Source organism: Aquirufa antheringensis, assembly GCF_023921165.1.
GTDB classification, from domain to species: domain Bacteria; phylum Bacteroidota; class Bacteroidia; order Cytophagales; family Spirosomataceae; genus Aquirufa; species Aquirufa antheringensis.
In genome coordinates this window covers 1,597,844-1,713,186 of sequence record NZ_CP049835.1, presented here as the reverse complement: position 1 = coordinate 1,713,186, position 115,343 = coordinate 1,597,844, and the positions used below count along the sequence as shown (strand labels likewise).

General features: G+C 44.2%; 92 protein-coding genes, 1 tRNA gene, 1 pseudogene and 1 riboswitch (2 of these 95 running past the window's edge). Of the genes and pseudogenes, 42 read left to right on the top strand and 52 right to left on the bottom strand.

Going from position 1 to position 115,343, the window contains the following annotated elements:
• From G9X63_RS07805 to G9X63_RS07785, 5 genes are all read left to right on the top strand, one after another.
• Positions 1-74: the end of a type B 50S ribosomal protein L31 gene (locus G9X63_RS07805; protein WP_130896059.1), read on the top strand. 166 nt of this gene lie to the left of the window's left edge; the window shows 74 of its 240 coding nt (coding positions 167-240); the start codon falls outside the window, past its left edge; its stop codon occupies positions 72-74.
• A gap of 72 nt (positions 75-146) precedes the next feature.
• Complete coding sequence (locus tag G9X63_RS07800; RefSeq protein ID WP_252622309.1) at positions 147-1,226, top strand: putative sugar nucleotidyl transferase; 1,080 nt, start codon at positions 147-149, stop codon at positions 1,224-1,226.
• Between the two features lie 26 nt (positions 1,227-1,252).
• Positions 1,253-2,383: a DNA polymerase III subunit gene (locus tag G9X63_RS07795; RefSeq protein ID WP_130923655.1), complete on the top strand. Its 1,131-nt coding sequence runs from the start codon at positions 1,253-1,255 to the stop codon at positions 2,381-2,383.
• A 1-nt stretch (position 2,384) separates the two neighbouring features.
• On the top strand, positions 2,385-3,311 hold the full coding sequence (gene hemC, locus G9X63_RS07790; protein WP_130923656.1) for a hydroxymethylbilane synthase: 927 nt from the start codon (positions 2,385-2,387) through the stop codon (positions 3,309-3,311).
• On the top strand, positions 3,308-4,219 hold the full coding sequence (locus G9X63_RS07785) for an SDR family oxidoreductase (RefSeq protein ID WP_252622306.1): 912 nt from the start codon (positions 3,308-3,310) through the stop codon (positions 4,217-4,219). Before hemC ends, G9X63_RS07785 begins: the two co-directional genes overlap by 4 nt.
• On the opposite strand, the gene obgE is transcribed toward G9X63_RS07785, so the two are convergent.
• Together obgE and G9X63_RS07775 are read right to left on the bottom strand one after the other, a co-directional pair.
• Positions 4,211-5,305 (bottom strand): GTPase ObgE, encoded by a 1,095-nt coding sequence (gene obgE / locus G9X63_RS07780; protein WP_130896054.1) that lies wholly within the window; start codon positions 5,303-5,305, stop codon positions 4,211-4,213. The two genes, G9X63_RS07785 and obgE, sit on opposite strands and share 9 nt — an antisense overlap.
• Before the next feature lie 13 nt (positions 5,306-5,318).
• Positions 5,319-5,888, bottom strand: coding sequence for an adenylate kinase (locus G9X63_RS07775; protein WP_130896053.1), 570 nt, complete (start codon positions 5,886-5,888; stop codon positions 5,319-5,321).
• A 92-nt stretch (positions 5,889-5,980) separates the two neighbouring features.
• Between G9X63_RS07775 and G9X63_RS07770 the strand changes: the two genes are divergently transcribed.
• Positions 5,981-6,703 (top strand): nitroreductase family protein, encoded by a 723-nt coding sequence (locus tag G9X63_RS07770; protein WP_130923658.1) that lies wholly within the window; start codon positions 5,981-5,983, stop codon positions 6,701-6,703.
• On the opposite strand, the gene priA is transcribed toward G9X63_RS07770, so the two are convergent.
• The 12 genes from priA to sucD form a co-directional block, all read right to left on the bottom strand.
• Positions 6,700-9,183 carry a replication restart helicase PriA gene (gene priA / locus G9X63_RS07765; RefSeq protein WP_252622304.1) on the bottom strand — a complete coding sequence of 828 codons (2,484 nt, stop codon included), beginning with the start codon at positions 9,181-9,183 and terminating at the stop codon, positions 6,700-6,702. The two genes, G9X63_RS07770 and priA, sit on opposite strands and share 4 nt — an antisense overlap.
• Positions 9,174-9,758 carry a gliding motility lipoprotein GldD gene (gene gldD, locus G9X63_RS07760; RefSeq protein WP_252622302.1) on the bottom strand — a complete coding sequence of 195 codons (585 nt, stop codon included), beginning with the start codon at positions 9,756-9,758 and terminating at the stop codon, positions 9,174-9,176. Before gldD ends, priA begins: the two co-directional genes overlap by 10 nt.
• A 6-nt stretch (positions 9,759-9,764) precedes the next feature.
• Positions 9,765-10,526 carry a lysophospholipid acyltransferase family protein gene (locus tag G9X63_RS07755; protein WP_130896049.1) on the bottom strand — a complete coding sequence of 254 codons (762 nt, stop codon included), beginning with the start codon at positions 10,524-10,526 and terminating at the stop codon, positions 9,765-9,767.
• A 29-nt stretch (positions 10,527-10,555) separates the two neighbouring features.
• Positions 10,556-12,031, bottom strand: a complete 1,476-nt coding sequence (gene pyk, locus G9X63_RS07750) for a pyruvate kinase (protein ID WP_252622300.1) — start codon at positions 12,029-12,031, stop codon at positions 10,556-10,558.
• Positions 12,032-12,130: 99 nt separating this feature from the next.
• Positions 12,131-13,048 (bottom strand): gliding motility protein GldN, encoded by a 918-nt coding sequence (locus tag G9X63_RS07745; protein ID WP_252622298.1) that lies wholly within the window; start codon positions 13,046-13,048, stop codon positions 12,131-12,133.
• 12 nt (positions 13,049-13,060) lie between these two features.
• Positions 13,061-14,653: a type IX secretion system motor protein PorM/GldM gene (porM, locus tag G9X63_RS07740; protein ID WP_252622296.1), complete on the bottom strand. Its 1,593-nt coding sequence runs from the start codon at positions 14,651-14,653 to the stop codon at positions 13,061-13,063.
• 2 nt (positions 14,654-14,655) lie between these two features.
• Positions 14,656-15,393 (bottom strand): type IX secretion system motor protein PorL/GldL, encoded by a 738-nt coding sequence (gene porL / locus G9X63_RS07735; protein WP_252622294.1) that lies wholly within the window; start codon positions 15,391-15,393, stop codon positions 14,656-14,658.
• A gap of 33 nt (positions 15,394-15,426) precedes the next feature.
• A complete protein-coding gene (gene porK / locus G9X63_RS07730) occupies positions 15,427-16,566 on the bottom strand; it encodes a T9SS ring complex lipoprotein PorK/GldK (protein ID WP_130896045.1) in 1,140 nt (379 codons plus the stop codon).
• Between the two features lie 154 nt (positions 16,567-16,720).
• Positions 16,721-17,710, bottom strand: a complete 990-nt coding sequence (locus tag G9X63_RS07725; RefSeq protein WP_252622292.1) for a PorP/SprF family type IX secretion system membrane protein — start codon at positions 17,708-17,710, stop codon at positions 16,721-16,723.
• A gap of 64 nt (positions 17,711-17,774) precedes the next feature.
• Entirely contained in the window at positions 17,775-18,554 is a 780-nt protein-coding gene (locus G9X63_RS07720) for a uroporphyrinogen-III synthase (protein ID WP_130896043.1), read from the bottom strand.
• 93 nt (positions 18,555-18,647) lie between these two features.
• Entirely contained in the window at positions 18,648-19,763 is a 1,116-nt protein-coding gene (locus G9X63_RS07715) for a DUF4271 domain-containing protein (RefSeq protein ID WP_252622290.1), read from the bottom strand.
• Between the two features lie 69 nt (positions 19,764-19,832).
• The gene (gene sucD / locus G9X63_RS07710; protein WP_130896041.1) at positions 19,833-20,711 is read right to left on the bottom strand and encodes a succinate--CoA ligase subunit alpha; all 879 of its coding nucleotides are present in this window, start codon (positions 20,709-20,711) and stop codon (positions 19,833-19,835) included.
• A 143-nt stretch (positions 20,712-20,854) separates the two neighbouring features.
• On the opposite strand from sucD, the gene recN reads away from it, so the two are divergent.
• The 4 genes from recN (at position 20,855) to G9X63_RS07690 (ending at position 23,967) form a co-directional block, all read left to right on the top strand.
• Positions 20,855-22,516, top strand: a complete 1,662-nt coding sequence (recN, locus tag G9X63_RS07705; protein WP_252622288.1) for a DNA repair protein RecN — start codon at positions 20,855-20,857, stop codon at positions 22,514-22,516.
• Positions 22,513-22,893: a hypothetical protein gene (locus G9X63_RS07700; protein WP_252622286.1), complete on the top strand. Its 381-nt coding sequence runs from the start codon at positions 22,513-22,515 to the stop codon at positions 22,891-22,893. Before recN ends, G9X63_RS07700 begins: the two co-directional genes overlap by 4 nt.
• Complete coding sequence (locus tag G9X63_RS07695) at positions 22,868-23,482, top strand: SCO family protein (RefSeq protein ID WP_252622284.1); 615 nt, start codon at positions 22,868-22,870, stop codon at positions 23,480-23,482. Before G9X63_RS07700 ends, G9X63_RS07695 begins: the two co-directional genes overlap by 26 nt.
• A gap of 116 nt (positions 23,483-23,598) precedes the next feature.
• Positions 23,599-23,967: a c-type cytochrome gene (locus G9X63_RS07690; protein WP_252622283.1), complete on the top strand. Its 369-nt coding sequence runs from the start codon at positions 23,599-23,601 to the stop codon at positions 23,965-23,967.
• On the opposite strand, the gene lptC is transcribed toward G9X63_RS07690, so the two are convergent.
• Positions 23,964-24,506 carry an LPS export ABC transporter periplasmic protein LptC gene (gene lptC / locus G9X63_RS07685; protein ID WP_130923670.1) on the bottom strand — a complete coding sequence of 181 codons (543 nt, stop codon included), beginning with the start codon at positions 24,504-24,506 and terminating at the stop codon, positions 23,964-23,966. The genes G9X63_RS07690 and lptC overlap by 4 nt on opposite strands.
• A gap of 9 nt (positions 24,507-24,515) precedes the next feature.
• Entirely contained in the window at positions 24,516-25,823 is a 1,308-nt protein-coding gene (bamG, locus tag G9X63_RS07680) for a BamG family beta-barrel-assembly machinery protein (RefSeq protein WP_252622281.1), read from the bottom strand.
• 83 nt (positions 25,824-25,906) lie between these two features.
• Between bamG and G9X63_RS07675 the strand changes: the two genes are divergently transcribed.
• Positions 25,907-26,998, top strand: coding sequence for a mechanosensitive ion channel family protein (locus tag G9X63_RS07675; protein ID WP_252622279.1), 1,092 nt, complete (start codon positions 25,907-25,909; stop codon positions 26,996-26,998).
• A gap of 80 nt (positions 26,999-27,078) precedes the next feature.
• Here G9X63_RS07675 and G9X63_RS07670 read toward each other — a convergent pair whose 3' ends face one another.
• The 8 genes from G9X63_RS07670 to lhgO all read right to left on the bottom strand — a co-directional run bounded on the left by G9X63_RS07670 (position 27,079) and on the right by lhgO (position 37,672).
• On the bottom strand, positions 27,079-28,218 hold the full coding sequence (locus tag G9X63_RS07670; RefSeq protein WP_252622277.1) for a 2-isopropylmalate synthase: 1,140 nt from the start codon (positions 28,216-28,218) through the stop codon (positions 27,079-27,081).
• A gap of 213 nt (positions 28,219-28,431) precedes the next feature.
• The gene (gene ilvA, locus G9X63_RS07665; RefSeq protein ID WP_252622275.1) at positions 28,432-29,421 is read right to left on the bottom strand and encodes a threonine ammonia-lyase IlvA; all 990 of its coding nucleotides are present in this window, start codon (positions 29,419-29,421) and stop codon (positions 28,432-28,434) included.
• Positions 29,422-29,489: 68 nt separating this feature from the next.
• Positions 29,490-30,533 (bottom strand): ketol-acid reductoisomerase, encoded by a 1,044-nt coding sequence (gene ilvC, locus G9X63_RS07660; RefSeq protein ID WP_130896031.1) that lies wholly within the window; start codon positions 30,531-30,533, stop codon positions 29,490-29,492.
• A gap of 33 nt (positions 30,534-30,566) precedes the next feature.
• The gene (gene ilvN, locus G9X63_RS07655) at positions 30,567-31,100 is read right to left on the bottom strand and encodes an acetolactate synthase small subunit (RefSeq protein WP_130896496.1); all 534 of its coding nucleotides are present in this window, start codon (positions 31,098-31,100) and stop codon (positions 30,567-30,569) included.
• Positions 31,101-31,107: 7 nt separating this feature from the next.
• Complete coding sequence (gene ilvB, locus G9X63_RS07650; RefSeq protein WP_252622272.1) at positions 31,108-32,850, bottom strand: biosynthetic-type acetolactate synthase large subunit; 1,743 nt, start codon at positions 32,848-32,850, stop codon at positions 31,108-31,110.
• A gap of 83 nt (positions 32,851-32,933) precedes the next feature.
• Positions 32,934-34,610 (bottom strand): dihydroxy-acid dehydratase, encoded by a 1,677-nt coding sequence (gene ilvD / locus G9X63_RS07645; protein WP_130923675.1) that lies wholly within the window; start codon positions 34,608-34,610, stop codon positions 32,934-32,936.
• 104 nt (positions 34,611-34,714) lie between these two features.
• Positions 34,715-36,463 carry an ABC transporter ATP-binding protein gene (locus G9X63_RS07640; protein WP_130923676.1) on the bottom strand — a complete coding sequence of 583 codons (1,749 nt, stop codon included), beginning with the start codon at positions 36,461-36,463 and terminating at the stop codon, positions 34,715-34,717.
• Between the two features lie 9 nt (positions 36,464-36,472).
• Complete coding sequence (gene lhgO / locus G9X63_RS07635) at positions 36,473-37,672, bottom strand: L-2-hydroxyglutarate oxidase (RefSeq protein WP_130923677.1); 1,200 nt, start codon at positions 37,670-37,672, stop codon at positions 36,473-36,475.
• Between the two features lie 68 nt (positions 37,673-37,740).
• On the opposite strand from lhgO, the gene G9X63_RS07630 reads away from it, so the two are divergent.
• From G9X63_RS07630 to G9X63_RS07620, 3 genes are all read left to right on the top strand, one after another.
• Complete coding sequence (locus G9X63_RS07630; RefSeq protein WP_252622270.1) at positions 37,741-38,892, top strand: anhydro-N-acetylmuramic acid kinase; 1,152 nt, start codon at positions 37,741-37,743, stop codon at positions 38,890-38,892.
• A gap of 186 nt (positions 38,893-39,078) precedes the next feature.
• On the top strand, positions 39,079-39,795 hold the full coding sequence (locus G9X63_RS07625) for an RluA family pseudouridine synthase (RefSeq protein WP_130896025.1): 717 nt from the start codon (positions 39,079-39,081) through the stop codon (positions 39,793-39,795).
• Positions 39,796-39,807: 12 nt separating this feature from the next.
• Positions 39,808-39,879: transfer RNA gene (locus tag G9X63_RS07620), tRNA-Arg, on the top strand.
• 74 nt (positions 39,880-39,953) lie between these two features.
• On the opposite strand, the gene G9X63_RS07615 is transcribed toward G9X63_RS07620, so the two are convergent.
• The 3 genes from G9X63_RS07615 to G9X63_RS07605 form a co-directional block, all read right to left on the bottom strand.
• Positions 39,954-40,919 (bottom strand): YitT family protein, encoded by a 966-nt coding sequence (locus tag G9X63_RS07615; protein WP_252622268.1) that lies wholly within the window; start codon positions 40,917-40,919, stop codon positions 39,954-39,956.
• A 560-nt stretch (positions 40,920-41,479) separates the two neighbouring features.
• Positions 41,480-42,067, bottom strand: coding sequence for a response regulator transcription factor (locus G9X63_RS07610; protein WP_130923679.1), 588 nt, complete (start codon positions 42,065-42,067; stop codon positions 41,480-41,482).
• A 4-nt stretch (positions 42,068-42,071) separates the two neighbouring features.
• Entirely contained in the window at positions 42,072-44,012 is a 1,941-nt protein-coding gene (locus G9X63_RS07605; protein ID WP_252622266.1) for a sensor histidine kinase, read from the bottom strand.
• A 161-nt stretch (positions 44,013-44,173) separates the two neighbouring features.
• Here G9X63_RS07605 and G9X63_RS07600 point away from each other — a divergent pair, with 161 nt between their 5' ends.
• Complete coding sequence (locus G9X63_RS07600) at positions 44,174-44,986, top strand: NAD(P)H-hydrate dehydratase (protein ID WP_252622264.1); 813 nt, start codon at positions 44,174-44,176, stop codon at positions 44,984-44,986.
• 87 nt (positions 44,987-45,073) lie between these two features.
• Here the strand turns inward: G9X63_RS07600 and G9X63_RS07595 are convergent, their stop codons facing one another.
• From G9X63_RS07595 to G9X63_RS07580, 4 genes are read right to left on the bottom strand one after another with little or no spacing between them, the layout of a single operon-like run.
• Positions 45,074-45,958, bottom strand: a complete 885-nt coding sequence (locus G9X63_RS07595) for a L,D-transpeptidase family protein (protein ID WP_252622262.1) — start codon at positions 45,956-45,958, stop codon at positions 45,074-45,076.
• On the bottom strand, positions 45,958-47,592 hold the full coding sequence (locus G9X63_RS07590) for an amidase (protein WP_252622259.1): 1,635 nt from the start codon (positions 47,590-47,592) through the stop codon (positions 45,958-45,960). The genes G9X63_RS07595 and G9X63_RS07590 overlap by 1 nt, the downstream gene beginning before the upstream one ends.
• Before the next feature lies 1 nt (position 47,593).
• Entirely contained in the window at positions 47,594-50,347 is a 2,754-nt protein-coding gene (locus G9X63_RS07585; protein ID WP_252622257.1) for an alpha-amylase family glycosyl hydrolase, read from the bottom strand.
• Positions 50,344-52,203: a glycoside hydrolase family 13 protein gene (locus G9X63_RS07580; protein WP_252622254.1), complete on the bottom strand. Its 1,860-nt coding sequence runs from the start codon at positions 52,201-52,203 to the stop codon at positions 50,344-50,346. Before G9X63_RS07580 ends, G9X63_RS07585 begins: the two co-directional genes overlap by 4 nt.
• A 239-nt stretch (positions 52,204-52,442) precedes the next feature.
• Between G9X63_RS07580 and glmS the strand changes: the two genes are divergently transcribed.
• The 8 genes from glmS (at position 52,443) to G9X63_RS07540 (ending at position 60,720) form a co-directional block, all read left to right on the top strand.
• Positions 52,443-54,278, top strand: coding sequence for a glutamine--fructose-6-phosphate transaminase (isomerizing) (glmS, locus tag G9X63_RS07575; protein WP_252622252.1), 1,836 nt, complete (start codon positions 52,443-52,445; stop codon positions 54,276-54,278).
• Positions 54,279-54,599, top strand: a complete 321-nt coding sequence (locus tag G9X63_RS07570) for an MmcQ/YjbR family DNA-binding protein (protein WP_252622250.1) — start codon at positions 54,279-54,281, stop codon at positions 54,597-54,599. It abuts the gene before it with no gap.
• Positions 54,600-54,631: 32 nt separating this feature from the next.
• Positions 54,632-55,543 carry an ABC transporter ATP-binding protein gene (locus G9X63_RS07565; protein WP_252622248.1) on the top strand — a complete coding sequence of 304 codons (912 nt, stop codon included), beginning with the start codon at positions 54,632-54,634 and terminating at the stop codon, positions 55,541-55,543.
• Entirely contained in the window at positions 55,540-56,385 is an 846-nt protein-coding gene (locus G9X63_RS07560) for an ABC transporter permease (RefSeq protein ID WP_201738097.1), read from the top strand. The genes G9X63_RS07565 and G9X63_RS07560 overlap by 4 nt, the downstream gene beginning before the upstream one ends.
• Positions 56,382-57,050: a LolA family protein gene (locus G9X63_RS07555; RefSeq protein WP_130896010.1), complete on the top strand. Its 669-nt coding sequence runs from the start codon at positions 56,382-56,384 to the stop codon at positions 57,048-57,050. Before G9X63_RS07560 ends, G9X63_RS07555 begins: the two co-directional genes overlap by 4 nt.
• Before the next feature lie 75 nt (positions 57,051-57,125).
• Complete coding sequence (locus tag G9X63_RS07550; protein WP_252622246.1) at positions 57,126-58,181, top strand: glycoside hydrolase family 130 protein; 1,056 nt, start codon at positions 57,126-57,128, stop codon at positions 58,179-58,181.
• Positions 58,178-58,573, top strand: coding sequence for an SMU1112c/YaeR family gloxylase I-like metalloprotein (gene gloA2, locus G9X63_RS07545; RefSeq protein WP_130896008.1), 396 nt, complete (start codon positions 58,178-58,180; stop codon positions 58,571-58,573). Before G9X63_RS07550 ends, gloA2 begins: the two co-directional genes overlap by 4 nt.
• Positions 58,570-60,720, top strand: coding sequence for a DUF4954 family protein (locus G9X63_RS07540; protein WP_252622244.1), 2,151 nt, complete (start codon positions 58,570-58,572; stop codon positions 60,718-60,720). Before gloA2 ends, G9X63_RS07540 begins: the two co-directional genes overlap by 4 nt.
• Before the next feature lie 112 nt (positions 60,721-60,832).
• On the opposite strand, the gene G9X63_RS07535 is transcribed toward G9X63_RS07540, so the two are convergent.
• Entirely contained in the window at positions 60,833-62,431 is a 1,599-nt protein-coding gene (locus tag G9X63_RS07535; RefSeq protein ID WP_130896006.1) for a M28 family peptidase, read from the bottom strand.
• A 103-nt stretch (positions 62,432-62,534) separates the two neighbouring features.
• Between G9X63_RS07535 and gcvP the strand changes: the two genes are divergently transcribed.
• The 4 genes from gcvP to rocD all read left to right on the top strand — a co-directional run bounded on the left by gcvP (position 62,535) and on the right by rocD (position 70,318).
• On the top strand, positions 62,535-65,381 hold the full coding sequence (gene gcvP, locus G9X63_RS07530; protein ID WP_252622242.1) for an aminomethyl-transferring glycine dehydrogenase: 2,847 nt from the start codon (positions 62,535-62,537) through the stop codon (positions 65,379-65,381).
• A gap of 130 nt (positions 65,382-65,511) precedes the next feature.
• The gene (locus G9X63_RS07525; RefSeq protein ID WP_252622240.1) at positions 65,512-67,917 is read left to right on the top strand and encodes a 3-hydroxyacyl-CoA dehydrogenase/enoyl-CoA hydratase family protein; all 2,406 of its coding nucleotides are present in this window, start codon (positions 65,512-65,514) and stop codon (positions 67,915-67,917) included.
• A gap of 11 nt (positions 67,918-67,928) precedes the next feature.
• Positions 67,929-69,104 carry an acetyl-CoA C-acyltransferase gene (locus G9X63_RS07520; protein WP_252622238.1) on the top strand — a complete coding sequence of 392 codons (1,176 nt, stop codon included), beginning with the start codon at positions 67,929-67,931 and terminating at the stop codon, positions 69,102-69,104.
• Positions 69,101-70,318, top strand: a complete 1,218-nt coding sequence (gene rocD / locus G9X63_RS07515) for an ornithine--oxo-acid transaminase (protein WP_252622236.1) — start codon at positions 69,101-69,103, stop codon at positions 70,316-70,318. Before G9X63_RS07520 ends, rocD begins: the two co-directional genes overlap by 4 nt.
• Here rocD and ygiD read toward each other — a convergent pair.
• Both ygiD and rho read right to left on the bottom strand, forming a co-directional pair.
• On the bottom strand, positions 70,315-71,097 hold the full coding sequence (gene ygiD, locus G9X63_RS07510; protein ID WP_130896001.1) for a 4,5-DOPA-extradiol-dioxygenase: 783 nt from the start codon (positions 71,095-71,097) through the stop codon (positions 70,315-70,317). The two genes, rocD and ygiD, sit on opposite strands and share 4 nt — an antisense overlap.
• Positions 71,098-71,113: 16 nt before the next feature.
• Positions 71,114-72,262 (bottom strand): annotated as a pseudogene (gene rho / locus G9X63_RS07505) (transcription termination factor Rho); the annotation flags it as partial.
• 566 nt (positions 72,263-72,828) lie between these two features.
• Here rho and G9X63_RS07500 point away from each other — a divergent pair.
• Genes G9X63_RS07500 through bioA form a run of 3 tightly spaced genes read left to right on the top strand, consistent with a single transcriptional unit; the run spans position 72,829 to position 75,813 of the window.
• The gene (locus G9X63_RS07500; RefSeq protein ID WP_252622234.1) at positions 72,829-73,947 is read left to right on the top strand and encodes an aminotransferase class I/II-fold pyridoxal phosphate-dependent enzyme; all 1,119 of its coding nucleotides are present in this window, start codon (positions 72,829-72,831) and stop codon (positions 73,945-73,947) included.
• Positions 73,944-74,543 carry a dethiobiotin synthase gene (bioD, locus tag G9X63_RS07495; protein WP_252622232.1) on the top strand — a complete coding sequence of 200 codons (600 nt, stop codon included), beginning with the start codon at positions 73,944-73,946 and terminating at the stop codon, positions 74,541-74,543. The genes G9X63_RS07500 and bioD overlap by 4 nt, the downstream gene beginning before the upstream one ends.
• Positions 74,536-75,813 carry an adenosylmethionine--8-amino-7-oxononanoate transaminase gene (gene bioA / locus G9X63_RS07490; RefSeq protein ID WP_252622230.1) on the top strand — a complete coding sequence of 426 codons (1,278 nt, stop codon included), beginning with the start codon at positions 74,536-74,538 and terminating at the stop codon, positions 75,811-75,813. The genes bioD and bioA overlap by 8 nt, the downstream gene beginning before the upstream one ends.
• On the opposite strand, the gene G9X63_RS07485 is transcribed toward bioA, so the two are convergent.
• Positions 75,785-76,222 (bottom strand): nuclear transport factor 2 family protein, encoded by a 438-nt coding sequence (locus G9X63_RS07485; protein WP_130923702.1) that lies wholly within the window; start codon positions 76,220-76,222, stop codon positions 75,785-75,787. The genes bioA and G9X63_RS07485 overlap by 29 nt on opposite strands.
• 32 nt (positions 76,223-76,254) lie before the next feature.
• Entirely contained in the window at positions 76,255-77,841 is a 1,587-nt protein-coding gene (locus tag G9X63_RS07480) for a GMC family oxidoreductase (RefSeq protein WP_252622227.1), read from the bottom strand.
• A 60-nt stretch (positions 77,842-77,901) separates the two neighbouring features.
• On the opposite strand from G9X63_RS07480, the gene G9X63_RS07475 reads away from it, so the two are divergent.
• A complete protein-coding gene (locus tag G9X63_RS07475) occupies positions 77,902-78,462 on the top strand; it encodes a HupE/UreJ family protein (RefSeq protein ID WP_252622225.1) in 561 nt (186 codons plus the stop codon).
• Between the two features lie 47 nt (positions 78,463-78,509).
• On the opposite strand, the gene G9X63_RS07470 is transcribed toward G9X63_RS07475, so the two are convergent.
• Positions 78,510-79,487 (bottom strand): ribonucleoside-diphosphate reductase small subunit, encoded by a 978-nt coding sequence (locus G9X63_RS07470; RefSeq protein ID WP_130895994.1) that lies wholly within the window; start codon positions 79,485-79,487, stop codon positions 78,510-78,512.
• 78 nt (positions 79,488-79,565) lie between these two features.
• The gene (locus G9X63_RS07465) at positions 79,566-80,150 is read right to left on the bottom strand and encodes a hypothetical protein (protein ID WP_130923705.1); all 585 of its coding nucleotides are present in this window, start codon (positions 80,148-80,150) and stop codon (positions 79,566-79,568) included.
• A 43-nt stretch (positions 80,151-80,193) separates the two neighbouring features.
• Between G9X63_RS07465 and uvrA the strand changes: the two genes are divergently transcribed.
• From uvrA to G9X63_RS07450, 3 genes are all read left to right on the top strand, one after another.
• Positions 80,194-83,022, top strand: coding sequence for an excinuclease ABC subunit UvrA (gene uvrA, locus G9X63_RS07460; protein WP_252622223.1), 2,829 nt, complete (start codon positions 80,194-80,196; stop codon positions 83,020-83,022).
• Positions 83,023-83,030: 8 nt separating this feature from the next.
• Entirely contained in the window at positions 83,031-84,491 is a 1,461-nt protein-coding gene (locus G9X63_RS07455; protein ID WP_252622221.1) for an NADH-quinone oxidoreductase subunit N, read from the top strand.
• A gap of 85 nt (positions 84,492-84,576) precedes the next feature.
• Positions 84,577-86,493, top strand: coding sequence for an amidophosphoribosyltransferase (locus G9X63_RS07450; RefSeq protein WP_130895990.1), 1,917 nt, complete (start codon positions 84,577-84,579; stop codon positions 86,491-86,493).
• Here the strand turns inward: G9X63_RS07450 and G9X63_RS07445 are convergent.
• Complete coding sequence (locus G9X63_RS07445) at positions 86,490-89,243, bottom strand: T9SS type B sorting domain-containing protein (protein WP_252622219.1); 2,754 nt, start codon at positions 89,241-89,243, stop codon at positions 86,490-86,492. The two genes, G9X63_RS07450 and G9X63_RS07445, sit on opposite strands and share 4 nt — an antisense overlap.
• Positions 89,244-89,314: 71 nt before the next feature.
• Between G9X63_RS07445 and G9X63_RS07440 the strand changes: the two genes are divergently transcribed.
• Positions 89,315-90,331, top strand: a complete 1,017-nt coding sequence (locus tag G9X63_RS07440) for a PorP/SprF family type IX secretion system membrane protein (RefSeq protein WP_252622217.1) — start codon at positions 89,315-89,317, stop codon at positions 90,329-90,331.
• Between the two features lie 291 nt (positions 90,332-90,622).
• Here G9X63_RS07440 and infB read toward each other — a convergent pair whose 3' ends face one another.
• The 3 genes from infB to G9X63_RS07425 are packed head-to-tail and all read right to left on the bottom strand — an operon-like array spanning position 90,623 to position 95,145.
• The gene (infB, locus tag G9X63_RS07435; RefSeq protein WP_252622215.1) at positions 90,623-93,361 is read right to left on the bottom strand and encodes a translation initiation factor IF-2; all 2,739 of its coding nucleotides are present in this window, start codon (positions 93,359-93,361) and stop codon (positions 90,623-90,625) included.
• A gap of 39 nt (positions 93,362-93,400) precedes the next feature.
• Positions 93,401-94,648 carry a transcription termination factor NusA gene (gene nusA / locus G9X63_RS07430; protein ID WP_130895986.1) on the bottom strand — a complete coding sequence of 416 codons (1,248 nt, stop codon included), beginning with the start codon at positions 94,646-94,648 and terminating at the stop codon, positions 93,401-93,403.
• Positions 94,649-94,665: 17 nt separating this feature from the next.
• Positions 94,666-95,145: a ribosome maturation factor RimP gene (locus G9X63_RS07425; protein ID WP_130895985.1), complete on the bottom strand. Its 480-nt coding sequence runs from the start codon at positions 95,143-95,145 to the stop codon at positions 94,666-94,668.
• Positions 95,146-95,319: 174 nt separating this feature from the next.
• Here G9X63_RS07425 and G9X63_RS07420 point away from each other — a divergent pair, with 174 nt between their 5' ends.
• Positions 95,320-95,835, top strand: a complete 516-nt coding sequence (locus tag G9X63_RS07420) for a DUF4833 domain-containing protein (protein WP_161566484.1) — start codon at positions 95,320-95,322, stop codon at positions 95,833-95,835.
• Between the two features lie 96 nt (positions 95,836-95,931).
• Here the strand turns inward: G9X63_RS07420 and G9X63_RS07415 are convergent, their stop codons facing one another.
• Positions 95,932-98,076 (bottom strand): TonB-dependent receptor plug domain-containing protein, encoded by a 2,145-nt coding sequence (locus G9X63_RS07415; protein ID WP_252622213.1) that lies wholly within the window; start codon positions 98,074-98,076, stop codon positions 95,932-95,934.
• A gap of 75 nt (positions 98,077-98,151) precedes the next feature.
• A riboswitch (cobalamin riboswitch) is annotated at positions 98,152-98,344 on the bottom strand.
• An 80-nt stretch (positions 98,345-98,424) separates the two neighbouring features.
• On the opposite strand from G9X63_RS07415, the gene G9X63_RS07410 reads away from it, so the two are divergent.
• The 3 genes from G9X63_RS07410 to G9X63_RS07400 are packed head-to-tail and all read left to right on the top strand — an operon-like array spanning position 98,425 to position 100,312.
• Entirely contained in the window at positions 98,425-98,994 is a 570-nt protein-coding gene (locus tag G9X63_RS07410; RefSeq protein ID WP_130923714.1) for a DNA-3-methyladenine glycosylase I, read from the top strand.
• Complete coding sequence (locus tag G9X63_RS07405) at positions 98,995-99,768, top strand: polyprenol monophosphomannose synthase (protein WP_252622211.1); 774 nt, start codon at positions 98,995-98,997, stop codon at positions 99,766-99,768.
• A 1-nt stretch (position 99,769) separates the two neighbouring features.
• Positions 99,770-100,312 (top strand): CopD family protein, encoded by a 543-nt coding sequence (locus tag G9X63_RS07400; RefSeq protein ID WP_130895980.1) that lies wholly within the window; start codon positions 99,770-99,772, stop codon positions 100,310-100,312.
• On the opposite strand, the gene smpB is transcribed toward G9X63_RS07400, so the two are convergent.
• The 4 genes from smpB to G9X63_RS07380 all read right to left on the bottom strand — a co-directional run bounded on the left by smpB (position 100,313) and on the right by G9X63_RS07380 (position 104,277).
• Positions 100,313-100,774: an SsrA-binding protein SmpB gene (smpB, locus tag G9X63_RS07395; protein ID WP_130895979.1), complete on the bottom strand. Its 462-nt coding sequence runs from the start codon at positions 100,772-100,774 to the stop codon at positions 100,313-100,315.
• Between the two features lie 57 nt (positions 100,775-100,831).
• Positions 100,832-101,428 (bottom strand): OmpH/Skp family outer membrane protein, encoded by a 597-nt coding sequence (locus tag G9X63_RS07390; RefSeq protein WP_130895978.1) that lies wholly within the window; start codon positions 101,426-101,428, stop codon positions 100,832-100,834.
• Between the two features lie 68 nt (positions 101,429-101,496).
• The gene (locus G9X63_RS07385; RefSeq protein WP_130895977.1) at positions 101,497-101,838 is read right to left on the bottom strand and encodes a hypothetical protein; all 342 of its coding nucleotides are present in this window, start codon (positions 101,836-101,838) and stop codon (positions 101,497-101,499) included.
• Positions 101,839-101,841: 3 nt separating this feature from the next.
• The gene (locus G9X63_RS07380) at positions 101,842-104,277 is read right to left on the bottom strand and encodes a penicillin acylase family protein (protein ID WP_252622210.1); all 2,436 of its coding nucleotides are present in this window, start codon (positions 104,275-104,277) and stop codon (positions 101,842-101,844) included.
• A 110-nt stretch (positions 104,278-104,387) separates the two neighbouring features.
• Here G9X63_RS07380 and G9X63_RS07375 point away from each other — a divergent pair, with 110 nt between their 5' ends.
• Positions 104,388-105,323: a glycosylasparaginase gene (locus G9X63_RS07375; protein ID WP_252622208.1), complete on the top strand. Its 936-nt coding sequence runs from the start codon at positions 104,388-104,390 to the stop codon at positions 105,321-105,323.
• A gap of 5 nt (positions 105,324-105,328) precedes the next feature.
• On the top strand, positions 105,329-107,131 hold the full coding sequence (locus G9X63_RS07370) for a glycosyltransferase (RefSeq protein ID WP_252622206.1): 1,803 nt from the start codon (positions 105,329-105,331) through the stop codon (positions 107,129-107,131).
• A gap of 15 nt (positions 107,132-107,146) precedes the next feature.
• On the opposite strand, the gene G9X63_RS07365 is transcribed toward G9X63_RS07370, so the two are convergent.
• Genes G9X63_RS07365 through xylA form a run of 3 tightly spaced genes read right to left on the bottom strand, consistent with a single transcriptional unit; the run spans position 107,147 to position 111,648 of the window.
• Positions 107,147-107,806, bottom strand: coding sequence for a DNA alkylation repair protein (locus G9X63_RS07365; RefSeq protein ID WP_252622204.1), 660 nt, complete (start codon positions 107,804-107,806; stop codon positions 107,147-107,149).
• Complete coding sequence (locus tag G9X63_RS07360) at positions 107,803-110,301, bottom strand: glycosyl hydrolase (protein ID WP_252622202.1); 2,499 nt, start codon at positions 110,299-110,301, stop codon at positions 107,803-107,805. Before G9X63_RS07360 ends, G9X63_RS07365 begins: the two co-directional genes overlap by 4 nt.
• An 18-nt stretch (positions 110,302-110,319) precedes the next feature.
• The gene (gene xylA, locus G9X63_RS07355) at positions 110,320-111,648 is read right to left on the bottom strand and encodes a xylose isomerase (protein WP_130895971.1); all 1,329 of its coding nucleotides are present in this window, start codon (positions 111,646-111,648) and stop codon (positions 110,320-110,322) included.
• A 144-nt stretch (positions 111,649-111,792) separates the two neighbouring features.
• On the opposite strand from xylA, the gene G9X63_RS07350 reads away from it, so the two are divergent.
• On the top strand, positions 111,793-114,135 hold the full coding sequence (locus G9X63_RS07350; RefSeq protein WP_252622200.1) for a M1 family metallopeptidase: 2,343 nt from the start codon (positions 111,793-111,795) through the stop codon (positions 114,133-114,135).
• Positions 114,136-114,166: 31 nt separating this feature from the next.
• On the opposite strand, the gene G9X63_RS07345 is transcribed toward G9X63_RS07350, so the two are convergent.
• Both G9X63_RS07345 and G9X63_RS07340 read right to left on the bottom strand, forming a co-directional pair.
• Positions 114,167-115,081 (bottom strand): ion channel, encoded by a 915-nt coding sequence (locus tag G9X63_RS07345; protein WP_252622198.1) that lies wholly within the window; start codon positions 115,079-115,081, stop codon positions 114,167-114,169.
• Between the two features lie 8 nt (positions 115,082-115,089).
• On the bottom strand, positions 115,090-115,343 hold the final stretch of the coding sequence (locus G9X63_RS07340) for a sulfite exporter TauE/SafE family protein (protein ID WP_252622196.1). Its footprint extends 460 nt past the window's final position; the window shows 254 of its 714 coding nt (coding positions 461-714); its start codon lies beyond the right edge, outside the window; the stop codon is at positions 115,090-115,092.

The window sequence follows — 115,343 nt, the reverse complement described above, 5'->3', positions numbered from 1 at the left end:
TCTATACAGGCAAGAACGTATTGTTAGATACAACAGGACGTGTGGACAAATTCAACAAGCGTTACGCGAAGTAATTTTCCCAGCGCCCATACGAAAAGCCTTCTTCCATTTTTGGGGGAAGGCTTTTTTTATCCTAGATTTGTCCTATGCAGCTCAAGGTCTATTTATTCGAAGATGTAGCCTTAAAACAGGCGCTCCAGCCACTCACACAACACCGTCCGGTCGCTGAATTGTGGGTGGGCATTAGTAGCCTAGAAAGCAAATGGCCTACACGTGTTTCAAACGCTGATCAAGCGGAAATTGAGGTGCTCTGCGCTGTCCTTCCTTTACCTTCCACTTTTGCCCTTTTAGACCAATTGCCGCAGGATAGTTGCTATGTGTCAGCGGGTCGTATTTTGGCCAAAAAAGGAAAAGGCACCCTACCCATAGAACAACCGCTCCCTTTCCTACAGCATCCAGAAGAATTACTCACGTACCAAGCCGATTTTTTGCGAGCAGAAATAAATGGGAATAACCCCGCTCCCGGAAACAACACCTTTATCTCTGCGGAACACATCTACATTCATCCGACTGCTCAGGTGCAGGGAAGTATCTTAGATGCCAGCCAAGGACCCATACACATAGGAGAAGACGTAAACATACAAATAGGGACGCTTATTCAGGGCCCTGCGGCGCTTCTAAAAGGCGCAACAACAAACATAGGCGCAAAGATCCGCCCGAACACCACAATAGGCCCTGGCTGCAAGGTAGGGGGAGAAATTAACCATAGCATTTTCTTTCCCTTCAGCAATAAGGCACACGATGGGTATTTAGGTAATTCAATCGTGGGATCCTTCTCAAATCTAGGGGCTCTAACGAACGGCTCTAACCTGCGCAATGATATCCTACCGGTTTCTTTGTATGACTATTTGTTGAAAGCGCCGCGAAATACAGGAATTAAATCTGTAGGCCAAATCATCGGCGACTATGTCACCACCGGCGTAGGGACAAATCTGAACACCGGAACCGTTATCGGAAGTCATTGCAATCTTTCCAGCATCGGTTTTCCGCCGCGTTACGTTCCGTCGTTTAGCTTTGGAGAGTATCCTGCGTTACGTGCTTTTGATTTCGAAAAAGCCTTTGCTTCTGCTTGCGCCTGGATCAAATTGAAAAATCAGGAAATCCCTGAAAATCTCCGCCAAAGCATGGAAGAAATTTGGAAAGCGGACACATCTTTCCGAAATTAGTTCTTTCTTTTACAAAAGCCCTATTCATGCGATTTCAAGACATTCCAGGTCTTCAAAAAACCAAGAAAACTTTATCGCAAGCGGTGCAAAATCAACACATCGCCCATGCGCAATTATTCGTTGGTCCTCCGGGAGGAGCTCAGCTCGCGATGGCGCATGCTTTTGTTACCTATTTATTCTGTACGAACCGAACAGACACCGATTCCTGTGGCGTTTGTCCCAGTTGCCAGAAATTGCAACGCGGCGTTCACCCCGACCTAGTGTACGTCTACCCCACCGTCATCACGAAAAAAATCAAAGAGGCCGAATCGGATGCTTACTTGCCCGATTGGCGGAAATTTATTCAAGAATCTTACTTTAGAACCTTGCCTGAATGGCTCGCCTATATGGGAGCAGAGGGGAATCGCCAAGGAAATATTCCGGTGGAGGAGACCCGGAAATTAGTCCAAAAAATTAGCTTAAAACCCTTTGAAGCGCCCTTTAAGGTGGTGATGCTTTGGAACCCAGAGACCCTAAATGCTTCAGCCGGAAATGCCTTATTGAAGACCTTGGAAGAGCCCCCTAGTTCGACCTTGTTTATCTTAGTTTGCGCGGAACCGGATAAATTATTGACCACCATTATCTCCAGAACGCAGCGCGTCAGCGTGGGTGCCGTGGACATAGAAGATTTAACGGATTATTTAGTTCAAAAAGCGGACATTGACGCCGAAAAAGCCCATCAAATTGCCGTGAATTGCGAGGGAAATATCTCTGAGGCTTTGGAGAAATCGAACTCCGACAACTTAAGTACCACGACCTGGTTTGCGGAGTGGATGCGCGCCATTTATGCCCGAAATCTATCCAAATTAGTGCAATTAGCGGACCAATTCGACGGTTTAGCCAAGGAAAACCAGAAAGGCATCTTAAGTTATAGCCTCCATATTTTCAGACAATGTTTGTACCAAATTTCGGATGCGAGCAGCCTGATCAAGTCATTAGAAAAAGAAAAGGCCTTTGTGGATAATTTCTCCAAGACCTTGAGTACGGATAAGATTGCGGCGATGACTGAAAAAATATCCGAAGTGCACTACCATTTAGAACGCAATGCGCGGGCTAAGATGGTGCATCTCGATCTATCCCTTTATTTATTACGCGTTTTCCACGCGAAAAACTCCTAATATGAAAACGATTCGCATTGGTACTCGAAATTCGGCTTTGGCGCTTTGGCAGGCACACCATGTGGGTGCCTTACTCGCTACGCAAGGATTGGGCTATGAGATCGTGGCAATTACGACGAAAGGGGATCAGATTTTGGATCGCTCACTGTCTAAAATCGGTTCAAAAGGCGTCTTCACGGAGGAATTAGAAGCCATGCTTTGCGCGGGTGAAATCGATATCGCACAGCATTCCGCGAAGGATTTGCCTTCGCATCTACCAGCAGAACTGGAGTTAATCGCCTTCACGGAGCGCGAGGCGGCCCAGGATGTCGTTTTAAGCCTAGATCCAGCAAAAACCTTAGCCTCAAGCGAACCTTTGCGCATAGGCACTTCTTCCACGCGCAGACGCGCCTTCTTGAGCCATTTCTACCCACAGCATACCGCAGTAGAAATGAGGGGCAATCTGCAGACGCGTTTGGAGAAATTAAAAAACGGGGATTGCGATGCGATGCTTTTGGCATACGCCGGAGTCCATCGAATGGAAATGGAATCGTATATCACACAACACCTGAGCTTAGATCAATTTGTCCCGGCAGTGGGGCAAGGGTCGGTGGCGATTCAATGTGCCGTGTCATTAGACGCTAGCATTAAAGCTCTCGTACGTAAAGCTTGCAACCACCCCGCAACAGAGGCTGCCTTATTAGCTGAAAGGCATTTATTAGCGCATTTAGAAGGCGGTTGTAGCGTTCCAGTGTATGGACACGCACAGCTGGTGGGAGATAAACTAAGCTTGCATGCGGGCGTACTTAGCCTCGATGGAATCGAAAATATTTTCCATTCCGCAGCAGGAATAGATCCTACTTTACTAGGAAAAGAAGTCGCAATGGAGTTAATCCATTTAGGAGCTCATCAATTATTACGAAAAATCAGACAGCAATTAGGGTCATGAAAAAACGCCTATTAATCACAGGTTCTAATGGTTTATTAGGCCAAAAACTCGTCGAACTTCTACGCAAACAAGCGAATGTCGATTTAATCGCTACCGCTCGTGGAGTTAATCGTTTGCCTGTTACGGATGGCTATACCTATGCGTCCCTAGACATTACCGTTCAAGAGGAGGTAAACGCCGTTTTCGATCAATTCAAGCCAGAAATAGTGATTCACACGGCTGCCATGACGAATGTCGACACCTGCGAAACGGATCAGGAAGGTTGTGATTTATTAAACGTAGATGCGGTGGCTTTTTTAATTAAGGCCTGCGAAAAGCATAACAGTTATTTATGCCATCTATCGACTGACTTCATTTTCGACGGAGCAGCCGGCCCCTATACGGAAGAGGGCATTGCAAATCCCATCTCCTATTATGGCGAAAGTAAGTTGAAAGCCGAACAATTATTATTAGCCTCTTCCATTCGCTGGAGCATTGCGCGTACCGTTTTAGTGTATGGCATTGTGCCGGACATGAGCCGTTCTAATATTGTGCTTTGGGTGAAAAAATCTCTCGAAGAAGGGAAAACAATCCAAGTCGTGACAGATCAGTTCCGTACGCCTACCCTAGCGGAAGATTTAGCAATAGGCTGCTGGTTACTAGCAAAAGACGAAGTGGAAGGCATTTTTAACATCTCCGGATCTGATTTCTTAACTCCCTATGAAATGGCAGTGATGACGGCAGATTATTATGGTTTGGACAAATCCTTATTGCAAAAAGCAGATTCTTCCACCTTCCAACAAACGGCAAAAAGACCCGCTAGAACGGGTTTTGTGCTCGATAAAGCAAAAAAAGTCCTAGGTTATGCACCTAGAACTTTTCAAGAAGGTATCGCCTTAATGGCGCAGCAAGTAGCTGATTTAGTCTAAAGCTTCAGGATCTTCCATCATTTCATCTGCCATCGGATTTACCACGGGCAGATCTAAAAGAAGAGGTGCCTCCTTTATCTTTCCAAAATCTTTATTTTCATCTAATAAGGTCGCCCAAAGCAAGTCTTTCAATTCTTGAATTCCTTCCTGAGTCACCGAAGAAATCAATAAAACCGGGATATCTTTAGGCAAACTTTCGCGCATTTCCTCTTCCATTTCCGGAATCGAAAGGTCCATCTTAGAGACCACGATCACGCGACGTTTTCCTAATAATTCTGGATTGTATTTCTCTAATTCGCCTGTCAAAATTCGGTATTCTTCACCCCAATTCTCCGCGTCCGAAGGGATCAAAAAGCATAAAATCGAGTTACGCTCAATATGTCGTAAGAATCTCAATCCCAAACCCTTACCTTCAGAAGCCCCCTCAATAATACCAGGAATGTCAGCCACCACAAAGGACTTTTCGTCCCGGTATTCGACAACTCCTAATTGAGGAACTAACGTGGTGAAAGGATAGTCTGCAATTTCAGGAGTGGCAGCAGAAAGAACGGATAAAAGCGTTGACTTTCCCGCATTTGGGAAGCCCACTAAACCTACATCCGCTAATACTTTCAATTCCATCACTACCCACACATCTAAACCCGCTTCACCCGGCTGGGCATGGCGTGGGGATTGATTAGTGGATGACTTAAAATTGTGATTACCTAGACCTCCACGACCACCAGGAAGGACTAAAATCTTTTGGCCTTCTTCGGTTACTTCCGCAATAAACTCGTTCGTTTCCGCATTTTTCACGATGGTTCCTAAAGGCACTTGGATGAATACATCTTCACCCTCAGCACCGGAACGACGTCCACCTTCGCCACCGTTTCCACTATCAGCAATAATATGCTTCTGGTATTTCAAGTGAATCAATGTCCAAAGTTGCGTACTTCCAACCAAGTAGATATGACCTCCACGACCGCCATCACCGCCATCTGGTCCCCCTTTAGGCACGTGTTTTTCCCTCCGAAAATGGGATGAACCGCTTCCTCCTCGGCCGGAACGTAAATTGATTTTGACGTAGTCAATGAAGTTAGATGTCATTCTATTGTATTAATTAAGCTTCGATAATAGCGATGATTTGAGAGAAAATCTCCTCAATTTCGCCAATACCATTAATTCCTGAGAATTTGTTTTGTGCAGCGTAATAACCAGCCACTGGAGCTGTTTTTTCGCCGTATTCTTGTACGCGTTTGCGTATTAATTCTTCGTTCTGATCATCTGGACGTCCAGAAGTCTTACCGCGCTCTAACAAGCGTTGTGTTAATTCTTCTTCGCTCACCTCTAACGCAATCATGTGATTAATCGCCAGTTGATGACCCGCTAATAAGTTATCCAAAGCTTGTGCTTGCGCCTCCGTTCTAGGAAAACCATCAAAAATAAAACCCGCTGCCTCCTTATTCTCGTTCAATTTATTCTCGATCATTCCGATCACAACTGCATCCGGCACCAAGATTCCCTGATCCATTAATTTCTTTGCTTCTAAGCCTAAAGTCGTACCTGCAGAAATTTCAGCACGTAATAAATCACCTGTAGACAAATGGATTAAACCGTATTTCGCAATTAATTTTGCGGACTGAGTGCCTTTGCCTGCCCCTGGAGGCCCAAATAAAACAAGATTAAGCATATAAATGTGGGTTAATTATTTCGAACCACAAAGGTAATCAAATCAGAGGCAAAAGCAGGGATTTTCTGCTATATTTGGCATAAAAAAGAGAAATGCTTTCAACCCAATTTGAAGAAATAATACAGAAAAGACGCTCCAATAGACGCTTTGACCCCTCCGTAAAAGTGGACGACGCCATCATTGAACGCAGCTTACGACGTTCCATTTTATCCCCTAATAGTAGCAATATGCAGCTTTGGGAGTTCTATTGGATCAAAAGTGAAGAAGAAAAGAAAGCATTCCATCAGCTTTGTCTAGGACAATCAGCCGCAAAAGACACCGCCCATCTGGTCGTATTTGTGACGCGGCAGGACCTTTGGAAACAAAGAGCAGCTTGGAACTTAAAATTAGTGCAAGATTCCATCGAAGGAGAGCCCACGAAGATGCAAAAGAGAGGCCTAGAGTATTATGGCAAGCTTATTCCGCTTTTATACCGCAACGATATCTTGGGTATTTCTACGTTCATTCGTTGGAACATCTGTTTCTGGATGGGATTAAGAAAACCGATGATGCGTTTTGGAGGAAAAGCTGATCAACGCGTGATGGTCCACAAATCTTGTGCTTTAGCCGCGCAAACCTTTATGTTATCAATCGCCGCTGAAGGTTTCGAATCTTGTCCAATGGAAGGATTTGACGCACAGCGTGTGAAGAAACACTTACATCTCCCTGCTGGAGCAGAAATCAACATGATCATTTCGGTGGGTAAGGGAACAGAAGAAGGCGTGTGGGGACCTCGCTTCAGAGTTCCTTACGAGGAAGTGGTACACGTGCGTTAATTGCAGTCAACGTCTACAATAATTTGAACGCCTTTGAAAGCTGGCTTCGTGCTAAGGGTATCCAACTCTTCGCGGAGCTGCTTTTTGAAGGCGGCTAAGGCCACACCTTTCTCTAGCTTGATCAGAATCTCCATGGCATATTGATTCCGAATGCGTTCAATCAAGGGCTTTTCTGGTCCTAGGACACGCCCATTACCAAATTTGGCCTTCAACAATTGACCTAAATCCTTTGCCGCGGTTTCCACATTGCGCGCTTCGAAATGGCGCATCACTAACTTAATTAAGCGCGTAAATGGGGGATAATGATAACCCTCCCGCTCAATCATCTCGTCTGCATACAATTGCTCGTAATTTCCCTCCTGAATATAGGTAAACAGGCGATGCGTGGGTTGATTCGTTTGAATGTACACTTGTCCCTGCACTTCACGGCGGCCAGCACGACCAGCCACTTGGGTGATTAATTGAAATCCACGTTCATGGGCCCTGAAGTCTGGAAAGTTGATAATCTTATCTGCATCAAAGATAGCGACCAAGGATAGTCCGTCGAAATCGAGGCCTTTAGCCACCATTTGCGTTCCCACTAAAACATCTACCTGACCTTTCTGGATTTCGGTGATCAAACTCGTGAAGGCAGTCTTCGAACGCGTCGTGTCTAAATCCATCCGGGCTACGCGCGCATCCGGAAGGTGTAATTGCAATTCTTCTTCGAGTTTTTCCGTTCCGTAGCCCATCGTTTTCAACTGGGCTGAACCGCAAGCCCCACAACGATGAAGCAAGGATTCGTGGTGACCACAATAATGGCAACGTAATTCTTGCTCGCGGGCGTGGTAAGTTAAGGACACATCACACTGGTGACAGGTCGCAATCCAATCGCAGTCCTGGCATTGGAGATAAGGGGAATAGCCGCGGCGGTTTTGGAACAATAAACTCTGTTTTCCTTGCTTTAAATTCTCCGCCAACACTTCTATCAAATCCACCGAAAATCCGCCTTTCATCTGCTTCATCCGGTTTGCATATTTCGTATCAATCAAATGCATCGCAGGCAATTGTGCTGCCCCAAAACGCTCTTTCAAGACTACGAGACCGTACTTATCTTGTTTGGCCTGATAATAGGTCTCCATCGATGGCGTCGCAGAACCAAGCAAGACTTTTGCCTTTTGCTGGTGCGCTAAGACAATCGCCACATCTCGCGCATGGTAGCGAGGAGCCGGATCCGCCTGCTTAAAGGAAGTTTCGTGTTCCTCATCGATAATGATCAGCCCTAAATTCTTGAAAGGCAGGAAAACGGAGGAACGAACTCCCACCACGAACGGATATTTTCCTTCCACGATGGATTTCCATACTTCCACTCGCTCGTTATCCGAGAATTTGGAATGATAAATCCCTACTTGCTCTCCAAAAATCCGCTTCAATCGAACGACTATTTGGGTTGTTAACGCAATCTCAGGAAGCAAATACAAGACTTGATCTCCATTCGCCAAGGCTTCCTGAATCAGTTTGATGTAAATCTCGGTCTTTCCCGAACCTGTGATTCCGTGAAGCAATACGACATCTTTCTCTTGAAATTGACTCAAAATAGACTGGTAGGCCTTTTCTTGTGGAGCGTTCAAAGTAAAACTCGAAGGAACAAAGTTTTCATCCGTTTCATCGAAGCGCGAAACCACCACATCGAAAATTTCGAAGACCTCGTTCTTGACTAAGGTCTGCAAGGAACTCTCTGATAATCCGGCTTGACTAAAACTGTTTTTAGCAAGGCCTTTTTGATTCATTTCTGGGCTTCTGAGCACCGGGATATATTGCAAATAATGCAATAATATCGCCATCTGCTTCGGTTTCTCCTCCAGCGACTGGATTAGATCCGTCACTACTAATTTATCCTCAAAAGCAGAGGCAAGCCGCACCTTGCGCTGCACTTTAGGCGTGTAGCGGTCTTTTAGTTCATCAAAAATAATCACCGCATCCTTGCCCACTAAGGCTTTGATAAGATGATAGGGGCTTTTAACTTCGGCAAATTTAGCCAGCTCATCATAGCTCATAGCACCTTTATCGCGGATCTCGACATACAGAGCTAACTCTTTTTCTGTCAACGTTTCAGGGCTCGAAAATTCTGGATTCGCTTGTACCTTTGATTGGCTTGAAATCTTCAAACCCGCCGGTAAAGCGACTTGAAATACTTCTCCCGGATAGCACATATAATAATCCGCTACCCATTGAAAAAGAGCGATTTGAGAAGACGTAACCAGGGGAGCATCGTCTAAAATCTCCAATACATATTTCGCTTGGTATTGCTTGGGTGGATTGTGATGAACCGTGACGATCACACCCGTCAAGACTTTCTTCGTCCCAAAAGGCACCACCACCCGCAATCCAGCTTGGACAAAACCTGCCCATTCCCGAGGCACCCGGTACGTAAAATACCGAGGGATGGGAAGCGGAAGCAAAGCATCCACAAAAACCGTTCTCTCCTCTCCTATTTCCATCGCAAAGTCTGAATCAGGTGAATCGCATCTTGCTTTAAATATCGAATAACGGGAGCCAATGAATCATTTTTCGTCGCCGTGTTTAAATAGACTGCGCCACGTAAAAAATGCGTCGTACTATCCGTGGCAAAAAACTGAAAAGGAGTAGCCACTTCACCCTCTAATTCGATGACGGTAGCTTTACGACCATCACGTGTGGTCAAAATCGCATCTTCTATGCGGTTCGCCTTCATCTGGTGCTTAGAGGCCAAAACATAGGAATCTCGGATCATCTTATCCAATCGTTTCCGATCACCTTCCACCGATTTATACGTTAACTGGATAAATGCATCCCAACGTGGATAATAGATATACATCCAATGGGGTTCGGCCAACGCAAACGTATCTTTTTTGATTACTGCTTGCTTCGATAATTCAAAGCTGAACGGATGCCCTTTTTCCAAAGACTGGTATTGATGGGATGGAATATCCATCACAGGGAATCCTTTAGGGCGAGGCATAGCCGTATTCTCCTCCTCTGAGGCCGTTCCACAGGAAAACAAGGTCAAGATAAAACCTAGGAGAAAAAGACGCATATTCGCTTATTTTAAACCGTAATACGCTAAGATAGGATTTTGTATGGATTCAAACACTTTTTCCCGTAAAACAGGTAAATCTTCCATCGTCAACCCCTTCGTATCAAAGGGTGGATGCATCTCCACATGCAAGGTACCTGGACGCATCATTAGGGTATTCTCGTCCATGATTTGGTGGTTATTATGAAAGCTCATGGGAACAATAGGCACCTGCTGTTGAATGGCCATGATAAAGGCACCATCCTTCAAGGGATTCGCCATGTAGGGGAATTGCTTCGAAATGATTCCTCCTTCCGGAAAGATGATAATACTTCTGCCAGACTGAAGTGCGCGAATCGAACGACTTAATGAACTCGCACGACTATTCTTATCACCTCTATCCACCAGGATATTCAATCGAGCATAGAGGTAGCCAAATAGCGGAATCTTCTTCATCGCATTCTTTCCCACAAAGGAGAAATAATGGCGAATAATCACTACCACCACCGCAATGTCGACATACGAAAAGTGATTCGCACAGAACACATAGGTCTGCTTAGGGTCTGGCTTAAAGTGATGCGTCACTTTGATGCGAATCCCCGCAAAAAGAAAAAAGAGTTGCCCCCACAGCCCGACAAGCCGATGAGCAACTCTTTTCCAAGATCGTCTTTGTAAAAAGACAAAGATCAAAGGATATAATAACAAAAAGATCAGTACAAAAACCAATCCTGCCCAAAAAGTGTATAGCCCTTTTAAAAGAGATGAAAGCAAAGAACTTTTGTTTTTCATAATCTAAACGAGCGCCCTAAAAATAGGAATTACTCTACTACACCTAATTGAACTGTATTTGTTTTCTTGTCTTGATTCGCTGGAACAGATAATGTCGTCACGAAGATATCTCCTTTAGACAACAAGTTATCTTGCTTTAATTTGTCCACCATCGCTGCTACTGTTTTCTCTGCGTTACCCGTACCTGGATCGTAGAAGAACACACGCGCTCCCCACAATAAGCCCATCGTAGACATCAATTCTTTGTTCGATGTGAACACGAATAAATCTGCCTTAGGACGGTGAGCGGATAAACGGAACGCTGTATAACCCGAATTCGTGATACACAAAATCGCTTTTGCTTTCGAGTCACGCGCTAAACGACATGCACCGGCAATCAAGCGATCTTGTAAAGCTACATTTTCAGAGGTAGATGCACTTAACGAGTGATTCTTAAAGTAAATCGCCGCTTCATTTCCTTGTACAATTTCAATTTCATTCTGTTGTTGCTCCACTACTTCGTGGATGTGCGCCATCGTTTCTACGGCTTTCACTGGATAAGCTCCAGAAGCAGATTCACCACTCAACATCGTCGCTGAAGCACCTTGCAATACCGCATTAGCAACGTCAGACGTTTCTGCACGTGTAGGAACAGGATTCGTGATCATTGACTCTAACATCTGAGTCGCTACGATAACAGGTTTACCTGCCGCCGTACACTTCTCTACCATTACTTTTTGTAAGTAAGGCACAACCGCACCGTCCATTTCCACACCTAAATCACCACGAGCTACCATAATGGCATCTGTTGCTGCGATAATCTCATCTAAATTATCAATCGCTTCCGGCTTTTCGATTTTCGCGATAACGCGTGTATTCTTACCGTATGCTTTAATTTTCTCTTTAATATCCCAAATATCGCTCGCCTTACGAACGAAAGATAACGCTACCCAATCCACGCCATGATCAAGGCCAAAATATAAATCAGCCTCATCCTTCGGTGTCAAACAAGGTAAAGAAACCTTCGTACCTGGAAGGTTAATTCCTTTTTTCGATTTTAAAATACCGCCGTAGATCACCTCTGTCACTACCTCTTTCTTCACCTTATCTACCGTAAGCACCTTCACCTCTAGGTTACCATCATCCATCAAAATACGCTCACCTGGATTGACATCTAAGTACATGGACGTGTAGGTTGTTCCCACTTTTTCTGATGTACCTAATAGGTTTTCGTCCATTGCAAAGATTAATTGTTGGCCAGCTACTAAAGGCACACCATTGTTCTCCACTAGTTGCGTACGAATTTTAGGACCTTGCAAATCCTGAAGGATTGTTAGGTTTAGACCCATCTCCTCAGAAATAGAACGAATTGTTTTTAACCGCTCTAAATGATCCTCATGTGTTCCATGAGAAAAGTTTAAACGGAAAACGTTAACGCCTGCCTGAGCTAATTGGATTAATGCTTCTCTTGATTCTGATGTGGGACCTACTGTGGCTACAATTTTTGTCTTGCGTTGATACGACATAATATGGATTAGATTCTATTAACATTGCAAGTTACATCTATTACACAAAAAAAACCACCAAAAGGTGGTTTAAATTGTATTAAAATAAGATTATGGGGTTTAATTCTCCCACATTTCAGCCTCTTTATCTTGCAGCTGCTGCTCTAATTTTTGCGATTTCTTTAATGCTTCTTTTCCATCTCCAAATTGGTCGAAAATGTCTTTGTTTGCCGCATTTCCTTTTTTGATAATACGTGCGCTAAAAAAGCGTAAATCAAAGGCATCCGCCATGTTACGGTGTTGCATTTCATTGGTAGAGTTAAACCAAATGCAATTAGGATTGTTCTTAAAGAACTTATACACGTCTTTAAAACGGAAAGAGGCTACAATATCCTCTAAACCGGCATCAGACTGTGAAGCTGGTATTTTCAACGTAATGGCCTGGATATCAAAATACAAACGAGAACGTTTCCGGTCAATGATCGCGTCCTCTTTAATTTCTAAGATAGACAACTGCTTCGGAATATAGTATTCGACTCCTGCGACAATAGGTCCTTTATCAAAATCATCGACAGCTGACTTCTCGGCGTTAGATGTCTCGGTCTTTTTCGTTCCCCAGCCATCATCTGCGCCACCTCCTGAGGCAGGAGCTGCCGCTGGTTTTGCATCACCGCCAAAACCGGCCGCAATTTCCTCTGCTGTCAATCCGCCATTTTCTAATTTACCTTTCAGCTTCAAGCGCTCCAAAAACTGCTCCAGACTTAATTTCGTATTTAGAGAGTCATTTGAATAGGGGGTTAACACACCGGCCTTCACTCCATCAATTAGAAATTTAGAGATTTGGTTATTCTCCGCAAAGAAGGGCTGGTTAATCTTTTCATTCAAATCCATTCTACGCCAAATTTGCGCACGGTATTGAATATCTGCCTCATCGATTGGATGCGCAGAATTAGGGTTCGGATTAGGTGATGTTTCTTGTGCCCAAGCACCGAATGACATCAGACAAAATACGACAAATAAAATAGGCTTCAACTTCATAAATCAATCCGATTAATTCAATGGAATAACTTTAACGAATGAGAATGGTATCGTCTCCACACTTCCTTTGAAATTCTTACGTTGTACTCCTTTTACTTCAATGCGATAGCGATCACCCGCTTGCGCTTGACCTGCTAAAGAAGAAATAGATCCTCCACCTGGCAACGTGATAGATGCCACACGCTTCGTTCCACGGGCTAGTGCCACTTCAATTTCAGAAACACGGTAATTCGCATCTTCTGGATTCGTCGCAGCAAATGACTCATCCGCAATAGCCTTTGCATTCACAAAACGCAGACTGGCAGAATTCTCCCCACTCTTATCATTCAACTCCGCACCGCTACTTCCTACGATTTTAATATCTGGTCTAGGCACACGACGCACACGGAAAGTCTCCTTACCTAATAAGGTCCCCGCATTATTCACATTCAAGGTTACCGAAGCTGCGGTAGGAACAATGGTCACTTTACCTTTATTAGCACCAGCAATTGCTTCTCCACCTTCAGCCGTAAAGCTTGGGTTCCAAAGCGCTCCTAAACCCGCACTCGCAACACTTAAACGGTTTGCACAGCCTAAATAAAGCGCTGGCAACGTTCCCGTTTCGATGTTATAAGTAGGTTTTAAAACAAAGTATTCTTTCGTAATTGATTCTGTCTTAGGACCCGCTGGGCTCATGTAAGAAACAGATGCCGTATAGGTCTTCTTCGCTAAACCATTCGCATCGTATCCACCACCTGAAGTCTTGAATTTGATTTGACCACGACCATCCACTACTTGTAGCGGAGAACCGTTATAGCTCATGCGCGGGGTAAAACCACTGGAAGTCGCCGCAATAAATACCTCCGCTTGGTATTCCATGCCGGCTACCACCGTATTCGCATTAGCAGAAACTTGGGCAAATACTTTGTCAAACTTAATTTCTTTCGCTCCTACTTTAGCCGCTAATTGATTGAGAACTTCCGCCTCATAGCGGCGAATTTCTGATTGCTTTTGAGATAAGGTGGCTAAAGCCGCAGCCACTGGTGTATGCTCAAAATTAAATTCGGCGAAATCCTTATTCGCTTGATTTGGATCTTTCTGAGCAGAAGGAATATCTTTCGCTTCCAAGGCCAAAGAGGCAAACTTTGTTCCAGGATCAGCAGATGCCGTCAATTGCTTCACATAGCTATCGAACATCGGAATTAATTTGTAAGCTTCACCTTGTTTAGCGCCACCTACCATAATTTCATAAATCTTTTCCTCTTCTTTCGGATTCTTAATATTACCCGTTTCAGGATCAATACCTCCAGCCGCTTCAAGCACTTGACCTTTTACATTCTCGATATGTCCTACTAAAGCATCCGTTAAACGACGCACTTCATTGGCTTTTTTCAATACATCTGCATAGGCTGCCGGATTCGGAAGGTCTTTAATACGCTCCTCAATTCCTTGCACCATACCTTTACTTTTGTTCAAGGATGATTGATTTGCCATTTCCAAACTACTATTCAAAAGGGCAAATTTCTGTAATAAGGCATCACTAACCTGCAACGCGAGCAAGGCCGTTAATACCAAATACATCATCCCGATCATTTTCTGCCGGGGGGTCTCTTTTAAACTTGCCATAATTAGCCTTTCATAGCTGTTAACATACTACCATATACTTGGTTCAAGGATTGAATATTCGCGTTTAATTTCGCTAATTCAGCCTTGAATAATTCTGCATCTTTCTGAGTCGCAGCAATGTGCTCTACGCTCGCATTCACGTTACAGTAGAATCCGTTGATCGCTTTCATGTGCTTGCTGGCTTCTTGAATTTCCGCCTCGTACACTGCGTTTAATTTTTCCAAAGATTCTCCAGCCTTCGCATAATTCTGTGTATACTTAGCTGCTTCAGTAGAAGAAGCTGAAATGGTCGCTAATGATTGAGATGCTTCAGAAACCGACTTGTTTAAGCCACCTAATGATTCTGCTGAAGTCGTTAATGATTTAACAAAATCTTGTGTCGCACCTGTCGCTTTAGAAATTTCAGACAAGCTGTTCGCTGTGTCCGTTAAAGATTTCAAGCTCTTCGTTAAATGAGCCACCGCCTCTGCATCTAAGCCAGGAACATCACCCGTGTGACGTGCCGCAGCGGGACGAGGTGCTTCACCCATCAATTCAGGATATACTTTTTCCCAGTCGTAATGCTTTTCCTCTTTTGATTTCAAATAAAGAACACCAAACAAAATAAAGATAGCGGCCTCCGTAAACATCCCCACCATCAACATCTCATTCGCACCAGTCCAGTGCAAAATTTTAAAAAGTGCTCCTACAATAACGATAGCGGCACCAAAACTGGCAATTACATTAATCGACTTTTCCATTTTGTTAATTCTTAATAGTAGATTTCGGTTTAATTATCTGGATGCAGGGCGTCCTAAGTAACGCATTACACATCTAAATCCTACGTAGGATCTTTTGTTTTTCTCAAATTCAAAGGTACGTGTACCTGTTTCTAAATAGTAGCCAATGTCCTTCCAAGAACCACCACGCACTACTTTACGTGGATTATTCGCGTCTCGGTTAATGGAGTTCAAATCCCAGGTAACTGCTGACGCATTTTCTTCAAATGCATCTTCGCACCACTCCGCCACATTACCGGCCATATTGTACAAGCCATAATCATTCGGACTGTAAGCATTTGCAGGAGCCGTGTATTCGTAACCATCCGCATCGTAATTACCCCGATGTGGCTTGAAATTCGCTAGCAAACAGCCTTTCGCATTCGATAAATAAGGATTTCCCCAAGGGTATTTCGCTGAGGCGCGTCCTCCACGAGCCGCCCACTCCCACTCGGATTCGGTAGGCAAAGTGAAACGAGGCAAATTAGCTAAACCTTGTGTTTTGCGGTAGCTATTCATCAATTTAGAACGCCAATCACAGAAATACTTCGCTGCAGACCAATTAACACCCACTACTGGATACATGTCAAAAGCAGGACTAGAAAAATAATTCTCCGTCATCGGATCCCCATAAGTAAAGTCACGCGTCTGATAACCTGGCATTTTTAAATCTTCTGCCCAACGCGTCGTATCAGGGTAATAATCTGACATAATTTTCGTCTCACCTAATACAGACAAGGAATCCCGTAAAATGGACTCCACAAATTGACGGTATTCATAGTTTGTAATCTCCGTATCATCCATGAAAAAAGCTGAAACGGTCACTCTACGTGGAAAATTGATAGCTGAACGCGAGGGATCTTCATCGCCTTGTCCCATTAAATAACTACCAGAAGGCACTAAGACCATTCCAAATGGCGTGGGTTGAGACCAACCCTTGCGATTAACCGCGACGATTTCACCATTGAAAACACCTGGATCTTCGGTTGCAGGCTTAAAGAATAAACCTTTTAAACCCTTCGACTTCGTTGACTTAGAAGAACTTAACGTCTTCCCACCTGTATTGCTTTTAGAACCGCAGCTAGCTAAAAGACTGGTTATTAAAACCAGGGATAAAAGCCAGACTACTTTCTTATTCAGATTATGAAAATTCATATACCTTTTTAAATTTCTGTTTTTCTAAACGTTATGGCCCTCTAAAAATTGCCGATAATCAAAAATAATCCCCTCACAGAATTAACAAATTCCTCAAATTTAAAGGAATATTCTAACATTCGGATAGGTTTCAAAATAATTTTCAATCGACCCGCTACAAAATCCTAAACCGTGGTGTTCTTATAGGAGCTGGCTTCTGGCGAATCGTTCTTTCTGGAATTCGAAACCTTACAAATACCTCATGCGACAAGGGCTTCTTATTCAAGGCATTAGCCGTTGTAATATCAATGGCATATCCGATATCCACCTTGTTTTGGAGTACTGAAACTCCTACCAAACCCATCGCAGCATCCCCATTCCGATAAGCCGCGCCCGCATAAATTAGTTTATTGTAGTAGACCCTAGCGCCTCCTTCAGGCACAATTTGACCGCTGTAATAGCGAACTAAAGCATAAGGCACCATGTCAAAATAATCACTTAACGGAATTTCAGCACTTCCATGCAGGGCAAATATGCGATCTAGTGGCATCGAAGCCGTTCCCCCATTGAAATCGAATCTTGGCGCTGTTATATGATCCGCGGTGAGGCCTACTTGCCAACTATCCGTAGAATAAACGGCGCCTAAACCAAAATCTGGTTGCGTTTGATTTACGGCAGATCCTGAAACAAGATTGGCCAAAGGATCATTCGGATCTCTCACCCGGAAGCTACGACCATCAAAGGATTTTGTTTGTAATCCAAGTGACAGACCAAAAGACCAAAGTCCATTGCCTTTAGTCAGGTGGTAGGCTCCTTGAAATTGAATTAATTGTTGTGAAACACCTGAAGGTGTCTTATCACTGTAAAATTGAACTCCTAATCCCCCTTTCGAGGTGATACCGAAAGATCCTGACAACCAAGTGGTCCCTAATGTACCAGATCCATCCGTGGAAGTGGTATAACCTGACCATTGGTCTCTGAACTGAAGAGCCACATAATTATTCGACTTCCAACCCGAGAAAGCCGGATTGACGATATTCGAATTCGCCGAAAAAATACTGAATTGAGGACTTTGCTGAGCAAATGACGTAACAGAAATGAATAGTAAGAGCAGCCCTACAGGTAGAGAAAAGCACCGCTTTTTTTGGCTCATTTTACGCGTCATTCGTTGGATGAAAAATAGGATGTCTAAAAATAATAAAAAAGCCTCAACGAAGGAGGCTTTTTTATTATTTATTTACTTGCTTGATGTAATGCTCGAGGGCACCGGTCATAGAAGGTGCATTCGGCATAGGAGCCTGAATGTCCACGACTAAACCTGCATCCACGACCGCTTGTGCAGTAGTAGGACCAAAAGCAGCTAAACGCGTGTTATTTTGCTTGAAGTCTGGAAAGTTATGGAAAAGAGACGTAATTCCAGATGGGCTAAAGAAAGCAATCACATCATAGAAAACCTCTTCTAAATCAGATAGATCCGCAGAAACCGTTTCGTACATCACCGCCTCCGTTAATTGGAAGTCATTGGTGCCCATGTAGTCAGGAAGGTCTTTTTGGCGTTTATTAGAGCAAGGGAACAAGAATTTCTCTGTCTTGTGCTTCTTAATAATTTCTAATAAATCTAAAGCTGTCTTCGTACCTGTAAACACCTTACGCTTACGGATAACGATGTATTTTTGCAAATAATTAGCCGTTTGCTCCGTAATACAGAAGTATTTCATATCGGTAGGCACCTCGATTTTCGCCTCCTTGCACATACGGAAGAAGTGATCAATCGCGTGACGACTCGTAAAAATGATAGCTGTGTGTTGAAGGATTTCAATTTTTTGCTTTCTAAAATCCTTATAGGCAATACCTTGTACTTCGATGAAAGGTCTGAAATCAACCTTTACATTATACTTTTTTTCAATCTCAAAGTAAGGTGATTTCGCATCTGCAGGGGCAGATTGCGTGACTAAAATACTCTTTACTTTCTTTAAACGACTCGTTTCTTCGGTTGCAGTTTTACTCATAATCATTCAATTTGGACCGGAAAAACACCAGCCTTAAAATTCAGAATGCAAATATACGACATTTTTTCACAGAAGATTATCCTGCGTTAAATGTTAACTTGGAAAAATTAATTCCCTGATACCAAACAAGATAATCTGTCCTTCGATGATCACCAAGTAGGTAAATAAGAACAAAGCGTTGTAGGAAAAACTCCGACGAAAAGATTGGAAAAAATAAAAGAATCGTATCACAAAATACGCGTCTACTAAATAGCGCACGTAAGTAAAATCAATAGGAGCCGCAGGCCCTAAATAGATGGCGTAAAAACTCAAAAAGACAAATAAACCCACAAAGAATTGCAGATTCGTTTGCAGCGATTTAAAATAGTGGACATTGGCTAGACCTTTCAATTTAAACAAGTCCGTAAAAAGGTAATAAACAAAGAAGCGAGAAAGGAAAAGTAAAAAGGAAAGACCTAATGTCGAAAAAATAAAAAATAGACTCGGACCTATATGGATAAAATTCTCCAAGTTGCTAAAAAACTCCTCTTTCACATTCGACTTCATTCCGGTTAAAAAGGCGAGGCAACTGATTAGCAAACTGAGGGTAAATAAGACTAATAAATTAGGCAAGGCAAAGGGCCGCCGCATCCATACTTCATCCTTCACTTCCCAACGAATCCAATCGGAATAGCGGAAAAAAGAGGCAAAAATACGAGGATAAGCCGCATAGAGCAGACCTAAGCAAAAAAGAAGCACTAAAAAACTCAAGAGAAAAAAATTCGAATAGACCGAACCGGAGCGCGTTTCAAGCGAGAAAAAATCCGCTTTCCCTTGCGTGCTAACAGGCTCATCCCGCTCTAAGACAAATTCGCTTGGCAATCCCTCCAGATTCTCGGAGTACACCGTTAAAATAACCTGGCTCTTCAAACTATCCAGCGGCAAACGATACGTCTCCCCTTTCTTGATGGCCTTAAATAAGGTGCCTTGCAGAAAGAGGTGGTAATTTTCTTGGGGGTAAATGGCTAGATAGGCTTTGGGAAAAGCCTGCGGATCTAATTCTAAGGACTTCGAATGGTACGTATAATGCTTCGAGGTGATGTAGGGCAAGAAACTTTTCCAAGCCTCCTGGTACACTAACCAATCGCGCTCAAAGGAATACACCTTCTTCCAAGCGGCCTGACTGGTTCCCGCAAGGAGTAATAAAGCCCATAAAAAAAATCTGCTCATCGTTTTCCGCGAAGGAATCAGATGAGCAGATTTTAAAAAGAAAGGAATCATTCCTTGATTTATTTCGATTTATTTAGATGCCAAAGCTTTGATCATCGTCTCGCCAATATCAGCTGGAGAGTAAACCACGTGGATTCCACACTCTTGCATGATCTTCATCTTCGCTTCTGCTGTATCATCAGCACCACCGATGATCGCACCTGCGTGACCCATACGACGTCCTTTGGGAGCTGTTTGGCCTGCAATAAAACCAACGACTGGCTTGCGGTTACCATCTGCTTTAATCCAACGAGCCGCTTCTGCTTCCATACCGCCACCGATCTCACCGATCATCACGATACCTTCTGTTTCTGGGTCGTTCATTAATAATTCAACCGCTTCTTTCGTGGTTGTCCCAATGATAGGGTCACCACCAATACCGATCGCCGTTGTTTGGCCTAAACCTGCTTTTGTTAATTGATCTACCGCTTCGTATGTTAATGTTCCTGATTTAGAAACGATACCTACACGACCTTTTTGGAAGATAAAGCCTGGCATGATACCTACTTTACATTCGTCAGCCGTCATAACGCCTGGGCAGTTAGGTCCGATCAAACGAGTCTCGAAGTTCGAGATATATTCTTTCGCCACGATCATATCTTTCGTAGGGATACCCTCCGTGATACAAATAATGACTTTAATTCCTGCATCCGCAGCTTCCATAATCGCATCCGCAGCAAATGCTGGTGGAACGAAAATGATTGATGTATCAGCTCCTGTAGAAGCAACTGCATCTGCTACTGTATTAAAAATAGGGCGATCTAAGTGCTTAGCGCCACCTTTTCCGGGTGTAACACCACCTACCACTTGGGTTCCGTAAGCGATCATTTGCTCCGCGTGGAAAGATCCTTCAGTTCCGGTGAAACCTTGAACAATAATTTTTGAATTCTTATTTACTAAAACACTCATTTCGTAGGGGTTATAATAACGTAGGCGAAAAATTTTTCCAAAGGTACAAAATATTGATAAAAATTATCAAAATCCTGATTGATAGACGAAATAAAAATGCGAACAATTTTTTTTGCGTAAATTCGAACTTTGATGCCTTTCCTATGTTGAAGCACCTTCATATCCAAAACTACTCGTTGATCGAACAGCTCGACCTGCATTTGACAGGTGGATTGACGGTGATTACCGGGGAAACGGGTGCCGGAAAATCCATCTTATTAGGTGCCATTTCCTTATTATTAGGCCAAAGAGCGGACAGCAAAAGCCTCTTCGATGCCACCAAAAAATGCATCATCGAAGGCCAATTTTCGCTAGAGAGCTTCCCGCATTTACAAACCCTATTCGAGGAAGAAGAAATCGATTTCGAGGAACCTTGCTTGATCCGCCGAGAAATCAACCCACAAGGAAAATCCCGCAGTTTCGTCAATGACACGCCAGTTACACTCGAAACCTTAAAGCGAATCGGAAACGAATTAGTCGATATTCATTCCCAGCAAGATACGTGGTGGATGTCCCATCCGGATTTCACGCTGGATATGGTGGACGCTTATGCGCAAAATGAAGCGTTGAGAAAGGCCTACATTACTGCCTATTCCGCTTGGTCTTCTAGTGTTTCCGCCTTGCGTGCCTTGGAACAAGAATCCACTAAAGGGACCCAAGAATTAGATTTCATCCAATTTCAATTTGATGAGTTAAGTAAGGCACAGCTAAAAGAGGGTGAATATGAAGCTTTAGATACCGCTGTCCAAAAACTGCAAAACGCCGAACAAATCCAGGAGAAATTGGCCGTTTTAGCTCAGGCACTTAGCGTCTCAGAGGTTTCCGCCCTTCATCAAAGTCGCATAGCGCTGCAACAAGCCACCGCGCTGAGTAAATGGGGTGAGAATTTTGCGGATTGGAAAACACGTATTGAATCCATCTGGATCGAATTAAAAGATTTAGGTGCTGAAGTCGAAGGCGAGGCGGAAGATTTCGTGTACGATCCGTTAGAATTAGAACAAAAACAGAAACGATTAGATTTGCTCAATCGCTTATTGCAAAAATACCAAGTGGCTAACGTGGGTGAATTAGTGGCATTAGTTGATTCACTCGATTTGCGATTATCTCAATTTTCATCGATGGACACGCTGATAGCAGACGCACGGGAGCGTGTGGACGCCGATTTTAGGATCGCTACATCTGCAGCAACTGCCTTATCCGCGTCTCGCTCTGCCGTTTTAGATGCGATATCCACTTCGCTCGTCGTTTCCCTACAATCCTTAGGTATTCCGAATGCGAATTTGGCCTGGGAGATGATGGCCAAAGAACTAGCCGCGAACGGCTCAGATAAAATTCAGCTACTTTTCTCTGCGAACAAAGGTTTAGCCCCTAAACCATTCAAGCAAATTGCTTCAGGAGGCGAGATGAGTCGCTTAATGCTTTCGATTAAGCATTTGTTGGCGGAGAAAAGAGCCTTGCCAACGTTGATTTTGGACGAAATCGATACCGGTGTTTCCGGAGAAATCGCCATTAAAATGGGACAAATGCTCAGTCAAATGAGTCAAGGACACCAAATCATCGCCATCACCCACCTTCCCCAGATCGCGGCAGCCGGATCCAAACACTGGTTTGTCTACAAAGATCACGCGGGATCGAAAACTGTTTCTAACCTTCGTGAGTTAAGAGAAGAGGAACGTGTAGAAGAAATCGCCAAAATGATCGGTGGTCAACAAGGCTACCGTGATTTACTCGATAATGTTCGAAATTTAATCCAATCACACGAATGAAAAAGTATATCGCGCTCAGCCTTCTATTGCTAGGCTGTTCACAAGCAGAAGAAAAACTCAGCGAAGAATTACAAGCGAAAGTCCTCGGATTACACGATGTATTAATGCCTAAAACAGAACAAATCATCTCTCTGAAAACAAAATTAGACAGCCTTTCAACGGGTGCCGATTCCACGCACGTTCGTAAACTAATTAGTTCCTTAGATAAAGCTGATAAATCAATGATGGATTGGATGCACCAGTTCTCCATCGATAGCTTGGGCAAAATGGATGTAAGCTCTAAGGTAATTTACCTCAAGAACCAATACACCCAATTAACTGAACTTCAACAACTGACAGATTCTACTTTACATGTTGCACAAAAATACCGTCCTTAGTTTATTATTTGCTGTAGTCGCATTTTCCTGCTCCCAAGAGAAGAAACTGCCGTTTCTAGGCCCTAAAACAGTCAATGCAACGGGTGATACCGTGTATCATCAGATTCCTGATTTTCAATTTCTAAATCAAGATTCGGTACTCGTTTCTCAGAAAGACATCGAAGGGAAAGTCTATGTAGCTGATTTTTTCTTTACCACTTGCCCTACTATTTGCCCTAAAATGAAAACACAAATGCTTCGCATTTATGAGCGCTATAAAGAGCGCGACGAAGTTCGAATCATTTCACACAGCATAGACCCAGATTTCGACAACACTTCAGTTCTGCATGACTATGCTACTCGATTACAGGTGAAAGCCCCTAAATGGAATTTGTTGACTGGTGACAAAGCGGCCATTTATAAACTAGGCCAGAAAAGTTATATGGTTTCTGCACAAGAAGACCCGATCGAGGCTGGTGGATTTGTCCACAGTGGCGCCTTTATTTTAGTAGACAAAAACCGACATGTTCGAGGCATTTATGATGGCACCGTGGAAACAGAGGTGAATCATTTGCTGGAGGATATGGAAATTCTTTTAAATGAAAGGTAAAATTCCCGTGGGGAATTTTACCTTTCATTTAAAAGAGAGTAGAGATTATAGAGCATAGAGTAGATAGTATTTTTTATCTATGCTCTATACTCTCCTCTCTCTAATCTTAAAAAAATATGAAATACTTACTTCTACTATTTGTACCAGTTTTGTTCTCTTGCTCAAGCAAAGAGGAAATCACCCAACAACAATATTTCGTGGAGGGCATGGCCTTGTATAAAACACATTGCGAAAATTGCCATCAGGCAGATGGAGCAGGGTTACGAGATTTATATCCGTCAATTCAACAAACGAAATTGAGCCCCGAGGCTTTGGCCTGCTTATTCAAAAACGGAAAGAAGGGAAATGGTTTTATGCCAGCTAATGCGAAACTACAGGCTTTAGATATCGCAGAGTTAGTTACGTATATGCGAGAAAAATGGGGAGGCAAGAAGCAAATCTATCCAGTAGATAGTGTAAAAATGGCCTTGCAAAATTGCCGCTAATTAGTGGGCATACCCTCAACAGCTACGACCGAATTTCGAATTTGACGCAAGGAATAAGAGGAGAAATCTTGAGCGGCATCAAGTCCGACCCCATTCACTAATTCCGTTCGCGTGCGTAATTGAACCGCCTTGTCTGTAAAAATACGCTTTTCGACTGGTAACCAATTGAATTCGTCCGTCTTTAAGGTTTCCCCTTTTTCAATGTTGTGGATCACTACGTGACCGATGAGTTTATAGGTATTTTTTTGGCGGTAAAAATGGGCAGAATCACCCCGAACTTCGGAAGTTATCTTTCCCGTTTTATCGTAGAACCAAAGTTTCATCTCTTTCGGATAGACCCGATCCTCGGAAGCTAAGGTCAACTGGGTTTCCGTCACCATTCGAACTACTTTTCTGGCGGAATCAGAATAGACCATATCGATACCGTATAATTCCGACTTAGGTCCTACATAGACCGCCTTTGAATCATCCGCTTTTTCGCGACAAGAAAAAATAGTGAGACTACTAAAGAGCAAAAAGAGAAAGCTCGAATTGCGCATTGGGAAAAATTAGTTGATTTTCTGCTTTTGGAACCACAGATCACTAAAGGTCAAACCTAAAGTCAGGCGGTGATATTGCTCCTCCATCCCATTTTCTGAGACCAAGCCACGTCGACCTACTTGGTAGGCGATATTTAAGAAAGATAAATTACGAAGAGGCAGCGCAACTCCAAAACTCAAATTCTTATCCACAGCATAATTGCCATTACCTAAATAGTCATAGGGTGTTTTCTCGTAAGACGCACCCATACGATAGGTAGTTCGTTTGATAAAACTTGAAATAGACTCGATATCAGGTGTATATTCGCCGCCCACCGCTACTTTGTGTGAGGCTGGCAAAGTCGCCGAACGACCTAAATTATTATTCACCTTACTCCAATCAGTATACGAATAATCCACCCCAACCATCCATTTAGCCGCCTTTTCTAGACTAAGTCCAAAACGTTTCGCTACGGGAATTTGCTGAACAAAAGCGGTAGATTTTTCCAAAGTATCAGCGTTAATCACCGTCAATCCGGAAAGATCCATCGTTGCAAATCGCTTCACTTGCGATGCATTCAATGTCGAATTTATATCTAAAGTAGCCCCTAGATTCAAAAACAGATCTGGCTTCAAATTAGCTCTGTAGGCAAATCCCGCCTTAAATTGGAAATCAGAATAGGACGTCAAATCCTCTAATTGCACCTTGTAATACTGTCCATCAGACATGTTTTGCGTCGCTACATTGCGGTTTACTTGTCCAAACAAATAATCCATTTGCAAGCCTACATAGAACTCCTTGTAAATACGCACACCATTCGAAATGGAAACTTTACTTACACCACCGCTTCCTTTGTAACTGTAAATCAAGCTATCCACCCCTAATAAATTCAAACGTCGATAAGATCTTGTTTCATATTCTACTGCCGAATGAGGACGAATTCCCACAGCCATCGTCCAACGAGACGTAATAGGTAACGTTAAATTCAACGATTGATAATTACCTCCAAAAACCTTTTGTTGCTGGCGGTAATCCTGTAAGGTTTTGTATTCCGTATTGATCCCCACTTCTAAATTTGTCCAGCGGTTACGCGCTAATAAAGCGGGATTCACCACATTCGTATAGATTCCATTCGAGTTCGACACACCTATGCCACCCATCATCATATTAGTTACGTTCTCACTTTTTTGAATCTCTCCCATTCCTAGATACGAGTAGGGCGAATTCAAAATAGTTTGCGCAAAAACGGCAGGGGCTGCGGTTAATAAGAAGACGGTTAGTAGAGAACGAAGCGTTTTCAGAAGGGTTATAGGCTGATTCAAAGAAATAAAATTCATACAATTAAAATCCTCCCTTTTGGGAATACTAGTGTGTAAAGGTCGTAATTTTATTTCACATTCGACTAAGTTATTAGCTATATTTGAGCTCAAAAATAATAAAGCACACGATGGAGGAATTGAAAAACGGGATCTACTTAGACAATTCAGCATGGGATTTACTCCTTTTCGGAGGGATCATTTTAATCAGTTTTATCCTAAGACGCTTTTTCTCGAACTCGTTTTCAAAAATCGTTTTTCGCTTTATTCCAGAAGAATCCATTTCCATTCAAGATTGTGTTCAACTGATTCGAAAACCTTTTGAACTACTCATTTTTTGGATTTTCCTTTATTTTGCAGTCCAAAACCTACACGTCCCATCGACCTGGAATATTCAGCCAAAGGATCATTTCGGACTATTATACCTCATCGAAAAAGCCTTCGAATCCGCAGTCATTTTCACCGTCACCTGGGTCATCATTCGCCTAATGAAGGTCGTTATTTTAGTGGCTCAAGAAAAGTGGAACGGCGCTGACCAAAAATCCAAACAGCAATTCATTCCTTTCCTAAACGACCTATCCATGGTCTTTATTATCACGGCCGCTGGATTTGTTTTCCTAGGTCGCATTTTTGAAGTGGATGTCGTTGCCCTCATTACAGGTTTAGGAATTGGGGGCTTAGCCCTTGCCTTAGCTGCTCGGGAAACCTTAGAAAACCTGTTTGCCTCTTTCACCATCTTCTTAGATCTCCCCTTTGTCGTAGGCGATAGCATCCAAATAGGTTCTATCAGTGGCGATATCGAAAAAATTGGTTTCAGAAGCACACGCTTGAGAGGTGCCGATGGAAATTTAATTTTAGTACCTAATCGCCTCTTAACGTCTCAATCCCTCGAAAATATGAGCGAACGAGATTATAGACGGGCAAAATACACAATTCAATGCGAGTTAAACACAAAGCCTGCGCAAATTGAGGCAGCCATTGCTGCGATTGAAACATTCATTCAAGAGGAACACTTGTGTAAGAAAAAAGCACCTAAAGTGATTTTTGAAGGCTTTGGAGCCTATTCTATTGATATTTCAGTCACCTATTTCGTACAAACGAAAGACTTCGCTAAGTTCCAGGCAACGAAGCAGGCCATTAATTTAGGGATTTTGAAGGTGCTGGAGAAGGAGAAGGTGGTGATGGCGAGGTCGTAACGGCCGCAAGAGAGTGGAGAGAGGAGATTGGAAAAAATAAAATTCAAAAATCATTGCGCAGCACGATTTAGAATTTTGTTTTATCCAATCAACTCACGAAGATCAGCATCATGAATCATCTTCCGCTCATCCGCCATCAACAAGAAGCGCGTGTAGATCTTGTCTAATTCTGGTTTTTCGAAATCGAATCCTAGTAAAGTCAATCGGTGACGTAAGGCGGCACGGCCTGAACGAGAAGTTAATAAAATCGCAGACGAGGAAACACCTACGTCTTCCGGGTTCATGATCTCATAGTTTTGTGCGTGCTTTAAGAAACCATCTTGGTGGATTCCTGATGAGTGCGCGAATGCATTTGCGCCTACAACTGCCTTGTTAGGCTGTACGTGCATGCCCATTAAGTTAGACACTAAAGTACTGGTAGGGTATAAATATTTGGGCTTAATTCCCGTTGTAAATCCTAAGTCTTTGTGCACGTTTAGGATCATCGCAATTTCTTCCAAAGACGTATTTCCAGCCCGCTCCCCTATTCCATTGATCGTTACTTCGACTTGGCGAGCACCTGCTTGGATACCTGCGATGGTGTTCGCCGTAGCTAAACCTAAATCGTTGTGATTGTGCATGGAAATCGTAGCCTGGTGAATGTTATCTACGTTTTCGTACAAATACTTGATACGCTCGTGCATGACGTGCGGCAATAGATAGCCCGTTGTATCTGGTAAGTTGACGACTGTTGCGCCCGCCTTGATTACTTCGCGTGTTAATTGTGCCAAAAAGGCTAAATCAGCCCGACCTGCGTCTTCGGCGAAGAACTCGACGTCTTCGACAAAGGATTTGGCATACTTCACAGCCCACACACCCCGCTCGATAATTTCTTCGCGTGTCGAATTGAATTTATGCTTAATATGAACATCTGAAGAACCGATACCTGTATGAATACGAGGCTTACGAGCCGTTTTTAAGGCAGCGACGGCTGCGTCGATATCTTCTTTTTTGGCACGAGTCAGAGCACAAATTGTAGGCTCCTTTACGGCGTCACAAATGGCTTGAACCGAGGCAAAATCACCCGGAGATGAGATGGGAAAACCCGCTTCGATGATATCTACACCTAACAACTCGAGCTGTAAAGCAACTTCTACTTTTTCCTCTCGGTTTAATTGACAGCCGGGAACTTGTTCGCCATCACGTAAGGTAGTATCAAAAATCTGAATGCGGTTACTCATCTTGTTTTAGGTGTTTTATTTCGTTGTGAAATTACGGCTAATTACCCTTGTAAACAAGGAAATTAGAGATGACAGAGTATAGAGCATAGATTAAAAATCTTAATATTTAGGTGAAAAAGATTATTTAACTATTAATAATCCTTAATAATCGAATAAAAAAGATAATTAATCTAAAATACAAAAGTGCGTCAGAATATAAAATTTTGGATTTTTTTAAGCCGAGGCAAGAGATTTGATCTCTGGAAAGCGTTTGGGATCGAAATTTCCACCCGAGATGACACAAACTACCGTTTTCCCCTTAATTTCCTCCGCCATTTCCTCGAGACCAGCCACACTTAAAGCACCAGCTGGTTCTACGATCATACTGCCTAGGGCATAGAGATCTAACATGGTTTGGCATAAATCCTTCTTCGAAACAGTCAACATGCGCGACAAGCCTTTTTGGCAGATAGCAAAGGTCTTCAAACCTACCTGCTTCACAGATGCTCCATCCACAAAGCGATCAATCTCCTCCAACACCACCACTTCCGAAGCCGTCAAACTCCGCTGCATGGATGGCGCCCCAGCCGGCTCCACCCCTATGAGGAATGTCGAGGGAGGCAAAACTAACGAAGCTCCCGCAGCCAAGCCGCCTCCACCTATCGCCACAAACAGAAAGTCAGGAGCAGCAGGCATTGCATCTAAAATCTCTAAAGTAACCGTGGCTTGACCCGCAATAATGTCAAAATCATCAAATGGCGGAATATAAATGGCGCCATTCGTCTCGCAGAATTTACGTGATGCCGCGAAGGCCTCATCATAGGTCTCTCCCACTAAGTAAATACGCACCTTTTCCTTTCCGAAAAACCGAACCGCCTCCACCTTCTGCAAAGGCGTCGACTTAGGCATGAAAATGTGCGCTTGAATTCCGAGCAAAGCACAGGCTAAAGCAACACCTTGGGCATGGTTTCCGGCAGACGCAGCTACCACCCCTTTCGATCTTAACTCCGAAGGGATGTTAGAGATTTTGTGGTAGGCACCCCTAATTTTATAGGAGCGAACGACCTGCAAATCTTCGCGTTTTAAATAGATATTTGCCCCATAGCGCGCAGAAAGCGAGGCCGAGAATTCTAAAGGCGTCTCTGAGATGACCCCCTTTAGCTGCTCCGCTACTTGTTTTATTTCTGTGACGCTAGGAACGTGTTGTAGTTTGTTGAATTCCATGCGCCCCAAAATTAACAAAAAAAGGGTAGACAATCGCTTGTCTACCCTTTTTCAAACACTATAAAAAATTAGTTATTCTCTGGACGTAAGCTACGTACCGCAGCACCTGCTCTCCACATTTCCATATCTGCCATTTCTTTCAATTCAGCATCTAATTTCACACGGTAATCCGGTTGAGAATTCAACGTAATCGAACGCTCTGCTTCTGCTTGTGTTTTCACTGAGTTGTATAATTGCTCAAATACAGGCTTAGTAGCATCGCGGAAAGGCTTCCACCAATCCAATGCACCACGTTGTGCCGTTGTAGAACAGTTAGCATACATCCAGTCCATTCCGTTCTCAGCAACTAATGGCATTAACGATTGCGTTAATTCCTCCACAGTTTCGTTGAATGCTTCAGATGGAGAGTGACCGTTCGCGCGTAATACGTCGTATTGTGCAGCGAAGATACCTTGGATAGCTCCCATTAATGTTCCACGCTCACCCGTTAAGTCAGACGTTACTTCTTTGTAGAAATCAGTTTCGAATAAATAGCCTGAACCCACACCGATAGCCATCGCGATACATTTCTCACGCGCTTTTCCTGTTGCATCTTGGTAAACAGCGAACGAAGAGTTCAAACCTTTACCAGCTACGAATAAACGACGTAATGAAGTACCTGAACCTTTAGGTGCAGCTAAGAATACGTCCACATCTGCTGGAGGAACGATTCCTGTTTTCTCTTTGTACGTGATACCAAAACCATGTGAGAAATAAAGAGACTTTCCAGCCGTCAAATATTTCTTCACTGTAGGCCATAATTCGATTTGAGCGGCATCTGAAAGTAGGTAACAAATGATCGTTCCTTTTTCCAAAGCTTCTTCGATTTCAAATAAAGTTACACCTGGAACCCAACCGTCAGCGACAGCTTTGTCATAAGTTTTACCTTTACGTTGACCTACGATTACATTTAGACCATTGTCTTTCATGTTTAACGCTTGTCCTGGACCTTGAACTCCATATCCGATCACAGCGATCGTTTGGTCTGCTAATACTTGTCTAGCTTTCTCTAATGGAAACTCTTCTCTTGTTACGATGTCTTCAACAACTCCACCGAAATTAATCTTTGCCATTTTTTTGTTATTTAATTTATATTCTTTGTTCGATTATACGATTTCCCAATTGCCTTCTTCCGGCAAAAACTCTACTAAGCCTTTCTCCGTTTTACCCACGGCAACACGACCAGACTTAACGTACTCTAATATTTCCCATTTTTTCAAATAGGTATAAAACTCTTGAATTTCTTCTTCCGAGCCATTCTTTTCTACGACTACATAATCTAGGCCAAAGTGCACAATTTTCGCATTCCAGTCTAAATTAATCGTCTTCACATCCACTGGAATTCCTCCTAGTGGAGTGGCAATCTTAAATAAGCCGATTTCGTTAAACACGATTTCGTCATCTAGGTAACCAAACACTGCGAGAACGTCGGTTACTTTACGGATTTGGCGAACTAATTTCTCCACGAATTCCCTGTTCTCCTGCTTAATCACAATCGTAAAACGAGATACGCCCTTACGTTCTGTCTCAGAAACCGTCAAACTCTCAATATTTACCCGGCGACGCGTAAAAATGATCGTGATTCGATTTAATAAACCGACCGTGTTCATTGTAAAAATGGATATGGTATAATTCGTCAACATAAGATTATTCTAGCCTGATACTTGTTACACAGCCACCCGCAGGTACCATGGGGAATACATTTTCCTCTTTTTCACAAACGATTTCTAACAGATAAGGCTTATCTGAATTCAATAAAGTATCGAGTGATTCGCTTAATTCCGATCGGTCTGAAACGGTGTGACCCGCAATACCAAAACCCTTCGCAATCGTAATGAAATCAGGATTCTGCAATTCAACGAAGGAATAACGGTTCTCAAAGAACAATTGCTGCCATTGGCGCACCATGCCTAAGAAATTGTTATTCAGGATGATAATTTTAACCGGCAAACCGCTCTGCGCGATGGTACCTAGCTCTTGTAAGGTCATTTGGAAACCACCATCACCAATCACCGCCACTACTTCACGCTCTGGTACCGCCACCTTCGCTCCAAAAGCCGCCGGCAAGGCAAAGCCCATCGTTCCAGCGCCACCGGAAGTAACAATCGAATTACGCTTTTTGAAACGGTAATAGCGATTCGTAATCATTTGGTGTTGCCCTACGTCTGTTACGACGACAGCTTCTCCTTTGGTTTTATTCGACAACAGATTGACGGCCTCGCCCATCTTGATCTTATCCCCTTCGTGGAACAAGTCCTTCTTCGTGATTTTTTCGTATTCTTCGTCGTCGTATTTCTTAAATTCAGCTCTCCATTCGCTGTGGTCTGCCTTGTTCACTAAAGGCAATAAAGCCTGAAGCGCCGCCTTCGCATCCCCCACCACTGGAGCATCTGCCTTCACATTTTTATCTACTTCACTCGGGTCGATTTCAATGTGAACCACCTTCGCTTGTTTCGCATAAGTCGATAAATCTCCCGTGATACGGTCATCAAAACGCATTCCGATCGCGATTAAAACATCGCAAGAGTTCGTTAATACGTTCGCACCATAATTTCCGTGCATGCCTGGCCAACCCACATAAAGCGGGTGATCTGCATCCATGGCTGACATACCTAACAAGGTCGTTGCCACTGGAATACCCGTTTTATCCACAAAATCATTTAATTCTTTCTCCGCCCCAGAAATCAAGATACCGTGACCTGCTAAGATGTACGGGCGTTTTGCACTGTTGATCAATTTCGCGGCCGCCTCCACGTGTTCTGCTTTAGGCTCAACGCGAGGTTTGTAAGAAATAATCGAAGTACATGGTTTGTATTCAAAAGGCACGGTCATCAAATCAGTTTGAGCCGTACGCGTAATATCAATTAAAACGGGGCCAGGGCGACCAGTTTCCGCGATGTAGAAAGCTTTCGCCATGATCTCAGGGATCTCATTGGCATCTAGCACTTGGTAATTCCACTTCGTTACCGGCATGGAAATACCGATCAAATCGCATTCTTGGAACGCATCGGTTCCTAATAAATTTCCTTTTACTTGCCCTACGATACACACCAAGGGAGTAGAATCCAACATCGCATCTGCGATAGGCGTGATTAAGTTCGTAGCACCCGGACCAGAAGTCACCATGCAAACTCCTGCCTTGTTCAGCATACGTGCATAGCCTTGAGCGGCGTGACCAGCTCCTTGTTCGTGACGTACGAGAATATGTTTTAGGCGATCTTGGTAATCGTAAAGCGCATCATAGGTAGGCATAATGGCCCCACCAGGGTAACCAAAAATCGTATCCACACCCTGCTCTACCAATGATTGCATGATAGCTTGAGCGCCGGACAAAAATTTCTTTTGGCCAGGTTGATTAGCTGCTTCGGTTTGAGTTTGGGTTTGTCCCATGGTTAACAATTATTCAAAAATTCTGTTTCAATGGTTTCGAAAGCTCAATTTAAGCCTTCTGGATAGATAAAAAAACAATTTTCTTATAAATCCGTCACGCATCCTTGGCTAGCAGAGGATACGTTTTTAATGTATTTGCGTAGAACACCTTGCTTGAATGGAGACTCAATCGGCTTCCAATTCTTCTTGCGTTCTGCTAATTCTTCATCCGACACGTGCAACACCAAGGTATTATTCACCGCATCAATCGTAATTTTATCACCGTCTTTCACTAGGCCAATCGGACCACCTTCTTGTGCTTCTGGCGTCACGTGACCTACCACAAATCCGTGTGTACCTCCAGAGAAACGACCATCCGTGATCATCGCTACCGAGTTTCCTAATCCTGCACCGATAACGGCCGAAGTAGGTTTTAACATTTCTGGCATACCTGGCCCCCCTTTAGGTCCTTCATTACGAATCACGATGACGTGACCCGCTTTGATTTCTCCTTTAGAGATGTATTCGATGACCTCTTCTTCGCGCTCACAAACTTTGGCAATCCCCTCAAAACGCTCGCCTTCCTTACCAGTAATCTTCGCCACAGCACCTCCTGGAGCTAAATTACCGTACAAGATCTGCAAGTGGCCTGTAGGTTTCAATGGTTGTGTGATAGGGAAAATGATTTTTTGTGTCTCGAAATTCAAGTCAGGAGCCTCCGCAAGGTTCTCCGCCATCGTCTTTCCAGTGACAGTCAAACACTCTCCGTGTAACAAGCCCACACTGTGTAAATATTTCAAAATCGCTGGCATTCCACCGATCGCTAACACGTCTTCCATGTAGTATTTACCACTTGGCTTCAAGTCTGCAATCAAAGGCGTGCGATCTGAAATAGCTTGAATATCTTCTAATGTAAACGTGATTCCAGCGGCGTGTGCAATCGCTAAATAGTGAAGCACCGCGTTTGTGGAACCTCCTAAGGCCATCACCACCGTCATCGCATTCTCGAATGCCTTGCGCGTCATGATGTCACGCGTACAGATGTTTTTCTCTAATAACACTTTCATCGCCGCGCCTATCGCTAAGCACTCCTCTTTCTTGCCTTCGTGCGTGGCTGGATACGTCGATGAATTAGGTAGTACTAAGCCCATCGCTTCCATCGAAGAAGCCATCGTATTCGCTGTGTACATACCGCCGCAGGCTCCTGCTCCCGGGATTGAATTGCGAATAACGCCTTCATAATCCTCGTCTGAGATGGTTCCTGCATATTTTTTTCCCAAAGCTTCGAAGGCCGAAACGATGTCTAATTTTTCTCCTTTGTAAGAACCACTGCGAATTGTTCCGCCGTAAACTAGCATCCCTGGGCGATTCAAACGCGCCATCGCCATCATGGCACCTGGCATATTCTTATCACAACCTACGACTGCGATGACGCCGTCGTACCATTGTGCCCCTACCACGTTTTCAATTGAATCCGCGATGATATCACGTGATGGCAATGAATAGCTCATCCCGTCATTTCCGTTCGTCATTCCATCTGAAACCCCGATCGTGTGGAAGATCAAACCGACCATTCCGTTCTCTTGGATCCCTTTTTTCACATGAACAGACAAGCCATTCAAGTGCATGTTGCAGGTATTGCCTTCGTAACCGGTAGATGCGATACCGATTTGGGCTTTGTTCATATCCTCTGATGTTAAGCCGATACCGTAGAGCATCGCTTTCGCAGCGGGATTAGATACTTCCTGAGTTAATGTCCGTGAATACTTATTTAATGACATAGGGTGTAAGAAATTTTTTCAAACGATAAATATACGCAATTCGATTTGTAGACGAGTAGTATATGCCAAAGAATCTTTGGCAATTATAGAAAAAGCAAAATTAATTATTTGTTTTCTCCTACCTGCTGTCTCCACATCGCAAAATACAATCCTTTGCTCGCCACTAAATCGTCGTGCGAGCCCTGTTCCACAATCTGCCCTTTCTCTAGCACATAGATCCGCGTCGCATGCATCACCGTCGATAAACGGTGGGCAATTAGGATCGTAAGATGCTCCGTATCAACGGATAAAGAACGAATCGTCTCGGAAATTTCTTCTTCAGTCAAAGAATCCAAGGCCGATGTCGCCTCATCAAAAACCAATAAATTAGGATCACGCAGCAAGGCGCGCGCGATACTTAAACGCTGCTTCTCACCGCCGGATACTTTCACACCACCTTCACCGATTAATGAATCAAGGCCTTTGTCGGCTCTGGCTAGTAACGTTTGGCAAGCAGCCTTTTCTAACACGGCCATACATTGTGCGTCTGTCGCGTTCGGGTTAACGAACAACAAGTTCTCGCGTATGGAACCGGAGAACAATTGCGTGTCTTGGGTCACAAAACCAATCTTCTTGCGCAATTCATCGAAATCAATCGCATCACTCGGTTCGCCGTTGTAGTATACCTGACCTTTTTTGGGACGATAAAGACCAACCAATAATTTTACTAAAGTCGATTTTCCTGCACCCGATGGTCCCACGAAGGCAATCGTCTCGCCGCCTTTAACGGAGAACGTGATTCCGTCCAATGCTTCCGTCGTTGCGGATTGGTGTTTGAATGAAACGTGATCGAACTTCAATTCCTGAATAGACGAAATCGCCTTCGGGTTTGTAGGTTTCTTCTCCGAAGGAATGCTTAATACCTGCTCGAAATTTTGGAGCGATACCTCTGCCTCACGGTAGGTATTCACCACATTACCAATCTCTTGCAAGGGGTTAAAGAGGAAGAACGAATAGATGTTCAATGAATAGAATTGACCTATCGTTATCTTTCCCTCGTAAATCAAGTAAATCAAAACGACCACCATGAGCATACGCAACAAGTTCACGCAGGTTCCTTGAACAAAGGCCATCGAACGCACGTAACGCACTTTCTTTAACTCTAATTTCAGGATTTTCTCCGTCGTCGCATTTAAGTGGGCGATCTCTTGTTCTGCTAAACCCAAAGATTTCACCAGCTCGATGTTGCGCAAGGATTCCGTCGTAGATCCGGCTAGACCCGTCGATTCCTTTACGATTTCGATCTGAATCACTTTGATCTTCTTACTTAATACAGAAGATACATAGCCGATTAGTGGACCCGTGATTAAGAAAAGGGGCATCACCATCCAATGCACCGAAAAGGCATAGACCGAGATGAAGATCAAGGCGATGATGGATTGGAATAAAATGTTGATTCCCAGGGTAATCAGTTTTTCAACGTCGGTGCGGACTTTTTGGAGTTTACCCAAGGTCTCGCCTGATCTTTGGTCCTCAAACGTCTCATACGGCAACTCCAAGGAGTGGCGAATACCGTCTGAATAGAGGTTTGCCCCTACTTTTTGGGTTACTGTATTGATGAAATAATCCTGAAAGTTTTTCGCTACCCGGCTCACGAAAGCAACGCCCACAGACGCTAAGGCCAGAGGCCAAATCGCCGCCACGAACTGGTCCATCGTGTGAGTATCCGAGCGGTACACCGCCGCCACATCGTCGATGATCTTCCTGAAAATATAGGGATCCATCAACGAGAAGATCTGGTTCGTGGCTGCCAAGGCTAAGGCCCCCACCACGCGCCAGCGGTATACTTGTAAATAATTCAGTAATAATTTCATGTTTGTTGATTAAAATCTACTTAGGGCCATTTCCGCCACCGTCTTACCGATAGATAAGGACGAGGTCGCCGCTGGACTAGGCGCATTTAAAATATTGATCACTTTCGCATCTTCTACGATCGAGAAATCGTCTAATAGACCGCCGTTTCTATCGCAAGCTTGGGCTCTTACGCCCGCGCCGCCTTCGACTAAATCGTTGATTTGAATCTCTGGAATCAATTCTTGTAGGGCTTTCGTGAATGCCTCTTTCGAGAAGCTGCGGTACATTTCACCTAAACCGGTTTCCCAGTATTTCATGGCTACTTTTTGGAATCCAGGCCACGTTAAGGTATCCCAAAGTTCCTTCGCATTAATCCCTAATTTCTTGTAACCCTCTTTCTTAAAGGCCAAAACCGCATTCGGTCCCGCCTCCACACCACCGCGCATCATGCGGGTGAAGTGAACGCCTAAGAACGGGAAGTTTGGATCTGGTACTGGATAAATCAGGTTCTTCACTAAGTATTCTTTGTCTTTTCTCAGCTTAAAATATTCCCCGCGGAACGGCACGATGCGCACGTCCAGAGGTTCTTTTTGGGTCATCTGCGCTACTTTATCCGAGTAAAGGCCGGCACAGTTGATCACTAATTTTGCTTCGTAGACTGACTTCGTCGTCTCCACGATCGAGAAAGTCAAACCTTTCTTGATATCAATCACTTGCTCGCCTAAATGCATCTCGCAACCCTTGATTTGGGTTCCTACGGCTAATTTCGCTGCGACTGCTCGGTAATCCACGATACCTGTTTGTGGCACCCACATCCCTTCTACCCCCGTCACGTGCGGTTCGTATTCGCGCATTTCCGCTAAACTCAATTTCTTCAATCCATCCAGGCCATTTTGTTGACCTCTTTGGTACAAATTCTCCAATTGCACGCGCTGATCGTTCGTCGTTGCGACGACAATTTTACCCGTTAATTCAAATGGAATGTTCTCTTTCGTGCAATAATCGATCAATTGATGGTAACCCTCAATGCAATTCTTGGCTTTCAAAGAACCCGGTTTGTAGTACAAGCCCGAGTGGATCACGCCAGAATTATTGCCTGTTTGGTGCATGGAGACCATACTTTCTTTCTCAAACAAAGCGATATGAAGATCAGGTCTCGCCTCTAATAAGCGATGCGCCGTTGCGAGGCCCACGATGCCGCCGCCTACGATGATTACGTCTAATGCCATAAAATGAAATTTGAACAACAAATATACGGCTAAACGGTGGTAAAAAGAATTATTCGTAGCTTTGACCTATGAACCCGCGGATTGAGCAACTTTACCAGATTTCCAAAGCCCCTACTCGGACCATTTTAGGTCTCATGTCGGGTACGTCCTTGGATGGTTTGGATTTAGCTTTGGTTCACTTCACGGGTTTTGGGCTGGACACGTCTTACGAGATTTTGCATTACGACACCCGCCCTTATCCGGCAGAATTTAAGGAGTCGATTCGTTCGGTTTTTGCCAAAGAGAATATTCATTTCCCCACCCTGTCCACGCTTAACGCGCAAATTGGACGTTTGCACGCTTCGCTCATTTTAGAAGTTTTAGCAAGCTGGGGTGTTTCACCGTCCGAGGTAGACGCGATTGCCTCCCATGGCCAAACCGTGATGCACCGTCCCGACAGAACAGGCAAACTCCCGCATTCAACCTTGCAAATAGGCGACGGCGATCACATCGCCCAACTAACTGGCATCATTACCCTCTCGGACTTCCGCCAAAAACACGTGGCAGCCGGCGGCGAGGGAGCACCTTTGGCGATGTTTGGCGATTATTTCTTGTTCTCCATGAAAGGCGAACATCGGATTTTATTAAACATAGGCGGCATCGGAAACTTCACCTATTTGCCTGCTTCGGGTGACCCAGCTGGCATTTTAGTGACTGATACCGGCCCCGGAAATACCTTGATCGACGCTGCAGTTCGCCGCTATTTCAATCAAGCCTATGATGAAAATGGAGTCATCGCCCTTTCCGGAAAAATCGACGCTGGCATTTTAGCAGAACTCATGAGCCTGAGCTTTTTCAAGGATTCATTCCCAAAAAGCACCGGCCCCGAATACTTTAATTTAGACCTGGTTCACGCCTCCATCAGCCCAGCTGATTTAGTCGCGACCCTTACGGAATTCACCGCCCAAAGCATCGCCCTCGCCATGAAAACCTATATTCCATCTGGCATTGAAGGCACGGTTTATGTCAGTGGTGGCGGCAGCAAAAACCCCGTGATCATGGCCCGTTTAGCCGAGCTTCTTCCTTTCCGCGTTTGTGAAAGTGATGAGCTGGGTATGCCTTCGGCGGCGAAAGAGGCCGTTTTATTTGCTTTGTTAGCGAACGAAACGTTGGCGGATTCACCGGGAGCGGAGAGATTGGGGGATTCGCCGTGGGAAAATTTTGGAAAAATATCGTTATAACGATATTTTTCCAAAATTTTTAGATTAAAGATTATAGAGCAGAGAGAATAGATTTAAAGAATAGTGCACAAAGCATAAAGAATAAAAATAGAGTAGAGAGAAAGTCCTCCGGACTAAGCCGCGCAGCGGCGACTCATTGACTAAGTTGCGAAGCAACGACTTTTAAGCTGCGAAGAAGCGCAAAACATGAAATACAAATTTACCGATTCCATCCTTTTCGAGGATGCTGATTTTATTGTGATTAACAAGCCCTCGGGCATTTCGACGCTGGATGAGCGGAAGGATGATTTAGCGCCGGCGATTTTGCGTTTAGCGAAGGAGTATTCGTCTGATGCGCAGGTGGGACATCGTTTGGACAAAGAAACATCTGGGGCTTTAGTGATCGCCAAAAATCCGGAGGCCTACCGCCACATCTCCATGCAATTCGAGCACCGCGAAACGGCGAAACGTTACCACGCGGTCGTGGAGGGGATGCATGACTGGGATGGATTTTTAGTCAACTTGCCCATTTTGCCATTGAAAGACGGAAAAGTGGTGATTGATCGGGCCAAAGGAAAGCACGCCGAAACCTGGTTTAGAACGCTGAAAGTATACCGTGGCTATACGTTAGTCGAATGTATGCCCATCACAGGACGCATGCACCAAATCCGTATTCACCTTACTTGCCTTAAAGCGCCTATCGTTTCCGACGCGATGTATGGTGGCCCGGAAATATACTTATCCGATTTAAAACGCAATTTCCATTTGAAAAAAGATACGGAAGAATTACCCGTTATGCGCCGCGTAGCTCTTCACGCACACAGTTTGTCCTTCAACTTGATGAATGGCGATCCAATTACAGTTGAGGCACCCTATCCAAAAGATTTCAATGTGCTGGTAAAGACTTTGGAGAAGTATTCGTAATTTTGCAGCCCTGGCTTCGTAGTTCAATGGATAGAATGTAGGTTTCCGGTACCTAAGATGAAGGTTCGATTCCTTCCGAGGCTACTCCATAAAAAAAGGACATTTCGAAAGAGATGTCCTTTTGTATTTCGAAAGAAATTTGAACTTGTGAAGCATTTTTAATGCATTAATGCTCTTTTTTTTATCATTCCACCTTTCGTGTCTTTCACACTATTCATTACCACAAAAGCTGTCGGTTCAATTTTTTCAATTTCAGTCGTTATTTTACTTACTTCCAGCCTTGTAATCACGGTATAAAGAATTTCAACTTCTTTGATTTCACCTCGTTTGCCATAACCTCGTTTTCCACTATAAATTGTAACTCCACGTCCCATTTTATTAATAATCATTTGACGTATTTCTTCACTATGAGAGGAAACTATAGTAACAGCGATATATTCTTCAATACCTTCTACAATAAAGTCTAACGTTTTTGATGCAGCCAAGTAAGTTATCATGGAATATAGAGCTATTTCAACCCCTAAAAAGTATGATGCGGCTCCAAAAATGATAACGTTAATCGCGATAATGATATCCCCAATTGTTGTCCCAAATTTACGACTCAAAAAGATTGCGAGCACTTCTGTCCCATCAATAACTGCACTCCCCCGAATCGCAAAGCCAATACCCGCACCTAGAAAAAAACCACCAAAAATTGCTACCAATAAATTGTCATTGGTTACATTGGGAAATGTAACTTTAGCCAGAACAAATGAAAGACCTGCTATGGCAATAGCGGACTTGATAGCAAATTGCTTACCGATTACATTGTATGCGAGAATGATAAATGGAATATTAACGCAAATAATCAGAATGTAAAGTGGAATTTCAGTAAGTTCAGAAATCAATAAAGAAATTCCTGTTGCTCCTCCATCAATAAAATGGTTTGTTAGCAAAAAGCCCTTAAAACCAAACGATGCCGAGAAAATCCCTACTGTAATCAGTATTAAATCTTTGAATTGTCGTTTAGTATTTATAAAAATATCTTTATATTTTTTAAAAAGCTGAAAGGTTATGACTCTTTTTCTCTCCGAGAATTGTTTGTCTCGGAATTGTATTAAAAGCTTGGTCCAAAAATTGCCCATATTTTATTTCTTAACATTACTTAAGTCCGTTACAAATGAAATTAAGCCAAAATTCAACCTTTGCCCTCTCGAACAACCAAAACTTGATTAAAAATAAGCTTTAAAAAGTATATTGAAGACTTTTAATAAATATAAATTCCGTTGTAGTAAAAAAGGGTCGGTCTTATTTTGAATTTAAGATAAGTTAATGTTTTTTTGAAAAATTCTTAACATTACAACTTCCAATTTGGATAAAGTATTGTCTTTGGCATCCATAATTTTATATCATCCAAAAATTAAAACAAAGTTTTTGATATTGGAACTTGTGCAGCACTTGTGAAGCAAACTTCACAAAAACTACCATTTCGCCACACAAAAAGACTCATGAATGGTCTTTAAATCAAATAAAGACATGTTTTGTAATAATGTAGGTTTCCGGTACCTAAGATGAGGCCGGGGTCGCGTACGACTCGATTCCTTCCGAGGCCACAAAATAAAAAAGGCTTCCTTTTAACGGGAAGCCTTTTTTATGGACTTGTATGAAATAAAGCGCGGCTACTCGGGTAGAACTAGCCCTACATCTAAATCTCCGACTGATGAATCGCCCACTTCAACAAACTATTGGGCTCATTAGTCAAATTCAATTTTTGGATAATATTATGGCGGTGATTCTTCACCGTTTTCTCGGAGACAAATAACAGGTTCGCAATCTCTTTGCTGGAGTATTGTTTAGCTACGAGTTTTAAAATTTTGTACTCTGACATAGTCAACAGCTCCTTTACATCGTTATTTTTACTCTCAATGTATTGAAATGCTAAGTGAACAGTGACCTTTATTTGTTCCTCTTTCCAGGGCTTCACAATGTAGTTTAAGGGTTCCGTTTCTTGCGCTTCCTCCACAATGGATTGTTTCGTAATGGCCGTGATGAAAATAATTTCTGCCAAAGGGTAAAACGCATTGACTTCTTTGGCAAAATCAATCCCCGTATGTGAGGCTTTCAAATTAATATCACAAATGATTAATTGCGGCTTAAACTCCTTTACGGCTTTAATGCCAATTTCAAAACTATCGGCAACTTCAGTTATATAGCCTTCACTTTGCAACAGTTCACTTAAATCGAGCGCCTGTAACATTTCGTCTTCTAAAATTAAAATTCTCTTTTCTGCCATCTTGCTACACTTTAAATTGAATACGATGTTCTACTCCTTTTTCTGAAGACATGGAATAGGATGCCTCTAATTGCACAACCATCATTTGGATAAGCTTTAATCCTAAACTCGTTCGATTGACCGCTTTAGGGTCAAAACCAGGACCATCATCCCATATAGTTAAGGTGCACGTATCTGCTGCCACTTCCAAGGAAATAAACAATTGATTCCCCTGTTCACTAGTCAAATATTTATAGGCATTTGAAACCGATTCGTTAAGAATCAACCCCAGTAAAATGATTTTTTCGAGGGACAATTGAACCGAATCTATGGTATAGGAAAGGGAGATTCGTTGATCTTCTTTTTCGTAAGTAAGTTTAATATGGTCGACTAAATTTTTCACATAGTGTTCAAAATTAACCGAATCGCGGGTATCATCAGAATATAAACTTTCATGAACAACAGCCATGGAGTTTATTCTGTTTTGAATCGAGGTGACAAAATCTTTCGTTTCCTCATCTACAATTCTTCGCTTCTGGATATTCAGCAAGCTGTAGATATTTTGTAGATTATTCTTTACCCTGTGATGCAATTCCTTCACTAATTGCTCATTGTGCTGACTTTTACGCAAATTAATCTCAGCGAAGGCAGCTAGTTCAATATTTTTTTTCTCAATGATATTTTTACTTCTACTCTTTTGACGGTAATTGATTAAGATAAGCGCTGTAGAAATGGCTAATAAAACCAAGCCTACCAGAGATAGAAATAATTGCTTTTTCTGAAGACTCGAATCTTCCTTCGTTTTGATCAGGTCTTTTTGGGTTAACTTTAGTTCCGTCCGCCTTTTATCAATTTCCATTCTTCCTAGAAGTAACAGCGATTGATTTTTCAAAAGTCCTGCTTCATACAATTCCTTTTTCTTATTGTAGGCTTCCAAAAACAAATAGGCAGAATCCATTTCATTTTTGGCCTTAAAATAGTCTGACTTCGCTTTTAGAAATTTGAATTCATTAGGGCCGTACATGGTAGGCTGCAAAAGAACTTGTGCACTGTCTAAATACACTTTCCCCTTCTCAATTTCCCCTAGATGAAAATAGCAAATACTTAAAGGGATCAGGCTATTAATGCGTTGATCCGCTGGGCTCATCTTCAAATAATAGTCTAACATCGGCCTCGCTCGCGCATACTGCTCTTTTTCCACTAGGCAATTAGCCATTAATCCGGTGAACCAACCACGCCAATAAGGAAAATTTCCCTCCTCGATTATTTCCTTCCGCTTTATTTTGTCCAAATAAATATCAACCTCTTTTAACCCAATACGGTAGTAGTGAAAGGCACTATCTAATTGTTTAGACTCAAAGTACATATCCCCTAAATGAACGAAATACATCATTCGATTCCTAAAGGGCCGCTCAGGAAGCTTTTCAAATGATTTAAAATCCTGAATCGCTTCATTATACAATCCGGCAGCAAAATACAACTCCCAATACGTTTTGATGAATCCATTCTCTACGCGCTCATTACGAACCTTTACCGCTTTGGCAATATCTTTATAAAACCGATGTATCTCCTCTTTTTTTATTAAGACAGAACCATATTGTTTTCGGGTCAATTGCTTCTTGTGGGAATATAAAAAGTCAATCAGGGGAGCTGTCTCCTTAATTTTCAATTGCACGTAATACACATGGGCTAAGGCATAGGCTGCTTTCAAACGAATATCCTCCTCTTTGTCTTGGATAGATAGCCGGATTTTTTTTTCAAGTGATTTTTCCCAAAAAGAAATAGGAACTAAATGATAAATCAGATTGTGGTGATTCGTATTTAAACTATCCCAAATGGCTAACATTCTCAAAGAAGCTTCTCTTGTTTGACTGTTTGCTAACGCATTTAATTCTCTCATTTGACCTTGCTTCTGACGCGAGACCACTTGAGCATCAACCACATAGATGGAAAATACGAAAAGCAAACACCCTAAAAAAAGAAATCTTAATCTTACATTCATCCAAAACATAACCTCAAGATAGATTTATTTGTTAAAATTATTCACTACGCGTTTCTACTAAAGCCATCGCTTTCCCATTATTTTTACTTTCATTTGGACTTACAAAGACGTAGCCAACCTATCAAATGAATCAAATCGACGCTAACTGGGTAGCCGCCCACACAAAACACCGTTTAACGAAAGGACACAAGAAAACGTTTGGGCATGTGCTCGTCATTGCGGGTAGTCCAGGGAAAGTAGGGTCAGGTATTCTTTGCGCGCGTGCGGCTTTGCACGCAGGATGTGGTTTAGTTACGGCGATGATTCCTTCGGAAGGCATTGCCGCTTTGCTCGCAGGAAATCCAGAAATTATGTATAGCACGGGTTCTCTACGTGAATTAGACCTCAGCAGTTTTGATGCGATTGCGATTGGACCTGGAATTGGTTTTTCGGATGAGGCGGTGGACAATGTGCGTTATTTACTAGAGACCTATCTAGGCCCATTAGTGATCGATGCGGATGCATTAAGTATTCTGGGCTTGAATCCTGACTTATTGCATTTATTGAATGAGCGACATATTTTGACTCCCCACATTGGAGAGTTTGCCCGGATCCAAAAATTCTCCGGCAACAGTGAGCAGCAGAGTTTTGCCTTTTCGCACGCACATTCGACTAATTTGATTTTAAAATCTTCTCCTACCTTGGTTTCCTTACCATCGGGTCAACAGTTTGTGAATACGACAGGGAATGATGGAATGGCGACGGCGGGTTCAGGTGATGTTTTGACGGGAATTACGGCAGCACTTTGTGCGCAGGGGTATGCAAATGCGGATGCAGCGTGCTTAGCGGTATATGTACATGGTTTGGCAGCGGATATAGCCGTCGAAACACAGTCGAAATCGAGTTTAGTAGCCTCGGATATTATCGCGAATTTAGGCAAAACCCGACTTCTTGACTAAGTCCGTAGGACGACTTCGCCTCCGGCGAACGACCAAACGACGCAGTCGTGACTAAGTCCGCAGGACGACTTCGCCTCCGGCGAACGACTACTTGTACACATCTTTGAAGTACACCACCTCCCCTTTCTCATCAAAATCCAGCAACGAATACCAAATCACCAAGATATATTCTTCCTTTGCTTTTAAAGCCAAAGGTTTCGGATTCTTGATGTGGTGGTTAAACTTTACGGTATCAAGGGCGATGCGATTTTCTCCTAATAGCAACAAGGCGAGTTCCTTAGGTTTTTCTAAACGAATGCAGCCGTGGCTGAAGAAGCGTTCTGGTACAGCAAATAATTTCTTCGAATCTGTATCGTGTAAATAGAGGCTGAAGGGATTGTTGAAATGAAATTTTAAGGCTCCGAGGGCGTTGTTTTCCCCGCTGTTTTGGCGTAAAATATAGGGGAAATTATTTTTATGCAGACTCGACCAATCGATGGAGTGCGCGTCCACCAGACGGTATTTTGCATCTAGCACCCGGATTTGATTGTCCTCTAAGAATTGGTGGTTTTTCTGAATTTTGGGCAATAATTCAAGTGTGGCCATCCGACGGGTAATGAACCAATAAGGATTGATCGTCAGTTGATCCACCTTGCTCAGTAAAGTGCGCGTCTGATTCTCCTTTTTGCCCACGATTACCTTCATTTTCAGGACTTCCTCTGCTCCAGAAAAAACGCGCATCCTAGCGGAAGGAATGTTCACTAAAATCACCTTTCGGCCCTTGCGTAAGGCATCTAACCAGGCATAATTGCTAGCAGATTTTTGAAGTACGGCGCGTTTGATTGGATCCTTTTCCACCGCTAATTGTGCTTGCACTTTGCGCACTTCCCATCCAGCCTCGACAGAATCAAGCGTCAAAGAAATCCCTTTGTAATGGAAATCGGGCTCCTGCGCGAAAGCGGTAAAAGACAGCAGTAGGAAAAGATATCTCACTATAAAAAGGGCTTAGGATGAACTTCTTCGTGGGCCGTGTGATCCTGGTAAAATTGCGCGATACGCAACAAGGTACCTTCGTCGTAGAGTTTTCCTACGAAAGAAATTCCGGTAGGCAATCCACTTTTTGCATCAAGACCTGTGGGCACACAGACCACAGGGTGACCTGTTAAATTCGTAATCGCGGATTGATTTCCGCCTCCGCGCGATGGACAAATAATCGCATCGTATTGGGAAACGACTTCGTTTACTTTTTGCATCAATAAATAGCGGTGGCGCTGTGCGTTAATGTATTCTACTGCGGGTACAAAACGAGCGGTTCTGAATTGATTGGGCCAGTCGTATTTGGTTTGGCGGGTGAGTTGATCGTCGATGTTTTTACGCGTCATCTCGTCGAATTGCGCGGCGCATTCTGCCCCGATCACGACGTCCATGATGTTAAAGGGATAGGCTTTTTCGTCTGGGAATTCTACCGGAATCAATTGCACACCTTGCTTTTTCAGGTCCGCTAACACCTTCCATTCGCTGCGAGTGGTGTCTTTGATTTTGTCAAAATAGTTTTTGGCATAGGCAATCTTCATTCCTTTCATGGGGCGATTTGCCTGGTAATTAAAGGGCATATTTACGGCTGCCAAATCCTTCCCATCCGTCCCATGCAAGTAATGAAACACGATTGCCGCATCGTTTGCAGAACGACAAATAGGACCTACTTTGTCCAAGGAATAACTCAAGGCCATCGCTCCCGAACGAGAAATACTCCCAAAGGTAGGACGCAAACCCGTCGCACCACAGGTAGTGGCGGGTGAAACGATACTTCCCCAGGTTTCTGTCCCAATTGCAAAAGGAACTAAACCAGCTACTGTCGCAGAAGCAGATCCCGCGGAGGAGCCAGAAGATCCATAATTTAGATTCCACGGATTTTTCGTTCTTCCGCCGTACCAATAATCCCCCATCGCCAAGGCGCCTAACGTGAATTTAGCGACTAAAACCGCACCTGACTCTTTCAATTTGGCATATACATACGCATCCTCATCGATCACCTGATCCTTGTACGGAGCCGCGCCCCAAGTCGTCTTCGTGCCTTTCACCGCAAACAAATCCTTCAAACCATAAGGGATTCCGTGCAGCATACCACGGTATTTACCCGCCGCAATTTCTTTGTCCGCCTGACGCGCTTGGGCTAAAGCTAAATCCTCTTGGATACTAATCACGCATTGCAAGGTAGGACCGTGCGTCTTAATCCGCTCGATGAAAAATTGCGTTAATTCAACTGAGCTTATTTGTTTCGTCTTAATCAAATGAGCGAGCTGATCGATGGAGTAGAAAGCTAAATCAGATTTTCTCGCAGGTAGCGTCGCTTTCACAGACGGCCAAACCACCGGACGCTGGGTCTGGTCAAATTTCATTCCCGGTAGTTTCGGATTTTGCCAAAGACTCAACGGCACATTATTGTTCAACGAAAGACTGTGCATCGCCTTGTAATTCGCCAGATTATCGACGACATCTGAATACAAGGTATCTAATTCTTGAGTGGTGAATTGAATGTCAAACAAGTTTGCCGCCCCAGAAAGATCCGATTTCGTTTGAGCAAATAGTGGGCTGGCGAATAGCAGTAAGAAGGCGATTTTTTTCATATTACTGTTTCAGAAGTTTAGCTTTGGAATGGTCAATTTGAATATAATAAAGTCCTTTAGGGATGTTTTGGGTAGATAAAGTCGTGGAATTAGAGCCCTTCGTTTGAGGCAAGGTTTTCTGTAGTACTTCGCGACCTACAGCATCCACCACACGCAATTGTGTTTCGGAAGTCATTTCAGCTTCCCAATCTACTTGAACTACATCGTGCGAAGGATTCGGATATACTTTTACGTTTATCGATGCTGACTCCACCCCCATAATATTAAAATCAGGGATCGACCAAGGCACTAGGCCTAAATTCGTTGTATTCCACGCCACATTCGTCAGCAAATGGAATTCCCCTGGCAATAAATTCATCTTCGCTTCCGCCTCTTTCACCTCAAAGGACTTGCCACTAAAATAATCGTACCAAACACCGGTTTTAGGAAAACTCGCAGAAACAACTTGAGAATTAACATCCGGATTAGCTAAAACTAACAAGTAGTCCGAGCCTTTCGTCAACAGATTCCGCTTCACCGCAGATAGAGAACCCACCGTGAAATCGGTCGTCGTAAAAATAGGTTTAGTCGTTTTCAATGCCCCTAATTGTTGGTACACTTTCAACAATTTAGCGCGTTCAGAATCCTGTACATAAGTCCATTTTAATGGTTTAGTACCTGTTCTACCATTCTCATTAATCGAAACATCGTAGCCTAATTCGCCAAATTGCCAGATCATTTTAGGTCCCGGAATCGTAAAAAAAGTGGCCGCAGCCATCTTCATACGCTCCAGTTTTTCTTGTGCCGTGAAGACTTTTTTGCCTCCATTCGTCACTTCGACCATCAGGCGTTCTTCATCGTGGGACTCAATGTAATTCATCACACTCGGGTTAGTAAAACCACGCATTTTATACGAGGCGTTACTCAAATCTTGGGTGTAACCCTGTGCCACACGAGCCATATCAAATTTGCTATTCCCCCACAAAAGCATTCCGTAATTACCTAATTCATTCTCCTCATTGTTTGCCGCGAAATGCTCTAGAACCACATAAGCGGAAGCATCATAAGATCGAATTTTATCATAAATTCTTTTCCAAATCTTCACGCGGGACGCGTCGTATTGCCCCCACAGATCGACATTTGAACCGGAGGGAGTTTGGGTAAAGCCTTTGGACAAATCGAAACGATAACCATCGATTTTATATTCTTCTAGCCAAAACTTCGTCACTACATCCACCAGCCATTGTGTATGGGTGCTCTCGTGATTAAAGTCAAAGAACACACTGTACGGGTGCGTCGCGGAGGGATTAAAAAACGGACTCGTCGCGGTAGGCTTCGCCCCATCCCAATACATTTTCACATAGGGATTCTCGTAATCCGCCTGGTTCAACACGATGTCCATAATGACCGCAATCCCATTTTCGTGGCATTTATCGATTAAATATTTCAAGTCGTTCTTCGTCCCATAAGCCTTGTCGGGCGCCGTATAAAAGATTGGATTATAGCCCCAAGAATCGTTCCCAGAGAACTCCGCCACCGGCATTAATTCCAGCGCATTAATCCCTAATTTCTTCAAATAACCTAGCGAATCCGCCACGGTTTTATAGCGTCGATCCGCCACAAAATCACGCACTAACAGCTCATACACCTGTAAGTTCGAAGACGCTGGACGCGTAAACGAAGTCGTCTTCCAAACGTAAGGCGTCGCCCCTGATTCAAAAACCGAGACAATTCCTTTTGCGCCTACAGGATAGGTTTTCAGCGAGGGATAGGTGGTAGCTGAAATGTAGGTGTCATTGTTTGGATCCAAAATCTTCTCCGTCAACGGATCCGCCACGGCTAATTTTCCATCCACCCAAAACTGATAGGCCACCTCTTTCCCCGCCTCTTGCACCCCTAAATCAATCCAATAGCGCAAGCCGTCTGCGGTTCTTTTCATCAAATAAGCAGGCAAGGCCGACCAATTCGAAAATTCCCCAATCGCATAAACGAACGAGGTCGAAGGCGCATAGAAGCACAATACCACCTTATTCCCTACATAATTCACTCCATCTTTCATTCCAGCAGGCAAAGCTTCCGTTACTACCGCGGGTTTTGTAAGGATTCTAACTGAATCTTTTAAACTCGAAGATCCCGAAGTTCCCTCTAAAATTAGCGTATGCAACTTGCCTTTTTCGGTACCCAAAGAATACGCATACGTAAGAGAGTCCGACGAAGCGGTGGAAGCTAAAACAGTCCCAGCCGATTTCAAACTAATCGATGAAGTCGCGGAAAATTTCGCGCGGACATTCACTGAAGATCCCGCCTCCGCTAAGGTAAAAGACTCCGCAGGAGAAAGCCATTTCAAGGCATAAGAACCTGCGTACAGTTTGAGAACAAAATCCTCTGTCTGCGCTTTTCCATCACCACTTTTTAATAACAAGCCTAGCTTAACGATGGGATTTCCAGCGGGTACATTGAAATAGGTGCGCGGGTTTAGTTTGATAGACCATTTGTCATTGCCTAAGGAAGTCATCTTTCCTTTGTCGAAGGGAGCGCTGAAGTTGGTTTGGCCAACGGGCTGGTATTTAAACGCATCTCCGGGATCCGCATCGCCGGCTCCGGACCATAAAAACACGTCACTCGTTTTCCCTAAAAGACCAGAAGCCCGCGAATCTTTCGCGAGCTTCAAATCAAAAATTAAGGTAATCTCTTTATCTCCCGAGGGAAAAATCTCTTCTGTCGTTACTTGCGCAAAGGCAGAAAAACCGAATAAAAGGAAGAATAAAATTCTCATCGGATTTCAAAAATTTGAGCTGATTTACCTGGAACGCTGAGTGTTTTTCCAAAAACGACATCCGTCGATTCCATCACATTATGCGCTTTCGATCCTGCCGGTAAAACTTCTTCGTAATGGCTTAAGTCGATCGCACGAGCCTCCGCATTCTTGTTTAGAACCACCATTACTTTGGCCTTATCTGTATATCTGAAATACACATAAACACCGTTTCCTTCGCCTGAATTTTCTGGACCAAAATGCAACAATTTGCCCTTATGAATCGCCTCAGCACCTTTTCTCCACGTTAAAATTTTCTGGAAGAACGCTTGCATCGCCTTCTCATCTGCTGTCATATTCGCACCTGTAAACGCGTTTTTCGCATCGCCAGCCCAGCCACCGGGGAAGTCCCCGCGAATCTCACCATGTTCAGATGATTTCGGATTTGACATCAAAATTTCCGTACCATAGAATACCTGCGGAATTCCACGAGTCGTAAAAATGTAGGTCATTGCCATCTTCAACAAAGCCTGATCATGCTTCACCTGCGTGTAGATACGCGACATGTCATGGTTATCTCCAAAAACGACCAAATTATCCGGATCCGCGTACACCAAATCATTCGAAATGACGCTGTAAATTTTATTCAAACCTTTGCCCCATTCCTTATCGTTTTCATTCATCGCCTCCGAAATCGCATTTTGTAATGGGAAGTCCATTAATGCAGGTAAAGAGGACTTATAGCCATCGCGGTTCACTTTTCCGCGCTGCCAATACGAAGTAATGATTGGATTAGAAGACCATTCCTCTCCTACCATATTTAAATTCGGGTACTCATTTATTACGGCATCAGACCACATCGTCGCGAATTCCTTCGTTGAATACGGATAGGTATCGATGCGTAGACCACCTAAATGTGCGTACTCAATCCACCAAATGGTATTTTGAATAATGTACTGCTGCATAAACGGATTCTTTTGGTTCAAATCCGGCATCGCTGGTACGAACCAGCCTTCTGTCTGTAATTTCGCATCGTATTTCGACACGTGTGGATCTTGAACAGTCTCTCGGCGGTGCGTAGTGGAGGTGAATTTCCCACCAAAATTAATCCAATCCTTGAATGGCATATCTTCCATCCACCAATGGCCATTTCCACAGTGATTCAAAATAATATCTTTGATTAAATACATCCCATTCGCCTGGGTCTTCATCCCCAGTTCACGGTAGTCTTCATTCGTCCCAAAACGGCGATCAATCTTATAGTGATCTGTAATCCCGTAACCGTGGTAGCTTTCTAATGTTTGGTCATTTTCCACCTCCGGCATATTCCAGATAGCGGTAAAACCCATATTTTTAATGTAGTCCAAATGGTCTAAAATCCCGCGTAAATCCCCACCATGGCGATCATACAACGCGCCCCTGTTCAAGGACATATCTCGCATTCCAGCGACTTTGTCATTTGCTGGATTACCATTCGCAAAACGATCTGGCGTGATTAAATAGATGACATCTTTCGTGGAATACGATGGACGATTCGCTGAATTATTCGCACGAGCTTCCAGTGAGTAATTCACCGTATGGATCACTGTGCCATTCTTCTTAATCACTAATGGATACGTTCCAGCTTGGGCTCCCGCCTCCACGATCAAATCTACAAATAGGTAATTAGGACTATCGGCGTTCGTTACTTTTCTCACGCTCAACCCCTTCTTCGATGACGTTACTACGCCTCCGCCCAGGTCTTTACCTTTGATCAATAATTGTAAATTCGGGTTCTTCATCCCTACCCACCAGTTCAGGGGTTCGACACGTAAATCTTGAGCAATAAGGGAAAAGGAGGCACAAAAGAAGAGGCCTAGAAAAAGGACTTTTTTCATAAATGTATAAAGTAGTGAATGATTGAATAGCTTTGTGAGCTGTAGAACGAAAATAGGCAAAAAACGTGACTCTCCGGAAGCATCCCGGAAGAATCCTATAAACAAGATTGACCGATAAGTAAAATATACCCGATTTATTTGGTATTATACCCGTAATTGGAGATATTTGCTCGGTAAATTAGGCTCAAAGCCTCCCAGAGTCGATTATTTAAATAATACAAATATAAATTTTATCTTTTATGTGTGGAATCGTAGCGTACATCGGAAAACAGCCAGCATTTCCCGTTATTTTAAAGGGTTTAAAGCGCTTAGAATACCGTGGATATGACAGTTCAGGTATTGCATTATTCGGTGATATGGTGAACACATTCAAGAAAAAAGGCCGTGTAGCAGAACTAGAAGCTTGGGATGAAGAAATCATTTCAGAAGCGACAGTCGGTATCGGTCACACGCGTTGGGCAACCCACGGCGAACCGTCTGATGCGAATGCGCATCCACATAGCTCGAACAGTGGTCGTTTGACTTTGGTCCATAACGGTATCATCGAAAACTACGCTTCACTAAAGCAAGAATTAATCCAAAAAGGCTACACTTTCAAGAGTGAGACAGATACAGAGGTTTTAGTAAACTTCATCGAAGACATCCAAATCAACAACAATTCTTCCCTTGAAGAAGCCATGCGTATCGCGTTAAAACGCGTGGTGGGCGCTTACGTGATCATCGTGATGGAAGAAGGCTTCCCTAATCGCTTGATCGCAGCTCGAAAAGGTTCTCCTTTAGTTATCGGAGTAGGCGAAGGCGAGCATTTCTTAGCCTCAGATGCTTCCCCGATTATCGAATACACGAAGAAAGTTATTTACGTAAACGACTACGAATTAGCCATCATTACGCCGGATGAGATCATTCTAAAGAACTTAGGTAACGAAACTATTACACCCTATATACAACAGTTAGACATGGAATTAGCCCAAATCGAAAAGGGCGGTTTCGACCATTTCATGTTGAAAGAAATTTTTGACCAACCGGGCAGCTTAACAGATTGTTTACGTGGCCGTTTGGACATGGAAAATCTAACGTTAACGCTTGCGGGCGTCGAAGAACACATGTCCGTTTTCTCACAAGCAAAACGCATTATCATCGTGGCTTGCGGAACGAGCTGGCACGCCGGTTTAGTCGCGGAATACATGATCGAAACCCTTTGCCGCATTCCAGTAGAGGTAGAATATGCGTCTGAATTCCGTTACAGAAATCCAGTCGTAGGCGAAGGCGATGTGTTAATTGCCATTTCCCAAAGTGGTGAAACAGCCGATACCCTAGTGGCTATTGAAAAAGCGAAAGAAGCAGGCGCCTTTATTTTTGGGGTGGTAAACGCAGTAGGATCATCTATCGCCCGTTTATCTCACTCAGGTGCTTACACTCACGCTGGTCCAGAAATTGGCGTAGCGAGTACAAAAGCTTTCACTGCACAATTAACGGTGTTAGCGATGATGGCCATCAAAATTGGTCGCGAGAAGAAGACCATTACCGAAGCAGAATACAACCGCTATTTGGCAGAATTAGCCCTAATCCCAGAAAAGGTAAAAGCGGTTTTGGAAACCCACGAATCCATCAAAGAAGTGGCAAAGCATTATGCTGACGCACGTGACTTCTTATTCCTAGGTCGTGGATACAATTTCCCAGTAGCTTTAGAAGGCGCCTTGAAATTAAAAGAGATTTCCTACATCCACGCGGAAGGTTATCCTGCAGCAGAAATGAAGCACGGTCCTATCGCCTTAGTGGATGAAAACTTACCCGTATTATTCATCGCCACAAAAGATGCCTACTACGAAAAAATCGTTTCAAACATTCAAGAGATCAAAGCCCGCAAGGGAATGGTGATCGCGGTAATTTCTGAAGGCGACACCTTAATTCGCGGAATGGCGGATCACGTGATGGTGGTTCCAGAAGTAGACGAATTATTAGCCCCACTTGTTTCGGTGATTCCTACACAGATTCTTTCTTACTACATTGGGGTCTTGAGAGGATTGGATGTGGATAAGCCGAGGAACCTCGCTAAAAGTGTGACAGTTGAGTAAATGGACATTTTAGATCTTCGCGATTTTGCCTTAAGTCTTCCGGATTCAGAGGAATGTCAACCTTTTGGCCCTAACCACTTGGTTTTTAAGACGAAAGGGAAAATGTTTTTATTGTTAGACCTAGTTTCTTCGCCCCCGACGATTAATTACAAGGCGGTTCCGGAGGATATTTTGGCCCAAAGAGAGGAATTCCCTGATTCTGTCTTCCCGGGATACCACATGAACAAGAAACACTGGAATACGATGTATTTAAATCGCTATTTACCGCAGAATAAAGTATTGGAATTCATCCGAACCTCTCATTCATTAATTAAAAAATAAAACCTTTTTCAGTTTTTGGATGTTAGAAACGTATGCCTGAAAAAATTATTGAGGTCCGCCACCTGTCGAAAAAATTTGGATCGTTCCAAGCCGTCTCAGACGTTAGCTTTTCTGTTTACAAAGGCGATGTTTTTGGCTTTCTAGGACCGAATGGCGCCGGAAAAAGCACAAGCATACGCTGCCTGAATTCACTAATCAAACCAGACAGTGGGACGGTTGAAGTTTTTGGGCAATCGATTACGACTCACCGGGAATCCATTTTAGGACGTATTGGAAGCATTATCGAAAAACCTGATTTTTATAAATATTTATCGGCTTACCGGAATTTAGAAATCTTCTCCCGCATCTCCGGAAAACCTTCTAGCAAGCAAGAAATCTACAAAATGTTAGACTTCGTAGGCTTAGGCGGTCGCGAGCGAGATAAATTTGCAGGATTCTCTCACGGGATGAAGCAACGTCTAGGCATCGCCCAAACGCTCTTGCACAATCCCGACCTCATCATTTTAGACGAACCCACCACAGGCTTAGATCCTCAAGGGATTATCGATATTCGAAACTTGATTTTGCGACTGAAAAATGAGCAAAATAAAACGGTGTTGTTGTCGTCACATAATTTGGCAGAAATCGAACTGATTTGCAATCGAATGGTCATCATCAATAAAGGTCGATCGATCGTGGAAGGCAATGTGAGTGATCTAATGAACGGCGAAAACCTCATTTTGCGCCTGGAAGCGAGTCCTATGCCCGCTGCAAAAAATGTGTTATTAGCCTGGAAACCTACTCTTTTATGGGATAACGTAGGAGACTCTTCTATCCAATTCCCCATCGAAAAATCAGAAATCCCCCATTTGACGAAACTTCTCGTCGCACAAAATATCGAAATATACAGCCTAGAGGCGAAACGCACGCTGGAGGATTATTTCATTAAAATCGTATCACAATGATCCTTTTCAACAGCATTTATAACGAAATTATCAAGATTGCGCTGAAGCCCCGAAGTTATTTAGGACTAGCTGCTATCACCGTTTTAGTGGCCGTCATCCAATTTGCGTTGAAAGCGGATGGTATGTCCATCATCTCTTTTGTGACCGCTTCCTTCGAGCAGACTTTGACTTTCGAAGGCAACGTCTTGAATGGAAACTTGGTCGCTTTCATTATTTTACAAATGTTATTAGTCCAAATCCCCCTCCTAGTCGCCTTAGTAACCGGCGATTTAGTCTCTGGCGAGGCGGCCATGGGCACCATTCGTATGCTAGCCACGAAACCGATTTCTCGGGTTCAACTGCTGTTATCCAAATTTATTGCCGGAGGCATTTATACCTTAATCGTCATTTTATGGATGGGTGTGATGTCAGTGGTAGTTGGGAAATTACTGTTTGGGACGGGCGATATGATGGTGCTGAATTCCGATGGATTAGTGATTTTGCAGGAGGCGGATGTGAATTGGCGGTATTTGGGCGGATTTGCGGTGGCATTTTTAGCGCTGTTTACGGTGAGTTCTTTGTCCATTTGTCTGTCGTGTTTTACGGATAACTCCATAGGCCCTATCGTGGCGACGATGTCTGTTATCTTATTATTTACCATTATCGGGACCCTAGATGTGCGTGTTTTTGACCCCATCAAACCGTATCTATTCACCACTCACATGGCTTCTTGGCGTTCGTTTTTCGAAGACCCGCTGCCGCTTTCGGCGATTTGGAGATCCATTGCTGTTTTAGTGGCGCATAATGTGGTGTTGATTTCCGTTTCACTTTACACTTTCCACCGAAAAGATATTCAATCATGATGCGCGTAATCTTACTATTTCTTTCTTTTTCACTCTTCGCACAAGATGCGAACAAGACGGTGATGCAGGTGTTAGCCCGCATGAACAAGGTGCGTGACTACAAAGTCGAGTCTCTGATTAAATCCGATATTCCGCTGGTCAGAATTATGCCGGCAAAGGCGACGATTTATTTCAAACAGCCGGAAAAATTTCGGATGATTACAAAAGGAATTGCGATTTTGCCCAAAAAAGGTTTCACCGACTTAACTGCCTTATTGCGAAATAAAGCGGCTTACAATGCCTTGTTCACCGGTTTCGAGGTTATTGATGGCGTAAAAACAGAGTCAATTACTTTATTGCCCACAGACGATTCAGGTGAAATAGTATTAGCGAAAATCTGGGTCGACCCTACGTTAGATTTGATTTTAAAATCTCAAATCACCTCTCGTAGCAACGGAACCGTACTTTCCACTTATGTATATGGTGCTGAAAAAGCCTACGGACTTCCATCCGAATTGAATATCACGGTCGACGTAAAAAAATTCAAGATCCCGAAAGGCGTCGTAGTCGATATCAACCGCACCGCGGTCGCACCGGTAAATACGCGCAAAACCGGCCAAATTCGCCTGTCTCTTACGAACTACGTCATTAACCAAGGAATAGAAGACAAAATCTTCAAGGACTAACACTCCTTCCTTGTACTATATTACCGGTAGCTTTCGTTCTTTTTTCGTAATTTAGATTTCTAAATAGACTCGAAAATGAAAGGAATCATAAGTTGGGTGCTTTTATGTTTGTCATTAACAAGCAACGCACAAAACTGGCAGTTGACCGGATTTACAAAGGCTGACGCTGAAAATCCGATTCTCTCCCCCTCCCTTGAAGCGCGTTTCCTCGATCCCATCACCGGGAAAAAAGTAGGCTGGGAAAACAAAAACGTCTTAAATCCCACGGCCCTTGTTCGCGATGGCCTCGTTCATTTGCTTTATCGCGCACAAGATTCACTTGGAACTTCCCGCATTGGTTTAGCCACCAGCGCAGATGGCATCCATTTCAAAAAAAGCCCTGAACCCATTTTATTTCCGGCAAATGATGCCTTCCGTGGCTTTGAATGGCCAGGTGGTATTGAAGACCCTCGAATTGTAGAAACTTCAGAGGGCGGCTATTTTCTCACGTATACCTCTTATGATGGCAAAGTGGCCCGTCTTTGCGGTGCCTTTTCGAAAGATTTACAAACCTGGGAGAAAATAGGCCCCCTTTTTACCTCAGAAAAATATTTGAATACCTGGTCGAAATCAGGTGCCCTAGTTTCAGAACAAAACGGTTCGAGAATCGTGGCCAAAAAGATCGGAGGGCTCTATTATATGTATTTTGGCGACACTGATTTATTCCTAGCGACTTCGAAAGACTTACGTCATTGGGACATCCTAGAAAATGCAGAAACGAATGTTCGTTTATCTGTTTTAAAACCTCGGGCAGGCTATTTCGATAGCCGATTAGTAGAGCCAGGGCCTTATGCCCTACTTCGCAAAGAAGGAATTGTATTAATCTACAACAGCTCGAATGCGGCGAATTACAATGAAGCGCGCTTCCCCAAATTCACGTATGCCGCCGGCCAAGTATTGTTCGACGAACAGAAACCATATAAAGTTTTGGCGCGAACAAATGAGCCCTTTATTTGGCCTAATCAGCCCTATGAAAAAGTAGGCGAAGTGAATGAAGTATGTTTCGTGGAGGGTTTAGTACCCTTTATAGGAAAATGGTTCCTCTATTATGGAACCGCAGACTCTAAAATCGCTGTTTCTATCAAAAAATGAGCTCACTAGGATTACATAGCGTCCACCACATCGCCATCATCTGCTCGGATTATGTGCGTTCTAAGGCCTTTTATACGCAGGATTTAGGACTTGAAATGATCCGAGAAGTGTATCGGGCTGAACGCGATTCGTATAAATTGGATTTAGCGCTGAACGATCACTATGTGATTGAATTGTTCTCTTTCCCTAACCCGCCCGCTCGACCTTCGAGGCCGGAAAGTTGTGGTTTGCGACATTTGGCATTTCAAGTAAATAACCTGGACTTGACGGTGCAGGAATTAACCAAAAAAGGCATCACATCGGAGCCCATTCGCATCGATGAGTTCACTGGGAAGCGATTTACCTTTATCGCGGATCCGGATGATTTGCCCCTTGAATTTTATGAATTATGAATAGAATAGATAAAAAACCACTTTCAAAACTAGGATTCGATTTCGTAACACCCGCTTTCTTAGAAGAGGGCCAAAGCGAATTCGACCACCGCAACTCCAACATCAACTTAGGGGCTTACCGTCCGCTAGCGCCGCGTGAGATTAGTATCCTAGAAGCGAACTTGAACGAGGCAGAGAACTGGAAAGACGTGTGGGTGAAAGAGGGTTTTAATCCGTACTTGGTGAAGAATTGCCGCTTTTTTGGCATTAACCGTATCGGTATTTTAGAAAGTTGCTATTTAGAATTCAAAAACCTGCGCATGCCGGTGGGTCTTTATAACAGCACCTTGATCTCGTGTGATTTTGGCGATAACGTAGCCATCGATCGCGTGAACTTATTGTCTCATTACCAAATCGGAAACGAAGTAATGATCCTCCAAGTGAACGAATTAGCTACCACGGCGACGGCGAAATTTGGTAATGGTATCGTAAAGAAAGGCGAAGAAGAGCGCATCCGAATTTGGATGGAATTAGGCAACGAAAATGGCGGACGCAAGGTCATTCCATTCGTGGGAATGAAACCTGCCGATGCTTTTTTATGGACCCAAGACCGCGATGACACCTTATTACAAGCGAAGTACAAAGAAATGACCATCCAAGAATTCTCGTCTAAACGCGGATTCTATGGCCAAATCGGCGACCGCACCGTCATCAAAAACACCGGCATCATCAAGGACGTCAACATGGGTACCGATACCTATATCAAAGGCGCGAATAAATTAAAGAACTTAACGATCATCTCGAACGCCGAGGCCTCCACCCAAATAGGCGAAGGCTGCGAAATCGTGAACGGTATCATCCACGAAGGTTGCCGCATTTTCTACGGCGTAAAAGCAGTTCGTTTTATTTTAGCAGCCCACTCGCAACTGAAATACGGCGCGCGTTTGATCAACTCCTTTTTAGGAAGTAACTCGACTATTTCTTGTTGTGAAGTTTTAAATGCCCTCATATTCCCGGCCCACGAACAACACCACAACAACTCGTTTTTGTGTGCAGCAATCGTTAAAGGCCAGAGCAATATGGCAGCCGGCGCGACTCTCGGTTCCAACCACAATTCGCGCGGTGCGGATGGAGAATTGCAGGCCGGACGTGGATTTTGGCCTGGCTTATCCGTGGCCCTAAAACACAACTCGAAGTTCGCCTCCTTTAACCTCATTTCGAAAGGAAATTACCCAGGTGAAATCCACAATCCACTACCCTTCTCCTTAATCGGGAACGATGATTCCGAGGGCGGATTATTAATCATCGCAGGCTATTGGTTCCAGTACAATATGTATGCTCTAGCCCGCAATGCCTGGAAATTCGCAGCTAGAGATCAAAGAACCGACAAAGACATGTTACTCGAGTTTGATTTCTTAGCGCCAGACACAGTCTCGGAAATCTTGCAAGGGATCAACTTATTAGAAAAATGGGTGTCTGAATCACTTGGCGGCGGAGATGGCAAAGCTTGGTTAAATGACCCAGCCAACGCTTCGAATCCGTTAGCCGTTTACGCGACAGGCATCGAGAACACGAAACGCAGAACGCGCATCGCTAAGGCTCATAAAGCCTACCAGATCTTCCATGATTTGTTATATTATCATGCGGCCAAAGAATGGTTAGCCACTTCCGAGCGCCACCCCACCGCTTCTCCATCGGCGCTTTTACAAGCGACCTTAAAAAATGCTACAGCCATTCAAGTTTGGGAAAATCTAGGTGGACAATTGATTCCATCCGGCGTCATCAACGAGATGAAAGAGGATATTAAATCAGGCCAAATCACTCGCTGGAAACAGGTACACGAATTCTACGAAAAACAAGCGGCGCTGTACCCAGAGCAGAAATTCGAAAACGCCTTAAACGGCTTATTACAGATCAACCCCAATGCGTTCGAAAATATTCCAGCCTGGATTGATCGCGCCATCGCCACCGCTGATTTCTTAACGGCAGGCATCGAACGTTCTCGTTCAAAAGACTATGAGGATCCGTTCCGCTTAGCCATGTTCGGAAACGCAGCAGAACTCGATGCGGTGATCGGTGATGTGAAGGAGAATGAGTTTATTCAGGAGGCAAAGGCGAAGCAGGTGGTGTTTAGAGAGAAGCTTAAAAAATTAGATAAGAGAGTATAGAGAAGAGAGCTGAGATGTGGAATTAAAAAAGGGGCCAAGGCCCCTTTTTTAATAATTTAGAAATATAAAGGTCAAAATCTATACTCTATAATCTCCTCTCTCTACTCTAAACTTATGGCTTGTTAGAGTCTACCACCAACCTCTGCTCTCTATTCGCAATTTCCCAAGCCATGTAGAACACTAAACGGCCTACTTTTTGGATTTGGTCAAATTCGATTTTGTCTACCTCATCACCTGGCATGTGGTAATCGTCGTGAACTCCGTTAAAGAAGAATGCCACTGGAATACCATGTTTAGCGAAGTTGTAGTGATCTGAACGGTAGTAGAAACGGTTCGGGTCGTTCGCGTCATTATACCGGTAGTCTAATTCCAAACCTACGTGTTTCTTGTTTTGCTCCACTAACACCTCACGTAATTGAGACGACAATTTATCTGATCCGATCTCATAGATATAATCCGGCTTGCCTTTGTGCTCGTCATCATAACGACCAGTCATATCCGTGTTTAAATCTACAACCGTGTTCTTTAACGGGAATAAAGGGTGATTTGCGTACCACTCAGAACCCAAAAGACCTTTTTCCTCACCCGTCACCGTCATAAATAAGATACTACGACGTGGACGTTTTCCTTCTGCCGCTGCTTTACCAAAAGCCTCCGCTAATTCCATCACCGTTACGGTACCAGAACCATCGTCGTTTGCGCCGTTGTTGATTTGGCCATCGGCAGAAACACCGATGTGATCGTAGTGTGCTGTTAAAACAACCAATTCTTCTTTCTTATCTGTTCCTTCTAAATAACCTACGACATTGTAGGTATCCACTGGCTTCTCCGTTCTTTCGATCGTCACTTCGATAGGAGCTGCTTTGAATTTAGAGGCAACAGATTTTTTTGCCGTGGCTAACGATGCCTTGTACGCTAATAATTCCGCTTCGGTCGTGCCTAAGATTTCAGCTGCCACTTCAGAGGAGATTAACAAGACCGGCGCTTCGTTTGCTGCAGAGGCCGCATCAGCGAAGGCCATGCGCTCATTCCCGAAACGCTTCATCATCACTTGACGTTGACGTACTTGGTTGCCAAAAGATTTCGTATCGCGATCCGCGATCAAGATCAAACCTTTCGCTCCAGCTGCTTGTGCACGCTTTAATTTTTCTTTCCAGCCGTCACCTTTCCCGAAAACGGATGGATCTTTTGAACCAGACAATACATAGTTACCCGATGCGTCTTTTGCTTCCCCTTCGAAAGCTAAAACGTATTTACCTTTAGCATTTAATTTGTCAAAATCCGTGTACCCTCCTTGTTGTACCGCGAAACCAGCAAAAACTAAAGGAAACTTTGATTTCGCTGCAACAGGCGCAAGTGCATTCGCCATCATTTCACCTAGGTACTCGTATTTCTTTCCTTTAGCAGAAATGAAAACGTTCGTCCAAGCGCGGTTGACTAAGTCCACTTTTTGGAAATAAGACCCATTCACCGGCGCAATGCCTGATTTCTTAAAAGAGTCTGCAATATAATTCGCCGCCACTTTCTGCTCTGGCGAACCCGTATTACGACCTTTCAGGCTATCTGAGGCGATAAAAGTCAAGTGTTTTTTCAGATCATCCGCGCGAATAGACAACGCGTAAGGAACTGGATCTCCCTGAGCGATGGCGCTCATCGGGATAAATTTAGCGGCTAAAAATAGCCCTAAAACGTAGATGTTAGTTTTTTTCATTTGTTGAAACAAAATTTAAGAAAGCGAAGTTAAGAATCTAAAAATAAATCGCTAAAAAAAGATTAAATTTGTGGCGATTTTATCATCCAAATTCTCAGAATTTATGACCCCAAATTACACTTATCAGGAAGACTTCTCGTTACGTCACAACAATGCAGAAGCAGCTGATATAACCGCCATGTTAAAAACAATCGGTGTGGATAGCCTAGACACACTTATTCAACAAACTGTACCAGAAAAAATCCGCTTAGCCCAAGGTCTTCGCCTGCCAGAACCGAAATCTGAATTCGCGTTCTTGCGTGACTTTAAAGAAGTCATGGGTCAAAACCAGATCTTCAAATCACACATCGGTTTAGGTTACTCTGATACGATTGTGCCTACGGTCATTTTGAGAAATATTTTAGAGAACCCCTCTTGGTACACGGCCTACACGCCTTACCAAGCGGAGATCGCCCAAGGTCGTTTGGAAATGTTATTGAACTACCAAACCATGATCATCGACTTAACTGGCATGGAATTAGCGAACGCGTCCCTTTTAGATGAAGGAACGGCGGCAGCGGAAGCCATGACGATGTTATATGGCCAAAGACCAGCAGAACGCAATCAAGCTGAGGCTTATTTCGTGTCTGAATTATGCCTTCCACAAACGATCGACTTATTAAAAACGCGTGCTGAACCTATCGGCATTGAAATCGTGGTGGGTGACCACCGCACTTTCGACGTAACAGATGCGCGTTTCTACGGAATGATGTTACAATACCCTGCTTCTAACGGTGAGGTATTTGATTATAGCGCGCTAATCGCAGCAGCGAAGGAAAACGGCTTACAAGTTGTAGTCGCAGCTGATTTATTAGCCTTGACTTTATTAACGCCTCCAGGTGAAATGGGAGCAGATGCGGTCGTAGGTGTTTCCCAACGCTTCGGGGTACCGATGGGCTTTGGAGGACCGCACGCCGGTTTCTTCGCTACGAAAGAAAAATACAAGCGTAATATTCCGGGACGTATCATCGGTGTTTCGGTGGATGCAGAAGGGAATCGTGCTTTACGTATGGCGCTTCAAACGCGTGAGCAACACATTCGCCGCGAAAAAGCAACCTCTAACATCTGTACGGCGCAAGTATTGCTTTCCATCATGGCAGCTTCTTACGCGATCTACCACGGCCCAACAGGCTTGAAGAAAATCGCCGAAAAAGTATACGGCTTGACTGAATTACTAGCGGTTAACTTACGCAAACTTGGATTTACCTTAGAAAATACGAACCACTTCGATACGCTGACGATTCAGACGGGAGCACAGACGTCGGACTTACGTGTTTTGGCAGAAAAAGCACAACGCAACTTACGTTACACGGCGACTACGACAAGCATCTCTCTAGATGAGACGACGCAAGAAGCAGACGTAATCGAAATTATCTCGTTCTTCGAGACATTAAAAGGCGCGAAAACAGCAGAGAAAAACGTTACTTGGGCGATCCCAGCAGCGTTAACTCGTAGCTCGACTTTCTTAACGCACAGCGTTTTTAATAAATACCATTCCGAGCACGGAATGTTGCGTTATTTGAAATCATTGGAATCAAAAGATTTATCGATGGTTCATTCGATGATCTCCTTGGGTTCTTGTACCATGAAATTGAATGCGACGACGGAAATGATTCCGGTGACTTGGCCAGAATTAGGCAAGATTCACCCCTTCGCACCGGCTTCTCAGACGAAAGGTTACCAGCAAATGGTCGCTGAATTAAATGATTGGTTATGTGAGATTACTGGTTTCGCGAAAATGTCGATGCAACCGAACTCGGGAGCACAAGGTGAATACGCTGGTTTGATGACCATCCGTGCCTACCACGCCTCTCGCGGAGATCACCACCGTAACATTGCCATCATCCCGTCATCTGCACACGGAACGAACCCGGCATCAGCTGTTATGGCTGGCATGAAGGTGATTGTTTCCCCTTGCGATGCGAACGGAAATATTGACGTGGCTGATTTGAAGGCCAAAGCTTTAGAACACAAAGACAACCTCTCTTGCTTAATGGTGACCTACCCAAGTACCCATGGGGTATTCGAGGAGACCATCCAAGAGATTTGTGAAATCATCCACGAAAATGGCGGTCAAGTCTATATGGACGGCGCGAACATGAATGCACAGGTAGGTTTAACCTCCCCTGCGCGCATTGGAGCGGATGTTTGTCACTTGAACTTGCACAAAACTTTCTGTATCCCTCACGGAGGTGGTGGCCCAGGCATGGGACCTATCGGCGTAGCGCCACAGTTAGTTCCTTTCTTACCAGGTCACGTACATGACGGAACTTCGGGAGCGGTTTCTGCGGCACCAGTAGGATCAGCTAGTATTTTGGCCATCTCCTATGCTTACATCGCGATGATGGGCGGCAAAGGATTGACGACTGCGACAGAAACGGCGATCTTGAACGCGAACTACATCAAGGCTCGTTTGGAAAAAGAATTCCCTATCCTATATACCGGTTCACAAGGACGTTGCGCTCACGAGATGATCGTGGATTGCCGTCCGTTCAAATTATCCGCTGGCGTAGAGGCAGAAGATATCGCGAAACGTTTAATGGATTACGGATTCCACGCTCCTACCCTTTCATTCCCAGTAGCTGGAACATTAATGATTGAGCCAACCGAGTCTGAGAACAAAGACGAGTTAGATCGTTTCTGTGATGCGCTTTTGAGCATTCGTGCGGAGATTCGCGAGATCGAAGAAGGCAAAGCGGACAAAGCAAACAACGTGTTAAAGCACGCGCCTCATACACAATCGGCTGTTTTAGTAGGCGATTGGGATCGTCCTTACTCACGCGAGAAAGCGGTATTCCCGCTGGCATATGTGAAGGCGAATAAGTTTTGGCCTACGGTTTCTCGTATCGACTCCGCTTATGGAGATCGGAACTTGGTTTGCGCTTGCGAGCCGATGGAGAGTTATATGTAATTTTACGTTACGCGTTACATGGAAGGCGATCCCTAGGGATCGCCTTTTTTAATGCAAATAAAATTTAGTATGCTTGCATAACATAATTCCTTTTATTTATATTTACGCATCGAGATTTAAAAACGTAGATATGAATCGTGCCATTAAAAAAGTAGCCATTTTAGGCTCAGGAATTATGGGCTCTAGAATAGCCTGTCATTTCGCAAATATTGGGGTTCAGGTCCTTTTATTGGACATTGCACCACAGACTTTGAGCCCAGAGGAAGAGGCCAAAGGTCTTCGTTTAGAACACCCTTCGGTACGCAACCGAATCGTCAACGCAGCATTTCAACAAACTATAAAAGCAAAGCCCGCATCGCTCTACGCAGCTGGCTTTGCAAATAACATTAAGCTAGGCAACTTCGATGACAACCTATCCGAAATCAGTTCTGCGGACTGGATCATGGAAGTAGTCGTTGAAAACCTAGCTATCAAACAATCCCTCTACGAAAAGGTAGAGAAGTACCGCACACCGGGCACCTTAGTAACTTCCAATACATCGGGTATTCCGATTCATTTGATGTCAGAAGGTAGAAGTGATGATTTCCAAAAGCATTTCTGCGGAACCCACTTCTTCAACCCTCCCCGCTACCTACGTTTATTCGAAGTGATTCCAGGTCCTAAAACGGACAAAGCGATTATCGAATTCTTGTTAGGCTACGGCGAAACTCAATTAGGTAAAACAGCCGTTCTTTGCAAGGACACTCCTGCCTTTATCGCGAACCGCATCGGTGTTTATTCGATGATGCAGACGATGAAAGTGGTGGAGGAATTAGGACTTACAGTAGAGCAAGTTGATAAATTAACTTCTAAAGTCGTAGGTCGTCCTAAATCTGGTACGTTCCGTCTTTCGGATGTAGTCGGTTTAGATACGACGGTTCACGTAGCGAACAATTTGAAGGCCGCTTTAGTAAACGACGAAAGCAAAGATATTTTCAACCTGCCGGTGATGTTACAGCGTTTGATGGAAAACAAATGGCTGGGCGATAAAACAGGTCAAGGATTTTATAAGAAAACCAAAGACGAAAAAGGCAAAACGGTCATCCTGAGCCTGGATCTACATACGTTTGAATACCGCGCTGCGGAACGCGTGAATTTCGAAACCTTAGATCGCTCGAAAGCGATCGATAACCTAGCAGATCGCTTCGCGCTTTTATTAGCGGGAAAAGATTTAGCCGGCGAATTCTACCGCAAAACCATCCTTGATGGTTTCCGTTATGCGTCGAATCGTATTCCAGAAATCGCAGATGATCTAGTCAAAATTGACCAAGCGATTTGCGCGGGTTTTGGCTGGGAAATGGGAATCTTCGAAACCTGGGATGCCATCGGTGTTGTTAATGGAATCGAATTAATGAAAGCCGAGGGTCTTGCAGCGGCAGCTTGGGTAACGGAGATGGTCGCAGCAGGACACACCTCATTCTACAAAGTAGAAAGCGGCAAGCGTTTGTTCTACGACATTGCAACTAAGAAATACCAAGCGATCGCAGGAGCTGAAAAGCAAATCAATTTGCAGATCTTAAAGCCTACGAAGACTGTTTCGTCGAACGACGATATGCACATCGTGGATTTAGGCGATGGCATTTTAGGCTTAGAATTCCACTCGAAAATGAACACGATGGGCCAAGGGGTCCTGGAAGGCATTCAAGAGGCAATCGCGACGGCGGAAAAAGATTTCCAAGGTTTAGTGATCGGAAACGAGTCGAACGAGGCATTCTCTGCAGGTGCGAATCTAGGGATGTTGTTCATGTTCGCGATGGAACAGAAATTCGATGACATTAATAATATGATCGCGACGTTCCAAGAAACGATGATGCGTGTGCGCTACTCGGGTATTCCGGTAGTCGTTGCACCACATACGTTAGCGCTGGGTGGCGGTTGCGAGATCAACTTACACGCGGACAAGATTGTCGCTCACGCGGAATTATATATGGGTCTAGTCGAAGTGGGAGTCGGTTTGATTCCTGCGGGTGGTGGAACGAAAGAGATGGCTTTAAGAATGGGCGATGCCCGTCGCGCTGGCGATGTGGAGTTGAACCGTTTGCAAGAGGCCTTTATGAATATTGCAACGGCGCGCGTGAGTACTTCGGCGCACGAGGCGAGAGAGATGAATTATTTACGCGCTCAGGATCGCATCGTGTTGAATCGCAATCAAGTGATATCGGAGGCGAAAAGAGAGGCTTTGGCCTTAGCAGACGCAGGATATGTCCAAAAAGCGAGACGCAACGACGTCTGGGTGGAGGGAAAACAAGGTTTGGCCCTATTCAAAGCAGGTATCCAAGGCATGTTAATGGGACGTTACATCTCAGAACACGACGCCTTAATCGCGAATAAATTAGCCTACGCGATCTGCGGTGGCGATTTAGATGCTCCGCAAGTCGTGAGCGAAACGTATTTACTCGACCTAGAAAGAGAGGCTTTCCTTTCACTATGTGGCGAGAAAAAGACCATGGACAGAATCCAAAGTTTATTAGGTGGCGGTAAACCACTCAGAAATTAAATCGTACGAAGATGAATGCATATATCATAGCAGGTTACCGCACAGCAGTTGCAAAAGCCAAAAGAGGAGGTTTCAGAACGATGCGTCCAGATGATTTAGCGGCGGAAGTCATTAAACATTTGATGAAGCAAGTGCCTAATTTAGATCCGGCACGTGTCGACGATTTGATCGTGGGCAACGCCATTCCCGAAGCCGAGCAAGGGATGCAAATGGCGCGCTACATTTCCCTTTTATCACTCCCTAAAAACGTTCCCGGTTTTATCATCAACCGCTATTGCGGTTCTGGTTTAGAGGCGATTGCTTTGGCCTCCGCTAAAGTTGCTTCTGGAATGGCCGATTGCGTGATCGCTGGTGGAACTGAATCGATGTCGATGTTACCGATGATGGGCCACAAAACGGTCTTGAACTACGGAATCGCGAACGAACATCCGGATTATTACATCGGAATGGGTCTGACGGCAGAGGAAGTAAGTAAGAAATACAACGTGACGCGCGACGAGCAAGATGCGTTCTCTTTTGCTTCTCATATGAAAGCTTTGGAGGCACAAAAGGCCGGCAAATTCACGTCGCAAATCGTTCCAGTAGAAGTAACGGAGAATTATTTCGATGCCAAATCAGGTAAGAAACAATCCCGCAGCTGGACCGTGTCACAAGACGAGGGTCCACGTGCAGATACAACGATCGAAGCTTTAGGTAAATTAAAACCGGCATTCGCGATGGGCGGAACCGTTACCGCGGGTAATGCATCCCAAACTTCTGATGGAGCCGCCTTCGTTTTAGTCGTTTCGGAGAAATTAGTCAAAGAACTACATTTAGAGCCTATCGCTCGGATGGTTTCCTACGCGACTGCGGGTGTAGAACCTAGTTTGATGGGAATTGGACCCGTAGAGGCGATTCCAATTGCCTTGAAAAAAGCGGGTTTAACACTGAAAGATATTCAACAAATTGAATTGAACGAGGCGTTTGCGGCACAGTCTTTGGCTGTCATGAAAACCCTCGATATCGATCCAAACATCGTGAATGTGAACGGAGGAGCCATTGCTTTAGGCCACCCACTGGGCTGTTCTGGTGCTAAATTGTCTATTCAATTATTCAATGAAATGCGTCTGCGCAACCAAAAATACGGTATGGTCACGGCCTGCGTAGGTGGCGGTCAAGGGGTAGCGGGAATTTACGAATTGCTATGACCCCACAAGAGTACATTGATTTAGAGTCTGATTTTGGAGCACATAATTACCATCCATTGCCGGTCGTTTTAGAACGCGGTGCCGGGGTACATGTGTATGATGTGACGGGGAAAAAATACCTGGATTTTCTATCTGCCTACAGTGCGGTAAATCAAGGACATTGTCATCCCCGTTTAGTCAAAGCCATTTCAGATCAGGCTTCGCGTTTCACCCTTAGCTCCCGCGCTTTTCATACGAATCTATTAGGTTCGACGGAGAAGAAATTAGCGGAGAAATTCGGCTACGAAAAAGTTCTCTTAATGAACACGGGCGTGGAGGCCGGCGAATCTGCCATCAAATTAGCCCGAAAATGGGCGTATGAGGTGAAAGGCGTTCCGGCGAATCAAGCGGAAATTATTTTTGCGGAGGGAAATTTTTGGGGGAGAACGATCGCGGCGGTTTCCTCCTCGAATGATCCGTCGTCCTATCACAACTTCGGTCCTTTTGTTCCGGGTTTCAGTCGGATTCCCTACAATGATTTAGCGGCTCTAGAAGAGAAATTACAAAACCCTCATGTCGCTGCTTTCATGGTGGAACCCATTCAGGGCGAAGCTGGGGTAGTCATTCCGTCGCCGGGTTATTTAAAAAAGGCAGCAGCTTTATGCAAAAAACACCGTGTCCTTTTCATTGCAGATGAGATCCAAACCGGCTTAGGGCGCACTGGTGCCTGGTTAGCTTGCCACCACGAATTAGTGCATCCAGATATTTTATTACTAGGCAAAGCGCTTTCGGGCGGATTTATGCCGGTCTCAGCGGTGCTCTGCAACGACGAGATTATGCTCACCATCAAACCAGGCGAACACGGTTCGACGTATGGCGGAAATCCGTTAGCCTGCGCAGTCACGAACGTAGCCATCGATATCATCGAAGACGAGGATTTAGTAGAAAATGCCACCCTTCGAGGTCAGCAATTATTGACATTCCTAGAAAGTTTGCGTGATAAAACGGCCTTAATTAAATCAGTCAGAGGAAAAGGGCTTTTATGTGCCATCGAAATTGACACCGACGAAGATAGCCATGTGGCTTGGGAGATTTGTTTAGACCTGATGAAAAAGGGCTTATTAGCGAAACCAACACACGGCAATAAAATAAGACTAGCTCCTCCCCTCACCATTACGGGTGCAGAGATGGATCAAGCTTGCAGCATCATCGATAAAGTTTTTCTGGGGTATTAAGCGATTTCAAAGCAGCGCATCGAGATTCCGCCGTACACGAGTTCATCGTAAGTGAAGCGGACGGTCTCGTCTTTGCGGGCTAAAGCCAACGCATACAACATCGGAATGTAGTGATCCGGCGTGGGAACAGATTTTAATCCCCCTGGCGCACGCGCATAATCCACTAAACTCGAAATATCCTTATCCAGTAATTTCTGCATCGTCCAGGCATCAAATTCCTGTGCCCAGTCATAGGCGAAATGCTCCTGACCCATCGAGAGGTTCGGTATGCTAGCCTGTAAATTGTGTACGATATTCCCACTTCCCACGATCAAAACGCCTCTTTCCCGTAAAAATTGTAATTCTTGTGCGAGGGTGACGTGGTAGGCTAATGGTTGAGAATAGTCAATAGACATCTCAAAACAGGGAATGTTGTGATTCGGAAAAAGATGACAAAGGACCGACCAGGCGCCATGATCTAAACCCCATTCGGTGGTTTCTTGAATTTTTTGGGAGCCGGAAGCGAGCATTTTCGCAGTTTCTGGGCTTCCCGGTGCGGGGTATTGAAATTCGTGCAAGGCACGCGGAAATCCTCCAAAATCGTGGATCGTCTCCGGCATCGGCGACGCTTGCACTTGGGTAATACCGCGCGTTAACCAATGAGCGGATACTACTAGAATGGCTTTAGGTGGCGCAATAGAGGCCCCTAGCGTATTCAATGATGCCGTAAATGGATTGTCTGCCAGTGCGTTCATCGGGCTTCCGTGCCCAATGAACCAAACTGGCTGTATGTTTGACATAATACTATCTATTCCTTTAGCGATTCATGGACACTAAGAACTCTTCGTTGTTCCTCGTTCCTTTCATTTGCTGTTGCAAGAATTCCATCGCCTCTACCGAGTTCATGTCGGACATGTGCTTACGCAAGATCCAAACACGTTGTAGCACCGCTGGATCCATCAATAGATCCTCGCGACGCGTACCTGAAGCCGTCACATCAATCGATGGATAGATTCGACGGTTCGCAAGCTTGCGATCTAATTGTAATTCCATGTTACCCGTTCCTTTGAATTCCTCAAAGATTACTTCGTCCATTTTCGAACCTGTTTCGATCAAGGCAGTTGCGATGATGGTTAAAGATCCGCCATTTTCGACGTTACGCGCAGCACCGAAGAAACGCTTAGGTTTGTGAAGCGCATTGGCATCCACACCACCGGATAAAATCTTACCAGAAGATGGAACCACTGTATTGTAGGCACGTGCAAGACGTGTAATTGAATCTAATAGGATAACGACATCGTGGCCGCATTCCACCATTCTTTTGGCCTTCTCTAAAACCAGGTTAGCCACTTTCACGTGACGCTCCGCTTGCTCATCGAAAGTAGATGAAATTACTTCTGCACGCACGGAACGCTGCATATCCGTTACCTCCTCTGGACGCTCATCGATCAATAAGATGATCAAATACACCTCTGGGTGGTTGCGGGAAATCGCATTGGCGATGTCTTTCAACAATACCGTTTTACCCGTTTTAGGCTGGGCAACGATCATACCCCTTTGGCCCTTACCGATAGGCGCGAATAAGTCCAAAATACGCGTCGAATAATTATCCGGCGTAGAAGACAAGTTCAACTTTTCCTCTGGGAATAAAGGCGTCAAATATTCAAAATTGATCCGGTCGCGAATCTCATCCGTCGTCTTTCCATTCACTGATTCCACTTTCAACAAAGCGAAATATTTCTCACCCTCTTTAGGCGGACGAATCTTTCCTAAAATCGTGTCTCCCGTCTTCAAACCAAACATTTTGATTTGTGATGGCGACACATAAATATCATCTGGAGAAGCCAAGTAATTGTAATCAGACGAACGCATAAATCCGTATCCGCCTTCTTGCATAATTTCTAAAACACCCTCGTTCTCGATCAATCCATCTAATTCCTTGATGACCTGGTTGTAATTCGAACGTGGTTTGTGGTGATGCACCGGTGCTGGCGCCTCTTCTTTCGGTAATTTATCTACATCGACTGGTGCATCCGTGGGAGACACCTCGTCTTTTGTGTTTTCTGTGCTGGTGATAAAGGAAGTATCGACTAAGAATTCTTCAGGGGCTGCTACTTCTTTGTATTCGATAGGTGCCTCCGCTTCAGGTGATGCTTCAGGTGATGCTTCAGTCTGGTTTCCCATCGGTAACAAAGGGGCCTCTTCGTTGCTCTTCTTAATTCGTTGACGCTTAGGTCGTTCGTTTGATGATGAATCTTCTTCTTGTGCTTTTTTTACTCTTTTGATAGGCTTATCTTCCATAAAGGGGGAATGATTAATTGAGATTGACAACAGACATGTCTGTCAGAATGTGTGTCAAATGAGAAAGTTCGGGGATGTTGACTCGTTGAATTGTCAGAATCGACTTACAATACTACGGTATTAGCGGGGAATTGTCAAGGTTTTAGGCCAAAATTTGGGCTTTAAAATCAATTAAATGATAAAATACACGTCCACAGCGATTATTTCGTAGTTTTGCAGCACAAGAATCTATGGAAAACATTCAGCAGCAGCTTATTGACCTTTTGGAATCCCGTCGTAAAGAGGGCTTGTTCAGGCAATTATCCGTACTGGATGGCCGCACGGATTTCTGCTCAAACGATTACCTGGGTTTAGCAGGTGATCCCATTCTCGCAGCATCTATCGCGCGCGATTTTGAGGCCTTACCTGCAGAGGCTCGCAAAAATGGCGCTACTGGCTCACGTCTTATTTCAGGACATTCATCCTTAATCGAACAATTCGAAAAAGAATGCGCCGCCTTTCATGGATCGGAAACCGCTTTACTATTTAGTTCAGGCTACGATGCAAACATCGGTTTGATCTCCTCTCTACCACAAGAAGGGGACGTTATTTTCTGTGATAAACTATTGCATGCGAGTTTGATTGATGGATTACGTCTTTCCAAAGCCGAACGTCGCATCTTCAAACACAATAACCTGGATGACTTAGTTCATCTTTTAGACCAATACCCTGCCGAAACACGCAAGTGGATCGTCGTGGAATCGGTTTATTCGATGGATGGCGACGTAGCTCCATTACGGGCTTTGGTCGAATTAAAGAATAAATACCAGGCCGTGCTCATCGTGGATGAGGCGCATTCTGGAGGAGTTTATGGTACAGAAGGACAAGGTTTAGTGTATGAGTTAGGATTATGCGAGGACGTATTTGCGCGCGTAATCACCTTTGGGAAAGCTTGGGGAAATGCGGGAGCGGTGGTCCTGGGGTCTTTGGCCCTCAAAGAATACCTCGTGAACTTCGCTAGACCGTTCATTTATTCCACGGCACCCACGCCCGCACACGTTTCCGCGCTTTTAAGCACTTTGCACTATTTACCTTCCCAAAACGAAGCCAGACAAAAACTGCAAGAAAACATCGCTTTCTTCCGCGCAAACTGCCATTCGGATGCCTGGGGGGATAGCCAAACCGCCATCCAGACCTTCTTCGTCACCGGAAACGAAGCCGTGCGAGCCAAAGCAGCCTCCGCCAGCGAATTCGCCATCAAACCTATTGTTTTCCCCACGGTAGCAAAAGGCAAAGAGCGCATCAGAATTACGCTCAGCGCAAACCATACATCAGAACAAATCCTTTCCCTCATCCAAGCACTCGAATGAAACAATTTATCGTCGCCGGAATCGGTACCGAAATCGGGAAAACCGTTGTTTCCGCCATTTTAACAGCTGGTTTAAAAGCTGATTATTGGAAACCGGTTCAAGCCGGGGATTTAGATACGGGAGACGCCTATTGGATCCGCAATTGGGTTCCATCGGCCACGGTTCACCCGTCCACCTATGCGTTAACCCAACCCATGTCCCCGCATTCAGCGGCAGAGATCGATGGGATAACAATCTCACTGGATAGCTTTAAAATCCCCACTGATCAGACCTTAATCGTCGAATTAGCCGGTGGAATTATGGTGCCATTGAATGATCAACAGACGAATCTAGACTTGATCAAACACCTGAATTTGCCGGTCATTTTAGTGAGCAAAAACTATTTAGGCAGCCAGAATCATACCTTGTTAAGTTACGAGCTATTAAAACAGCACGGAATTCCAATGGCCGGAATCGTGTTCAATGGACCCGAAAATCCGTCAGGCGAGAAATTTATTTTGAATCATACCGGTTTGCCACTTATTTTGCGCGTGAATACAGAATCAGAAATCAATGAAGCGGTTATCGCTTCGTATGCAAATAAAATCCATGTCTAAGGAGAATTTAGCTTTACGGGATGCGGCGGTCATTTGGCACCCGTTTACGCAACACCAAATCGAACCTATTTCGATTCCGATTGCGAGTGGAAAAGGTGCGTATTTAGTTGATACAGACGGTAAAAAATACATCGATGCAATTTCGTCTTGGTGGGTGAATACACACGGCCATGGGCATCCGTATTTAGCCCAAAAAGTGTACGAACAAGCCCTACAGCTCGAACAAGTCATCTTTGCCGGATTTACCCATGAACCGGCGGTTCGACTTTCGGAACGTTTATTAAGCCATTTACCCGCTAATTTTGAGCGCGTTTTCTTCTCAGACAATGGCTCCACCGCTGTGGAGGTAGCCATCAAAATGGCCTTGCAATTCTTCCATAACCAGGGAAACACGAAGCGTAGAAAAATACTTGCTTTTGCGGATGCTTACCACGGGGATACGTTTGGGGCGATGAGTTTGGGTGCACCCAGCTCCTTCAATGATCCATTTCAGGACATGCTTTTCGAGGTGGAATTCCTGCCTAGTCCTCAAGACACGGAGGCTTGCCTTGCAGCTATGTCCTCTTTGAACTCTGACGAATATGCCGCTTTCATCTTTGAACCCCTCATTCAGGGTGCGGGAGGAATGAAAATGTACGAGGCGTCGACCTTGGATGCGTTGATTTGCATGGCACATGAAAAAGGAATGTTCTGTATTGCAGATGAAATCATGACCGGATTTGGTCGTACGGGAAAGTGGTTTGCGATGGATTATTTGGTTGAAAAACCAGACATCGTTTGCTTTTCCAAAGGCCTAACCGGCGGCATGATGGCCATGGGGCTAACCCTTTGCAGTGAAACAATTTTTCAATCATTTCTATCGGATGATCGCCGTAAAATGATGTTCCATTCTCACTCCTTTACGGCAAATCCATTAGCCTGCGCTGCAGCCAATGCGAGTATGGATTTAATGGAAAAAGAAGAAACCTGGGCGTCTATTGCGCGCGTGGAATCTCGTCATCGGGCGTTTGCGGAAACGCTGAAGAATCATACCATCCTAAAAAATGTGCGAATTCACGGCAGTATCCTAGCGATGGAAGTAGAAACGGGTGAGACAGATGGTTATTTACACTCCATCCGAGATGATATCTATCGCTACTTCTTGGAGCAAGGCATTTTAATGCGTCCATTAGGAAACACCATCTATATCCTCGCCCCCTATTGTATTGAAGACGAGGATTTAGCGTATATCTACGATAAAATTAAGGCTTTTGCGCAGGGGCTAATTTAGTGGCTTGCCAAGAAACCATTTGCCAACGCTTATCCGCATACAAGTACACATCGGTAAAACGAACGCGCAAAGGAGTTTGGCCTCCGTCAGCTGCGGGCTGCTGAATCACAATGATACCGGTATTAATTCCCGTATTGCCATACACCCGTTGTTGCATTTCTTCCGGAGTGATAGACAAATAAATCGATTTCCCAGATAAAACGGACGCAATGTAACTATCCTTCGAATCTTGTACACCACTCGAGTGGAAGTAGACAAGTTCCTTGTGAATAACCGATTCTAGACCCGCACGGTCTTTCGCTACTAGGTACTTAAATCGACTTAATTCTGCTTCTTTAAGGGATTCCTCATTTTGCGCAAAGCCGATCATCGGTGCCAACAAACAAAATAAAATCAATACTTTCTTCATTTTCTTTTTTTTTTAAAACGCTTTCGCGCGGGTTATTTACTCAAAATTAAATCCGCTGCCTTCTCCGCAATCATGACCACCGCGGAATTCGTATTCCCTGAAATCACATCCGGCATGATCGACGCATCCGCCACCCGTAAACCTTGCATACCACGAACACGCAATGTGGTAGGATCGCAAACCGCCTCCGCATCCGTTCCCATCTTACAGGTTCCCACCGGATGATACACGCATTCCGTGGCTTGCTCGATGTGTTTTTCGATTAGTTCTTCGCTCCAAGGTCCTGATGGATAATTCAGCTCCGAACCTTTTCTTAATCCGTCAAACGCTGTAGACAACACGATATCTCGTGCGATGCGCACTCCACGCTTCAAGGTTTCGAGGTCCTCTTTCTCGGATAAATAACGCGGATCAATGACCGGTGCGTCATGGTAATCCGCAGAACGCAGGCTAACGGTTCCACGACTTTTGGGCTTTAGTAAGGTAGGCAGAATGGTAAATCCATCGCTTAAAGGCATTCTGCTATAATCGTACATATCGGCCGCCCATGCAGAAGAGAAATGAAACTGTAAATCAGGCACATCCGATTGATTCACGGAATCGTAGAAAGCCGCGGCCTCTAAAGGACTCGAGGCTAATGGTCCCTGTTTCTTAAACGTATAATCCAGGTAGTTTTTCACCCCCAAAGCCACGTTATACGACTGACCCTTTGTACTGGCCTGCGCGTTCATATTCACAAACAAGTGATCAGACAAATTCTTTCCCACCCCTTTCAGATCTAGGCGGGAGTCGATTCCGTGTGCTTTCAATTCTGCCGCATCGCCGATGCCGGATAGTTGCAAGATTTGTGGGCTTTGGAAAGCACCAGCTGATAAAATCACTTCAGAAGATTCGAATTCGATAGGCTTCTTAGAACCCAATTTATAGCCTTTCAACCCAGTCACCTTTTCTCCCTGAATCACTAAGGAAGCGACCTGAAAAGAGGTCTGGATGTGTAGGTTTTTACGAGAAAGTGCTGGTTGAATAAAAGCTTTCGCACCGGATGCCCTTTCGCCGTCTTGAATATTGAACTGAAATAATCCGGCTCCTACCTGCTTCGCCCCATTGAAATCGGGATTCTCTGGAATCCCTACCATGGCACAGCCTTCAATGAAAGCATCCCCAAAAATCGTCAAATGCCGATTCTTCGCCACACGATGTAGGCCACCCCTTCCGTGGTATTCGTTTTGAAAATCTTCGTTATCCTCTGACTTCTTAAAATAGGGCAACACATCCTGGTAAGACCAACCTGCACAACCCCAAGCCGCCCAAGCGTCATAATCCGCTTTGTTCCCGCGAATATACGCCATGCAGTTAATCGCAGAACTTCCGCCCACGGTTTTACCGCGAGGCTGGTAGATTCGGCGACCCCCTAAATGCGGTTGTGGTTCCGTGAAAAAATTCCAGTTTAAATAGGTGTGGTTTAACAAGGAATAGGCAGATGGCATCGAAATGCGGGGATCCCTAAAATCTCCTCCTGCTTCGATCAACAATACCTGGTTTAAGGGATTTTCGGATAAACGATGCGCCAAAACGCAACCCGCCGTACCGGCCCCCACAATGATGTAATCAAATTTCATAGAATAAGTCTACCATTTTCTCTTTGAATATCCCTATTTTTGACCAATAAACAATTCTCTGTGAGCAATTTTTCTGTCTACTTTTCTTTAGGTCTTGGGCACATCCTGAATTGGGCAGCCCTAGACCATCTTTTGTTTATCCTCTCGCTGACTTGCGTATATGTGGTGACAGATTATAAAAAATTGCTTTGGCTGGTAACGGCTTTTACGCTGGGGCATTCGATTACCTTAGCTTTAGCGACTTTACACTTGATCCAGGTCAATGTCACCTGGGTTGAATTTTTAATCCCTTGTACGATTTTAGTCACTGCTATCAGCAATCTGATTCAGACAGAACAACGCTACAAGTACGGTGTGGTTGCTTTTTTTGGGCTGATTCATGGCCTAGGTTTCTCGAATTATTTACAAAGTTTGTTAGGTGCAGAAAGCTCGATTTTCACTCCGCTCCTAGCCTTTAATGTAGGACTTGAAATAGGCCAATTAGTCGTAGTCGCCCTAATACTTGCGTCTTCCATCCTGTCGCTTTACGTGTTTAAATGGAAGCAAACGGCTTATATACAAGTCATTTCAGGCATCACCATAGGCCTTGTTTTGCCCATGATCCTAGAGCGTTGGCCATAAAAAAAGCCCCGATTTTCATCGAGGCCTTTTCCTGGAATTTCAGAGGACTAAAAGTCTTCATCTAAAGAGAATGACATAGACTCCTTATCAGACATGACACCTGATTTTTGGTATTCTGCCACACGCTTCTCGAAGAAGTTTGTTTTTCCTTGTAAAGAGATCATCTCCATAAAGTCGAATGGATTTGTCGCATTGTAGTGCTTCTTGCATCCCAAAGAAACCAATAAACGGTCTGCCACGAAATCGATGTATTGACACATCATCTCCGCGTTCATACCGATCAATGAAACCGGTAATGCCACGGTTACGAATTCTTTTTCGATCTCTACCGCATCTAAAATGATTTCGTAGATACGCTCTTGAGGTAATTTATTTTTAATGTGATCTGCATATAATAAACACGCGAAATCACAGTGTAAACCTTCGTCACGCGAGATCAATTCGTTCGAGAACGAAAGACCAGGCATTAAACCACGTTTCTTTAACCAGAAAATCGAGCAGAATGAACCAGAGAAGAAAATACCTTCTACCGCTGCGAACGAAATTAAACGTTCTACGAAATTGTCTGACTCGATCCATTTCAAAGCCCAATCCGCCTTTTTCTTGACGCAATCGATTGTCTCAATCGCACGTAAAAGGTGATCTTTTTCTTTCGGATCATTGATATAGGAATCAATTAAAAGGGAATACGTTTCTGAGTGAATGTTTTCCATCATGATTTGGAAACCATAGAAACATTTCGCCTCTGCGTATTGCACTTCTTTCAAGAAGTTATTCGCTAAATTTTCATTTACGATACCATCCGATGCAGCGAAGAATGCCAAAACGTGTGAAACGAAGTGACGCTCACCATCGTTCATCTTTTTCCAGTCCGCTAAATCTTGAGATAAATCGATCTCTTCAGCTGTCCAGAAAGACGCTTCCGCCTTCTTATAAAATTGCCAAATATCATCGTGCTTAATCGGAAAAAGCACAAAACGGTTGGGATCCTCAACCAATAAGGGTTCTACTGCTATCGTTGACATATAAATTAAATTGAACTCGAAATTAAGAAATTCTACCTGATATACAAGACCAATAACAGGCCTAAATTGTTTTAAATTTTAAAAGAAAAATCCGCCTACTTGAACAACCAGCGCTGAGCCATATGGAGAGCGCCCAGCCGTATAATTCAAGTCATACATAATCGAAAAATTAAGACCCATTTTAGATCCTATTCCCACTCCTACTAGTACTGGATTAGCATACGAAATTCCAGTGTTATTAGAAAGATTGTTGTAGTTCTCCACTTGTCCTGTTAGGTACGCTTGGCCAATGACCTGACTCAAAGCGGGAACTTGCTGGCGAATAAAGATTTTTTGACCTAAAAGATTACTCGAATAAGTGCCTAATGAGCCATAATTCGCAGAATAATACTGATAAATTAAACCCACACCCACCATCGCATTATTCGTCAGTGAATAACCCACCATGGGCGAAACCCCGATGCTCGTCGGGTTTCCAAAACTCAGGCCACTGATTCCTCCACCAAAATTCAAGCGTTGGCGAAAAGGTAATTCTCGGACGTCCTTTTCCACATCTAAATCACCCTCAGCACCCTCCTCTTTAATGACCACCGGTTCTTGGGCGAAGACCTCTGAAACTCCCACAAAAGTCAGGAGTGAAAAGAATAAAAACAGTTTTTTCATTTGGCTTAAATTGATTACCAAAATTAAAGGATATTTTTGTAAAATGAACTCCCCACAGGCAAAGCATAACATAGATAATTGTGATCCGAAAACGCACATCATCATCAAAGGTGCGCGCGTGCACAATTTAAAAGGAGTGGATGTGGCGATTCCACGCAATCAGCTTGTAGTTATTACGGGATTGTCGGGATCAGGGAAGTCTTCCTTGGCCTTTGATACCTTGTTTGCGGAGGGCCAAAGAATGTACGTCGAAAGTCTGAACAGCTACGCGCGGCAGTTTTTGGGACGTATGGAAAAGCCCGCCGTGGATTATATCAAAGGGGTTTCGCCAGCGATTGCCATTGAACAAAAGGTCAACACAAAGAACCCGCGTTCCACGGTAGGTACCACCACAGAAATCTACGATTATTTAAAATTACTTTTTGCCCGCATCGGCCGCACCATTTCCCCGGTTTCTGGAAAGGAAGTGCGCAAAGATTCGGTCTCCCATATCGTGGATTTTATTGCCCAAAACGACGGCAAGAAAGTCCTCATCCTAGCGCCACTCGTTCACCACGAAGACAGAAGCTTAGAAAACGAATGTCAATTACTGATCCAGAAAGGTTATTCTCGATTGAAATTCCAAGATGAAATTATTGCCTTGGAGGAATTAGTAGAGGATCCTGCTCATTTGCAAAAGCTCGCGAAAAAACCGGCGGAGATCGCGATTTTGATCGACCGTTTGGTCTCTAAAAAAGACGACGAAGAAACGCAATTCCGCGTAGGTGATTCCGTCCAAACAGCCTATTTCGAGGGAGAAGGCGTTTGCTGGATTGAAATCGAAGGCAGAAAGCGCGACATCTTCTCGAATAAATTCGAATTAGATGGAATGGTTTTTGAGGAGCCAAGTTTGAACTTGTTCTCCTTCAATAATCCCTACGGCGCATGCCGCAATTGCGAGGGTTATGGCAAAGTCCTGGGTTTAGACCCGGACTTAGTTTTTCCAGACCACGATTTATCTGTTTATGAGGGAGCCATTGCACCGTGGCGAAGCGAGCGAATGAGTGAATGGCTTAGTCCGCTTTTACGAAATGGGGTGCAATTTGACTTCCCTATACATCGCCCCTACAAGGATTTAAGTGCAACGGAAAAGAAAATATTGTGGACTGGAAATAAGTATTTCGCAGGACTGACAAAGTTTTTTGATCACCTCGAAAAAGAGACTTATAAAATCCAATACCGGGTGATGCTCTCGCGTTACCGCGGCAAAACGAATTGTCCGGAATGCCAGGGTTCACGCTTGCGAATGGATGCTAGTTATGTAAAAATAGCAGGTACCTCGCTTGTCGATTTGGTGCTTTGGCCCCTATCGAAAACGAAAGCTTTCTTTGAAAAACTGGAGCTGAACGAGCACGATCAGCAGGTTTCTAGACGAATTCTGATCGAGATTAACAATCGCTTGGAATATATGGACCGAGTGGGTTTAGGCTATTTAACGCTGAATCGATTGAGCTCCACCTTATCTGGAGGCGAATTTCAACGCATTAAATTAGCGACATCGCTGGGCAGTGCTTTGGTAGGTTCGATGTATATTTTAGATGAACCGAGCATCGGTTTGCATCCTCGAGATACAGAGCGACTGATTTCGGTGTTAGAGATGTTGAAAAACATGGGAAACACGGTCATCGTCGTGGAACATGAGGAGGAAGTCATGCGCGCTGCGGATCAGATTATCGACATCGGTCCAGAAGCAGGTCGCCATGGCGGGAATTTGATCTTTCAGGGGAATTTAACAGAGGCTTTGGCAGACAAAAGCACGGATAGCCACACCTTGCGCTTCCTAAGCGGCGAAGATCGCATCGAAGTGCCCTACTTTAGACGTAAACCATTAGCTCAAATCGAAATCACCGGAGCTTCTGAAAATAATTTAAAAAACGTGGACGTTGCGATTCCTTTAGGCATCATGACAGTTGTAACGGGTGTAAGTGGCTCTGGAAAATCCACCTTAATTCGTAAAATTTTGTACCCTGCGATGCTTCGTTTATTGCAACAAGGCACCGAAGAAACGGGGCGATTCCGTGAAATTAAAGGCAGCACAAACAAAGTGGCGAGCATCGAAATGGTTGATCAACAGCCGATCGGAAAATCATCTCGCTCGAATCCAGTTACTTACATTAAGGCCTACGACGCCATTAGAGCCTTGTATTCTGAACTTCCAGTGGCGAAAGCCCGTGGCTACAAACCCGCCCATTTCTCCTTCAACGTAGAAGGTGGACGCTGCGAGGTATGTCAAGGCGAGGGAGAAATCACCATCGAAATGCAATTCATGGCAGATATTAAGCTGCCTTGCGAATCTTGCGGTGGATCCCGATTCAAGCAGGAAATTTTGGACGTCAAATTCCAGGATAAAAATATCTCAGAAATCCTCGATTTAACCGTCGAAGAAGCCGTGGGATTCTTCCGCGAGAAACAACCGCGTATCGCCGATAAAATCGATCCCCTTTTCCAAGTAGGCTTGGGCTATATCAAATTAGGTCAATCCTCGAACTCGCTTTCCGGTGGAGAAGCACAGCGCGTGAAACTCGCCAGCTTCCTAGGCAAAGGAAATCCAAACAAAGGCAAGACCCTGTTTATCTTTGACGAACCTACCACGGGTCTTCACTTCCACGACATTAAAAAGCTCTTAAAAGCCATGAACGATTTAGTAGAACAGGGGGATTCGGTGGTGATCATTGAGCACAATATGGAGGTGATTAAATGCGCTGACCACATTATTGATTTAGGACCCGAAGGGGGCGAAAATGGGGGCTATATTACATTCCAAGGTACTCCTGAGGAGATGAAAGGCCTGAAAAACAACCCAACCGCTCATTATTTAAGCCAAAAACTGTAAATTCGTACATGTCCACGTTTTCTAACATCACTCAGCTCGCAGAAAGAATCCAGTCCATAACGGCCGGATTACACCTAGCGATCCCTGAATTGATCGTGGCGGGAACGATCTTATTTAGCCTGTTGATTGAATTATTTTTACATGGCAAAACAGAGAAATTTAGTACATCTTGGCGCTATTTTACCTGTCAAATCCCCCTTTTGTTAGCCTTATCACTCAGCTTTCAACGATCTGAATTAGGTTCAACCGGCTCCTTTGCCTCCGGCTTATTTGAGGTGAATTTAGGATCGAATGCCATCAATACATTGATTTTAGGAATTGGATTTTTACTCATTTTGATGAATCAAATCCATAAAAAATCCCTCACCTTCGAAGAACTGACCGGCTTCCTTTCCATTTTATTGGGTGCCTTATTGAGCAGCTTGAGCTCGAATGCCCTGAGTTTATTCTTGTCGATCGAATTGATGTCGATGGGTACTTATGTACTAGTAAGCCTTCGAAAAGAGTCCTCGCGGGCCAGTTTACCCTATGTTTTATTCGGACTTGGGTCCTCTGCCCTATTTATTTACGGCATTTCTTTGCTGTATGGTCTGACAGGGACCTTAGATTTCACGAGCGTAGATTTCTCTCGAGGCATTTCAGTGGCAGACCCTTATTTGCGCGGTTTTGCTTTAGGACTTTTTGCGGTGGGCTTATTGTTCAAGATGTCTTGGGCGCCTTTTCATCCCTGGAATCCAGACGTAATGGAGCAATTGCCGGCCGCCTGGATGACTTGGATTTCGACTGCACCTAAACTAGCAATAGCCTTTGTGGGCGTTCGTTTGCTACCCGGTTTACCCATTTCCTATGCGAATGAATTAGCTGTTTTAGCGATACTGACTTTGTTAGTGGGAAATTTAGGAGCATTGGGCCAAAACAATACCAAACGTCTCCTCGCCTACTCCAGCATCGCGCATGGCGGCTTTCTAGCGATGGCTTGGTTCTTCCAACCGATTCAGGCATTGGATGCAATTCTATTTTATGGCTTCTTATATAGTATCGCCAGTTTATTGGTTTTCTATCTAATTGACGATTCGGCAGCGGATAAGATCACGTCTTTTGCTGGGCTAGGTTCTGAGAAACCTTTACCTTCCTTTTTCTTGCTCACAGGACTTGTGGCCTTAGTGGGATTACCACCAGCTGGAACCTTTATTGCGAAGATGACCTACTTCAGTTTGTTGTGGTCAAACTATGAAACGACGACCGCTATCGGCCTGCTCATTTTACTCATTGTAGCTATTTTAGTGACCGCCATTTCACTCTTTTATTATTTGAAAATTCCCTTCCAATTGTATTTCAAAAAATCGACAGAAAAAACCCGTCTTTGGGCGGATTTGACTTCGCTCGAAATCTACTCTTACGGATTTTTAACCGCGATTTTGATGGCATCTCTCTTATTCCCAGCGGTCTTGACAAACCTTTGGAAATAGTCGATAAAAAAATAAAAAAATCAGCTTATTGGTCATTTATTTTGGCTAATTTTGGACTTGATTTACAAAATAGCCCCACGTTTCCATGTCTGATTCTATTAAGCACGAATGCGGAATTGCCCTCATCCGCCTACGAAAGCCTTTTCAGCACTACTTAGACAAATACAAAACCCCTACTTACGGACTGAGCAAACTTTATCTGATGATGGAGAAGCAAGTCAACAGAGGACAAGATGGAGCCGGGGTGGCGAATATCAAAATCAACGTAAAACCAGGGCATCGCTACATTTCCAGATACCGTTCGGTAGAGCCACAAGCGGTGGCAGATATTTTTGGAAAAATCAATAAGAAATTCGCGAAAGCACAAAAGCTAGCTAAATCCGTCAAACGCGAAACCGGCATTGATGCCGTACACGACGCAGATTGGTGGCAAGAAAATGTCGCTTTCACCGGTGAGGTACTATTAGGCCATTTACGATACGGAACACACGGTCAAAACGAGATCGAAAACTGCCACCCCATGTTGCGTCAAAACAACTGGAGAAGCCGTAATCTCGTGATGGCGGGTAATTTCAATATGACCAATGTGGACGATTTATTCGATAAATTAGTTTCCTTAGGTCAGCACCCGAAAGAGAAAGTAGACACGGTTACCGTGATGGAAAAAATCGGCCACTTTTTAGATGAAGAGAATCAACGCCAATTTGGCAAATACAAAGACCAATACGAGAACCCAGAATTATCGGATATTATTGCCCAAGAAATTGACTTGAAGCGCGTTTTAGAGCGTTCATGCAAGGATTTTGACGGTGGATACGCGATGGTGGGAATGACTGGATATGGTGCCTCATTTGTGGCGCGTGACCCAGCGGGTATTCGCCCAGCCTTCTATTATGTAGATGAGGAAGTGGCCGTTGTGGCTTCTGAAAAACAAGCCATCAAGACGTCTTTTAACTGCGCCTACGATCAAATTAAGGAGATTACTCCAGGCCACGCCCTGATCATCGACATCGAAGGTAATGTAAATGAAGTGCCTTTCATCGACCGTTTAGAGCAAAAATCGTGCTCATTCGAACGCATCTACTTCTCTCGCGGTTCCGATCCAGATATCTACCATGAGCGTAAGAAATTAGGCCAGTTGTTAATCCCTCAAATATTAGAGGAGGTACATCACGACCTGAAAAACACGGTATTCTCTTACATTCCGAACACGGCAGAAACGGCATTCCTAGGCATGATTGATGGTCTTGAAGATCATTTGGCCAAAGAACGGAAGAATGCCATCATGGAAGGCATCCTTTTCGAACAAGAACTCGAAGAATTATTAACCTTCCGTCCGCGTGTCGAGAAATTAATCTCCAAGGACGTGAAAGTACGTACCTTCATCACCTCTGACGCTCAGCGCGACGACATGGTGGCGCATGTATATGACACCACCTATGAGGTAATCAATAAAGAAGTAGATTCCGTGGTAATCATCGACGATTCCATCGTTCGTGGAACCACTTTAGAGAAAAGTATCCTGAAATTATTGGATAAATTATCCCCTAAGAAAATCGTTATCGTTTCTTCTGCTCCCCAAATTCGCTACCCAGATTGCTACGGTATCGATATGTCGAAAATGAAGGAATTTGTTGCTTTCCGTGCGGCATTAGCCCTTTTAAAAGAACGTGGCTTAGAAAATATCTTAGACGAAGTGAATTTACGTTGCTTGAATGCTTTGGAAAATGGCACAGCGTCAGAAGAGAACTTTGTGAAAGCGATCTATGCACCCTTCACAGACGAAGAAATCTCGAATAAAATCGCAGAAATAGTTCGTCCTAAAGGCTTAAAAGCTGAACTTTCGATCGTTTACCAAACCGTAGCGAACCTGAACGTAGCCTGCCCAGATCACCTTGGCGATTGGTATTTCACCGGAAACTTCCCCACACCAGGAGGTAATCAAGTGGTGAATAAATCATTCGTTAACTTTATGAAGGGGATCGAAGTTCGCGCGTATTAATATACGACGACGACCGCTCCGCGTTTTTCTTGCACTCCCTTTTCAGGATAATCGATCGCTTGGTAGCGTATGATATAGGCGTAGGTTTCTTGCGGAACTTTGGCCCCATTATAGGTTCCATCCCAGCTAAAAACAGGGCCTTTCGTGCGATACAGTTGCTCTCCCCAGCGGTTATAAATCTCTAAGGAAATCACCTGCGTTCTCGATTTAGGATAGGTCGCATTCGGTTCATTCCAGTTATAGGACGGCTCAAAAACATCATTTTGCCCATCGCCATTAGGCGTAAATACGGTAGGGGCGATCAAAACTGCATCACATTTATCCTCGATCTTCACGCTATCTTGTAGCTCGCATCCATCGCTATCGCGCAGGGTAAAAGAATAAAGTCCACTGCGATTAATCTGTAGGTCTTTCGAATTCCAACCCGAAACAATTCCCGGATTCGCCTGCCAAGAAACCTGCAAATTAGCAGGAGAAGGAACTAAGGTTACTAAATAAGGTGATAGCGGTTTATCATTGCAAATAATTCCATCGGCCTTTTTCACGGCTAAAGGATTCGTCGTAAAATTGACTTGCGTTTCCTTTTTAATAGAGCAACCGGAGGCATCCTCCTTAATTTCTAGGGTATAGTTTCCGCTCGGCTTGGGCACAGTAATAAAACGCGAGGACTCTCCCGTACTCCATTGGTAGGTAAATGCCGCCACAGGAGGTACGGATGTAGGTCCTATTTGACCCTCTTCCTTACAGATAAACGTATAACTTGCTGGCAACACAAAAGGATCTAATAATTCCACATGGTAAGCAGACGCATCCAACATATAATTCGTCAAACACGCATTAGAAATCGCCACGGTTACCACATAATCTCCAGCCTTCTTGAAATCATAGGTCATTTCTGTTCCCGTATACGAATACAATAAGGTTCCAGCCGGATTCAAAGGAACGAGTAGCCCGTCTGCATTGCGCGTCGGATCCAGCGTACTTTGGTAAATCTTCCAGTCCAAACGATCATTCTTAATCGGGTCGCACAAATCTTGACTCACCTTAAAATGATAGGTTGTTCCATCACAACTTTGCTGAATACTGGGCGTAGAATTAGGTTTGGGTGTTAATACAATCGATAGAGGCAAGCCTAAACCACTGGTCGTTCCAGCCGCTAAATTCAATCCATTTCGAACAAAGGTCGCTCTAATCGTCCGTGTTGAATCTTTCAGCGAAATATCCGGATTGACAATTTTTCCCAGACTCGAACTTCCCTGAAACGCCGCATAAATGATCGAACCGCTGGAAGGATCTCCCTGAAGAGCCCCTATTTTACCAAGGCCAGACCACAAAAGACTTTGGGATCTTTGCATAGCACTCGAATCTTTCGACGAGATGGAATATTGCCAAATCTGGGCATTAGGACCCACATTCGTTGAGGCATACACTATTTTACCATCAGCCGAAAACTCCACGCCATACGGACTGTTCGCAAGCGGAATTCGATACCTAAAGGTGGTTTTTCCAGTGGCCACATCGAAATCATAGATATCCACTTGATTCGAAGGCGGACTTACATAGGCGATGGCTAGTACTTTGCCATCCCGCGAAAAATGAGAGGATGCCGAAGGCCCTTGAACGAGAGAATTAGCAACGGATTCTATGGGCCCACTAATTCCCGCTTTAGATACTTTAAATGTTCTTAAAATAGTTGAATCTGCATCTTGCGTTTGCAACCAATAATAATCTCCACCACTGACAGCGACGCCAAAGCGTTCCGCAGACGGCGCTGGACTCAGGAATTGATTTTTGATGGAGACACCACCCTTACCTCCATTCAATTTACGATCGTAGATACTATAATACACCTGGTTTTCTCCCGCTGCATTCTTGCGCAGGGTAAAGATATAATATTCGGCCTGACAGCCTTTGCACGTCGTTTTAGGCAAAATGGCTACTCCTTGAATTTGAGTCGTATCGCCATTGAGTCCTTGCGCGACGAGTGAATTATCCTTCGCATAGACACGCGAACCATTGGTATAGAAAATGAGATCATTATTCTCATCTGTCATTTTGGCCACACCTTCCGGCGTTGTCATCGGTCCTCTGCCTGCTGAAGGAGTGGATGATCCACCCGTAAATTTTAAGGAAGCATTTGTGCCAAAATTCCATCCATCCTCTCCCCCTGCCTTCGGTTGCTCGCCGCAGATCTTCACCTCCATTTTTGCCTCTGCCGCACAGCCCGAACTTAAATCCGTCACGACTACCGAGTAGCAACCTGATTCCGAGACGCGAATAGTGTCCGTCGTCTGACCTTTCGGAAACCAGGAAACACCCACCGGAAAGGCCGGTTTAGATACAGACCCAAACGCATTCAACACCACCGGATCCCCTTTACAAATCATTAAGGTCGTGTCGTTCGAATCTTTACCCAAAATAAAATCAGGCAAAGCCCCTATTTTAACGTCCTGAGGACCATAAACAGTAGTCACGCCACCAGAGGTTACTTGCAAGGACACTTTTTTGACACCCGGATTACAATATTGATATACTCCTGTTCGCGCAGTAGAGGTCGCACCGGCTTCACCAAAATCCCATAAATAAGTCGCTGACGACGGATAATGATCACGAATTTCAAAAACCGTTCCGGCCGGCGCATCCGTACAATTATTACATTGAGTGATACAATTGTTTCTCACCTCAATCGTTCTGGGAACTTGAGCGAAAGCCGTTAGGGATAGGAAGAGAAATAATAAGGTCCGGTACATGGTTTTAGAATCAACCACAAAATAAGTCAATAAATTGGTTATTGCGTTGCATGAATGTAAATTGCTGAGCTATGTGGACTCGTTTATCCATTTTTTCTACTTTCTTATTTTTACTGAGCGCCCTTTCGCTCTCAGCGCAAGATCCGCAATTATCCCAAAACCTAGCGAACCCCCTACTCAACTCCCCCGCCTTCGCCGGTTTGCAAGATCAAAACAAGGTCTATTTAACGCATCGAAACCAATGGCCGAATCAATCGGCTAATTACCAGTATTCGGCCGGAGCAGTAGAAGTCAGCTTGGGAAAAATCAACAGTGGCATCGGACTACTTTTCTCCTCAGACAAGCAATTTTCTAGTCTCCAAACGAACTCCATCAGCCTTCAATACGCCTACCACGCAAACCTAAATGAGAATACTTTACTTTCCATGGGCATCCAAGGTTCAGGCGTTTTCCGCAGTTTAGATTATAGCCATTTAACCTACGGAGATCAATTAGGCCAATTTTTAGTCAACGGTACCTTAGGAAATACGTTTGACCCTACTGCCCTTTCCTTTGTGAACCGCGTGAGTTATATGGACATTTCAGCCGGCTTGGTATTGAACCATTCCAATTACTGGCTCGGAGCATCTGTGCACCATTTAAACCGACCTAACCAATCCCTCATCCGCTCTAGCGATGATTTAATCGCCCCTAAATACGCGCTCATGGCAGGCCTCAGCCTACCAATCTCTGAAGGAAAAAACCTTAAACCAGCACTTTACGTTAAAAATCAAGGCGCCTTTAGCCAACTAGACCTAGGAACTTACCTGCAAGTAGACCCCTTAGTTATTGGTTTGTGGTACCGCGGATTGCCGTTGAATAAAGGTACTTCTGAATCCTCGACGAGTCGAGAATCTCTCATTGGATTAGTTGGCTATCAAAACAATCGGTACTCCTTTGGCTATTCCTATGATTTTACGGTCTCAGGTTTAGGTTTGGGTTCCGGAGGAGCACACGAATTGAGCTTCTCCTATGTCTTAAACTGGGATTTTGGCCAAAGAAAATCCTTCCAACGCTACCGCCAAAGTTTCGCTTGTCCGAAGTTTTAACAGCATAGAGTATAGAGTATAGAGTTGGAATCCCCTGCGGGGATACATTCAGAAATGTTTTATTACTATTGTTATAAATACAAAAAAGGGAGCATTTGCTCCCTTTTTTGACTTATTTTCAGATAGACACTGAAATGAGGTTTCAATTCGTAGAAAATTGCGCGCAAACACCTAATATATTCATCCCGAAGGGATACCTACTTTATTCTTTGTGCTTTATGCTCTATGCTTTAATCTATACTCTATTATCTCTACTCTATTAAAATAACAAAGCCCCTTCCGGGGCTTTTGTTATTTTAATGTTCTTTTTACTTCTTTCATTTCATAGCACTCTAACATATCGCCTACTTCTAAATCGTTGAAGTTTTTGACAGATAGACCGCACTCGTAACCGAATTTAACTTCAGCCACATCGTCTTTGAAACGCTTCAAGGCAGAGATTTCTCCGTCGTGTACAACCACGAAATCACGGATGACACGAATCTTGTGAGCACGTTTCACTGTTCCGTCTAATACGTAGCAACCAGCTACTGTACCGATTTTGGTGATCTTAAATACGTCACGAATTTCGATGTTCGATGTAATTACCTCTTCGAATGAAGGAGCTAATAGACCTTCCATCGCAGCTTTAATTTCGTCGATAGCCTGGTAGATGATCGAGTAGTTACGGATTTCGATTTGTTCTGTATCAGCTAAACGACGAGCGTTTTGTGATGGACGAACTTGGAACGCGATGATAACCGCATCAGAAGTAGACGCTAAAGCCACATCGGATTCAGAAACCTGACCTACACCTCTGTGAATGATTCGTACTTGAACCTCCTCGGTCGATAACTTCATCAAGGAATCCGAAAGAGCCTCTACTGAACCATCCACGTCACCTTTTACGATCACGTTCAACTCACGGAAAGTACCGATTGCCTTACGACGACCAATCTCCTCCAAAGTGATGTGTTTACGGGTACGCAACGTTTGTTCCCGTAGAATTTGCTCCCGCTTGTTCGCAATCTCACGTGCCTCACGCTCGTTTTCTAAGCAAAGTAATTTATCACCTGCTTGTGGCGCTCCGTTTAAGCCTAACACTTGAACTGGAGTAGATGGACCTGCTTTTTTAATTTTGTTACCGTGGTGGTCAAACATCGCTTTCACACGACCGTAATTATCACCCGCTAACATCATATCACCCACGTTTAATGTACCTGCTTGAACTAACAAGGTAGTTACATAACCACGTCCTTTATCTAATTCTGCTTCAATAACCGAACCTACCGCTTTCTTCTTAGGGTTAGCCGTTAATTCAAGCATCTCCGCTTCTAATAATACTTTTTCTAATAAATCATCGATACCTTGACCAGACTTAGACGAGATTTCTTGGCATTGGTATTTACCACCCCAATCCTCTACAAGCATATTCATGGCTGCTAACTCCTCACGTACTTTGTCTGAATTTGCACCGTCTTTATCAATCTTAGAGAAAGCAAAAACGATTGGAACACCAGCCACCATGGAGTGGTTGATAGCCTCTTTTGTTTGAGGCATCACAGAGTCGTCCGCTGCGATTACGATGATAACAATATCGGTTACTTTCGCACCACGGGCACGCATCGCTGTAAAGGCTTCGTGACCAGGTGTATCTAAGAAAGTAACTTTCTTACCTGATTTCGTTTCTACTGAGTAAGCACCAATGTGTTGGGTGATACCACCCGCTTCACCTGCGGCTACTTTAGCCCGACGAATATAATCTAGTAAGGAAGTTTTACCGTGATCGACGTGACCCATAATCGTAACGATAGGCGCACGCGGCACTAAATCCTCTGGAGAATCCTCTACTTCTACCTCAACAACGTCGATTTCCTCTTCTGCTGAAACAAAGCTCACCTCGAATCCAAATTCATCCGCGATCACCGTAATGGCTTCCGCATCCAAACGTTGGTTAATGGAAACGAACATACCTAAGCTCATACAAGCCGAGATTACCTCGTTCACAGAAGTATCCATTAAAGAAGCCAAATCCGATGCAGAAATAAATTCCGTCACCTTCAATACTTTTGCTTCCTCATCTTCCGCCATCATACGTGCCTCTTCTGCCTCTGCACGACCCTTACGCTTCTCACGGCGCTTATCTGCACCGAAACTTTGCTTATTGGTCGCACCTTGCAAGCGAGCCATCGTGGCTTTGATTTGCTCTTGGATGTCTTTATCTGACAATTCTCCTTTCGGTGCTGGTTTAGCACCTGGAGCTGGTTTCTTATTGAAATCCTTTTTATCACCTGGACGTCCGCCTGTTCCAGGAACAGATGGAGCTGGTTTTTTCTCCTCTTTGATGATACGCTTGCGCTTGTGTTTCGCGTTATTTCCGCGATCACCTGCGGCAGGCAATTCAATTTTACCTAGAACGGTTAATCCTTTAAGGGTCTCGCCTTTGGCCTCAATTAATTGAATATCTGCTACCTCAGCAACAGGAGGAGCCACGGGTGCTACAGGCACCACTGGGGCTGGAGCAGGAGCCGGAGCCGGCTTTTCAGCCACTGGCTCTGGGCTAGGTGCTGGAGCCGGAGTGGGTGCAGGCGCCGGAGCAGGAGTTGGCTCTGGAGCCTTTTCCGCCTTAGGAGCGACTGGATTACCCTTTTTATCCAATTCGATTTTTCCCAAAATCTTCAATCCCATCTGCTTCTCTTCGACAGGAGCCTCGGCCACAGGAGCTAGTGCTTCTGCCGCTTTAGGAGCCTCCACTACAGGAGCTGGCTTTTCCACCGCTGGCTCTGGAGCGGGTGCTGGTGTAGGCGCAGGTGCTGCAACAACGACCGGTTCTGGTGCTGGTGCCGGCTTGGGAGCCTCTACAGAGGATTCCAAAATATGGTTCGCACCATATTCCTTCGCTAACAAGGTCAACTGCTCAAAGTTCAGTTTGGCGTTGGGGTTATTGTCAATTTTGTGACCTTTCGCAGAGAGAAACTGTAGGATCGTAGACGTTCCCACGTTTATTTGCTTTGCTACAAGGCTCAACCGCATTGTTTTTTCTTCTGCCATAAAAATTACAAAAAACTAAATTCTTTTTATTTTAATAAACTACTCAAACTCAGAACGCAATACCGCTAGGATCTCATCGATCGTACCTTCTTCTAACTCCGTTCTACGCTCTAACTCTTCTTTAGATAAGGCCAAAACTTGTTTCGCTGTATCTAAACCGATTTTGTGAAGCTCATCTAAAATCCAAGCCTCAATTTCGTTAGAGAATTCTGTCAATTCCACATCCTCATCATCTAGCTCATCCTTAGGTACATCACGGAATACATCGATTTCGTAACCTACTAATTTACCCGCTAACTTGATGTTTTGACCTCCACGACCAATTGCCATAGAAACCTGATCTGAATTTAAATACACCGAAATACGGCGACGCTCTTTGTCAATCGCCATTGAATTCAATTTCGCTGGGCTTAACGTACGCGCTACTAATAATTCTAAATTATCCGTGAAGTTAATCACGTCAATATTTTCGTTTTGTAATTCACGAACAATACCGTGAATACGAGAACCTTTCATACCTACGCAAGCACCTACTGGATCGATACGGTCATCAAATGACTCTACAGCCACTTTCGCACGCTCACCTGGTTCACGAACAATCTTACGAATGGTAATCGTACCGTCATAAATCTCAGGAATTTCTTGTTCGAATAAACGCTCTAAGAATACCGGAGAAACACGAGATAAAATGATACGAGGTGTACCATTGGCCATTTCCACTTTGTGGATGATGGCCTTGATTGTCTCCCCTTTCTTGAAACGATCCTTCGAGATCATCTCTGTCTTAGGCAAGACTAATTCGTTATCATCGCTATCTAATAAGATCAATTCGCGACCTAGGATTTGGTATACCTCTGAAGTCACTAATTCACCTACTAAGTCTTTGTATTTTTCGTACAAACCTTCTTTTTCAATATCCTTGATCTTTTGAATCAATGTTTGACGAGCAGTTTGAACAACACGACGACCAAAATCCTCTAATTTCACTAACTCAGCTACCTCTTCACCGATTTCAAAATCGGGCTCGATTAACTTCGCTTCGCTCAAAGGTATTTTATCGAAATCCCAGATATCTTCTGAGTTATCGTCTACGATCTCGCGGCTACGCCACATCTCTAAGTCGCCGCTTTCGGCATTGATAATGACATTAAAATTTTCGTCTGCCCCGAATTTCTTGCGAATCATGGTACGAAAAACCTCTTCTAAAACCGCGATCATCGTCGGCTTGTCAATGTTTTTCTCCCGAGCAAAGTCTGAAAATGACGAAATTAATTCAACACTGTTCATTGCTATCTCTTCTTTGTTTATTGAAATGACACTTGTACTTTTATTTTATCTACCTCTGCTAACGGAAACCAAGTGGCCTCTTTTGCAACGATTTTTCTATGCTTGACGGTCTTCTCTGTTAAGATTTCCACCGCCTCTTCTGTATTCGAAACCAAAGTCCCTTCTACGTTTTCTGCGTCTTTATTTTTCATCCAAACCTTCACCTTGCGGCCCAGATTCTTCTGAAATTGCCAGCCTTGGCTTAATGGAAAGTCCAAACCCGGCGAAGATACTTCTAAATTATAGGCTTCTTCAATCAGCACGCCCTCTTCAATGAAGTGAGCTAATTTACGGCTCATTAAGGCACATTGATCAATAGTTACCCCTTCCAGTGTATCCACCAGAATCGTTATTAAGGTTCTTTTAGCACCCTGAGACACCGAAAAATCGACCAGAAGCAAAGGGCCATCGCCGATATACTCCAATGTCCAATCTTTTAGTTTACTCGTTAAATCCATCTTTCTACAGGGCTATGAAAACAAAAAGAGGGATTAAAACCCCTCTTCTTTTCCTTAATTCTCCACAAAGATACGCATAAACTTGGTAAAAACAAGCATTTGATGCAGGATAGAAAGTCAGCAGCAAATCACATTGCATTTTTTTTCGTTATTTGCAGGTTCAAATTATTTCCAATGAAACTGACGTCGCTCCTTCTTCTAATTACCTTTTGTAGCCTTGGCGGCGACCGATTCCCGAGCCCTCCTGATTCCCCTAACCGCCTTTTCTTCATACAACGAAGCACGAATGCGAATGTAGTGGTCTACGACGCTAACGTGATCGCAGGAAAATTGAACGCGAAAGACCCGGTTCACACGTATTGGTATCGTTTTGGAGAAAAAGGCCAAAAAGAGGAATTAACAGCCATCCAGCGAACATTGGCCTATGGTTTATATACTAGCGCAGTAACAGGAATACCTAATACTTACGAAGGACATTTCTTAGCTTACAGAAAACGGAAGTTTATGGTCAAACAAGACGCAACCGGTGACCCTATCGCGTTATTTCCCATCAACGGAAAGATGCAAATCCTCAAGCGTGTCTTCGTCAGTGTGGACGATTCGAAATTCATGACCACCGTGAACTACATCGAACTTTTTGGGAAGGACCCGGTGACGGGGAGGGATGTGTATGAGAAGTTTAAGCCATAAAGTAGAGTAGAGATAAGAGAGTATAGAGTAGAGATAAAAATCTCAAAATCTTATCTCTATTCTATAATCTATACTCTCTTCTCTATTATCTCTACTCTACAAATTTCCCAGTAGGGAAATTTGTAAGTTCCTCGGTTGCCCGCTATACCCCGTAATCTCCATTATTTCTTGATTCAGCGCATTTTTTAACACGGCTGAAACCTTCCATTTGGCATTGAGTTGATAATGAACCGAAATATCAGTCCAGATATAAGCAGCCATAGGGTTCGGTTGAACGGAATAGGTCGACTCATCGTAGAAGTAGTCCGTTCTTTGGCCCACAAATTGATTTGATAATCCAACCGACCATTTATTCGCCAACTTTGCCTGCAAATACAGATTCCAGGCATTCGTTGGGCGGCGAATCAAGGACGAATAAGTCGAATCGCGGTCCGTCATCTCCCCTTTCAAATACGTATAATTGAAATCCGCTTGAAATTTCGAAGTCTGGTAGCTAATCTCGAATTCGATTCCGTGGGTTTGCTGCTGGGAGATGTTTTGGTATTTGCCAAAAGGCTCGATATCCATCGCTTGAAAAACAATCCCCTGATTCACTTGATTTTCAAAAGCCACAGCACGAATTCTCCACGCCTTCAACTTCTTTTCCACCCCAAATTCGATCGTTTTCCCCTGTTCTGGTTGTAAATCTAGGTTGCCATAAGGAGAGGCTAATTGATAGATCGAAGGCGTTTTGAAACTGGCATAATAATTGCCAAAGAATTTCGCTGTCTGCGAAATAGCCCAATACGGATTCAGATTATAGGTAAAATAGTTTCCAAAAGTCGATTGCGCATTCCATCGCGCCCCCACCTCGTAACCAAATTTACCCCAACTCTGCTGCCAGGTCGCATAAGTTCCCACAATTTGCTGAGTCTTTTGTTTCTCTGCTAAATCAGGTGAAATGTAAGGACCATAGTCGCTGATGGAAAGATCGCTTTGCTCCGTTTTTTGGCGTCTATATTCAGAACCAATTAACAAAGTGGCATTTTCCTTTACGGGAATCTTCACAAAAGCTTCCAATCCTTGATTTAAACCTACATAACTCGAAAGACTAAATTTCGACCAAGCATTTGCAGCGACATCCGAAGAATCGTTACGAAACTCCCGATGAATTAGATCTTGAAAGGCACGAATTGTGAATTTACTCACCTGGTATTGCGCTCTGAACGAATGACTTACGGCCTCCGAAGTATAATCCTGATCATCTACAAAGGGACCATTATCTACATTCCCTTGATACAACTGTGACGAATAGGAGAAATCTAGGTTACCTAATTTTCCCATATCACGCCCCCATTTCAACCCCCAACTTTGCTGCTTAAATCCATCGGCCTCCGCTTTTCCTTGAGCTATTTTGGCCGAAGAAAAACCATCCGTCGCGTAATTTTGGGCCTGTATTTGAAACTGGTTATTCCCTCGAGTTGTAGACCAAGAAATTTGTTCTTGGTGCGTACCTAGGCCACCGCCTTGCAGAACTAACTGTATTCCTTTCACGTTTTTCTTCGTCACTAAATTGATGACAGCCGCCATCGCATCTGATCCATACAGCGTAGATTGGCCTCCTTTAAGGATTTCGATGCGTTCGATGTTTGCCAAAGAAATCAAGTTCCAATCCATCACCGACGAAATATGGGATGGGTCATTCAGTGGAAATCCGTCCATCAACAACAGAACGTGGCCCGTATTCGCACCCCTCACATAAATCTCCTGGTTTGTCCCCGGCGCGCTGCGCGCGCCTACTACTGCGACACCTACACTTTGCTGGAGTAATTCACCTAGACTTTTCCCCTGATTGGCCTGGATCATTTCGGCCGAAATGACCGAAACCACTTTCCCCGAGCGATCCAGTTTTTCTGGGTACTTGGGAGCGGAGATGGTGACCTCACTCAAGGTAGAATCCCTTTCGAGAGTAGAGAGAGGAGAGTATAGAGTAGAGATGGTAGATTGTAGAGAGGAGATTTTTTCCTGACTACTGGCTAAGGACGACTGTCCACTGCTAAATGGTGAATGGTTAATGGTGGATGATTCCTCCCGACTACTGACTACTGGATACTGACCCCTGGCTACCGCCTCCTGACTCGTTCCCTCCGGACTACTGACTACTGGATACTGACCCCTGGCTACCGCCTCCTGACTACTGACTACTGGATACTGACTACTGCCCGACCATAGCGCGGCCGCAATAACTACTACGTTTAACATGTTTTTTGCCCATCTGGGCCTGTGAAATAAAAAGGTAATCGAACGCTCGACCTCGGATCATCCTCCGTAAAACAAGGTCAAGAATAGTAAAAGGCAGGTCTCCTGACTCATTTCCCTTGCTTTTCGGCCTTCCCAGCGACGCCAGTGACCCTAGATTGAAAAGCTTTTTGAAAATTTACAGTTGCGGGGACAGTTTCGGATTTTCACCAAATTCCCTATTAATCAACGCCGTTCGAAGCGGCGCAGAACCTTTCGCTACCACAAAGGTAATTCAATTTCTATTTTATCAATTTGTTGGGCCAAAGATTCGAAATATATTCTCCTATTTTGTAAAAAGAAACTCAAATGATGGACAACAAAATACGCTGCCGCTGGTGTGGTTCAGATGAATTATACCAAACCTACCACGACCTCGAATGGGGTAATCCGGAACACCGCGATGAAGCACTTTTTGAGCTCCTCATCCTCGAAGGTTTCCAAGCCGGCCTCTCCTGGATTACCATTTTGAAACGACGCGAAGCCTTCAGAGAAGCCTTCGCGCAATTCGACTACCACCTGTTAGCAAACTGGACAGATGCGCAGCTCGAAGCCCAAATGAAAAACGAACACATCATCCGAAATCGCCTAAAAATCAGTTCCGTTCGAACGAATGCGCTGGCTTTTATTAAAATTCAGGAAAAATTTGGTAGCTTTAACCAATATATTTGGGAGTTTGTGGGCCATACGCCTATCCTAAACCACTTTGCCCAACACGGAGACTTACCCGCCAGCACAGAAATTTCTGTCCTTTTGAGCAAATCTCTAAAGAAGAATGGATTCCGATTTGTCGGTCCTACCATTTGTTATGCGTTGATGCAGGCCGCTGGATTAGTGAACGATCATACCACCGAATGCTTTCGCCATCCTAATAATAGCTAAATGAACAAACGGATAGTCATTATCCCCACCTACAACGAGATTGAAAACATCGAAGCCATCCTCTTGAAGGTCTTGAGCCTAGACCCTGTTTTTGATGTCTTGATTGTGGATGATGGTTCTCCTGACGGCACTGCGCTACAAGTAAAACGCCTACAACAAGCAAATGAAGGACGTATTCACCTACTCGAGAGAAAAGGCAAATTAGGATTAGGCACCGCCTACATTGAAGGCTTCAAAATCGCCCTTTCTAAAGGCTACGACTTCATCTTCGAGATGGATGCAGACTTTTCCCATAACCCGGATGATTTAATTCGCCTGTTCAAAGCCTGCGCGACACCCGCAGAGTTAAAGGAGGAAAACCTACCAGAAGAAGAGGCTGGAAATGGCGATATGTCTATCGGATCCCGCTACATTAATGGCGTAAACGTGGTCAATTGGCCTATGGGACGTGTACTAATGTCCTATTTTGCAGGATTTTATGTTCGCTTTATCACCGGAATGAAGGTACAAGATGCGACCGCTGGATTTGTTTGTTACCGCAGAAAGACGTTAGAAACTATTCCTTTGGACCAAATCAAATTTATCGGTTATGCCTTCCAAGTCGAAATGAAATTTACCACCTGGAAGTATGGCTTTAAGCTAGTCGAGGTACCCATAATTTTCACGGATCGCACGAAAGGGACGAGTAAGATGTCCGCGAATATTTTTAAAGAAGCGATTTTCGGAGTAATCCAAATGAAAGTCAATAGTTTGTTCAAGCGTTACCAAGCCTAACATGAGCTATACGGTCTTAAAATCCATCCATATTATCTTCGTTGTCAGCTGGTTTGCTGGCCTATTCTACCTTCCCCGTTTGCTAGTCTACCACGCGGAAGCACAAGCAAAGGGAGAACCCGAAAAAGGTATTTTATCGAAGCAATTCGAAAAGATGGAAAAGATCCTCTTTAATGCGATTATGATTCCGGCCATGTTCTTGACTTGGATCACCGGCTTGTCTTTAATCTACGTAGCTTGGTTGAGTAGTTTCGGATCTCAAGGCTGGTTGCATTTGAAATTAGGCTTCGTGGTAGCCATCACGGTTTACCATTTTGTTTGCCGGTATTTGATTCTTCAATTCAGAAAAGGGAATTTCATCCTATCTGGAACACAACTAAGGCTTTATAATGAAATTGCGACGATTCTATTAGTTGCGGTCGTTTTCTTAGTAGTGGCTAAAAATACACTAGACTGGATGTATGGATTAGGAGGGTTTGTGGTTTTTGCGATTGTGATTATGGCGGCGGTTACGATCGTTAAAAAAATCCGAAACAAGGCTTAACTAAGACATAGATCGATCCAGATCCCGCTTCACATCTTTTTCTTTAATGTCATCTCGTTTATCAAAGGTCTTCTTTCCCTTCGCGAGTGCGATGTTTAATTTAGCATAGCCTTTGTCTGAAATAAAAAGACGGGTAGGAATAATCGTCAAACCCACGTTCTTCAATTCCTTCTGCAGTTTCCCTAACTCACGCTTAGATAGCAATAACTTACGATCACGTAAGGGATCGTGATTGTAATGGGTTCCTTCGTCGTAGGCCGAAATGTGCATATTGCGAACGAATAATTCTTCTTGAAAGAATACGCAGTAGGCATCAGTCAGATTGGCTTTCCCTTGGCGGATCGATTTAATCTCCGTACCTGTCAATACCAAGCCAGCCGTGAAGGTATCCATGAATGCGTATTCAAAGGAAGCCCTACGGTTCTTAATTTCAACAGTCTTTTGGATTTTTTCTTTTGCCATTGGAATAAAAAAAGCCACACAGCGAATCACTGCGTGGCTAAATATAGCTTATCGCTCTTATTTATCTTCTTTCTTTTCGCCTTTTGTAGCAGCGTACTCTTTGTTTAATCCTTCGATGATTTTGTTTGTTACATCGACAGATGGATCAGCGAATAAAATTCCACCACCTACTTTAGAATATCCTAAAACGAATTCATATTTGTTAGCCTTGTTTGTCTTCGAGATGTAATCACGAATGTTGTTATACAACTCTTCGTTTTTCTTTGCTTGCTCTTGTCCTAACTCCGCTTGCTTTTGTTGAGAATACTGCTGCAATTCAGCACCTTTCTTCTTCAACGTCATATCAGCTGCTTGCAATTCTGCTTGAGTCATAGCTGAGGCACGTTGTTGAATCGCTTGTAACTCTGCTTGAAGTGATTGCTCTTTTTGACCTAAGTCCACTTGTAGACGGTATCCTTTGTTCTCGAACTCTTTTTGAGCGTCTTTGTAAAACTGGTAATTCGTTAATAACGAATCTGAATTTACGAATACGATACTTCTTCCATCAGCTGTCGAGGCACCTAAGCCTGCAGACGAGCTACCTGAATTTTGGTAAAATAAAAAGGCAATTGCGATGGTTAAAACGCCCAACCAAGCGTATGGTAAATTTTTCACGTGTTTAATTTTGTTTATTGGATTGACGGCAAATATACAAGGTCTGTATCGTTTGTCCTAAAAAATTATTATTTCTGTCTTAATCTGGCTCCAGCCCAGGTCCAAATGCCACTAAATAAGCCTCCTAGCACGCCAGTCAGAACAAATAAAGCGAACACATTTCCTTTTAGAGGGAAAACTTGAGCCATCCGACTAGGTAACGTACTAGGATGCTGTAAATCAAGCCACAAGGCTGAAAGCACCCACAAGACGAATCCTGCTAAGAAACCAGTCAAAAAACTCGATTTCAAGGGCATATTTAATACGAAAGCCACCAGCCCAAAAGCCACGCCCATCGCATACCAAGGCAGGTAAATGCCTACCAAAGCGCCAATAACGACTAAAATGATACTATAGATTAACTTACTCATAGCTTATTTCGATAAAGTGATTTTCTTGCGTAAACGATTCGATTTTTGATCGGCTGATTCGAGGTATAAGAGAGGCTTTAGCTCACCTTTGGCCCACGTATCAATCAAATCATCATAATGACTACTTCCCGGATTACCCGATTGACCACCCGGGTAAACGCCATAGGCTCTAGGTTTCCCCTCCTTCGAAAGCTCCACCACTAAACGCCAAGAAGGCCCTGTCTTCGTCGTAGCCGCATTCACGATGGTTCCTCCCCCACCGATCGGGATATTCAAGCGAGATAAAGCATCCATTCCTGGGATCAAGTGACGAACCCCCGTTTGCTTGTGCTTATACCAAGCCCACTCTGGCCCCTGAGGTCCGTGTTGTTTCACCAAGGTGTCCACATTCGCTTGCAATGACTTCATGACGATATCAGACATCGACTCCTTAGGCTTTGTCTTAATGTCATCCCACCAGCGCGCACTAGGCTCCGATTTGATTAATTGAATCGTGCGATCCATCGATGGACGATTCATCGGTGCTTTTTCATCTGCTGCGAATTCATCATCCCAAAGACAAGACTGCAAAGTCAAGACCCAGTTTTCGAAAATAGTGGCTCCCACAGACTCCGGGCTATTCACTAAATTCCAAGATTTCAAAGCTGCAATAGCTTTTGATTGAGCCGCTGTAGGTGATTTCACTTGAGCGAAAAGCAAAGGCAATAACTCGCGGGCACGGATGTTGTAATTATCGTTTTGGAGACCTCGTAAAGAATCCATCGTAATCTTCTCCATCACCGCTAAACGCTCATTAATGCGACGGCCACGCTCAGATGGCGCATATTGCCAACCTAAGTAATACGGATAAGAAGGATCTGTTGAGAATTGATTCGCCGAACTCACGAAACCTCGAACCGGATTCTTCACGTGCGGATTGTGCGCCTGAGGGATAAATCCTTGCCAATCAGCCGCCGCATCCGTTCCATCTAATAAATACTTTCCTTGCTGTTTCGACTTCAACGGGAACTTACCGTTCACCCATAAAGCGATATCGCCTTCATTACTAGCAAACACGAAGTTTTGAGCCGGTGCAGAATAGAAGGTCAAGGCCTTCTGGTAATCCTCGTAATTTTTCGCGCGATTCAATTGGTAGAACGTCGTTAGTTCTTGTGATTTTTCGTGGGCGATCCAACGCAAGGCGTGGCCTACCGGAATATTGGAACGGAATGGTTTTTCGTGGGATAAATACACGACAGGTCCGTGGTGTGTAAAGAAGATGGTATCTACCATCTCTTTCTTTCCTTTGATCTTGAAGGTTTCGATGCGCATGGTGGTTTTCTTCCATTTCCCATCATGCCAATATTCCTGCTTTGAGGCATCTTTGAACTTCACTTGGTACCAGTCCAAAACATCAGAACCTACATTTGTCACTCCCCAAGCAACATTTTTATTAAATCCAATGATCACATTGGGTGTTCCCGGCATCGTTGAACCATAGACATTGACCCCTGGAGCGACTAATTGCATTTGGTACCAAATCGATGGCAATGACAAAGTCAAGTGTGGGTCATTGGCTAAAATAGGCAAACCCGAAACCGTTTTATTTCCGGCTACCGCCCAGTTATTCGAACCGATGTTCGGATCTTTTTCTGGTGTCGTCATGGAGCTACCTAAACCGGTAAAGTCTGCTGGGCCCGCTGGAATAGGTACCGGTTTGAAATCGACTGGCGATCCTACGGGAATGATCGGACTCTCTTGGAAAGGGTAATTAGGGAAAAGGTCTTCTGCCACCTCACGGCCGTATTTGCGCAAGATGTTCGTCATCTTCAAATCGTCGGTTCCTGAAGCTAGCACGAAGGACATATTCTTTAAGAACAAGGCGCTCTTAATAGGCGTCCAAGGCTCCGGGCGGTAGTTTAATAATTTGTATTCTAAAGGTAATTCACGATCAGATAAGGAATTGATGTAGGCATTAACCCCCGCAGAATAAGCTTCCAAAGCGTTTTTAGCCATGGGATCTTCTTTCATTCCCTCATAGGATTTCTCCGCACCATAAACTGAACCCATTCTCCGTTGGAACTGATCAGATGCGATACCTTTTTCGCCTACGATCTCAGAGATGCGACCACCTGCGAAGTGCGTTTGGAATTCCATTTGCCATAAACGGTCTTTGGCCGTCAAATACCCTTGCGCTAAAAACAAATCGTGGTCATCCTGTGCAAAAACATGCGGCACCCCCATTTCGTCGTACACGACTTGAACGGGTTGATGTAAACCCGCGATTTGCAAAGTTTCTTCTGTGGGTTCACCTGATTCCGGGCTTTCTGCATTCATCCAAAAGCCGTGGAAAGGACTAAATAATTTACCTAGGGGAGGCAAAGTTCCCCAGCTTTGGTTCATCGCATAGGTTAAAAACAGGGCGATTACCAAAGGAAAAGCAGATTTTATGATTTTCATTGATGAAATAGAGGGAGATAAATGAAATATCCGAAGATTTTTTTCTATTTTAGAAAGACAATTTTACAAAATTGTTCCTTTAAGCCCAAATAAATTATCTTTAAAGCGATATGAAAAGACGTACCTTCCTTCAAACCTCCACCCTATTAGGCGCAAGCTTAGGTGCCACCGCAAAAGCGGCCAGCTCTGAACCGCTCATCATTGCGACTTGGAAAAACGAAAAAGCGACCATCGCGGGTTGGAATAAATTGATGGAAACGGGCAAAGCGCTCGATGGCGTCGAAGCCGGTGCACGAATCCCCGAAGCAGATCCAAACGACACTTCAGTGGGTTACGGTGGTTATCCAGATCGCGATGGCCATGTGACCTTGGACGCCTGCATCATGGACCATTTGGGAAACGCAGGATCCGTGACCTTTTTAGAAGGCATCATGCACCCCATTTCTGTGGCTAGAGCCGTGATGGAAAAAACACCTCACGTCATGTTATCAGGCGCTGGGGCTTTAAAATTCGCCTTAGACCAAGGATTTAAAGTGGAGAATCTATTAACAGAAAGCTCGAAAAAAGCCTGGGAAGAATGGAAAAAAGAATCCAAATACGAGCCGGTTATTAATATTGAACGCCACGATACCATCGGTTTATTAGGCATCGGGAAAGCAGGCGAAATCGCAGGAGCTTGTACGACGAGTGGTTTGGCGTTCAAAATGCACGGTCGTGTGGGCGACTCCCCTATCATTGGTGGAGCCGTTTTTTGTGATGATGAGGTAGGCGGAGCATGTGCGACGGGATTAGGAGAATTTGTGATGAAGACTTTGGGATCTTTCTTAATTGTCGAATTAATGAGACAGGGCATGTCCCCTCAAAAAGCGTGTGAAGAGGCTGTGATGCGGATTGTGAAACGCTATAAATACAAGGAATTCCAAATCGGGTATTTGGCCCTCAATAAAAAAGGAGAATATGGCGCTTATGCCATCCAAAAAGGATTTAATTACACCATCACGAAAAACGGAAAAACGCAGGTAATTGAAAGTGCGTCCTACATGTAATTTTTATGGCAGCAGAGAAGAAAAAATATTTGTTTGAGATTGCGTGGGAAACCTGTAATCAAGTAGGCGGAATTTACACGGTAATTCGGACCAAAGTTCCCTCGATGGTCGAAAAATGGGGCGAAGACTATGCCTTATTAGGCCCCTATTTCCCCCAAACTGCCTCCGCAGAATTTGAGCCCATTCCAGTTACCGATGAAACGCCACTGGGTCGCGCGATTAGTAGCTTGCGCCAAAAAGGTTTAGGCATTCATTATGGCTATTGGTTGATCACGGGAAAGCCTAAAATCGTACTTTTTGAACTGGAAACGCTGTTACCGGAAGTCGATGCGATTAAAGGACGAATTTGGGATAACCATAAAATATCGACTTTAGGGGTAGAGGAATTAGTGAACCAAACCATTGTTTTTGGAGAAATGATTCGCCTCCTTTTAACCGAGGTGGCCGAAGAAAATAAAAATAAAACCCAATTGGTGGCGCATTTCCATGAGTGGATGGCGTCTACTGGCTTACCCGACCTAAAGAAGGACAAGGTCAAAATTTCAACCGTCTTCACCACGCACGCGACTATGTTAGGCCGCTATTTAGCGGGCAATGTACCTAACTTCTATGATGTCATCGAGAACTTTGATTGGCACAAAGAGGCGAAACACTATGGCATCGAGGCTCAAGCTTGTTTCGAACGCGCCGCTGCCCAAAAAGCCGATGTACTAACCACCGTCAGCGATATTACGGCGAAAGAATGCCAGTATTTCTTAGGTCGAATCCCGGAATTAATTTTGCCAAACGGCTTAAACATCCAACGTTTTGCCGCTTTGCACGAACACCAGAACCTGCACTCAAAATACAAAGAGAGCATTTCGAACTTCGTGATGGGGCATTTCTTCCAAAGCCAGCCTTTTGACCTAGATCAAACACTCTACCTATTCACCTCCGGACGTTTCGAATATTCGAACAAAGGATACGATATTACCTTAGATGCCTTGGCGATTTTGAATCGCAAGATGAAAGAGGCGGGATCGAAGAAAACGGTGGTGATGTTCTTTGTGACCAAGCAACCCTATCATTCCATTGATCCCGAGGTCTTGCATTCCCGCGCTGTGTTAGATGAAATTAGAGAGAACTGCCACGCGATCGAGAAAGAAGTAGGAGAACATTTATTCAAGGCCTCCGCTTCATCCAGCGATCTACAGATGCCGGATTTGAACGCCTTTGTGGATGAATATTGGCGGATGCGTTTGCGTAGAACCGTGCAAACGTGGAAGACAAATGCGCGACCTAAAGTGGTCACGCACTTGCTAAAACAAGAAGACGATATTATCCGGAATTTACACCGGACGAATCTGTTAAATAACCCAGATGACAAGGTCAAAGTGGTCTACCACCCAGACTTCATCGTTTCTACGAATCCGCTTTTCGGCTTAGATTATGGCCAATTCGTGCGCGGTTGCCACTTAGGCGTTTTCCCTAGCTACTACGAACCTTGGGGCTATACACCGCTGGAATGTATGGCGCGCGGGGTACCTACGGTGACGTCGGATCTATCGGGTTTTGGCGATTATATGATGCAGATTATGCGCGATTACGAACAATGGGGCGTAAGCGTAGTGAATCGCAAGACGCAATCGTACCAAGAAGCGGCGGAGCAATTAGCGAATCTATTATTCAAATTTGTCCAGCAATCGCAGCGCGATCGCATCACTCAGCGTAACCGCGTAGAGAGTATCGCGGATACATTTGACTGGTCGAACCTGCGCTCGTATTATGACACGGCGCACGAACTAGCGATCATTAAAAAGAAGAGATAATTCCTAAAAAGATACTTAGAGATGCTTCAAGGCCTCGCGTTTACTCAGCGGGGCCAACGCATTGTTCTCGACAAAATCCAATACCCATTCCGCATCCGTTCGCGCATATTGGCGAAGTGCCCAGCCGATGGCTTTTTGAATAAAAAATTCCTTGGAAGAGCTCAATGCCTGAATGGTTTTCGCCAGCAAAACGGTATCTGTTTTGTCTTTATAACCTAAAGAGAAAACTAAGCATACCCGTTGCAACCAGAAGTTCCCAGAATCCATCCAGCGCTGAATCCAGAAATCACGCTCCGCTGGAAATTGCAGAAAATAAGGCCCAAGGATCTTAGGCGCTAAATTATCCACCACATCCCACCAAGATTCCTGGCCTATCCATTCTTCGCACAAGGCAGGCACGCGGTCATCCCAGGATTTTTTGGCTTTAATCACATAGTCCATCGCGACATATTGAAATTCGCGTTCTGGCATCGCGAACAAGACAGTAGATACTTCAAACCAATCCTCAGAAGATCCGTATTGCTTGTACAAGGCCTTAAAAACCTCGTGACGCTCTGGTTTTTTCACCCCCAGAAAAGGGTATTTTTCACGCATGTATTTGCACATCCAAAACGCGTTATCTGCATCCGCTAGGTCGTGTAAGGCTTCTGCTATGGCTTTAACGAAGGGCTTCATCGGTTCGTCAAATAGAGTTTACCTTTCATTCCTCCATCCTCAATAGCCCACTTAGAAGCATCAAAAGGCTTGTAGCGGATATCCACAAAATTGATTTCATAAAAGTTCTTCCACACCACTCCTTGCTGATCCATCTTCCGGATTCGATTCGCGGCATTTGAAATAACCTCTATCTCCACTTGATTTTGCTCCTGCAAGATTCCGTCAGGAATGGTAAGTTGGAAAGGAAGAGACCAGATCATCCCGATGTCTTTCCCATTGATTCGCACTTTTGCCATATCGCGCAATTCAGATAAATGAAGCACTTTCGCGTTAGCGATTTGATCGGCTGATAAGGTCAGATCGAAAGTATAGCGGGCTGATGGAGTTGCGGCCAGCGAGGTGTCTAGCGAGGTATAATAGTTAAAATCTGGCAATGCGATCGTTTTAGAATCGATCTGAACGCGCAGATTGGTAGATTCGATTTCTGTTCTAACTTTAAGAGCCGCTGGAACAATTAAAGAAGGAATTTTAGCCACAGGCTGAATGATCACACTTTGGCCAGGTGCTAAAGATAGCCAGACATCCGAACCTTTTTTTCCATACGATTTCGAATCCGTTAAAGGGTCCCAGATCTCTACATTACCCGATAATTTCTTCAAGGAAATACTTCCTTCTGTGAATCGAGCGTTCAAATTAGTCACGAAGTAGGCGGCGCCCTTTGGAGTCTTCTTTCGAATAAAAGATAAGCCTTTAGCGGCCATCGGCTCGGTAGAAACTCCTAAACGAGCGAGCTGATCTGCCGGGTCTGAAAGCACGCGCATGATTAAGGCGCTGCGGGCAGACTCCCAACGTTCTTTGGCCTCTTTCGTTTGATGAAATGTATTCAAATGAAGGGGTAAATGTTCTAAAAAATACACGGGATAACCTTGTTTCACCCATTTCGCTAAACGCTCTAAAGTCTCCACCGAAACATAATGTGCCGCCGGAATTAACAAGACTTTATAATTCCCGCCCGACTTCGTTTTAAAGGTTTTCGCAGGTGTCAATTCCAAATCAGCCAACAAGTCATCCGAAATATAATCCACCGAGAAACCTTTGTCCTGTAATAATCCTGCCCAATGACCGAAGGACGTATTCTTCAACCATTCCCGGCTATTCGCGTGCAATTCCAGCGTATGCAATTTGCCTGATCCGTTATTGTTGTGCCACACATCCTCCATCGGGAAATACAATAAGGCGTCGCTATCCGTCGGATTCGCCTGTAACATCGTCTGCACATTTTCAATGTATTTATTCAGCGCAGGCATCGCCTCCCAAAAGTGACTTTGGGGATTAAAGTTCGTACTCGCATAAAACAACCAACCCGGCCACGCAACCTCAGGTGGCGAATAGGTAGCCCCATGGAAGAACACGTGATTCACCCCACCCACAAAAACTTGGTCCAATACCGGTTTCACTTGTGCGATCGAAACCTTGAAGTGATTGCCTAACCAAGTCGCCGTTTCCGCCGAAACTAATTTCTTCCCTGTCAAATTCGCCGCCGAGCTCGCCAATTTCAACGCCCGAATATCCGGAATCCCAAACGTGGTGGAATCATATTCCGGATCCACGCGGTAGCCTGGAATATCGAAAGGTTTCGAACCAAAAAACTCCGCCTCCGGAATATCCGCCACCGCATAAATATCCAGCAAATTACCAGGGGAACCGTGGGCCTGATTTCGGGAGGTAAAGCCCATCGAATTAATCCAATGATCAAATGGCAACACAAAGTTGTTTTGCAACAAGGTGGACATCGTCCGGTGGTAATCCGCAAAAATCTGGTTCTCTTCCTCTGATTCTGCTTTTTTCTTAGACAACACAGCGAAGTGTTTGCGCAGATCATAGCCATTCAAACGTTGAAAAGCAGAAAATAAATCCGGTGTATAATTCGAACCATAGGCCTCGTAGGAATCATTATAGATGGCTCGCAATGGCGAATGGGATTTCTTTAAAAGGGGAACAAAGGTGTGACTGTATTTGGCGAAGGCCTTCATGTCGAAGTGGTCGAGGACGAATCCCTCTCCGCCGGGAGCGGCGCGTTTGACTTTTTGGCCCGTTAAACCTGTCGTAAATACGCCATCCACGAATTGGTATTTTTTCGCCGCCTCTTTCTCTGTGATCGTGGGTCCGCCCAAAGGCCAGCCCGTCCCCATCGTCATATCGATTCCAAGGCCTAAACGCTTCGCCTCTTTCAACGTAAAGAAGAATTTCGCTTGCCAGCCCGGACTTAAATAATTTTGAAATAAGGCTTCTGAGCCCTTCGCCCCGTAGATGGGAATGATGTGGAGACCGCCAAAACCAGCTTTGGCAAAATTCTCTAGATTATGCGTAATCCCTTTCTCCGTTACCGCGCTCCCCGGCCACCACCAATAAGCCCAGGGTTTAGCGGCAGAAAAAACAGCAGGATCAGATGACCCTGCTGTCGCTATAAATCTAGAGGTAAATAACAGGAGGAGAAAAACAATTCTTTTCATACCTCGAATTACGTATTTTTAAACAAAACGGCCTAACAAATTCTCTAAGTATTCTTGCTTGCCAGAGATCTGAGCTGGTTCCCCTACCTCGATCGCGATTTTGTATAAATCTTCTAATTTCAATTTGCCCGCTGCATAATCCGCTCCTTTACCCGAGTTAAAGCTTGCATAACGCTCCGCTTTCAAGCGATCCATTTCGCCATGTTTCGCGATTTTCTCTGCGATCAATAAAGAACGTGCAATCGTATCCATACCACCAATGTGTGCATAGAATAAATCCGCCATATCCGTTGAATTACGACGACGTTTCGCGTCAAAGTTAATTCCACCACCGGCTAATCCGCCTTGCTTCAAGATGATTGACATCGCCTCCGCCCATTCGTAAATGTCCGTCGGGAATTGATCCGTATCCCAGCCGTTTTGCGTATCTCCGCGGTTCGCATCGATAGACGCTAACATACCTGCGTCTGAAGCCACTTGGCATTCGTGTGCAAACGTGTGTCCAGCTAAAGTGGCGTGGTTTACTTCTAAGTTTAGGCCAAATTCTGATAACAAATCGAACTCGCGTAAGAAACCAATCACCGTTGCCGCGTCGTAATCGTATTGGTGTTTCGTAGGCTCACAGGGCTTAGGTTCGATGAAGAACTTACCTTTGAAACCATTGCGACGTGCATATTCCACACAGGTATGTAACATGCGCGCGAAGTTTTCGCGTTCGCGTTTCATATCGGTATTCAATAAGCTCATATATCCTTCGCGACCTCCCCAGAACACATAGCCTTCGCCACCTAAGGTAATCGTTGCATCGATTGCGCCTTTTAATTGAGCTCCTGCATGAGCCACTACTTCAAAGTTCGGGTTCGTAGAAGCACCGTTCATGTAGCGCTCGTTCGAGAACAAGTTCGCTGTTCCCCACAAAAGCTTTACGCCGCTTTCTGCTTGTTTTTTGGCAAATATATCCGTGATGAATTTCACGCGATCGCCAAATTCTTTGGGATCATTATGCCCATCAATCGCATCCACATCATGGAAGCAATAGTATGGCGCACCCATCTTAGTGATGAATTCGAATGCTGCATCGGCTTTATCCGCAGCACGCTGACGCGCATCAGATGCTACATCCCAAGGGTAGTGATGTGTTCCTGGTCCAAAAGGATCCGCCCCATCACCGCAAAACGAATGCCAATACGCAATCGCAAAACGAAGGTGTTCCTTCATGCTCTTGCCAGCAACGATGCGATTCTCATCGTAGTAACGGAATGCGAAAGGATTGTCTGATTCTGCACCTTCAAATTTGATTTGACCAATGCCTTTGAAATACTCTTTTTGACCAATGATTACACTCATGATATATAATGCTTAATGTTGTTTCTTCTTAAAGTCCCAAAACTACATATTATACCTATTATATACAAATATATTTTAGCACAGATTAGCACAGCTACAATTGTTGAGAAAATTTCCTATTTTGCATAAAATAACCTTTTCAACATGCTTAAAAAACTACTCACGCTAGTCGCGCTGTCAGTCTTCTTGCTGCCCGCGAAAGCTCAAACCTCTTTTAACGCAAACAACCGATTCGAGCAATTAGAATCGACTTTGCCTACGCCTAATTCTTACCGGACCGCGAGTGGTTCTCCAGGTAAAGATTATTGGCAACAACGTGCGGATTATGACATCAAAGTGGAACTAGATGACATTAATCGCAAGATTATTGGATCTGAAACAATCACGTATTACAATAATTCTCCGGATGATCTGCCTTATTTATGGATTCAATTAGACCAAAATCTATTTGAAAAAAACTCACCAGGTAAAACGACTAAGACGGGTGAAATCAAGAATGGCATCAGCGCTGGTGCCTTCCAAGAATTGACAGACCCGAAAGATTACGGCTACAAAATCACAGCTGTAAAAGATGCAAAAGGTAATCCATTGCGTCACACGATCAATCAAACAATGATGCGTATAGACTTACCCACTCCGTTGAAATCGGGTGCTTCGGTGAGCTTTGGTATTGATTGGAATTATTTGATCACAGCCTACTATGGTCGCTCTGGTTTAGAAATTCTAGGCAAAGACAATATTGCAAACTACTTTATCGCACACTGGTTCCCTCGCTTAGCGGTATACAATGACGTATATGGCTGGCAGCACAAGCAGTTCATGGGCCAAGGTGAATTTACATTGAATTTTGGCAATTATAAAGTAGCCATCACAGCGCCAAATGACATCGTCGTAGGTGCGGGCGGGGAATTATTGAACCCTAATCAGGTGATGACTGCGACGCAATTAAAGCGTTGGGAGCAAGCCAAAACGGCGACTCGCCCGGTGGAAATTGTAACACAAGACGAAGCGATCAAAGCAGAGAAAAGTGTTCCAACAGGAAAAAAGACGTGGGTATTCAAAGCGGATAATGTGCGTGACTTCGCATTCACTGCATCCAGGAAATTCATTTGGGATGCGATGCAAGTAGAGGTGGAAGGCAAAAAAGTGTGGGCAATGTCCTACTATTCGAAAGAGGGAAATCCACTTTGGGGTAAATATTCAACCATGGTGGTAGCGCATACACTTCGTTCGTACTCGAAAAGAACGGTCGCATATCCGTATCCAGTAGCGATTTCTTGCCACGCCACAGCGGGTGGTGGAATGGAGTATCCGATGATTTCCTTTAATGGCGGTCGTCCGGAGGCAGATGGAACGTATACGGAGAACGTGAAAAACGGGATGATTGGGGTGATTATCCACGAAGTGGGTCACAACTTCTTCCCCATGATTATTAACTCTGATGAGCGCCAATGGTCTTGGATGGATGAGGGTTTAAATACCTTCTGCCAGTACTTAGCGGAGCAAGAATGGGATCGCAACTTCCCGGCACGTCGTGGCGAGCCTCAATCGATTGTTCCCTACATGCGTTTAGATTCGAAGAACCAGGTGCCTATTATGGCGAACTCGGAGAATATCATGGATTTTGGAAATAATGCGTATGCCAAACCAGCAACGGCCTTAAATATCCTACGCGAAACCGTGATGGGTCGCGAATTATTTGACTACGCATTCAAAGAGTATGCTCGTCGTTGGGCGTTCAAACAGCCGTACCCAGCAGACTTCTTCCGCACCTTGGAAGATGCGTCTGGCGTGGATTTGGATTGGTTCTGGAGAGGTTGGTTCTACGGAACGGAGCCCGTGAATCAGTCGATTGAGACGGTGGAATGGTTCGGAATCGATACGCAAGATCCGGCCATCAAAAAGGCAGGAGAAAAAGCAGTGGCGGAAGCAAAAGGCAAAACGATGTCTGCGATTCGCAACAAAACAGATATCAAGCGCACGGTTGTGGAGGAAAATCCTGATTTGACGGACTTCTATAATACCTACGATCGCTTCGCTCCTACGGAGGCCGATAAAAAGAAATACCAAGACTACATGGCGTCCTTAAATGACGACGAGAAGAAATTAGTGTCGGAGGGTAAAAACTTCTATGTGGTGAACTTCAAGAACAAAGGCGGTTTACCCATGCCTGTGATCGTTCGCTTGAACTATGAAGATGGTACAGAAGAGGTATTGCGTTTCCCGGCGGAGGTTTGGCGTTTGAACGATGTGACAGCAAAGAAAATCATCCCAACGTCTAAGAAAGTCGTAAAGTGGACATTAGATCCATTCTTTGAAATCGCGGATATTGATACGGAAGACAATGCTTTCCCTCGGGAACCAGCACAACCTACGAAGGTTCAGTTATTCAAGATGCAGGGAAGAACCTACAGTGGAGGAGTTAATCCAATGCAAGAAGCACAAAATGCCAAAAAGGCGGGTGCGGTCACTGGATCTAAAAATTAAATTAAAAAGCCCCGAGCAATCGGGGCTTTTTTTACTCTTGGTCAATTAAGTTCAGTTTGGATAAGTCCAAATCCGTCCGCATCGATTTACTGAAATACATAGGTAAAAACTTGAATCCGAACTTAAAATCTTGAATCGCATACGAAATACGAGCCACTACAATAGAGGAAAATACCTCATCAAAGCCCGTCAGATAGGCCGAAATTTCAGGCTGAAGATTCACAATTTCTTTTTGGGACAAACCATAAAAAGGACTTTCTTCATCAATTGGATGAACCACTGTCCAATTTAAAACTAAACTATCCACTCTACTCCGCTCTAATTTTAGATTGAAAAATCGATAGGAATGATCATTCGTAACAATACGTACGTTCACTTTAATTTCAGCATTCATTAACAGGTGATCATCCTTGTAACAAACCAGCCGAAACATCAACGCTTTAGTTCCTTTATAGTGGGTATATACTAGAAAATCAGAAAACCGAATAAAGGCTCTTGGTCGAGAAAAACGACCATACAATAGACCCGTAGCTATGGCAAGGGAAAGAAATCCGATTAGAGATTCGACTGCAGCAATCCAATTCGCAGCCTCACTGATGGGGTTAATTCTTCCATAACCTACGGTGGTTAATGTTTGAGTGGAAAAGAAAAACAATTCTTTTATTCTATCCCAAAATTCAACTTTCTGCACTCCTTCTAACCCTGAAGGGCCCGCAAGCCAATACAAAGCCGTAAAAAAACAATTCATTAAAAAATAAAACAAAAAGATAGTGGCTAAAAATCGCGGGCGCGACATCGTCAGCATACTTTGGTATCCACTGGCTCGATCTTTTACACTAATCCCTTTCCGCTTGATATTAAATGATCCATCTTTATTGACCATTCGCCCACCCATATCGGTGCTTTTTTCTCCAAATCCCGTGTCCTGATTCACATTTTCTTTCATAGCGCTCTTTATATGAACCACAATTTAAGCGATGCAATCACAAGAACCAAAGCCAATATCCATTTCACTTTCGCGTTCGATGCGATGCCTGCTCCCCAACGCGCACCCAAAAAACCGCCCACCAGGGAGGCAAACAGCCAATACAACAGTTGAGATTGATCTAGCGGAATCCAGGTTTTCAAACCGGCTAAACCTGACACGGAATTTACGAAAATAAATAGGGCTGAAACGGCTGCCGCTTCTTTCAACGAAGCCCAGCGGA

Excerpts from the sequence above, each read along its gene's own strand:
- rocD (WP_252622236.1), top strand. The coding sequence starts at position 69,101 with ATGACCCCACAAGAGTACATTGATTTAGAGTCTGATTTTGGAGCACAT.
- ygiD (WP_130896001.1), bottom strand. The coding sequence starts at position 71,097 with ATGTCAAACATACAGCCAGTTTGGTTCATTGGGCACGGAAGCCCGATG.
- porK (WP_130896045.1), bottom strand. The coding sequence starts at position 16,566 with ATGAATTTTCATAATCTGAATAAGAAAGTAGTCTGGCTTTTATCCCTG.
- lptC (WP_130923670.1), bottom strand. The coding sequence starts at position 24,506 with ATGCGCAATTCGAGCTTTCTCTTTTTGCTCTTTAGTAGTCTCACTATT.
- G9X63_RS07715 (WP_252622290.1), bottom strand. The coding sequence starts at position 19,763 with ATGAGCAGATTTTTTTTATGGGCTTTATTACTCCTTGCGGGAACCAGT.
- G9X63_RS07600 (WP_252622264.1), top strand. The coding sequence starts at position 44,174 with ATGAATCAAATCGACGCTAACTGGGTAGCCGCCCACACAAAACACCGT.
- G9X63_RS07725 (WP_252622292.1), bottom strand. The coding sequence starts at position 17,710 with ATGACGCGTAAAATGAGCCAAAAAAAGCGGTGCTTTTCTCTACCTGTA.
- G9X63_RS07535 (WP_130896006.1), bottom strand. The coding sequence starts at position 62,431 with ATGAAAAAAACTAACATCTACGTTTTAGGGCTATTTTTAGCCGCTAAA.
- recN (WP_252622288.1), top strand. The coding sequence starts at position 20,855 with ATGTTGAAGCACCTTCATATCCAAAACTACTCGTTGATCGAACAGCTC.
- G9X63_RS07700 (WP_252622286.1), top strand. The coding sequence starts at position 22,513 with ATGAAAAAGTATATCGCGCTCAGCCTTCTATTGCTAGGCTGTTCACAA.
- G9X63_RS07360 (WP_252622202.1), bottom strand. The coding sequence starts at position 110,301 with ATGAAAAGAATTGTTTTTCTCCTCCTGTTATTTACCTCTAGATTTATA.
- G9X63_RS07590 (WP_252622259.1), bottom strand. The coding sequence starts at position 47,592 with ATGAAAAAAATCGCCTTCTTACTGCTATTCGCCAGCCCACTATTTGCT.
- G9X63_RS07525 (WP_252622240.1), top strand. The coding sequence starts at position 65,512 with ATGAATCGTGCCATTAAAAAAGTAGCCATTTTAGGCTCAGGAATTATG.
- G9X63_RS07625 (WP_130896025.1), top strand. The coding sequence starts at position 39,079 with ATGAAATACAAATTTACCGATTCCATCCTTTTCGAGGATGCTGATTTT.
- G9X63_RS07420 (WP_161566484.1), top strand. The coding sequence starts at position 95,320 with ATGAAACTGACGTCGCTCCTTCTTCTAATTACCTTTTGTAGCCTTGGC.
- G9X63_RS07615 (WP_252622268.1), bottom strand. The coding sequence starts at position 40,919 with ATGGGCAATTTTTGGACCAAGCTTTTAATACAATTCCGAGACAAACAA.
- G9X63_RS07380 (WP_252622210.1), bottom strand. The coding sequence starts at position 104,277 with ATGAAAATCATAAAATCTGCTTTTCCTTTGGTAATCGCCCTGTTTTTA.
- G9X63_RS07520 (WP_252622238.1), top strand. The coding sequence starts at position 67,929 with ATGAATGCATATATCATAGCAGGTTACCGCACAGCAGTTGCAAAAGCC.
- G9X63_RS07795 (WP_130923655.1), top strand. The coding sequence starts at position 1,253 with ATGCGATTTCAAGACATTCCAGGTCTTCAAAAAACCAAGAAAACTTTA.
- gcvP (WP_252622242.1), top strand. The coding sequence starts at position 62,535 with ATGACCCCAAATTACACTTATCAGGAAGACTTCTCGTTACGTCACAAC.
- G9X63_RS07745 (WP_252622298.1), bottom strand. The coding sequence starts at position 13,048 with ATGAAGTTGAAGCCTATTTTATTTGTCGTATTTTGTCTGATGTCATTC.
- G9X63_RS07480 (WP_252622227.1), bottom strand. The coding sequence starts at position 77,841 with ATGAAATTTGATTACATCATTGTGGGGGCCGGTACGGCGGGTTGCGTT.
- porM (WP_252622296.1), bottom strand. The coding sequence starts at position 14,653 with ATGGCAAGTTTAAAAGAGACCCCCCGGCAGAAAATGATCGGGATGATG.
- ilvA (WP_252622275.1), bottom strand. The coding sequence starts at position 29,421 with ATGGAATTCAACAAACTACAACACGTTCCTAGCGTCACAGAAATAAAA.
- G9X63_RS07440 (WP_252622217.1), top strand. The coding sequence starts at position 89,315 with ATGTGGACTCGTTTATCCATTTTTTCTACTTTCTTATTTTTACTGAGC.
- G9X63_RS07775 (WP_130896053.1), bottom strand. The coding sequence starts at position 5,888 with ATGCTTAATCTTGTTTTATTTGGGCCTCCAGGGGCAGGCAAAGGCACT.
- G9X63_RS07465 (WP_130923705.1), bottom strand. The coding sequence starts at position 80,150 with ATGAAAAAACTGTTTTTATTCTTTTCACTCCTGACTTTTGTGGGAGTT.
- G9X63_RS07410 (WP_130923714.1), top strand. The coding sequence starts at position 98,425 with ATGGACAACAAAATACGCTGCCGCTGGTGTGGTTCAGATGAATTATAC.
- G9X63_RS07345 (WP_252622198.1), bottom strand. The coding sequence starts at position 115,081 with ATGAAAGAAAATGTGAATCAGGACACGGGATTTGGAGAAAAAAGCACC.
- G9X63_RS07630 (WP_252622270.1), top strand. The coding sequence starts at position 37,741 with ATGAACCCGCGGATTGAGCAACTTTACCAGATTTCCAAAGCCCCTACT.
- xylA (WP_130895971.1), bottom strand. The coding sequence starts at position 111,648 with ATGAGTGTAATCATTGGTCAAAAAGAGTATTTCAAAGGCATTGGTCAA.
- G9X63_RS07670 (WP_252622277.1), bottom strand. The coding sequence starts at position 28,218 with ATGAGTAACCGCATTCAGATTTTTGATACTACCTTACGTGATGGCGAA.
- G9X63_RS07425 (WP_130895985.1), bottom strand. The coding sequence starts at position 95,145 with ATGGATTTAACGAGTAAACTAAAAGATTGGACATTGGAGTATATCGGC.
- gldD (WP_252622302.1), bottom strand. The coding sequence starts at position 9,758 with ATGCGTCTTTTTCTCCTAGGTTTTATCTTGACCTTGTTTTCCTGTGGA.
- ilvB (WP_252622272.1), bottom strand. The coding sequence starts at position 32,850 with ATGGGACAAACCCAAACTCAAACCGAAGCAGCTAATCAACCTGGCCAA.
- bioA (WP_252622230.1), top strand. The coding sequence starts at position 74,536 with ATGTCTAAGGAGAATTTAGCTTTACGGGATGCGGCGGTCATTTGGCAC.
- uvrA (WP_252622223.1), top strand. The coding sequence starts at position 80,194 with ATGAACTCCCCACAGGCAAAGCATAACATAGATAATTGTGATCCGAAA.
- G9X63_RS07485 (WP_130923702.1), bottom strand. The coding sequence starts at position 76,222 with ATGAAGAAAGTATTGATTTTATTTTGTTTGTTGGCACCGATGATCGGC.
- G9X63_RS07550 (WP_252622246.1), top strand. The coding sequence starts at position 57,126 with ATGAAAGGAATCATAAGTTGGGTGCTTTTATGTTTGTCATTAACAAGC.
- G9X63_RS07500 (WP_252622234.1), top strand. The coding sequence starts at position 72,829 with ATGGAAAACATTCAGCAGCAGCTTATTGACCTTTTGGAATCCCGTCGT.
- porL (WP_252622294.1), bottom strand. The coding sequence starts at position 15,393 with ATGGAAAAGTCGATTAATGTAATTGCCAGTTTTGGTGCCGCTATCGTT.
- bamG (WP_252622281.1), bottom strand. The coding sequence starts at position 25,823 with ATGAATTTTATTTCTTTGAATCAGCCTATAACCCTTCTGAAAACGCTT.
- pyk (WP_252622300.1), bottom strand. The coding sequence starts at position 12,031 with ATGTCGTATCAACGCAAGACAAAAATTGTAGCCACAGTAGGTCCCACA.
- smpB (WP_130895979.1), bottom strand. The coding sequence starts at position 100,774 with ATGGCAAAAGAAAAAATCCAAAAGACTGTTGAAATTAAGAACCGTAGG.
- G9X63_RS07470 (WP_130895994.1), bottom strand. The coding sequence starts at position 79,487 with ATGTCAACGATAGCAGTAGAACCCTTATTGGTTGAGGATCCCAACCGT.
- G9X63_RS07800 (WP_252622309.1), top strand. The coding sequence starts at position 147 with ATGCAGCTCAAGGTCTATTTATTCGAAGATGTAGCCTTAAAACAGGCG.
- lhgO (WP_130923677.1), bottom strand. The coding sequence starts at position 37,672 with ATGGCATTAGACGTAATCATCGTAGGCGGCGGCATCGTGGGCCTCGCA.
- G9X63_RS07610 (WP_130923679.1), bottom strand. The coding sequence starts at position 42,067 with ATGGCAGAAAAGAGAATTTTAATTTTAGAAGACGAAATGTTACAGGCG.
- G9X63_RS07540 (WP_252622244.1), top strand. The coding sequence starts at position 58,570 with ATGAATAGAATAGATAAAAAACCACTTTCAAAACTAGGATTCGATTTC.
- G9X63_RS07755 (WP_130896049.1), bottom strand. The coding sequence starts at position 10,526 with ATGAAAAACAAAAGTTCTTTGCTTTCATCTCTTTTAAAAGGGCTATAC.
- glmS (WP_252622252.1), top strand. The coding sequence starts at position 52,443 with ATGTGTGGAATCGTAGCGTACATCGGAAAACAGCCAGCATTTCCCGTT.
- G9X63_RS07450 (WP_130895990.1), top strand. The coding sequence starts at position 84,577 with ATGTCTGATTCTATTAAGCACGAATGCGGAATTGCCCTCATCCGCCTA.
- priA (WP_252622304.1), bottom strand. The coding sequence starts at position 9,183 with ATGGAAATAGGAGAGGAGAGAACGGTTTTTGTGGATGCTTTGCTTCCG.
- obgE (WP_130896054.1), bottom strand. The coding sequence starts at position 5,305 with ATGACATCTAACTTCATTGACTACGTCAAAATCAATTTACGTTCCGGC.
- G9X63_RS07365 (WP_252622204.1), bottom strand. The coding sequence starts at position 107,806 with ATGAAGCCCTTCGTTAAAGCCATAGCAGAAGCCTTACACGACCTAGCG.
- ilvC (WP_130896031.1), bottom strand. The coding sequence starts at position 30,533 with ATGGCAAAGATTAATTTCGGTGGAGTTGTTGAAGACATCGTAACAAGA.
- hemC (WP_130923656.1), top strand. The coding sequence starts at position 2,385 with ATGAAAACGATTCGCATTGGTACTCGAAATTCGGCTTTGGCGCTTTGG.
- G9X63_RS07565 (WP_252622248.1), top strand. The coding sequence starts at position 54,632 with ATGCCTGAAAAAATTATTGAGGTCCGCCACCTGTCGAAAAAATTTGGA.
- G9X63_RS07770 (WP_130923658.1), top strand. The coding sequence starts at position 5,981 with ATGCTTTCAACCCAATTTGAAGAAATAATACAGAAAAGACGCTCCAAT.
- gloA2 (WP_130896008.1), top strand. The coding sequence starts at position 58,178 with ATGAGCTCACTAGGATTACATAGCGTCCACCACATCGCCATCATCTGC.
- infB (WP_252622215.1), bottom strand. The coding sequence starts at position 93,361 with ATGGCAGAAGAAAAAACAATGCGGTTGAGCCTTGTAGCAAAGCAAATA.
- G9X63_RS07415 (WP_252622213.1), bottom strand. The coding sequence starts at position 98,076 with ATGTTAAACGTAGTAGTTATTGCGGCCGCGCTATGGTCGGGCAGTAGT.
- G9X63_RS07555 (WP_130896010.1), top strand. The coding sequence starts at position 56,382 with ATGATGCGCGTAATCTTACTATTTCTTTCTTTTTCACTCTTCGCACAA.
- G9X63_RS07370 (WP_252622206.1), top strand. The coding sequence starts at position 105,329 with ATGGCAGCAGAGAAGAAAAAATATTTGTTTGAGATTGCGTGGGAAACC.
- G9X63_RS07455 (WP_252622221.1), top strand. The coding sequence starts at position 83,031 with ATGTCCACGTTTTCTAACATCACTCAGCTCGCAGAAAGAATCCAGTCC.
- G9X63_RS07350 (WP_252622200.1), top strand. The coding sequence starts at position 111,793 with ATGCTTAAAAAACTACTCACGCTAGTCGCGCTGTCAGTCTTCTTGCTG.
- G9X63_RS07585 (WP_252622257.1), bottom strand. The coding sequence starts at position 50,347 with ATGAGAATTTTATTCTTCCTTTTATTCGGTTTTTCTGCCTTTGCGCAA.
- nusA (WP_130895986.1), bottom strand. The coding sequence starts at position 94,648 with ATGAACAGTGTTGAATTAATTTCGTCATTTTCAGACTTTGCTCGGGAG.
- G9X63_RS07580 (WP_252622254.1), bottom strand. The coding sequence starts at position 52,203 with ATGAAAAAAGTCCTTTTTCTAGGCCTCTTCTTTTGTGCCTCCTTTTCC.
- G9X63_RS07720 (WP_130896043.1), bottom strand. The coding sequence starts at position 18,554 with ATGAGTAAAACTGCAACCGAAGAAACGAGTCGTTTAAAGAAAGTAAAG.
- G9X63_RS07690 (WP_252622283.1), top strand. The coding sequence starts at position 23,599 with ATGAAATACTTACTTCTACTATTTGTACCAGTTTTGTTCTCTTGCTCA.
- G9X63_RS07695 (WP_252622284.1), top strand. The coding sequence starts at position 22,868 with ATGTTGCACAAAAATACCGTCCTTAGTTTATTATTTGCTGTAGTCGCA.
- sucD (WP_130896041.1), bottom strand. The coding sequence starts at position 20,711 with ATGAGTGTTTTAGTAAATAAGAATTCAAAAATTATTGTTCAAGGTTTC.
- bioD (WP_252622232.1), top strand. The coding sequence starts at position 73,944 with ATGAAACAATTTATCGTCGCCGGAATCGGTACCGAAATCGGGAAAACC.
- G9X63_RS07570 (WP_252622250.1), top strand. The coding sequence starts at position 54,279 with ATGGACATTTTAGATCTTCGCGATTTTGCCTTAAGTCTTCCGGATTCA.
- G9X63_RS07445 (WP_252622219.1), bottom strand. The coding sequence starts at position 89,243 with ATGTACCGGACCTTATTATTTCTCTTCCTATCCCTAACGGCTTTCGCT.
- G9X63_RS07400 (WP_130895980.1), top strand. The coding sequence starts at position 99,770 with ATGAGCTATACGGTCTTAAAATCCATCCATATTATCTTCGTTGTCAGC.
- G9X63_RS07375 (WP_252622208.1), top strand. The coding sequence starts at position 104,388 with ATGAAAAGACGTACCTTCCTTCAAACCTCCACCCTATTAGGCGCAAGC.
- ilvD (WP_130923675.1), bottom strand. The coding sequence starts at position 34,610 with ATGTCATTAAATAAGTATTCACGGACATTAACTCAGGAAGTATCTAAT.
- G9X63_RS07560 (WP_201738097.1), top strand. The coding sequence starts at position 55,540 with ATGATCCTTTTCAACAGCATTTATAACGAAATTATCAAGATTGCGCTG.
- G9X63_RS07405 (WP_252622211.1), top strand. The coding sequence starts at position 98,995 with ATGAACAAACGGATAGTCATTATCCCCACCTACAACGAGATTGAAAAC.
- G9X63_RS07785 (WP_252622306.1), top strand. The coding sequence starts at position 3,308 with ATGAAAAAACGCCTATTAATCACAGGTTCTAATGGTTTATTAGGCCAA.
- G9X63_RS07640 (WP_130923676.1), bottom strand. The coding sequence starts at position 36,463 with ATGAAATTATTACTGAATTATTTACAAGTATACCGCTGGCGCGTGGTG.
- G9X63_RS07385 (WP_130895977.1), bottom strand. The coding sequence starts at position 101,838 with ATGAGTAAGTTAATCTATAGTATCATTTTAGTCGTTATTGGCGCTTTG.